Consider the following 111,634-nt stretch of genomic DNA (forward strand, 5'->3'; position numbering starts at 1 on the left):
ACCCCGAGGTCGTCGTGCCGCACCTGGAGAAGCTCGGCCTGACCCCCGCGAACGTCAACGGCGCGGGCCAGATCGTGGCCGCCGGCACCGCCGAGCAGCTCGCCGCGCTGGCCGAGGACAAGCCCGAGGGCACCCGCAAGGTCGTGGCGCTGAAGGTCGCGGGAGCGTTCCACACGCACCACATGGCCCCCGCCGTGTCGGCCCTGGAGGCCGCCGTGCAGGAGCTGTCCCCCGCCGAGCCGCACACCCGCTACGTCTCGAACAAGGACGGCGGCGTCGTGACCTCCGGCGCGGAGGTCGTGCGGCGGCTGGTCGGCCAGGTGGCCAACCCGGTCCGCTGGGACCTGTGCATGGAGACGTTCAAGGAGCTCGGCGTGACGGCTCTGCTCGAAGTGGCCCCCGGCGGTACGCTCACCGGCCTGGCCAAGCGCGCGCTGCCCGGCGTGAAGGCCTTGGCCCTGAAGTCGCCGGCCGACCTCGACGCGGCCCGTGAGCTGATCGCCGAGTACGCCGCACCCGCCGGGTCCCCGGCCGAATAAGGAGCCTCAGAGCATGACCGCGAAGATCAAGCCGAGCAAGGGTGCCCCGTACGCGCGCATCCTCGGCGTGGGCGGCTACCGCCCCACCCGGGTGGTGCCGAACGAGGAGATCCTTAAGTACATCGACTCCTCGGACGAGTGGATCCGCTCCCGCTCCGGCATCGCGACCCGGCACTGGGCCGGCCCGGAGGAGACGGTCTCCGCGATGTCGGTCGAGGCGTCCGGCAAGGCCATCGCCGCCGCGGGCATCACCCCCGAGCAGATCGGCGCCGTGATCGTCTCGACGGTCTCGCACTTCCACCAGACCCCGGCGATCGCCACCGAGATCGCGCACCGGATCGGCGCGGGCAAGCCGGCCGCGTTCGACATCTCGGCGGGCTGCGCGGGCTTCGGCTACGGCCTGACGCTCGCCAAGGGCCTGGTCGTCGAGGGCTCCGCGGAGTACGTACTCGTGATCGGCGTCGAGCGGCTGTCGGACCTCACCGACCTGGAGGACCGCGCGACGGCCTTCCTGTTCGGCGACGGTGCGGGCGCCGTGGTCGTCGGCCCCTCCGCCGAGCCGGCCATCGGCCCGGCGGTGTGGGGCTCCGAGGGCGACAAGTCGCACACCATCAAGCAGACCCTGGGCTGGGACACCTACCGCACCACCCCGGTCCCCGGCGGAAACGGTCCGGAGGCCCGCACGCCCCTGGACGAGATCCGCTACCCGGCCATCACGCAGGAGGGCCAGGCGGTGTTCCGCTGGGCCGTCTTCGAGATGGCCAAGGTCGCCCAGCAGGCGCTGGACGACGCCGGGGTCAGCGCGGAGGACCTGGACGTCTTCATCCCGCACCAGGCCAACATGCGGATCATCGACTCGATGGTCAAGACCCTCAAGTTGCCGGAGAGCGTCACGGTCGCCCGTGACGTGGAGACCACGGGCAACACGTCCGCGGCCTCCATTCCGCTGGCCATGGAGCGGCTCCTGGCCACCGGCGCCGCGAAGAGCGGGGACACCGCGCTCGTCATCGGTTTCGGGGCGGGTCTCGTCTACGCCGCCACGGTCGTTACCCTCCCCTAGGCGAGATCGTCGCGATCCGGCCTCACCGCCGGGCCGCGCAGAGCTCACCGCACCAGCAGTTCCTTATCACGCAGGTTCCACCGCACAAATAGAAGGAGCGCCACATGGCCGCCACCCAGGAAGAGATCCTCAAGGGCCTCGCCGACATCGTCAACGAGATCGCCGGCATCCCGGTCGAGGACGTCAAGCTCGACAAGTCCTTCACCGACGACCTGGACGTCGACTCGCTGTCCATGGTCGAGGTCGTCGTGGCCGCCGAGGAGCGCTTCGACGTCAAGATCCCCGACGAGGACGTCAAGAACCTCAAGACCGTCGGCGACGCCGCGGACTACATCCTGAAGCACCAGGCCTGACCTGAGCGTTCGTCGCCACCCCGGCGGTGGCGGTTTCACCAGCACCTCTACACGTGGAGACAATTCCTGTGAGCTCGACCAATCGCACCGTGGTCGTCACCGGTATCGGCGCAACCACACCGCTGGGTGGCGACAGCGCGACGACCTGGGAGGCTCTGCTCGCCGGCCGGTCCGGCGTCAAGCCCCTCGAGGGTGAGCGCTACGCCGACCTTTCGGTCCGGATCGCCGCCACCGCCGCGGTCGACCCCGAAGACGTCCTGCCCCGCCCGCTCGCCCGCAAGCTGGACCGCTCGGCGCAGTTCGCGCTGATCGCGGCCCGTGAGGCGTGGGCCGACGCGGGCTACACCGCCAAGGCCGGCGAGGACTCCGCCATCGCCCCCGAGCGCCTCGGCACCGTCATCGCCTCCGGCATCGGCGGCGTGACCACCCTGCTCGACCAGTACGACGTGCTCAAGGAGAAGGGCGTCCGCCGCGTCTCCCCGCACACCGTGCCCATGCTGATGCCGAACAGCCCCTCGGCCAACGTCGGCCTGGAGGTGAACGCCCAGGCGGGCGTGCACACCCCGGTCAGCGCGTGCGCCTCCGGCGCCGAGGCCATCGGCTACGCCGTCGAGATGATCCGCACCGGCCGCGCCGACGTGGTCGTCGCCGGCGGCACCGAGGCGGCGATCCACCCGCTGCCCATCACCGCCTTCGCCAACATGATGGCGATGTCCAAGAACAACGAGGAGCCCCAGAAGGCCTCCCGCCCGTACGACAAGGCCCGCGACGGCTTCGTCCTCGGCGAGGGCGCCGGCGTCGTGATCCTGGAGTCGGCCGAGCACGCCGCCCGGCGCGGCGCGCGGGTCTACTGCGAGGTCCTGGGCCAGGGCCTGTCCGCGGACAGCCACCACATCGCCCAGCCCGAGCCGACCGGCCGCGGCATCGCCGCCGCGCTCCAGAGCCTGCTCGACAACACCGATCTCAAGCCGTCCGAGGTCGTGCACCTCAACGCGCACGCCACGTCCACCCCGCAGGGTGACGCGGCCGAGATCAAGGCCCTGCGCAAGGTCCTCGGCGACGACCTCGACCACGTCGCGGTCTCCGCGACGAAGTCGATGACCGGCCACCTCCTGGGCGGCGCGGGCGGCATCGAGACGGTCATGACCGTCCTCGCCCTGCACACCCGCACGGCCCCGCCGACCATCAACGTCGACGACCTGGACGAGGACATCGACGCGGACATCGTCCGCGACGAGCCGCGCGCCCTGCCCGCCGAGGGCACGATCGCCGCGATCAACAACTCGTTCGGCTTCGGCGGCCACAACGTGGTTCTGGCCCTGCGCTCGGTCTGACCGCACCGCCTCACGGCATACGGCCCGCCCCGGGAGATCCCGGGGCGGGCCGTTTCGTTGGTCAGGCGTCCCGTACGGGCCACGCCGGGCCCCCGGGGCCATGCGCCCACACGCATTCGCCGCCGGCCCCCACGGTCACCCCGAGGTCGGTGAGTGCAGGGGCCCCGGCATCCCGCCACGCCGCCACGGCCAGAACCGCCTCGTCCACCAGGCGACGCGGCCCCCACTGCCGCACCCGCCCGTCCGGCTTCCACGCCGCCCAGGAAGCAGCGTCGCGGGCTTCGAACCACCACGTGGTCCCGCCGAAGACGATGCGGATGCCGGGCACCAGGGCATGGAGGAGGAATTCGGCGCCCAGCTCGCTCCTCACCGGCGACAGGTCCGCGTCGGTCCGGGACTTCTCGGCATCGGCGAGCTGAGCCTTGATGACGGCGCGTATGTCGGGCGCTTCGCCACCACGCCGGCCGCGCAGCGCCATGAACGCGACGGCGTCGACGACCGGCCCCGACGCGCTCTTGCCGTCGTCGGCGACGGCAAGGCGGAGCAGGGCCAGCCCCCTGTACGGAGTGACGATGATTCCGCCGGGGACCGTCTGCGCGATCCAGGCCGGAGGAACGCGCGTGGCGGAGGCGGTGGACAAGACGCGGTCGTACGGCGCGCCCTCGGGCCATCCCAGCTCGCCGTCGCCGACGGCTGCCCGCACCTGGCCGTATCCGGAGGCGTCGAGGTTCCGGCGGGCGGTGCCGGCCAGCTGCCGGTCCGTCTCGATGGTCAGGATCTTGTGGGCCCGGGTGCGCTCGGCCATCAGGGCCGAGTCGTAGCCGGTGCCCGTACCGATGTGCAGGACCGTGTGACCCGGGTGCAGATCGAGATGCGCCAGCTGAGCGGCGACGACCCGCAGCGCCGAGATGGACGAGGTGAAGCGGCCCCGGGCGGGCCCTTCGGAGGGCGTGCGGTGGTCGTCCATCTGCGTGATCAGCGGCCGCCGGAGCTCGTAGACGGCCGCCTGCCACGCGTCAGGATCCTGCTCGCGGTCAAGAACGGGGAACAGACCGTCGCTGCCGGGCTCGGGCAGCCACACCCGGCCGGGTACGAACCGGGTACGGTCCACCGCGAGGAAGGCACGGGCCAACCATGACGGACCGTGCTCGGCCAACTCGCCGGCGCAAGCCTGCCGGGGGTCGGCGGAGGCGGGCGTCGCGGTCACTTGACGCCTCCGGGTCGGCCGTCGCCCGCGTACGGCCCGTCGAGGTCGCCGGCTTTGCCGAAGTCCTGGTCCACGTCGTATTCGCGGTCGTCCAGGCCCATGTCGTCATCGTCGTTCTCGTCGTCCTTACGTCCCATGACGCCTCCTCGGGGTTACGGCCGGGGGGTCAGTGTGGCCGTTTCAGTGCGAGCCGGAAAGGACACGGGCGCGTACGCCCGCTGTCCGTCCCGGGGGCCTCCCGGGACGGGCCGTAGGCGTGATGTCTTCAGGCGCCAGGGAGGGGCAGCCGGGCCCAGACGCGGGTGCCCTCGGTGGTGGGGCCGCTCTGGCTGATGCCCCAGTCGCCGCCGCATTCGTGGATGACGGCGGCGAGGAGCAGCAGCGCGCGCTTGCGGTAGGCGGTGCAGCGGGCGGCGTCGCGGGGGTCGGAGTGTGCGTGGTGGGCGTCCCAGTTGACGATGCGGAGTGCGCTGTCGCACCAGCGGATCGAGTGATAGAGGTCCTGTCCGGGTGCGAACTGGGTGGCGCAGGCGACGAGTTCTCCGGCTGCGGAGAGGGCGGTTTCTTCGATCGCGGTGAGTCCGTGGGCGCGCAGGACGCTGCGGGTGGTGGTCCGTACGACGGTGGCGGAGAGGGGGTCGCCGGGGACGGTGAAGCTGTAGGAGAGCGCGGAGGGGTCGGAGGAGCGGGGCTTGTAGGCGGGGCGCTGGGTGGTGGCGAGGGTGGAGGGGTTGGCGGGGGTGGGGGTGATGAGGGGGCAGAGGGTGTCGGTGTCGGTGGAGGGCATGCGGCGGCTCCCAGAGATGAGTGAGAGGTGTGGATCCGCAGTGCGGCACGCCTGACCGGTGGCCTGTCTCCCTGACGCGGACACGCCCCTCCCAGGGCAGGAGGACGCGGGCATGCTCGCGCGATGCGCTTCCGGCTGGCGCCGTTGCGTGTGCGGTGCGGCACCGAAGCTAGTGCGGCTGAGGGCTATTTAGCCACCGGAAGGGCAAATTTGCCCTCGATCGATGGATGGCGTCCTCGCTGAAGCGGCAGACTGCTGCCCACCACAGACGCGAAGGGGATCCATGGCCGCCAGAAGAACACCCACCGAACGCCAGCGGCGCCTCGGCTCCGAGCTCCACAAGATGCGCGTCGCAGCCGGCGTCAGTGCCGAGTCCGTGGCGTCGCTCCTGGGCGTCGATCGCGGCAAGATCTCCAATATGGAACGCGGGCTCCGCCCCATCAGCCCGGACCGGCTACGTAGTTGGGCCTGTCACTGCGATCGCTCCGACGAGGCATACATCGCCGCACTGACCAAGATGGCCCAGCCGGACGGCCCTGGATGGTGGGAACGATACCGAGGGGTGCTCCCCGGAGGCCTCCTCGACATTGCCGAACTGGAGGACCAAGCCGTACGGCTGCGGACGGGACACACCGTGCACATCCCGGGGCTGCTGCAAACCGTTGACCATGCGCGCGCGATCTTCGGGGCAGCCGTACCGCCCTTGCCCAAGCGTGAATTCGAGCTCCGGATGGTGCACCGGATGGAGCGTCAGAGGGTACTTACCCGAGAGGACCCGCCGGAGTACCACTGCGTCATTCACGAGGCAGCGCTCCGCATGCAGTTCGGCGGCGCAACGGTGGCGCGAGCCCAACTGGAGCACCTGATCCACATGTCGGAGCTCAGCCATCTCACGGTGCGCGTACTGCCCGTTTCCAGCGGCACCTTCCCGGGCTCGGGGCAGACCCTGGTGTACGCCGAGGCACCCGTGCCGGAACTCGACACGGTGCAGGTCGACTGCACACACGGCCCGGAATTCCTCTATGGCGAAGCGCAGCTGTCCAAGTACCGTGATCAGTTGGACTGCATGGAGCAGCTCGCCTTGGATCCCGAAGCGTCACGTCGGTTCATCCACGACATCGCTAGACAATCTTGAGGAACACCCCCATGCCCGATATCACCTGGGAAGACCCGTACTGCGCCGAGGCCAGCGCCTGCTTTCGGATAGGCACCGACTCCTCCGGAAACGCCTACATCGCCGTCAGCGGCGCTGAAGAGCAATACGTCACCGACACCCACGATGCCTTGCGCGCACTGATCCGCGACATCAAGGCCGGCAAGGCCGATCACCTGCTCTGACCGTGGCCGACTGCCGCTGTCCGGGAGGGCTGCCCTGCGCACAGACGGCGTAGGCGTAGCTCGCGTGAAAGCTCAGTGGTGCCCGTACGGACGGGGGCGTTACCCCCACGAACTGCATCCGGCTTCTGAAGGGAGGCGACCATGTCGCACATCTGCTGGGAAGACCCCTTCTGTGGCGAGGGAGCGAATTGCTTCCGTGTGGGCACTGACGCCGCCGGCAACGCCTACATAGCCGTATCCGGCGCCGAGGACCATTACGTCACCGACTCCCGCGACGCCTTGCGCGCCCTGATCCGTGACATCAAGGCGGGCAAGGCCGATCACCTGCTCTGACCGGTGGCCGGACTACTGGCCCGGGCCGATCCACATCACGTCCGGGCGGTCGTTGTTCGCGCCGGTCTCCACCTGGAGTTCCTTCGCGCCGTCCGGGCGGACCGAGTACGTGAACGTGGTCTCCGCGCGCTTGCCGGGCAGCAGCTTGCCCGTGAACGGCTTCGTCGCACCGCGGCCGTCGAAGATCTCCGCGGCCCTCTTGCCGGTGGCGTCGCGCACGTACGGGACGTGGGCGAGGAGGTCGATCGGCTCCTTGCCGTCGTTGGCGATGGTGACCTTGAACCGGAGCGCCAGGTCCCCGTCCTCGTGGCCGAACGCGATCCGGTCCAGCTCGTACGGCTCGGGCTTGTCCACCGTCACCGTGACGCCGTCCTTGTACGTGTGCGTCTCGCCGAACTTCAGCGGCTTCGGTGCCGCGGAGGTCGATGCCGAAGGCTCCGGCGCCGCGGCCGCCGGCGGGCGGTCCTCGTAAAGGTCGTCGTTCTCCTCGTCGGCCTTGTCGATGACGAAGAGGGTGAACAGGAGGCCGCCGACGGCCATGAGCAGGGCCGCCCCGCCCAGGATCGTGCCGGTCAGGGCCATGCCCTTGTTCGTGGCCTGTCCCCTGCGGACGAGGACCAGGCCGACGATGCCCAGGCCCAGGGCGACCAGGGCGAGCGGGCCCGAGAGGAAGAAGAGGAACGGGACGAGCCCGATGACCGCACCGCAGATGCCGACGATCATCGCCGCCGTGCCCATGCCGTTGCGGGGCTGCGCGGGCGGGTGGGGCGGGTAGTACGCCCCGGGATGGCCGTGGGGGTGGCCGTGGGGATACCCGGGCATGGTCATGCGTGCGTCGTCCTTCGGAAGCCGGATGGGGTGATGAATCCCCGGGATGAATCATCGGGATGAATCATCGGGATGAATCACCCTATCCAGCACTTGATCAGGCCTTTACACCGCATCGAAGGACGCGTAGTACGACGCCGCCATGTCCTCCTCCCCGTGCCCCTGCTCCGTGGCGCGGCGGAAGCGTTCCGCGCCTGCTGCCGCCACGTCCATCCGTACGCCCGCCTGCTGCCCCGCCGCGACGATCAGGCGGGCGTCCTTCTCGGCCGTGGCGGTGGTGAAGCTGGGGGTGAGGTCGCCGCCCAGGAGCAGGGCGGCCTTGGCGCGCAGGTAGCCCATGTCCAGGGGGCCGCCGGCGACGGCGTCCAGGAAGCCGGCCGGGTCGACGCCGAGGCCTTCGGCCAGCGCCAGCGCTTCGGCGGTGCCGTGGGTGACGGCCAGCACCCAGCTGTTGATGACGAGCTTGAGGCGGGTGGCCGTGCCGCTCGCGGCGTCGTCGCCGAGCCGCACCGTCCGGCTGCCGATGGCGGCGAAGACGGGCTCCAGGGCCTTCCACGCCGCCTCCGGCCCGGCGGCCAGCACGGTCAGCTTGCCGTCCTCCGCGGGCTGCTTGCTGCCGAGGACGGGCGCGTCGACGAGGGTGAGGCCGTGCTCGTGGGCGAAGACGGCGAGGCCGTCGAAGCCCTCCAGGCCGACGGTGCCCGCCTGGGCCCAGATCGTGCCGGGCTCCAGCGCGGGCGCGGCGGCGCGCATCGCGTCGAGGGTGGCCGGGCCGTCGCGGAGCATGGTCAGGACGATGCCGGCGCCGCGGACGGCGTCGGCGGGGGTGTCCGCGACGCGCACGCCGTCGGCCGCGAGGGGCTCGGCCTTCTCCCGGCTGCGGTTCCAGGCGGTGACGGAGAGGCCCGCGCGGGCGAGGTTGCGGGCCATGGCGGCGCCCATGATGCCGGTGCCGAGGACGGTGACGGTGACGGTGGCAGTGCCGGACGGCGGCGTACGCGTTTCGGTCATGCCCCGACGCTAGGGGCTGGAGCCCGCTCCAGGGCAAGTGCGCACGCCCTGTCCGGCGCGCCCGTTCGGACGACCGCGCCCGTTCAGACGACCTGGTGCAGCCAGCGGACCGGGGCGCCCTCGCCCGCGTACCGGAAGGGCTCCAGCTCGTCGTCCCACGGCTTGCCCAGGAGCTTGGCGACCTCCGCCTCCAGCTCCGTCTCGCCGCGGGCGGCGCGGGCGAGGGCGGCGCGCAGCCGGTCCTCGGGGACGAGGATGTCGCCGTGGATGCCGGTGACGGCGTGGAAGATGCCCAGGTCAGGGGTGGAGCTGTAGCGCTCGCCCTCCGCCGTGGCGCACGGCTCGGCGGTCACTTCGAAGCGCAGGAGGTGCCAGCCGCGCAGCGCGGAGGCGAGCTTGGAGGCGGTGCCGACCTGTCCCTGCCAGGAGAATTCGGCACGCCAGGTGCCGGGCGAGGCGGGCTGCCGGATCCAGTCGAGGGTGACCCGCACGCCGAGCACGCCCGCGACTGCCCATTCGACGTGCGGGCACAGCGCGCGCGGCGCGGAGTGCACGTACAGAACTCCACGTGTCGTCACCGGGACCTCCAGTGCGGTTCGAGGTTCGCCTTCCCCAGCGGCCTCGCACCCGTACCGGTCCCGCCCGGGACAGCATGAGACATTCTGCCCCAATGGCCACTCCCGCACCAGCTCGCGAGGTTACCAACAGTAAACACCATCGGGAGCATTTCTCCTGAAAGGGACAGGATGTGACGTGTCGTATTTCAGTTGTGCCGGAAGTGCAAAGCCGCCCCGGGGCACGGCACGACCGCCCCGGGGAAAAGCTACCGTGCGAACGGACCCCCGCGGTGACGTACCGTCGGACCCGAACAGATATCACCCGGCCGGAGGGGAAAAGCGATGCACCGCAGCACGGGACGGAAGGCGCGCGGGGCCGCCAGGGCCGCCGTCGCGGCGGCCACCGCCTTCTCGGCCGCCCTCCTGGTCACGGGATGCGACTCCGGCAAGGAGGACGCCTCCGCCGGAAAGCCGAGCGCCCGGCCGGCCGCCGCTCCCGCGTGGAATACCCACCCCGCGTCGATCGCCTCACTGGGTGACTCCATTACCCGCGGATTCGACGCCTGCGCGATCCTCAAGGACTGCCCGGAGGTCTCCTGGGCCACCGGCACCAAGGTCGACAGCCTCGCCCGCCGACTGCTGGCCACGCCGACGACCAGCAGCTGGAATTACGCGCGGACCGGCGCGCGGATGACCGACCTCCCGGGCCAGATGCAGTCCGCCGTCGCGCAGAAACCGCAGCTGGTGACGGTGCTCCTGGGCGCCAATGACGCCTGCCGCGACAATGTGGCCGACATGACCCCGGTGAGCGCGTTCCGCAGCGACTTCGAGTCCTCGGTGAAAGAGCTGCGCACGGCGCTCCCGAAGTCCCAGCTCTACGTGGCCGGCGTGCCCGACCTGCAACGCCTGTGGTCGCAGGGGCGCACGAACAGCTACGCCAAGACCGTCTGGAACCTGGGCATCTGCCCCTCGATGCTCAAGGACGCCCAGTCCGCCGACCCGGCGGCTGAGCAGCGGCGCGCCCAGGTCGTGAAGCGGGTCGGCGAGTACAACGCGGTCCTGAAGGACGTGTGCCGCCGGGACGCGCTGTGCCGCTTCGACGGGTCGGTGTCCGCGTACGCGTTCACGGGCGAGGCGCTGAGCAAGTGGGACTGGTTCCATCCGAGCACGCAGGGCCAGGGCGAGCTCGCGGCGCTGGCCTACCGGACCGTCACGGCCGAGAAGCACCCGTCTTAAGCCCTTCTCAGAGACGGGGCATTGGTGGGGCGGGGCCTGTCAGGTGGCCCCGCCCCGGTCAGACACGGGCCGTGCGGGCTGCGCGCGGCGCGAACGTACGTACCCTCGCTCCGGACATCCGGCACCGCGCACACGCACCCGGAGGCGTTCCGTGCCTGCCGACCAGCACGGTATCCGATGAACACACCTTACTCATAAGCAAGTTCACCCCCACGCGGGTCAACTTCCGTACGACAGGGGTGACGGCGGGGGTGATGAGAGGGGTGACATCGGGGCGCGGGCTGCCACGCGAACGTCGGACAAGCTTTACCTATCGTCATCCCGGAGGGGCCCCGGAGGCCGCCCGCGGCCCGTGGCCGACCGGTACGGTCTGGCCATGACGGAAATCGACCCGCGGACCACCGCCCTCGTCCTCATCGACCTGATGGAGCGCATGGTCGCGCTCCCCCTCGCTCCGCGCAGCGGGGACGAAGTGGTCCGTACGGCGGAGGAGTTGGCGCGGGCGTTCCGGAAGTCGGGCGGCACGGTGGTCGTGGTGCGCACGGAGCGGCCCGGGCCGGCGGAGCAGCCGCCCGGGAGCGGGCTGCTCGCGGGGGTCGCCGAGGAGGGCGACACCGAGGTGGTGAAGCGGTCGCCGGGCGCGTTCCACGGCACGGACCTGGACGCGCGGCTGCGGGAGCGGGGGGTGCGCACGCTCGTCCTCGGCGGGATCTCCACCAACCTGGGCGTGGAGTCGACGGCCCGGGCGGCCGCCGACCACGGCTACGGGCTGGTCTTCGTGGAGGACGCGATGAGCGCGCTGACGGCGGAGGAGCACCGGGGTTCGGTGACGCTGAACATGCCGCGTCTGGGCACGGTGATGCGGGCGGCGGACCTGCGGTTCCCCGCGTGAGGAGCCGACCCGCGCCCATCGGCGGAGGCTCGCCGGGCGTGGTGTGCAACCGGTCGGCTACGGGTGACCGGTGGCTGGTCGCGCAGTTCCCCGCGCCCCTATCGGGGCGCGGCCGCGCCGGGCCCCAGCATCCGCTGGAGCAGATCTCGTAGAACCCCCCGCTCCTCGGCCGAGAGGCCGGCCAGGGGCTCGCGGGCGAAGTCCAGGGACTCGCTCAGGCGGTCCGCGGTCTCCAGGCCTGCGGGGGTGGCCGCCGCGAGCTTGACGCGGCGGTCGTCCGGGTCGGGGCCGCGCTCGACCAGGCCGCGGGCCTCCAGGCGGTCGACGATGCCGGTGACGTTGGACGGCTCGCACTTCAGGAGCTGGGCGATCCGGCGCATCGGCATGGGCTCGCGCGCGAGCAGGGCGAGGACCTTGGCCTGGGCGCCGGTGAGCGCGTGCTTGGCCGCCGCCGCCTCGTACTCCTCGTGGTAGCGGGCCACGACGGCCGCGATGAGGTCGACGACCTCACGGGTCAGGGCATCGGTTCGGGGGACCATGACACCCAGGTTACCGCGTTGCTTGACAACATGAAATATCGAGGCGCATGGTTGTTTCACTAGCTGAAACATTAGGAGGCCGCGCCCCATGTCCGCAATGCCCACCACCAGCCGTGAATGGCACCTCGTCGCCCGCCCCCACGGCTGGCCGAAGCCCGAGGACTTCGCGCTGCGCGAGGTCGCCGTGCCCGAGCCCGGCGAGGGACAGATCCTGGTGCGCACGATCCACATGTCCGTGGACCCGTACATGCGCGGCCGGATGAACGACGTCCGCTCCTACGTCCCGCCGTTCGAGCTGGACCGGCCGATGGAGGGCGGCGCGGTCGGCGAGGTCGTCGCCTCGCGCAGCGACGCCTTCAAGCCCGGCGACCACGTGCTGCACGGCCTGGGCTGGCGCGAGTACGCCGTGGTCGGCGCGGAGAACGCGGTGAAGGTCGACCCGGAGCTCGCGCCCCTGTCGGCCTACCTCGGCGTGCTCGGCATGCCGGGCCTGACCGCCTACGCCGGCCTGCTGGAGGTCGCCTCCTTCAAGGAGGGCGACGCCGTCTTCGTCTCCGGCGCCGCGGGCGCGGTCGGCCTCCAGGTCGGCCAGATCGCCAGGCTCAAGGGCGCCTCGCGCGTCATCGGCAGCGCGGGCACCGACGAGAAGGTCAAGGCCCTCGTCGAGGAGTACGGCTTCGACGCCGCCTTCAACTACAAGAACGGCCCGGTCGCCGAGCAGCTGAAGGAGGCCGCGCCCGACGGCATCGACGTCTACTTCGACAACGTCGGCGGCGACCACCTGGAGGCCGCGATCGGCGCGCTGAAGGTGCACGGCCGCGCCACGCTCTGCGGCGCGATCTCCGGTTACAACGACACCGAGCCGCAGCCCGGGCCGCGCAACATGATCGCGATCATCGGCAAGCGCCTGCGCCTCCAGGGCGTGCTCGTCCGCGACCACGCGGCGATGCAGCCGCAGTTCGTGCAGGAGGTCGGCGGCTGGGTGCGCTCCGGCGAGCTCAAGTACCGCGAGACGGTCGTCCACGGCGTGGAGCACGCGCTGGACGCGTTCCTGGGCATGCTGCGCGGCGAGAACACCGGCAAGATGATCGTGACGTTCTGATCCGGACCTGATCCGGGCCTGGCCCGGACCGCCTCCGCGGCGTGATCACAGGCGTGAGCGCCCGTGATCACGCCGCGGCGCGCCCGGATACCCTTCCCGCCATGCGAGATCTCGTGGCGGGACTGACGTACCTGGGCAAGGGCCAGCGCTGGGTGGCCGGCAACCGGCGGCAGTGGGGGTTCGGGCTGCTGCCCGGGCTGATCACGCTCGTCGGCTACGCGGCCGCGGTCGTCTGCCTGGCCCTGTACGCGGACGACGCCGTCGCCTGGGCCACGCCGTTCGCCGGCGGCTGGGCCTCGCCGTGGGCCGGCCTGTTCCGGGGCGCGCTGACCGTGCTCCTCTTCGGCGGCGGCCTGCTGCTCGCCGTGATCTCCTTCACGGCCGTGACCCTGCTGGTAGGTCAGCCCTTCTACGAGGAGCTGTCCGCGCGGGTCGACCGCTCGGTGGGCGGCGAGGCGCCCGAGTCCGGGCTGCCGCTGTGGCGGGAGCTGTGGATCTCCGCCCGCGAGAGCCTCGCGGTGCTCGTGCGCGCCGCCGCCTGGGGCGTGCTGTTCTTCGCCCTCGGCTTCGTGCCCTTCGTCGGGCAGACCGTGGTCCCCGCGATCGGCATCTGCTTCTCGGGCTTCTTCCTCGCCGAGGAGCTCACCGCGGTGGCCCTCCAGCGCCGCGGGGTGCCGCTGCGCGAGCGGCTGCGGCTGCTGCGCTCCCGCAAGCTGCTCACGCTGGGCTTCGGCGTGCCGCTGGCGCTCCTCTTCCTCGTGCCGGTCGTGGCGGTGTTCGTGATGCCGGGCGCGGTGGCGGGCGCGACGCTGCTCGTACGGGACCTCATGGGTGAGGGCCCGGTGGAGACCGAGCCCGAGGCGGCGGGCGACAGCGCCCTCAGCTGACGGACACCTCGACTGACAGCCCCCGAGGGGGCGGCGGATCAGCCGAGGGAGAGCTCCGCCGTCACCAGCCCCTCCCCCGCGTCCGGGCCCTCCGCGAGGACGCTGCCGTCCGGCGCCCAGACCGCGCTGAGGCCGCAGGCGTCGTAGGGGCCCGAGGGGCCGTGGTGGTTGGCCAGCAGCACGTGGAGGCCGTTGTCCCGCGCGAGCGCCGGGAAGATCTCCATCCGCTCCCGCGCACCGCCGCCCCGCCCGTACAGCGAGCTGGCGACCAGCACGCGGCACCCGTCGGCGGCGGCACGGGCCGCGCACTCCGGGAAGTGGGCGTCGTAGCAGATGACGTGCCCGAAGCCGACGCCGTCCAGCGTGAAGCGGCCCTCGCCCGTCCCCGGCACGAAGCCCGCGGCACGCTCGGTCTCCGTCACGTGCACCTTGTCGTAGCGGGCGAGCGGCGCGCCGTCCGGACCGTAGACGAAGCTGCTGATCGTGGGGCCGGCGGCGGCCCGCCCGGGGCCGTTGACCACGGCGGCGACGCCCGCGGCCCGGCACGCCTCCCGTACGGGGGCGAGCCGGGCGTCGCCGGCGTCCAGGAGCAGGCCGTCACCGGCCGCGACGATCGCGTCCAGTTCGTAGCCGGTGACGGCGAGCTCGGCGAAGACCACGAGGGCCGCGCCGCGCTCCCCCGCCTCGGTGACGAAGGCGGCCATCCTGGCCGCGTTCGCCCCGATGTCGCCCGGCCGGGCGGTGAACTGTGCTGCTGCGATGATCATCCGTCCATCATGGCGTCCGGGCGTTCGCGGCGGCCACGACTGTGAGCGACCGCACCTGGGCGACGATCGCGAGCCGGTTCCGTACGAACTCGGGGTCGGTGACCGTACCGGTCGCGGGGTCGGCGTTGCCCCGGCCGAACTCCAGCACCGGGGTGTGCAGGTGCCCGCCGGGGACGGGCAGGCGCACGGCGTCGCGCAGCAGGGTGGCCCGGTAGGCGATCTCGTTGGAGAGGTAGTCGCCCCCGCCGCCGGCGCGGGCGGTCGAGCCCGGGGTCGGCCCGTCCGGCCGGTCGGCCGGCTCGGTGGCGCCCGCGGGGATCTCGGTGACCTCGGTGTTGTCGTGCACGGGGAACGGCCCCGTCGCGGCGGCGGTCATGGCGGCGTACGGGAGGCTGGTCGACGTCCACTGCGGCTGGGGGCGGACGGTCGGCACGCCGGGCGGCACGGGCACGGTCTCCGTGCGGGAGACGCCCGCGTTGTCCGGGTAGCCGCCGCGCCAGGCCCCGTTGGTGCGCTCGACGTCGAAGCGGCCGGGGCGGCCCTGGCTGATGGTGGTGAAGAGGTCCACGCGGCGGGGGCCCGGCCGGAAGTGCGGCAGCAGCGTGCGCTCCACCGTGCCGTCGGCGAAGTCCGCCCAGCGGACGGGGAAGACGGCGGCCTCGATGCGCGCCGGGCCGGCCGGGGTGTCGACCGTCGTGCCGTCCAGGGCGAGGGCGGCGGCGCCGGAGGGGTTGGAGCGGCGGGGGTCCGCGTCGAGCTGGAAGGGGTCGAATCCGGTGATGACGACGCGCTTGACCTGCGTGCCCGCCGGGAGGTCGAGGGTGTCCTGGCCGCGCGAGGAGCGCTCGACGCGGCCGGTGAGCTCGGTGCGCTGCGCCCCGGACAGCCGGAAGGCAGGCTTCCATTCCTGTACGGCGCGGGTCATGCCGAGCCGCGCCCAGTACAGCGGGCGGTCGTCGTCGCGGCTGAGGTCCCCGGCGCGCTCCGGGCCGGGCCCGCGGCCCTGCGCCCGGTCCACGGCGCGCCGCCACAGCCGCCGGCCCTCGTCGGTCGCGAGGCGCTGCGCCTGCGGGAGCGTGCGGGTGCGGCCCAGGGCGGCGGCGAAGTCCGGAGCCGCGTCGGCGAAGCCGCCGCGGCGCAGGATCTCCTGCGGCACGGGGCCGGAGAGGCGCTGCTCCTCGGTGGTGAGGGACGGGCGGGGCGCGGGGGCTTCGGCGGCGACGGCGGTCGTGGGGACGACGGCCGCGGCGGTGGCCAGGAGGGCGGCCGCGAGGGATATGCCGCCGAGTCTTGAGGGATGCGAGGGATGCATGAGGCGGAAGGTATCCACTGCGCCCGGCCTTGCGATAGACGGCCTTGTCAACTCCCTTTTAAGACAGGTGACTTCAAGCCACAATGGCGCAATGAACATAGCGCAGCTCTTAGCGGTCCCGCTCTTCGACCCCGGCATCGGCCAAGGCGCCCGCCAGTTCACCGAACTGGGCATCGCGCTGCTGCTCTCCTCCCTCATCGGCCTGGAGCGCGAGGTGCAGCAGAAGAGCGCCGGGCTGCGGACCCACACGCTCGTCGGGGTGGGCAGCGCGCTGTTCATGGAGGTCTCGATCCACGGCTTCGGCGCGGTGACCGCGCTCACCGGCGCCCCGCAGGACCCCTCGCGCGTGGCCGCCCAGATCGTCTCCGGCATCGGCTTCATCGGCGGCGGCCTGATCTTCGTGCGCCGCGACGCGGTGCGCGGCCTGACCACGGCGGCCACGATATGGCTGACCTGCGCCCTGGGCATGGCCTGCGGCGGGGGCCTGCCGCTGCTGGGCGCCGCCGCGACGCTGGTGCACTTCCTGGTGGTCCGGGGCTTCCCCGTGGTCACCCGGCGCATGGCGCTCGTGCCCGGCGACCGGGTCGAGCTGCACCTGTCGTACCGCACCCGCAGGGGGCTCCTGGGACGCGTGCTGGAGCTGTGCACGAAGCGCGGCTTCCGGGTCACGGACGTCCACATCGAGCCGGAGCAGGCGTCGGCGGACGGGCGGGAGAAGGGCAAGGCCAAGGAGGCGGGCGTGGTGCTGAGCCTGGAGGGGAAAGGGCCGGCCTATCCGCTCGTGGAGGAGCTGACGTTCTGGGACGGGATCACCGAGGTGGGGCTGCGGGCGCACCAGGACAGCGGGGACTGAGAACCGCCGGGCGGTGCGCGTCCGGACGGGCCGGAAGGCGGACCGGGCGGCGGGCCGCGGGGTGGTTGGACCGGGTGACGTACGTCCGGACCTGCGCCGACGGGCGGTTGTCAGTGGCGGGTGTCAGGCTGGCTTCGCAGAGGATCCGCGAAGGGAGATCACTTCCATGATCACCACCGACTTTGTCCCCGGCTCCCCCTCCTGGCTCGACCTCGGCTCGCCCGACACCGCGGCCGCCGCGCGGTTCTACGGGTCGGTGTTCGGCTGGGAGTTCCAGCCCCACGGCCCCGAGACCGGCGGCTACGGCGTCTTCCGGCTGGGCGGGGAGACCGTGGCCGGAATGGGCCCCCTCACCGAGGAGGGCGCCCGGTCCGCCTGGATGATCTACTTCCAGACCGCCGACGCGGACGCGACGGCCGCGGCCGTGCAGCGCGCGGGCGGCACGGTGCGGGTCCCGCCGATGGGCCCGGGCGAGGGCGAGGGCCGGATGGCCCAGTTCACCGACCCCCAGGGCGGCCAGTTCGCCGTCTTCCAGCCGGGCACGTACCGGGGCCTGGAGACGGCCGACCGGGCGGGCACCCTGTCCTGGACCGAGCTCTACACCACCGACGCGGCGGCGGCGAAGCAGTTCTACGGCACGGTCTTCGGCTGGGCCGCGGAAGACATGGACCTGCCGGGCGGCGGCGGCACGTACTCCCTGATCACACCCGCGGGCCGGGGCAAGGAGCGGATGCAGGGCGGCCTCATGGAGCTCCCCGCCGAGCACCTCGCCCTGAACGGCGGCCGCCCCTACTGGCACCCGGTCTTCGGCTCCGCGGACTGCGACGCGACGGTCGCGAAGGTCGTCGAGGGAGGCGGCACGGTCCAGATGGGCCCGGAGACCGCGGAGGGCGTCGGCCGGCTGGCGGTCTGCCTCGACCTCGCGGGGGCGGACTTCGTCGTGCTCCAGCCGGAAGAGGGCTCGACGGGCTGACGGCCGGGCAGCGCTTGCCCTCGGGCAGCGGGGGCGCAGAAAGTCCGGGCGGCAGGGCGGCCGGGGGGAAAGGCTCGCGTAGTCGCACAGACATGGGCATGATCGCCGGATGACATGGACAGCACCCGGGATCACCCGGCCCGGCGGATCGCTCTCGGCCGGCGAACGCACCCTCCTCACCGGCCTCCTCGCCTGGCACCGCAGCACCCTGCTCCACAAGTGCGCGGGGCTGACCGGCGAGCAGCTGGCCGAGCGGTCCGTGCCGCCGTCGGACCTGTCGCTGCTGGGGCTGATCCGGCACATGGCGAAGGTCGAGCGCATCTGGTTCCGCGAGCGGTTCGCCGGCCAGGACGTGCCCCGGCTGCACGGCACGGGGGAGAACGCGAACGCCGACTTCGAGGAGTGCGACCCGGCCCGCGCCGCCGAGGACTACGCATGCCTGCTGGAGGAGCAGCGCCTGGCCGACGCGGTGGTGGCGGAGGCGTCCCTGGACGACACGTTCACCGCCGGCGGCGAGACGTACTCGCTGCGCTTCGTCCTCCTCCACCTCATCGGCGAGTACGCCCGTCACAACGGACACGCGGACCTGGTGCGGCAGCGGGTGGACGGGGTGACGGGAGCGTGACGGCGCCCCGCTCCGGGCGCACGGGCGGAGCGGGGCGCCTGTCAGGTCGCCCGGTCTACAGGGCGCCGTCGAAGAGGGCCACCGTGAGCCCGTTGTTGATGGTGAAGTCGTGGGCGTGGTTGACCGACTGGGTCCCGCGACCGAACTCCTCCTCGTTGGAGGGGTGGAAGAGTCCGCTGATGCTGTCGCCCGTGCCGACTTCGCGCACCCTGTTCCCCACGGTCGGAATGAACTCCCTGACTTCCGTCAGGTTGGTCACCTCTCCCGTGTTCCAGGTGATCTTGTCGGTGGTGGTCGTCGTCACCAGGGTGTCCGTGATGGTGCCCAGACCCGACATGGTGATGGCCCCGGAGGTGAGACCCGGGTGTCCGGGGGCACTGCAGTTGGTGAGGGTGCCGAGGCCGTGCGCAGCGGCGTTGACGGCCATGGTGAAGCTGCCGCCGGTGCAACGGACGAGCGCCGGGAGCGCCTGGGCCGACGCGGCCGTGCTGCCGAGCGTGCCGAGCCCGAGTGTGAGCGCCCCGGCGAGTGCGGCCGCGCCGGCCGTCAGCCGGCGGGGGGTGGATGGGGACATGCCGTCCTCCTTCGCTTTGCAGGCGTCCCGGCAGAAGGGCGGCCAGGGGCCTGGTGGTGGAGGGCGCGCACCGTCCTGTGCCGAGAGTATGCCCGCGTCAATCCCCTAGACGGAATCGCTCGTTCAGGTGAATGCGCCCGGCTCGCGAGCCGGGCGTGACCAGCGCGAAGAGCGTCAACTCCCGGGCCGTACGAGGCGGTCCGCGGCCCGTGCGGCGAAGAACAGCAGCCCCGCCGTCAACGCCGCCGCCACAACGGCCGCAACGGCCACGGAACCCGCATCCGGCGCACGCCTCAGCACCCCGTAGAGGACGACCCCCAGCACGCCCACCGACACCAGCGGCCCCGCCGCGTACCAGGCGAAGAAGCGGAGCGGCCCGAGGTCGCCCATCGGCGTGGTCACACCGGAGAACATCAGCTCCAGACGGGCCGGTCCGCGGCTCGCCGAGAAGACCGCCGTCGCGGCGAACGGCACCGCGCACGCCGGCATCAGCACCAGCGCCCACGGCTCCCCCGCCACCGCGAACGGCACCGCCGCGAGCAGCGCCAGCAGGGCGCCCAGCACCGCGGGCACCACCGCGTGCTGGAGCATGAGCGTACGGAAGCGGAACGGGGACCAGGCCGCGCGCCGCACGTCGTCCGTCTCCAGCCGGGCCGGCTCGGCGAGGGCGCCCACGGCGACGTAGCCGAGCAGCAGGGCGGCGACGAGGCCGATGACGCGGGCGGCGCCGCTGAACTGCACGCCCAGGGCGGCCACCGCCGTGGCACAGGCCAGCCACATCAGGGCCTTCGCCGGGCGGGCGGGCGTCCGCAGCAGGGACAGCAGGTCCCGCCAGACCACCACGAGGTACTTGCTGCGCGGGCGCGGCAGCCGGACGCGGCGCGTGCGACCAGCGCCGGGACCGTCGGCGGCCGCGTCCATGAGGGCGAGCTTGGCGGCCCGCAGCTCCGCCGAGTACATCACCGACGACACTGTCTGGGCGGTCACCGCCCGCCGCCGCAGCTGCGCCGTGGGCACGAGCGCGGCGTCCCGGTGCCCCCGCACCAGGCCGGCGGCCGTCAGGAGCACCAGCAGGACGACCGCGGCGGGCCGGCCGGGGGCGTGGCCGCCGGTTGCGGAGACGACGGGCTGGGCGGCCCAGCCCCACGGCCCGGACCACAGCTCCACCTGCTCCAGCACGGCGCTCCGGTGCCCGTACGCGGCGGCCGCTGTCTGCCCGGCGAGCAGCATCAGCACGACGACGGCCAGGGGCGAGAAGCGGCGGACGAAGCGCGCGAGCCCGGCCCGGTGCTCCACCGCCATGCCCGCCGCGACGGCCAGCAGCGGCAGGCACACGGCCGCCGGAAGCAGCGCGAGAAAGGCGCCGCCCAGCGAGGCCAGGCCCAGGACGCGCAGGACGACGGCCGCGGCGCACGCGGCCGTCAGGGCGGTGGCGGCCGACACCCCCGCCGACAGCCAGAACCACGGGCGCAGGACGACCGCCCTGCGCACGGGATGGGTGAGCAGCCAGCCGACCGAGGGGGCGGGGACGACGACGGGGCCGCGCCACAGCGCGTCGCGCGCGGCGAGCAGGGCCAGGGCGGCGGTCAGGAGCGTGAACAGGGCCGGCAGGGCGCCCTGGACGTGCGCGCCGACGGCGCTGTAGTCCGCGCCGAGCCGGATCCGGCGCAGGAAGTCGACGGTGTACCCGCCTCCGTAAGCGCCGCCGAGGAGCACGACCGAGTAGATGAGGACGGCGACGTCGCGGCCCTTCTGACGGCGGTGGGCCTTGCGCTTCTCCCGCAGCCAGCGCAGCGCCTCGGCGGTGCGGTCGTCCTCTTCCTCGCTCCACGCGGGCTCGTCGGCGTCGAGGACCTCGCCCGCGCCGCCCGGTGCGTCGTGGCTCATCCGTGCAGCCCCAGCTTCCCCAGGACCTTCGCGGGCGTGCCCTCGGCGATCACCCGGCCGTCCTCCAGGGCGATCATCCGGTCCGCGACGGCCTCCGCGAGCTCGGCCTGGTGCGTCGCCAGCAGCACGGCCACGCCGTCGCGCTTCTCGCCCTTCAGCAGCTCCGCGAGGCGCACGCGGGCGTCGGGGTCGAGCCGCTGCTCGGGCTCGTCGAGGACGAGCAGGTCGCGGGGGCGGACGAGGGCGGCGGCCAGCAGCAGGGACTGGAGCTGGCCGGAGGAGAGGGAGCCGGGCAGCGCCTGCGCGTGGCCGGACAGCCGGCGGTCGGCGAGCACCTCGTCGATCCAGGCGTCGGCGTCCTCCACGGCGTGGGCGACGGTGACGAGTTCGAGGTGCTCGCGCACGGTCAGGTCCGGGTACGTGGCGACGGTGTCCCCGACGACCGCGACCCTGGCCCGTACCTCCGGGTCGTCCTCCGAGATCTTGCGGCCCGCGAACTGCGCGGTGCCGCTCGTCGGCTCGTCCCGCCCGCACGCGATCCGCAGCAGCGTGGACTTGCCGGAGCCGTTGTGACCGAAAAGGGCGGTACAGGTGCCGGGTTCCAGGTCCAGGTCGAGCGGGTGCAGCGCCTTCCGCTCCCCGTAGGTGCGGCTGACCCCGCGCAGCCGCAGCAGCGGGGCGGGGGCGCCGTTCGGCGCCGTCGAGCCGGTCATCAGAAGCCTCCGTACGCCGTTGATCGCTCGCCCTGACCCTAGTGAACGGGCGACGCCCGGCGGCGCCCGCCTCCCGTACGCGACGATGCCTGCATGAACCCAGCGCGCGACCCCGCACCCGAGTCCGCCCCCTCGTCCGCTGACTCCGGTGGCTCCGGCACCGGCACCGGCAGCGCCTTCGGGCCCCTCGGCTTCCAGCTCGTCCTGCTGCGGCGGATGGCCGACCACCAGCCCGGTCTCGTCGAGGACGCCCTGCGCGAGCTCGGCGCCGGCAAGGCGGAGATGCGGGAGGCCAACCGCCGCTGGCAGGCCATGCTGCGGGCGCCCGGGCGGCGCGGGGCCGGGCCGCGCTACCGCTCGGTGCTCGGCCCGCCCGAGGCCACCGGCGAGCGCCGCATCGGCGACCTGACCTTCGAGTCGTCGGCATGGCGGCTGCCGCTCTGGCCGGACCTGCGGTTCGAGGTGCTGGCGGCGCCCGGCGGGGCCGTGTGGAACGAGTGGCTGGTCCGCGCGCCCGGAGCGCCCGGCCCCGAGCTGCGCACCGTAGAAGACCTGCGGCCCTGGTCGTGCACGGTGGACGAGGTGGCGCGCGCCTTCGCGCCCGCCCGCCCCCTGGAGGGCACGGCCCCCACCCGCTGGCGGCTCGCGTTCACCGCGCCGGACGCCGCCGGGAAGCGCCGGGAGTACGTGGTCGAGTTCACGTGGGGACTTCTTCAGCGGTTCGTCTAGAACCGCCGGTCCGCCCGGGACGAACAGTCAGTGCGGCGCAGTGATTCAAACCTGAACGTTCCTCATCCTTTGGAGGGAGACAGAACTGGCCGTTCACCCGAGGCCCCGGGCACCGGCCGGTCCCTAGCGTGGACGGGTACCAGCGACCGGATCCCCCACACCGGACGGACACCCCATGCCTCTGCCCCGCAGGCCCTCTTCCGTACCCGCCCTCATAGCGGCCCTGATCCTGCCCGTCGCGCTCGTCGCCGCCCTGCTCACCACCTGCTCGTCCGGCACGGCGGACAGCACGGCGGCCAGTGGCACCCCGGCCTCGGCCGAGGAGCCGGCCCGCCTCTCCATCCCCTCCATCGGCGTGGACAGCGCGCTGCTGCGCCTCGCCAAGAACGGCGACGGCACCGTGGAGGTGCCGCCGCCGGAGAAGGGCATGACGGCCGGCTGGTACACGGGCGGGGCGGCGCCCGGCGAGCCCGGAGCCGCCGTCGTGATCGGCCACGACGACACCCGCGAGGGCCGTGCCGTCTTCCACGACCTGGAGAAGCTGGACGAGGGGGAGGTCATCGACGTCCGGCGCGGGGACGGCAAGCTGCTGCGCTTCTCCGTCACCGGCAAGGAGACGGCCGACAAGTCCGCCTTTCCGGCGCGGAAGGTCTACGGACCGACCGAGGAGCGGGCGCTGCGGCTGGTCACCTGCGCGGGCGGCCCCGACGCCGACGGGCACCCGGTGAAGAACCTCATCGTCTACGCGACCCTGAAGCCGTAAACCACGCCTGCGCGGCCCTGAAGCCGTGATCACGTCCACGCGACCCTGACGCTGTGACCACGTCTACGCGACCCTGACGCCGTGACCACGCCTGCGCGGCCCTGAAGCCGTGATCACGTCCACGCGACCCTGACGCTGTGACCACGTCTACGCGACCCTGACGCCGTGACCACCTCTGCGCGGCCCTGACGTCGTGACGCGGGCCGCGCAGACGCGCGGGAGCGGGAGGGGTCAGGCCAGCTCGGCCGTCAGCGTGATCGTCGTCCCCGTGAGGGCCTGGCTGACGGGGCAGTTCTTCTTGGCGCCCTCGGCGGCCTCCTGGAAGGCCGCGGCGTCCAGCCCCGGCACCTCGCCGCGGACGGTGAGGTGAATGCCGGTGATGCCCTCGCCCGGCTGGAACGTGACGTCGGCCTTGGTCTCCAGGCGGGTGGGCGGGGTGCCCGCGCCCGTCAGGCCGTGCGAGAGGGCCATGGAGAAGCAGCTGGAGTGCGCGGCCGCGATGAGCTCCTCCGGGCTGGTCTTGCCGTTGGCCTGCTCGGCGCGCGACGGCCACGACACCGGCTGCGAGCCGATGCCGGACGAGTCGAAGCTGACGGTGCCGCTGCCCTTGAGCAGCTCACCTTCCCAGACGGTGTGCGCGGTGCGGGTGGTAGCCACGGATACGTCCTCCAGTCACTGCTCGGTTACGAGGATCAAAGCTTATGGGCAGGCCCCGGGCGGAGGCCCCGTGTCACGCCGACCGCACGTTCCAGGCCACGAGCGCGGGCCGCCCGTGCTCGGTGCCGATCCGGCTGACGGTCGCGGTGTCGAGCCGGAAGAGCGCGCCCGCGGCGGGCGGCAGGCCGAGCCTGCGGGCGGTCAGGACGCGCAGGAAGTGCCCGTGCGCGACGAGGACCACGTCCCCGCCACCGGCCTCCAGCAGGGGGACCACGCGGGCCAGCACCCGGTCGGCGCGCGCGCCGACCTGCGCGGGCGTCTCGCCCGGGTGCTCCGGCGGCCCGGGGACGACGCCGTCGTCCCACAGGTACCAGCCGGGGCGGGTGCGGTGGATCTCCTCGGTGGTGACGCCCTCGTAGCCGCCGTAGTCCCACTCGTGGAGGTCCGGGTCGGTCTCGGCGCCCTCCAGCCCGGCGAGCTCGGCCGTCCGCAGGGCCCGCTTCATCGGGCTCACCAGGACCTTCCCCGGCGTACTGCCGGCGAGCAGCGGCCGCAGGGCCTCCGCCTGCCGCTCGCCGCGGCCGGTCAGGGCCACGTCCGTGAAGCCGGTGTGGCGGCCGTCGCGGCTCCACTCCGTCTCGCCGTGCCGGATCAGCAGCAGCTCACTCACCGGAGGGCTGTCCCTCGCCCTGCGCCGCCGGCTGCCCGGCCTTGGCCTGCTCCTCGGCGACGGAGGCGCGCACCTCGTCCATGTCGAGCCCCCGGGCCTGCCGGATGACGTCCTCCAGCGCGGCCTCGGGCAGCGCGCCCGGCTGCGCGAACACCGCGATGTTGTCCCGCACGATCATCAGCGTCGGGATCGAGCGGATGTCGAAGGCGGCGGCCAGCTCGGGCTGGGCCTCGGTGTCGACCTTGGCGAAGACCAGGTCGCCGTGGCGCTCCGCGGCCGCGTCGTAGACGGGCGCGAACTGCCGGCAGGGGCCGCACCACGACGCCCAGAAGTCGATGAGCACGAATCCGCTGCCGGAGACGATCTCGTCGAAGTTGTCCTTGGTGAGCTCCACCGTGCTGCTGCTCATGCGTCGCTACCTGCTTCCGCTGTGGCGTCGGGTGACCGTCGTAACCGGCCCAGCAGCGCCAACAGGATGACGCCGGGCCGTATTCCGCCGCATACCCGTGCGAGGACGGGGCAGGCGGTCCGCGTGGCGGGACGTGGCCGAAGCCGGGCGGTCCCCCGGCCCCGCACAGCGCGAAGCCCCGCCGGGCCGGGCGGGTGCCGGGCCGGGCGGGGCTTCGAAAACGCAGGTCGCATCGTTTCTGCTGCGACGTCGCGAAAGTGGGGCGGGTGGGACTCGAACCCACGGCCGACGGATTATGAGTCCGCTGCTCTAACCGGCTGAGCTACCGCCCCGTTCACGGCGCGTCGCGCACATCTGTGCGCGCCGTCTGCCGCAGCATAGCCGCTCATACGATCTGCTGCCCCTGAGGGGGCGTATTGCGTGACCTACCTGACCATGAGGACTTCGATCACGGCGGGACGGTTCCCTCCGGAAGGCATCCGGATACGAAAAAGGACCCCCGAAGGGGTCCTCGATCGCTTGCTCCTCCGACTGGACTCGAACCAGTAACCTGCCGGTTAACAGCCGGCTGCTCTGCCAATTGAGCTACAGAGGATCGCGCTCCCCCGACTGGACTCGAACCAGTAACCTGCCGGTTAACAGCCGGCTGCTCTGCCAATTGAGCTACAGGGGACTGCTGCGTTTGCCTCGAATGCCCTTCCGACCGGTCTTCCGGGCGGCGGGCGCTCGCTGCGAGACATACATTAGCGCAAGCAGGGGGGTGCTCCGCCAATCGGTACCCCGGGAGTGACCTTCGCACCCGGCGGGTAGGCGGCGACCACGGTGCGACGACCAGGTGTCCGAGGGATCCGAGGAAGGGTGGAGCGGGATGCGCTACCGGCTGACGTTCATGTTGGGAGCAGCCGTCGGATACGTCCTGGGGGCGCGGGCCGGCCGGGACCGGTACGAACAGCTGCGCAAGGGGGCCCGGCAGATCGCGCAGAACCCCGCCGTGCGCAACACCGTCGAGTCCGCCGCGCAGAACGGCCGGGCGCTGGCCTCCCGGGCCCTGTCCAAGGCGGGCGAGCGGATGCCGGAGTCCGTGGCCGAGCGGGTGCGGTCGCTGCGCGAGCGGGGCCAGGGCGCCGAGGACGACTGGGGCACCAGCAACACCTGACCCGGCCGCCGGGCCGGCCGTTCGGTCCCCTTCTCCCGACCTGTCCCGGCATGCCCCCGCCCCGGTCACACCCGTCCCGGTGGTTCACTCCTGACCCGGTCCGGCGGCGGGGCGGCTAACACCCCTCCGGGGCACGGAGCATGCCCCGGGGTTTGGCATCATCTCGGCATGGGCATAGTCGCGGGCTTGGACAGTTCCACCGAGAGCACACGGATCGTCGTCTGCGATACGGACACGGGTGCCGTGCTCCGGCAGGGGTACGCCCCTCATCCGCACACCGAAGGCGACCCCCAGGCCTGGCTGATCTCCCTGGGCGAGGCCGCCGCCGGCGGGCTCCTGGAGGGCGTCCAGGCCATCGGGGTGTCCGCGCAGCAGCACGGGCTGCTCGCGCTGGACGCCGGCGGGGTGCTCGTACGGCCCGCGATGCTCGGCAACGACAAGCGGATGCAGCCCTCCGCCGCCGACCTGACCGACGCGCTCGGCGGCCGGGCCGCGTGGGCGCAGGCCGTCGGCTCCGTGCCGCAGCCCGGCCAGATGGTCGCCAAGCTGCGCTGGCTCGCCCGCAACGAGCCCGAGTCCGCCCAGCGCATCGCCGCCCTGCTCCAGCCGCACGACTGGCTCGTGTGGCAGCTCCTGGGCCGCCCGCTGCGGCGCACGACCGACCGCGGCGACGCCTCCGGCACCGGCCTGTGGTCGGCCGCGACCGGCTCCTGGCGGCCGGACCTGGTGGAACTCGCCCTGGGCCGCCAGGCGGTGCTCCCCGACGTCCTCGCGCCCGCCGAGCCCGCCGGGCACACCCCCGAGGGGCTGCTGATCTCCGCGGGCACGGGCGAGACCATGGCCGCGGCCTTCGGGCTGGGCGTGGGGCCGGGCGACGCGGTGATCTCGCTCGGGGCCTCGGGCTCGGTCTTCGCCGTGCACCACGAAGCCCTCGTCGACGACTCCGGCACGATCACGTCCCTCGCCGACGCGACCGGCATGCACCTGCCCGTGGTGCACACCCTCAACGCCGTGCGCGTGCTGCGCGGCACCGCGGAGCTGCTGGGCACGGACCTCCCCGGCCTGTCGGAGCTGGCCCTGGCGTCGTCCCCCGGCTCGTCCGGGCTCGTGCTGCTGCCGTACCTGGAGGGCGAGCGGACCCCGCACCTGCCGCACACGGCGGGCACCCTCGCGGGCCTGCGGCGCGAGAGCATGAAGCGCGAGCACCTGGCGCGGGCCGCATTCGAGGGCATGCTGTGCGGGCTGACGGACGCCCTCGACGTGCTGCGCACGCGCGGGGTGCAGGTGCGGCGGGTGTTCCTGCTGGGGCCCGCGGCGGAGCTGCCCGCCGTGCAGGCGATCGCTCCGGCGCTGTTCGGCACGCAGATCGTCGTGCCGCAGCCGGCGGACTACGCGGCCCTGGGCGCGGCCCGGCAGGCGGCCTGGGCGCTGGGCGTCCAGCAGGGGGTGCTGGCGCCCCACGAGCCGCCCATGTGGCCCGCAGCCGCCGGTCAGGCGTTCGATCCGGGTGAGGACCTCGCCGTCGGGCAGGCGGTGCGGCAGCAGTACGCCGCCGTGCGGGAGCAGACCCACCCGGGAGCGCTCCAGGCCGGCTGACCGGGCCGGTCCGGCGGCCGCCTCAGTCCAGATAGCCGCGCAGCTGGTCGGCGAAGGCGTGGTCGCGGAGCTTGTTGAGGGTCTTGGACTCGATCTGGCGGATGCGCTCGCGGGTCACGCCGAAGATGCGGCCGATCTCCTCCAGGGTGCGGGGGCGGCCGTCGACCAGCCCGTAGCGCAGCTGGACGACCTTGCGCTCGCGCTCGCCGAGCGTCGACAGGACGGCCTCCAGGTGCTCGCGCAGCAGCAGGAACGCGGCCGACTCCACGGGAGAGGCCGCGTCGCCGTCCTCGATCAGGTCGCCGAGGGCGACGTCGTCCTCCTCGCCGACGGGCGCGTGCAGCGAGACCGGCTCCTGGGCCAGCCGCAGCACCTCGCTGACCCGTTCCTGGGTGAGGTCGAGGTGGGCGGCGACCTCGTCGGCCGTGGGCTCGTAGCCGCGCTCCTGGAGCATGCGGCGCTGGACGCGCACGACGCGGTTGATCAGCTCGACGACGTGCACCGGGACGCGGATCGTGCGGGCCTGGTCCGCCAGGGCCCGCGACATGGCCTGGCGGATCCACCACGTCGCGTACGTGGAGAACTTGTAGCCGCGGGCGTAGTCGAACTTCTCCACGGCCCGGATCAGGCCCAGGTTGCCCTCCTGGACGAGGTCCAGCATGGTCAGGCCCCGGCCGATGTAGCGCTTGGCGACGGAGACGACGAGGCGCAGGTTGGCCTCGATGAGGCGCCGTTTGGCCATCCGGCCGAGCACGACCAGGCGGTCCAGGTCGAGGGCGAGCCGGGAGTCCAGGTCCGGGGCGCCGGCGAGCTTCTCCTCGGCGAACAGGCCGGCCTCCACGCAGCGGGCCAGCTCGACCTCCTCGGCGGCGGACAGCAGCGGGATGCGGCCGATCTCGCGCAGGTACTGGCGGAAGAGGTCGGAGGAGGGGCCGCCGGTGTCGGGGCGCACGGCGTCCGGCTGCTCGGCGCGCACGGCCCGGGGGGACTCGGTCCCGGCCTCGGTCTCCCCGGCCTCGTGCGGGGTGCCGGCCGGCGTGGTGCTCCCCGCCGGATCCGGCAGGAGCGGCTCGTCGGGGAGGCTCTCGGCCTGCGGTGCGGCGGGCTGCCGGGGCACGCCCTGGGCCGCGGCGGCGGCCTCGGGCCGTGGCTGGGGCCTGCTCGGGGTCCGGGTCTGCACGGGGGCGACCTCCAAAGTGATCGCTGCCGGTTCGGGGCGGCATGCGCCGGAGGGGCGGCAGCGGCCTGGCCGCCGGCCGTCCCGGGGATCAGGAGCGGCTTCGCGAAGGGTTCCGAGTTCCGGGTCCGAGCGGCCGGGCCTGCCGCGTCCGAGGACTCAGGCACCGCCCACCAGTGTGGGGTACGACGCGGGCCCGCCACGAGGGGCTTGCGGGCACTTTCTGAGTCCGTTCCGTGACCGGGGGTTACGACCTCCGCTTCGTGAGGGTCACTCGCCGTCGCGGCGGAATGAAGGGCATGCGCCCTTCGGGGCGGGCCCTACAGCGCCGCCGCGCCCCGGTCCTTCAGGGAACGCGCGTACTGCTCCAGCACCCACAGTTCGTTCTGCACGGCAGCGAGGTGCTCCGGGTCCGGGCGGCTACCCAGGCGGATCAGGCTGCCCTGGACCTCCTGGATGCGGCGCTCTACGGCGCGCAGCCGGACCTGGACGAGCTGGATACCCGCGTAGACCTCGTCCACGTTCTTGTGCCGGATCGCCTCGACGGCCAGCTCCGTGATCATCGCCCGGACGGTGTCGTCGGGGGCGGCGTCCCGGACGCGCGTGAGGTAGTCGGCGGGGGCGCCGGTGACGCCGCCCGCCTCCTCGACGGCGCGCCGCACGGCCACGTAGGGCGCGGCGGTGAACTCGTCCTCGCCGTACGCGTCGAAGGCCGGGGCGACCAGCTCGGGCCGCTGGAGGGCGAGCTTGAGGAGCTCGCGCTCGGTGAGGGCGACGGGGCTGCGCAGGTTGAGCGCGGGCCCGCGGACGGCCTGCGGCCCGCCGACCCGGTGGTGGGCGAGCCCCGCCGCGGGCCCGGTGGGGCTCGCGGCGGGCCCGGGGGCCGACGACGCGCCGGCCCGGCCGGCGGAGCGCTGCTGGGGGCCGCCGCGCTCCCCGCGCTCGCGCGCCCAGCGAGCCAGCTGCCCGACGCGCATGACGACGAACTGGGTGTCGAGGATGCCCAGCAGGCCGGCGAGCCGGACGGCGTACTGGTGCCGGATGGAGCCGTCCTTGATGTTCGCCACGATGGGGGCAGCCTCCTCCAGAGCGGCGGCCTGGCCCTCGGGATCCTCGACGGTGTGCCGGGCGACCACGGAACGGATCGCGAACTCGAAGAGAGGGGTGCTCTCCTCGACCAGTCGCCGTACGGCGTCGTCACCGTCGGCGAGACGGAGCTCGCACGGATCCATCCCGCCGGGGCTGACAGCGATCTTGGTGCTCGCCGCGAACTTCTGGTCGTCCTCGAAGGCCCGCAGGGCCGCGCGCTGCCCGGCGGCGTCACCATCGAAGGTAAAGATCACCTTCGCGCCGGAGTTGTCCATCAGGAGCCGGCGGAGGATCTTGATGTGGTCGCCGGCGAAGGCGGTGCCGCAGGTGGCGATGGCGGTGGTGACGCCGGCCAGGTGGCAGGCCATGACGTCGGTGTAGCCCTCGACGACGACGGCGCGGCTGGTCTTGGCGATGTCCTTCTTCGCGAGGTCGATGCCGTAGAGGACGTGCGACTTGCGGTAGAGGGGGGTCTCGGGGGTGTTGAGGTACTTGGGGCCGTTGTCGTCGTCGCGGAGCTTGCGCGCGCCGAAGCCGACGACCTCGCCGGTGATGTCGCGGATGGGCCACATCAGGCGGCCGCGGAAGCGGTCGATGGGGCGGCCGCCGCGGCTCTCCTGGGCGAGGCCGGAGAGGATCAGCTCCTTGTCGCTGAAGCCCTTGCCGCGCAGGAAGCGGGTGAGGTGGTCCCAGCCCGCGGGGCTGTAGCCGACGCTGAAGTGGGCCGCGGCGTCCTGGCCGAAGCCGCGGCTCGCGAGGAACTGCCGGCCGATCTCCGCCTCGGGGCTGTCGAGCTGCTCGACGTAGAACTTCGCGGCGTGCTTGTGGGCCTCGACGAGGCGGATGCGCTCGCCCTGCTGGCGGCCCGGGGTGTAGCCGCCCTCCTCGTAGCGCAGGGTGATGCCGGCCTGGGCGGCCAGCCGCTCGATCGTCTCGGCGAAGGAGAGGTGGTCGATCTTCATGACGAAGTCGACGGTGTCCCCGCCCTCCTGGCAGCCGAAGCAGTAGAAGAGGCCCTTGGCCGGGCTGACCTGGAAGGACGGGGACTTCTCGTCGTGGAAGGGGCACAGGCCCTTGAGGTTGCCGCCGCCCGCGTTGCGCAGCTGGAGGTACTCGGACACGACGGCGTCGATCGGGACCGCGTCCCGAACCGCCTTCACGTCGTCATCGTTGATCCGTCCTGCCACGCCTGAATTCTACGGGCGGGGGCGGCCGGCGCGGACCGGTCAGGACTGTGCCGGGCTGGGCAGCAGGGCGTCGAGGGGGACGCCGGGGTCGGCGAGGGCCTCGGGGTCCAGGGGGGCGCCGGAGCGGATGAGCTTCTGGACGGTATCCGTGACATCCCACACATTGACGTTCATCCCGGCGAGGAGGCGCCCCCCGGCGAGCCAGAAGGCGATGAACTCGCGCTTGCCGACGTCGCCGCGGCAGACGACCTGGTCGTAGGAGCCGGGCGGGGCGTAGCCGGAGTACTCCAGGCCGACGTCGTACTGGTCGGAGAAGAAGTACGGCACGCGGTCGTACGCGACGTCCTGGCCGAGCATGGCGCGGGCGGCGGCGGGGCCGGTGTGGAGGGCGTTGGCCCAGTGCTCGACGCGCAGGCGGGTGCCCAGCGTCGGGTGCTCGGCCGCGGCGACGTCGCCCGCGGCGTAGATCTCGGGGTCGGAGGTGCGCAGGGAGGCGTCGACGGCGATGCCGCCGCCGTCGGCGCGGTCGACGAGGGCGAGGCCGGCGGCCTCGGCGAGGGCGGTGCGGGGAGCGGCTCCGATGGCGGCGAGGACGGCGTGGGCGGGGTGCTCCTCGCCGTCGTCGGTGCGGGCGGCGAGGACCATGCCGTCCTGACCGGCGATCTCGGTGAGGCGGGCGCCGAAGTGGAAGCGGACGCCGTGCTCGCTGTGCAGGTCGGTGAAGAGCTGGCCGAGCTCGGGGCCGAGGACGGGGTGCAGCGGCGTGGGCTCGGGCTCGACGACGGTCACCTCGGCACCGTAGGAACGGGCGGCGGCGGCCACTTCGAGGCCGATCCAGCCCGCGCCGGCGATGACGAGGTGGCCGTTGTCGCGACCGAGGGAGGCGAGGACGCCGCGCAGCCGCTCGGCGTGGGCGAGGCGGCGCAGGTGGTGGACGCCGGCGAGGCCGGTGCCGGGGATGTCGAGGCGGCGCGGCTCGGCGCCGGTGGCGAGCAGCAGCTTGTCGTAGTGGACGCGGGTGCCGTCGCCGAGGCGGACCGAGCGGTTCGCGCGGTCGAGGTGGACGGCGGGCTGGCCGAGGTGCAGCTCGATGTCGGCCTGGGCGTACCAGGCGGGCTCGTGGACGAAGACGCTGTCGCGGTCCTCCTTGCCCGTGAGGTAGCCCTTGGAGAGCGGTGGGCGCTCGTAGGGGTGTTCACGCTCGTCGCAGATGAGGATCACCCTGCCGGTGAAGCCTTCCGCGCGGAGGGTCTCCGCGGCCTTCGCCCCGGCCAGGCCCCCTCCGACGATGACGAACGTCTGGTTCGCGTCGACCACTTGCTGCCTCCTCGCTGCCACGCGCTGCGTCTGCAGCGCGTCTGCGGTGGACCGCCCCCGGGCCGGAACCGGCCCGTGCAGAGGTTGCCGCACGGGGCCCGCCGCCGGTAGAGGGACTACCCCGGACGGGTCAGTACCCGCAAGGTGTGGGGGAAGTCCTGGGATTCTGTGGACATTCGGTCACCTTTCTGACACACCACGCCCTTCGGTGAGGCGGGTGAGCAGGGAGCGCGCGGAGACGTCGGTCAGGGCGGCGATCTGGTCGACGACGGCGCGCAGGCGGCCGGCGTCGTCCGTGGCGGCGGCGTGGAGCGTGCGGAACTGCGGGTCGAGGCCCTCGGGGGCGCGGGCGACGAGGGCGGCGGCGAGCTCGGCGATGACGACGCGCTGCTCGGCGCGGAGCTTCTCCTGGTCCTCGCGCTGCATCACGTAGCGGTCGGCGACGGCCTTCAAGACCGCGCATTCGAGGCGGGTTTCGCGGGGGACGACGAGCTCGGCCCCGTAACGGGTGAGGCGGCCGGTGCCGTAGGCGGCGCGCGTGGCGGTCTCTGCGGCCAGGCAGAAGCGGCCGATGAGCTGGCTGGTGGCGTCCTTGAGGCGGGCCTGGGCCACGGCCGAGCCGTCGTAGCCGTGCGGCCACCACTCCTGCTCCAGGAGCCGGTCGAGGGCCTCGGCGAGCTCGCCGGGCTCGGCGCCGGGGGCGTAGCGGCCGGCGACGACGGCGAAGACCTCCCGGCGCTCGGGCTCGGCGAGCAGCGCGTTCGGGTCGAGGTGGCCGGCGTGCAGGCCGTCCTCGACGTCGTGCACGGAGTAGGCCACGTCGTCGGCCCAGTCCATGACCTGGGCCTCGAAGCTCTGCCGGCCCGCGGGGGCGCCCTGCCGCAGCCAGGTGAAGACGGGCACGTCGTCGGCGTAGACGCCGAACTTGCGGGAGGCCGGGTCGGTGGGGTGGCCGCCGCGCGGCCAGGGGTACTTGGTGGCGGCGTCGAGGGCGGCCCGGGTGAGGTTGAGGCCGACGCTGACGAGCTCGCCGGTGCTGTCGCTGGGGACGAACCTCTTGGGCTCCAGGCGGGTGAGGAGGCGCAGCGACTGGGCGTTGCCCTCGAACCCGCCGCACGGGCCCGCGACTTCGTTGAGCGCCTCCTCGCCGTTGTGGCCGAACGGGGGGTGGCCGAGGTCGTGCGCGAGGCAGGCGGTCTCGACGAGGTCGGGGTCGCAGCCGAGGGCCGCGCCGAGCTCGCGGCCGACCTGGGCGCACTCCAGGGAGTGGGTGAGGCGGGTGCGGGGGCTGGCGTCCCAGGCCTGGGCGCTGACGCCGGGCGTGACGACCTGGGTCTTGCCGGCGAGCCGGCGCAGGGCGGCGGAGTGCAGCACGCGGGCCCGGTCGCGCTGGAAGGCGGTGCGCCCGGGGCGCTTGTCGGGCTCGGGGGCCCAGCGCTCCAGGTCCTGCTCGTCGTATCCGGCGATGGGGGGCTGCTCGCCCGCGGTGCGTGCCGTTCCGTTCATACTCCGACGGTAACCGCCGGGTCTGACAGCAGCGACGGCGGCGACCGGCCGGAACCGTACGGGTGTCCGGTGCGTTCTTACCGGTCGACGGGGAGAGTGATGGGCATGATGCGGGGCCGCGTACTGCGGATGCGGATACGGATGCCGCGGACGCGGCGGGAGCGGCGGCGGCTGCTGTGGGCCGCCGTGGCCGGCTGCGTGCTCGCGCTGCTGCCGGCGACGTGGGTGTACGCGGCGGCGGAGCCGCGGATGCGGACCGTCGCGAACGTGCCGTCCGCGCCGGTCGCCATGGTCTTCGGCGCGGGCCTGTGGGAGGGCAAGCCGTCCCCGTACCTGGCGCACCGCCTCGACGCGGCGGTCGAGCTGTACCGGGCGGGCAAGGTCCGCGTGGTGCTGGTCACCGGCGACAACAGCCGCGAGGAGTACGACGAGCCGGACGCGATGCGGGCGTACCTGACGGAGCGCGGGGTGCCGGCGGACCGCATCGTGAGCGACTTCGCGGGCTTCGACACGTGGGACTCGTGCACGCGCGCCGTGCGGATCTTCGGCGTGAAGAAGGCAGTGCTCATCACGCAGGGCTTCCACGTCCGGCGGGCGCTGGCGCTGTGCGGGGCGGCGGGGATCGACGCGTACGGGGTCGGGGTGGCCGCGAAGCACGACGTGACCTGGTACGGGGGCGGTGCGCGGGAGGTGTTCGCGTCGGGGAAGGCGGCGCTGGACGCGCTCGTGCGGCCGGGGCCGCGGTTCCTGGGGCCGCACGAGCCGGGCGTGGAGCAGGCGCTCGCGCAGTAGCAGCGCCCCGGACGGCTCCGGTGCCGGACCGGCCTAGCCCCGTTCGGGATCCCGGTCGTTTATGGCGTCCACGTACAGCTTGAAGATCTCGTCGTCGTTGACCGGGCTGTACGAGATCTGCGCGCTCTCGTCGCCGTCCGGGCCGCCTCCGTTGAGGCCTCCCAGGACGCCCACGAGGTCGCCGGTGCGCGTCCGTTCGTCGAAGTGCGTGAGCCACGGGCTGCCGGAGGTGCCCGAGACGAAGCCGTCGCAGCGCATCCGCAGCTGGTTGCGCTCTTCGAGGCGGGTGGTCATGGCGGTGCAGCGGATGGCCTCGTCGGCGGAGTCGTCGTCCGCGTCGGGATAGCCGATGACCGTGACGCGGTTGACGTAGCCGGGCGTACGGACCAGCCGGTTGGCGCCGGTGACCCGCTCGACCTGGCGGCCCCGGCTGTCGGCCTTGACCGTGGCGAAGGCGAAGTCCAGGTCGGAGCCCGCGCCCGTGTCGCTGCGGCGGGGGTCGGCGAAGACGTGGTCCACGGGCCACACCCCGTACGGCTGCTTGCCGGCACCGGCCCGGTAGTCGGGGACGAACGCGGCGTCGTCGCCGATGGAGCAGTGCCCGGCGGTGACGATCAGATTGCCCTTGGGGCTGTGCACCACGCTGGCGGTGCAGTGGTGGTCGCGCAGGTCCTCGCCGACGGAGACGAGCACGCCCACGGACGGCACCCCGTCGAAGTGGCGGGCGCTGCCGGTGATGCGCTGCGCGTCGGGCACGGCGTCGCCGTTCTCGCCGTCGGAGGCGCCCTGCGCCGCCTGTTCGATCCGCGTCGGCCCCCAGAACCGCCGGGCCTCCTCGCTGGACCAGCTGCCGTCCCGGCCGTGGCCACCGGCCCCGTGCGGCACGGCCGCCGCGAGGGTGACGACATAGAGCCCCGCGAGCACGGCCCGGACCCACCGGGCCCGGCCCCACCGGGAGAAACGCACGAGAACCCCCACCACGTCAGGAAGGTAGTGGTCAGGCTAGCCGCATTCACCGGGCGCACCGGAGCGCGCCGGGTCTATTTAAGGGATTTCTTATGCAAGGTCGGCCGTTCGGCGCAGCGCGGCGTCCTTCCCCCGCCCTGCCGCCGCGTCGCCGCGGTCTTTCCGCAGCTCAGCCGCTGCCCCACTGGTCGTACCCCAGCTTGCACACCAGCGACAGGACCACCACGACGAGGACCGCACGGACGAAGCCGCTGCCGCGCTTGAGCGCCATCCGCGCGCCCAGCGCGCCGCCGGTGAGGTTGAACAGCGCCATGGGGGCGGCGATCTGCCAGATCACGGCGTGCTGGAAGGAGAAGGTGACGAGCGCGCCCACGTTGGTGCACACGTTGACGATCTTGGAGGTGCCGGAGGCCGTCACCAGGTCCATGTGCAGGATCGCGGCGAGGGCGAGCACGAGGAACGTGCCGGTGCCCGGGCCCATGAGCCCGTCGTAGAAGCCGATGCCGAGGCCCGCGACGAGGATCGCCGCGAGGGCGCGGCGGCGCGAGACCTGCTTCTCGGCGGTGGGCAGCGCGTCCGTGCCGAAGGCGGGGCGCAGCAGCACGAAGACCAGCACGGCCACCAGGATCGCCATGATCAGAGGGCGCAGGACAGCGCTGCTGATGCCGGAGGCGAAGAAGGCCCCCGCGAACGAGCCGCCGAGCGCGGCGAGGCCGATGCGCAGGGCGGTGCGCCGGTTCACCGGTGCGCGGCGGGTGTAGGTGACGGCGGCGGCCGCGGTGCCGCAGATGGCGACGGCCTTGTTGGTGCCGATGGCGTGCGGGACCGGAACGTGCGGCAGGGCCACCATCAGCGCGGGGAGCTGCAAGAGACCGCCGCCGCCCACCACGGCGTCGACCCACCCCGCCGCGGCCGCGGCGAGGCAGAGCACGAGCAGCGTCGTCAGAGATATGTCGGTGGTCACCCCGGCGATCGTACGGGCTCGGCCCAACTCGGCTGCGGAGGACGGCGGCAGCCCGTTCCGGAGCCGTGACACAAGCCGTGACACACAACCGTCGGAGTCGGACACACGGCCGTCACAGCTGTGGTGAAAACGTGTGCCACGGTGGCGACAGACGGCTGTGGCTGTGCGACAGTGCTGGCGCTCCGCAGCCCGGCCCGCTCCCCCACCGTCCCTGCCCGCTCTCCCGAAGGGACTCCCGCGATGACCGTCGCTCCCGAGCAGCTCCCGCACGCGCCCGCACCCGGGTCCGCCCCCGTGTCCGCGCCTCAGCCGGTACCCGAATCCATACGCGAGTCCGTACGCGTCGAGGCGCTCCTCGGGCGCCGCTGGCACGCCCTCTGCGAGCTGGGCGATCTGAAGCCCGGCCGCGGGGTGGCGGTCCTGCTGCCGGACGGCCAGCAGGCCGCCGTCTTCGTCGACCGGGCGGGACGCGCGTACGCCATAGGCAACCAGGACCCGTTCAGCGGGGCGTTCGTCCTCGCGCGCGGCCCGCTGGGCTCGGCGGGCGGGCGGCCGTACGTCACCTCGCCGCCGGCCGGGCGGCGGTTCGACCTGACGGACGGCCGGTGCCTGGACGACGCCGCGGTGTCGGTCCCGGCGTATACGGTCCGGCTGCGCTGAGCGGGGGCGCCCCGCGCGCGGGCCACCGTATCGGGCGAATGCCCGCCCTGCACCCGCACGCCCTCGCCTACGCTGGGACCGACGAAGGCTACTGACGCGTATGTGCCGGGTGCGGACCGCAGAGGAGCGCAGCAGACGTGACTGGATGGAATGCCGGCGAGATCCCCGACCAGAGCGGCCGCACGGCGGTGATCACGGGCGCCAACAGCGGCATCGGCTACGTCACGGCCCGCGAGCTGGCGCGGCGCGGCGCGCGGGTCGTCCTGGCCTGCCGCGACGCGACGCGCGGCAAGGCCGCCGAGGAGCGGGTCCGGGGGGCGGCGCCCGGCGCCGACGTGCAGTTCGCCCCGCTCGACCTCGCGGACCTGTCCTCGGTGCGGGACTTCGCCGCGGACCTGCCCGGCGACCGGCTCGACCTGCTGATCAACAACGCCGGGGTGATGGCGCTGCCGCAGCGCCGCACGGTCGACGGCTTCGAGATGCACCTGGGCACGAACCATCTCGGCCATTTCGCGCTGACCGGGCTGCTGCTGCCACGGCTGCGGGAGGCGGGGCACGGCGCGCGGGTCGTCACCGTCGCCAGCGGGCTGCACGTCCTGGGCACGGTCGACCCCCGCGACCTCAACATGGAGCACCGCTACCGCCGCTGGCTCGCCTACGGCCGCTCCAAGAGCGCCAACCTGCTGTTCACGCACGAGCTGTCGCAGCGGCTGACGGCGGAGGGCTCGCGCGTCGTCGCCGTCGCCGCCCACCCCGGCTACGCGGCCACGAACCTTCAGACGGCCGGGGCCCGGATGGAGGGCCGGGCCTCGGTCGAGCACGCCGCCGAGCTGCTCAACCGGCTCTTCGCCCAGAGCCCGGAGGCCGGGGCGCTGCCCACGCTGTACGCGGCGACCGCGCAGGACGTCCTCCAGGACGACTACTTCGGGCCGCGCTTCGAGCTCCGCGGCGGGACACCTGCGCGGCGGGCGATGCGGGCTCCTTGGACGCGCAATGATCGCGCGAGCGCAGGGCTTTGGACCGCGTCGGAGCGGCTGACGGGAGTGACGTACGACTGGCTGTGACCCGGACCCGGACCTGACCACGGCCGTTGTCCTCAATCGCCGGGCAGGCTTCTACGGGTGAGGTCCTCCAGCAGGAGCCGCGCCCCCTCGCCGTCGATCCGTTCCGCGAGCTCCGCCAGCGGCGCGTCGCCCTCCCGCAGCAGGCCGCTCTCGCGGGCGCGCCGCACCCCCGAGTCCAGCCGGTGCCACAGCAGCGGGTTGGCGACGAGCACCTCCGGGTCGAACTCCACGCGCCGGCCCCCGGCGTCCCGCAGCACGAGCCGCGGCGTCATGCCGTCCGCGCGGCGCACCTGCGTGAGCAGGTCCGTACGGACGCGCTTCTCCCCCAGCAGGCCGCGCACGGCGAGCCAGTCGTGGCCGGCGGTGACCTGCTGCGGCAGCAGGACGGCCAGCAGGAGCGCCCCGAGCCCGGTCCAGCAGGCGGCGCGCGGCCCGTCGAGGCCGCCGCGGGCGAGGTCGGCGACGAGGAGGACGCCGGTGAGGGCGGAGCCGCAGTACCAGGCGGCCCGCGCCTCGTGCCGCCAGCCGCGGTCGCGGGCGAGGACCTCGCCGCCCGGCGGCTGCGCCTTCGTCCGTGCCGTCCGTGCGACGGGGCCGCCCGCCCGCGTCTTCGAGAGCTGTCGCCGTCCCATGCCCGTGACGCTAGGCCCGGGCCGGGGCCGGGGCGCCGGGTGTTGACGGGGTGCTGACGCCACTTGGGCCAACCCTTACGCCCTGCTGACGTATCCCGGCCCGGGCCGTCAAGAGCGCGTGAAGATCCCTCCGGAACGCGCCAAGAGGCCGCCAAGAATGTGCGCGAGCGCGCGGGGGCGGCCGCACGCTGGGCGTCCCAAGCACGGAGGTACGAACAGCATGTCCCTGCTCGCGCACGCGAACAAGCAGCCCGGAGGGGCCGGCGAGGAACCGCCGGATACCGGCGCCGCGCGGCCCTGCGCCGAGGACCGGCACCGGCTGACCGCCCCGCAGGGGCTCGCGGCCCTCTCCCTGGACGCGATGGCGTCGGTGGCCTACGGGCCCGAGTCGATCGTCCTGGTGCTGGCCGCGGCGGGCGCGTACGGGCTGGGCTTCACGCTCCCCGTCACCTTCGCGATCGCCGCCCTGCTGGCGGTCCTCGTCGCCTCCTACCGGCAGGTCATCGCGGCGTTCCCGGACGGCGGCGGCTCGTACGCGGTCGCCAAGCGGCACCTCGGCCGGCGCACCAGCCTGGTGACCGCGGCCTCCCTGGTGCTGGACTACGTGCTGAACGTGGCGGTGTCGGTCACCGCCGGCGTCGCCGCCCTGACCTCCGCCTTCCCCTCCCTCTACGCCGACCGGCTGTGGATCTGCCTGGCCGTGCTGGCCCTGGTGACCGGGGTGAACCTGCGCGGCATCGTGGAGTCCGCGAAGTGGTTCATGGTGCCCACCGCCGTGTTCGTCGGCTCGATCCTGACGATGATCGTGGCCGGGCTGCTGCGGGACGCGCCCGCGAGCACCGAGGCCGCCGCCGGGCACGCCTCCGTGCTCGCCGGGAACGCCACGTCCGTGGGCGTCCTGCTGCTCCTGAAGGCCTTCGCCGCGGGCTGCTCCGCCCTCACCGGCGTGGAGGCCGTGGCCAACGCCGTGCCGGCATTCCGCGCCCCGGCGCAGCGGCGGGCCCAGCGCACGGAGGTCGCGCTGGGCGCCCTGCTGGGCGTCATGCTGATCGGCCTGGCAGTGCTCATCGGCCGCTTCCACTTGCAGCCGGTCGAGGGCGTCACCGTCCTCGCGCAGCTCGCCGACGCCTCGCTCGGCCACAACTGGGCCTTCTACGTGGTGCAGTTCGCCACCGTCGTCCTGCTGGCGCTGGCCGCGAACACGTCCTTCGGCGGGCTGCCCGTCCTGATGGCCCTGCTGGCCCGGGACAACTACCTGCCGCACGTCTTCGGCCTCAAGGCGGACCGGCAGGTGCACCGGCACGGCGTGCTGGCCCTCGCGGCGGTCTCCGCGCTGCTGCTGCTCTTCTCCGGCGGCGACGTCAACACGCTGGTGCCGCTGTTCGCGATCGGGGTGTTCGTGGGCTTCACGATCTGCCAGGTCGGCATGGTGCGGCACTGGCGGCAGGAGCGCTCGGCGGGCTGGCGCGGCAAGGCGCTCCTCAACGGCTTCGGTGCCGTGCTCACCGGGGTGTCGGCCGTCGTGGTGACGGCCACGAAGTTCGAGGAGGGCGCCTGGCTGATCGTCCTGGCGCTGCCGCTGATGGTGCTGGTCTTCGAGGCCGTGCACCGTTCGTACGGGCGGATCGGCGAGCGGCTGGGGCTGGGCCGGGTGCCGGAGGCGCCGCGCCGCTGCCACAGTGTGGTCGTCGTGCCCGTCTCCTCCCTCTCCCGGCTGACCAGCAAGGCCCTGACCGCCGCGGTGTCGCTGGGCGACGAGGTGATCGCGGTGACCGCCGTCCAGCCCGACGCGGAGGGGGCGCGGGCCGCCGAGTCGCTGCGGCGCGACTGGGAGCTGTGGAACCCGGGCGTCGACCTGGTCGAACTGCCCGCCGCCACGCGCGCCCTGGGCCGCCCCATCGTCGCCTACGTCCACGAGCTCACCGACCGGCACCCGGACAACCGCGTCACCGTCCTCATCCCCGAGGTCGAGCCCGCCCACGTCTGGCAGCGGCTGCTCCAGAACCAGCGCGGCGCGGTCGTGGCCCACGCGGTCCGCCGCGACACGGACGCGGCGATCTGCCGCCTCCGCTTCCGCATCGGCGCGGAACCGGCCGCCCGGCGGACCGGCACACGGCGGTAATCGGCCTGTCGTAATCCTCCCCCATCGTTGATCGTTGGTCCGTACGGTCCCGACCGCGAGGGGGAGAACCGAACATGCCGATCAGCCGCAGACTGCTCTTGGCCGGGGGTGCGGGCATCGCACTGACCGGGTGCGGGTCCAATACGGGGCGCGGCGGGGAGGAGGGGCCGGGCCGGCCCCGGCTCTCCCACTGGTACCACCAGTACGGCGAGCCGGGCACGCGGCAGGCGGTGGGCCGGTACGCCGCCGCGTACAAGGACGCCGCCGTGCGGATCGAGTGGCGGCCCGGGAACTACGACCAGCAGACCGCCGCCGCCCTGCTGACGGACTCCGGGCCGGACGTCTTCGAGGTGGCCGGCCCGACGATCGAGCAGATCCAGGCCGGCCAGGTGACCGACCTGACCGGCCTGCTGAAGGACGTCAAGGGCGAATTCGACCCCGTGATCCTCGCGCCCCGGACCTACCGGGACCGCGTCTGGGGCATCCCCCAGCTCGTCGACACCCAGCTGCTCTACTACCGCAGGAGCATGCTGGACGCGGCGGGCGTGCGGCCGCCGCAGTCGCTGGACGAGCTCGTGGACGCCGCCCGGCGGCTGACGCGCAAGGACGTCAAGGGGTTCTTCCTGGGCAACTCCGGCGGCGCGGGCGCCCTGGGCGGCACGCCGCTGTACGCGGCCGGGCTGTCCCTCGTCACCCCCGGCGGAGAGGTGGGCTTCGACGACCCGGCCGCGGCGCGCACCCTCGGCAAGCTGCGCCGGTTCCACACCGACGGCTCGCTGCTGCTGGGCGCGCCCACCGACTGGTTCAACCCGGCGGCCTTCACCCAGGGGCTGGCCGCGATGCAGTGGTGCGGGCTGTGGGCGCTGCCGCAGGTGCAGAAGGCCCTCGGGGACGACTTCGGGGTGCTGCCCTTCCCACCGGACGGCCCGGCCGGGCGGCCGTCCGTGCCCGTGGGCGCGTGGGCGGCGGCCGTCAGCAGCCGCAGCGCGCACCGGGAGGCGGCCGAGGCGTACGTGAAGTGGCTGTGGGTCGAGCGCACCGACTTCCAGGAGGACTTCGCACAGTCCTACGGGCTGCACATCCCCGCCCGCGCCTCCCTCACCGCCCGGGCCGGCCGGCTGAAGTCCGGGGCGGCCGCGGAGGCCGTGCGCTTCACCAAGGAACACGGCTACGCACAGCCCCTTTTGTGGACGGCAGCGAGTCAAACCGCCTATCTGGATGCCCTCACTCGCATCATCCGGGAGGGCGCCGACCCCGGCGGCGAGCTCAAGGCGGTGGTGCGCAAGGCGAGCGCCGAGCTGCACCGCGTACGGAGCCGCGGCTGATGCCCGCGGCCCCGCGCCGCCTCCCCGCCGCCCGGCAGCGGCACCGCGCGCTGTGGTTCTGGGCCTTCGTGGGCCCCTTCGCCGCGGGGCTCGCCCTCTTCACCTACGTACCGCTCGCCTGGAGCGTGTACCTGAGCTTCTTCGACGCCCACAACACCGTCTCCCCCACCGAGTTCGTCCGGCTGGACAACTACGCGACGCTGCTGGCCGACGCCTCCTTCCGCTCCTCGCTCGTGACCTTCGCGGTCTTCAGCGCCTTCATCGTGCCGGCCACGTACGCGCTGTCCCTGGGGCTGGCGCTCGCGGTCAACCGGCTGCGCGCGGGCCGGGCGTTCTTCCGGTCGGTCTTCTTCCTCCCCACGGCGTGCAGCTACGTCGTGGCGGCCACGGTGTGGAAGCTGTCGGTGTTCAACGGAGTGCGCTTCGGGCTGGCCAACACCGTCCTCGGCTGGTTCGGGGCCGAGCCGGTGGCCTGGCTGGCCTCCACCGACCCGCCCTGGTACTGGCTGGTCATCATCACCGTACGGCTGTGGCTCCAGGCGGGGTTCTACATGGTGCTGTTCCTGGCCGGCCTCCAGCGCATCCCGCCGCGGCTGTACGAGGCGGCGGCCCTGGACGGCGCCCGGCCCGGCTGGCAGACCTTCCGCCACATCACGTTCCCGGCGCTGCGCAGCACCTCGGTGGCCGTGGTGCTGCTGCTGATCATCAACGCCTTCCAGGCGTTCGACGAGTTCTACAACCTGCTGTCGGACCAGCGCGGCTACCCGCCCTACGCCCGGCCGCCGCTGGTCCACCTGTACTACCTCGCCCTCGGCCAGGGGCAGGACCTGGGGCTGGGCAGTGCCGGGGCGGTGCTGCTGGCGCTGATCATCGCCGTGGTGACGGTCGTGCAGGCCCGCTGGTCGGGCCTCGGCCGGAGAGAGGACTGACGACGTGGACGACGCCCTCGTACGCACCGGGCGGGCCCTGCGGCTGATGCTGCTGACGGCCCTCGCCGTGCTGTTCCTCATCCCCTTCTACCTGCTGGTGCGCGGCGGCCTGGCCTCCGAGGAGGAGATCACCGCACCCGGCTGGACGCTCTTCCCCGCCGGCCCGCACTGGTCGAACGTGCGCGAGCTGTTCACCGACCCGGACGTGCCGATGGCCCGGGCCCTGCTGAACTCCTCGCTGATCGCGGTGGCCACCACGCTGGGCACGCTGCTGCTGGCCTCGCTCGCGGGCTACGGGCTGGCCCGCATCCCCTACCGGCACGCCGACGCCGTCTTCTACGCGATCCTGGGCACCCTGCTGGTGCCGGCGGCGGTCACGTTCGTGCCGTCGTTCGTGCTGGTGTCGTCGCTGGGCTGGGTCTCCAGCCTGCGCGGGCTGATCGTGCCGACGCTCTTCAGCGCCTTCGCGTGCTTCGTCTTCCGCCAGTACTTCCTGGGCTTCCCGCGGGAGCTGGAGGACGCGGCGCAGGTGGACGGGCTGGGGTACTGGCGCACGTACTGGCGGGTCGTGGTGCCCAACTCCCGGCCCGTCTTCGCGGCCGTGGGCACGATCGTCTTCATCGGGGCGTGGAACGCGTTCCTGTGGCCGCTGGTGATCGGGCAGGGCCGCGACTCGTGGACGGTGCAGGTGGCCCTGTCGACGTTCACCACGGCCCAGACCGTCCAGATCCACGAGCTGTTCGTCGCGGCCGCCGTCTCGATCCTCCCGCTGCTGCTCGTCTTCCTGCTCTTGCAGCGCTACATCGTGGCGGGCGTGGAGCGCTCGGGGATCGACGACTGAGGCGCCCTCTGCGCGAGCTGCGTCGTCTTGTGGCCGCCGCGCAGGAGGGCCGCGCCCAGGGGCGTGAGGGTGTGCATCACCGCGCTGCCGTTGCGCAGCGTCAGGACCAGGCCCGCCTCGCGCAGGACGCCCGCGTGCTGGCTGGCCGAGGCCGCGGACACGCCGACGCGGCGGGCGAGCTCGCTGGTGGTGCAGCCGCCGCCGATGGAGCCGAGGACCGCCGAGCGGGTGTGCCCGACGAGCTTGCCGAGCGAGCGCGGAGCGGTCTGCACGGCGGGCGCGGACTCCGACATGTGCCGGGCGGGGTAGACGAGGACCGGCGTGAGGTCGGGGTCCCGGTAGGTGACGGGCGTGCGCCGGCAGAAGAAGGAGGGAACCAGCAGCAGCCCGCGGCCGTTGAGGTGGACGTCGCGGTCCACGGGGTAGTCGGCCTCCAGGACCGGGGCGCGCCAGCGCATCATGGGCGGCAGCGAGGAGAGCAGGGCGTCCGCGCCGCCGTCCAGCAGGGCCCGGCCGCGCACGGCGCGATCGGCCTCGATCTGGGCCTGGATGTGCTGCCAGTAGGGTGCTATCGCGGCCTCGTGGTAGGCCTGGAGCGCTCCGGTGAGCTTGGCGAAGGCCCGGTCGTCCCCCTCGGCCATGGATCGTATCCAAGCGGGGAGCGTCCGGGCGGTGGGGAGCCGGCCGAGCTCGCGGTGCACCCGCTCGCCCGGCGTCTCGCGCAGGGCCTGCATGCCGGAGTCGAGTCCGAGTACCCCTTCGGGGGGTGTGAGGAAGTCCGGAAAATACCCGCGGGAAGGCACCAGCGGGGCGAGAAGCCGAGTTTCACCATTCAACCTGGCCCGGGTTTCCGAGCGCCAATCCCCGAAGATCGACTCGCCTTGTTTGTCCCGGAGCCGGTGGAGGCTCAATACGGTTTCCCAGAGTGCGTCCGGGTCTCCGGCCAGGCGCAACCGGGCCAGATCGAGTCCAGTGAAATGGACGCGCAGCACCAAACCCCCACATGAGACATCCGCAACCACCCCCCGCTCACTGAGTATGCACACCGATACGAGCTGTTACCACGCCCTTTTGGCCACAGTTGAAAGGACTCGCGGGGAACGTGGGGGAAGCGAAATGCTATTCACGCACTCGGGGCCGCACCCCGCTCGTTCCCGTGGGGGGTGGCGAGCGAAAAAGCGGCCGCTGAGTATGCGAGTTGCCGCCCGAGCCGATGCGGGCGGCAACAACTCCCGGTGGGGGAGTAAAGAGGGGCGGCGCTCCCGCACGAGCGCCGCCCCTTCGCCCTGTCCGGCACAGGGAAGCCACAGGTCGGGCACATCTCGGGCGCAGGATCACCACAGGATGACCACGCCCCGGTAACTCCGGCGTCATGTGCCGGAGACACTGCCGCCTCATCGCGCGCCTCACGGGCCCCATGACGGCGGCGTTTTCCAGCCACCGGGGTTCCGGGTGAAGGGGGCCGCGGGGGCCTTGGTCCGTACCGTTCGGTCCGTGTGGAGCGAGGGCGATCAGCCGAAGTGAGGGAACGGCCGAAGCGAAGGGGCCGCCGAAGTGAAGGGGCGGCCCCCCGCACGGGTGCCGCCCCTTCGAGGTGCTGGAGCCGCCGCCGGGGCTGAGGGTCGGGGTTCGCCCGGGCGGCGGCTCCGCCGCGCCGGCCCGGTTCGTGCCGGGCCGGCGCGGCAGCCGCGTCAGCGGCTGTCGGAGCCCCCGTCGCCGAGCGCGGCCGCACGGCCGGCCTCCAGGCGCGCGACGGGGATGCGGAAGGGCGAGCAGGAGACGTAGTCCAGGCCCACCTCGTGGAAGAAGTGCACCGAGTCCGGGTCGCCGCCGTGCTCGCCGCAGACGCCGAGCTTGAGGTCGGGGCGGGTGGCCCGGCCGGCCTCGGCGGCGGACCGTACGAGCGAGCCCACGCCGTCCCGGTCGATGGTCTCGAAGGGGCTGACGCCGAAGATGCCCTTCTCCAGGTACGCGGTGAAGAAGCTCGCCTCGACGTCGTCGCGGGAGAAGCCCCACACGGTCTGGGTGAGGTCGTTGGTGCCGAAGGAGAAGAACTCGGCGGCCTCGGCGATCTGACCGGCCGTGAGCGCGGCGCGCGGCAGCTCGATCATGGTGCCGAGGGTGAGCCGCAGGTCGGTGCCGGTGGCCCGCTCGACCTCGGCGATGACCCGCTCGGCCTCCTCGCGGACGATCTCCAGCTCCTGGACGGTGCCCACCAGCGGGATCATGATCTCGGCGTGCGGCGCGCCGCCCGCCTTCACGCGCTCGGCGGCGGCCTCGGCGATGGCCCGCACCTGCATGGCGAACAGGCCCGGGATGACGAGGCCGAGGCGGACGCCGCGCAGGCCCAGCATCGGGTTCTGCTCGTGGAGCTTGTGCACGGCCTGGAGCAGGCGCAGCTCGTTCTCGTGCGCCTCCTCGCGGGCCTCGGCGAGCGCGACCCGCACGGACAGCTCGGTGATGTCGGGCAGGAACTCGTGCAGCGGCGGGTCGAGCAGGCGCACCGTGACCGGCAGCCCGTCCATGGCCTCGAAGAGCTCGACGAAGTCGGACTTCTGGAGCGGCAGCAGGGCCTTGAGGGCCTCGTCGCGCTCGTCCTCGTGGTCGGCGAGGATCAGCCGCTCGACCATCTCGCGGCGCTCACCGAGGAACATGTGCTCGGTGCGGCACAGGCCGATGCCCTGGGCGCCGAAGCGGCGGGCGCGGGCCGCGTCCTCGGCGTTGTCGGCATTGGCCCGGACCTGGAGGCGGCGCCGGCCGTCCGCGTAGGACATCACGCGGTGCACGGCCTTGACGAGCTCGTCGGCGTCCTCGGCGGCGCCGTCCGTGCGGCCCTCGAAGTACTCGACGACCGGGGACGGCACGACGGGCACCTCACCGAGGTAGACCTTGCCGGTCGAGCCGTCGATGGAGACGACCTCGCCCTCCTCGATGACGACCCCGCCGGGGGCGGTCATCCGGCGGCGCTTGGTGTCGACCTCCAGCTCCTCCGCGCCGCAGACACAGGTCTTGCCCATGCCGCGGGCGACGACGGCGGCGTGCGAGGTCTTGCCGCCGCGCGAGGTGAGGATTCCCTCGGAGGCGATCATGCCGTCGAGGTCGTCCGGGTTGGTCTCACGGCGGATCAGGATGACCTTCTCGCCCGAGCGCGACCACTTCACGGCGGTGTACGAGTCGAAGACGGCCTTGCCGACGGCGGCGCCGGGCGAGGCCGCGATGCCCCGGCCGAGCAGGTCGGTCTTCGCCTTCTCGTCGAAGCGCGGGAACATCAGCATCGCCAGCTGCGCGCCGGTGACGCGCTGGAGCGCCTCGGCCTCGTCGATCAGTCCCTGGTCGACCAGCTGGGTGGCGATGCGGAAGGCCGCGCCCGCGGTGCGCTTGCCGACGCGGGTCTGGAGCATCCACAGCTTGCCGCGCTCGATGGTGAACTCGATGTCGCACAGGTCCTTGTAGTGCGTCTCGAGGGTCTCCATGATCTGCATCAGCTGGTCGTAGGAGGCCTTGTCGATGCGCTCCAGGTCGGCGAGCGGCACGGTGTTGCGGATGCCGGCGACGACGTCCTCGCCCTGGGCGTTCTGGAGGTAGTCGCCGTAGACGCCCTGGTGGCCGCTGGCGGGGTCGCGGGTGAAGGCGACGCCGGTGCCGGAGTCGGGGCCGAGGTTGCCGAAGACCATGGAGCAGATGTTGACGGCGGTGCCGAGGTCGCCGGGGATGCGCTCCTGGCGGCGGTAGAGCTTGGCGCGGTCGCCGTTCCAGGACTCGAAGACGGCCCGGATGGCGAGGTCCATCTGCTCGCGCGGCTCCTGCGGGAAGTCCCGGCCGGTGTCCTTGGCGACGATGCCCTTGAACTCCTCGACCAGGCGCTTGAGGTCGGCGGCGCCGAGCTCGACGTCCGTGGTGACGCCCTTGGCGCGCTTGGCCTCGTCGAGCGCGTCCTCGAAGAGCTCGCCGTCGACGCCGAGCACGGTCTTGCCGAACATCTGGATGAGGCGCCGGTAGGAGTCCCAGGCGAAGCGCTCGTCGCCGGCCTGGGCGGCGAGCCCGGCCACGGAGGCGTCGGAGAGACCGATGTTGAGGACGGTGTCCATCATGCCGGGCATGGAGAACTTGGCGCCCGATCGGACCGAGACCAGCAGCGGGTCGTCCGCCTGCCCCAGCTTCTTGCCCATCCGCTTCTCGAGGGCTTCGAGGTGGGCCGAGACCTCGTCGCGCAGGGCCGTGGGCTCGCTGCCGCTGCCGAGGTAGACCTTGCAGGCTTCGGTGGTGATGGTGAAGCCGGGGGGGACGGGCAGGCCGAGGTTGGTCATCTCGGCGAGGTTGGCGCCCTTCCCGCCGAGCAGGTCCTTCAGGTCCTTGTTGCCCTCGGTGAAGTCGTAGACGAACTTCTGCTGATCTGTGGTTTCCGGCACGGGACTCGACTCCTCACTGGGGTCCCCCCGTACACAGTTGGGGGAAGGCGTGCTCAAACGTGCTGACGGCGGGGAGCGTACCCAGATCGAAGGCTTATGAGGAGGTCCACCCCCCGGCCATATGGGCGTAACCGCCTGTCAGCCAGCAGATCGAAAGTCACGCCCCGGTAAAGGGTCCGGAAGCCGCTTGTTCGACTTCTGAAGACAGAATGACAAACAGAAGTCGCCGCATCACGGAGCGTCGATCAAATGGCGGGCATGGGGCCAAGTCGTGAACGCAAGAGGGGTGGCACGCAGTGCCACCCCTCAAGAGATGCACCCCCATGTATACCGCTCATCTGAGCGGACTACTGATCAGGGGTGGCGAGAATCACGCCGCCGGGCGACGCCCCGGACGCCGCATCTGACGCATCAGCCGCCCGACGTGTCGAGCTCGGCGTCCGCACTGACGGCCGCGCAGTCGTACGGGTCGTTCAGCCAGCCGTCCGGCAGCACCACACGGTTGCGTCCCGACGTGCGGCCGCGGGGGCCATCGGCGCCGACCGGCCAGGGCTGGTCCAGGTCGAGCTCGCTCAAGTGAGCGCCGAGCTCGTCCAGGGACGAGGCGATCGCCAGCTTCTTGCGCATCTCCGAGCCGACGGAGAAGCCCTTGGTGTACCAGGCCACGTGCTTGCGGAAGTCGATGACGCCGCGCTCCTCGCTCTCCAGCCACTCGCCGAGGAGCGTCGCGTGGCGCACCATCACGGCGGCCACCTCGCGCATCGTGGGCGCGGCGGGGGCGCCGCCGCCCTCGAAGGCCGTGACGAGGTCGCCGAAGAGCCAGGGGCGGCCGAGGCAGCCGCGGCCGACGACCACGCCGTCGCAGCCGGTCTCGCGCATCATCCGCACGGCGTCCTCCGCCGACCAGATGTCGCCGTTCCCGAGCACGGGGATCTCCGGCACGGTCTCCTTCAGGCGGGCTATGGCCTCCCAGTCGGCGGTGCCGCCGTAGTGCTGGGCGGCCGTGCGGCCGTGCAGGGCGATGGCCGTGACACCCTCCTCGACGGCGATCCGGCCGGCGTCGAGGTAGGTGATGTGATCGTCGTCGATGCCCTTGCGCATCTTCATGGTGACGGGGAGGGAGCCGGCGTTGCCGACGGCCTCGCGCAGGATCGAGCGGAGCAGGTTGCGCTTGAACGGGAGCGCCGAGCCGCCGCCCTTGCGGGTGACCTTGGGGACGGGGCAGCCGAAGTTGAGGTCGATGTGGTCGGCCAGGCCCTCGTCCACGATCATGCGGACGGCCTTGCCGACGGTGACCGGGTCGACGCCGTAGAGCTGGATCGACCGGGGCTTCTCGGTGCCGTCGAAGTGGATCAGACGCATGGTCTTGGCGTCGCGCTCGACCAGGGCCCTGGTGGTGATCATCTCGCTGACGAACAGCCCCTTGCCGCCCGAGAACTCTCGGCACAGCGTACGGAAGGGCGCGTTCGTGATGCCCGCCATGGGGGCGAGGACCACCGGCGGCCACACGGTGTGCGGGCCGATCTGGAGCGGCGTGGCGGAGTCATGCGTCATGGCTCCATTGTCGCGTACCGCCACCGGGCATTTAGTTGTACTCTTTAAATCATTGGAGATGTACAACTACTTGTTGTGCGCCCGCACCCCAGGGGGTCCCTAGTGCCCGAGCTCTCCCGGCGCCGCCGGATGCTGATCCTCGCCATCTGCTGCACGAGCCTGCTGATGGTGAGCCTCGACAACACGATCCTCAACGTGGCGCTGCCGTCCATGCAGCGCGAGCTGCACGCCTCGGTCCCCGGCCTGCAATGGACGATCGACGCCTACACCGTCGTCATGGCCTCGCTGCTGATGCTCGCCGGCTCGACCGCCGACCGGCTGGGCCGCCGCCGCGTCTTCCAGGCCGGGCTGGTGCTCTTCACCGCCGGATCCGTGCTGTGCAGCCTCGCGCCGGGGCTCGGCTGGCTGGTCGTCTTCCGCATGGTGCAGGCCGTGGGCGGTTCGATGCTCAACCCCGTCGCCATGTCGATCATCACGAACACCTTCACCGACCCCCGCGAGCGGGCCCGCGCGATAGGCGTGTGGGGCGGCGTCGTCGGCATCAGCATGGCGGCGGGGCCGGTCATCGGCGGGGCGCTCGTCGAGACCACCGGCTGGCGGGCCATCTTCTGGATCAACCTGCCGGTGGGGCTGGCCGCGCTCGCGATGACCGCCCGGTACGTGCCCGAGTCCCGCGCGCCCCGGCCGCGCCGCCCTGACCCCGTCGGCCAGCTGCTGATGATCACGCTGCTCGGCTCGCTCACGTACGGGATCATCGAGGGCTCCGCGGCGGGCTGGGACTCGCCCCTGATCCTCGGCTGCTTCGCCGCCGCCGGCTGCGCGCTGGCCGCCTTCACCGCCTACGAGCGGCGGCGCCCCGAGCCGCTGATCGAGCCGCGGCTCTTCCGCAGCGCGCCCTTCAGCGGGGCCACGGTCGTGGCGGTGTCCGCCTTCGCGGCGCTCGGCGGCTTCCTCTTCCTCAACACGCTGTACTTGCAGAACGAGCGGGGCCTGTCCGCCCTGGACGCGGGCCTGTACATGCTGCCCATGGCCGTCATGTGCCTGGTCTTCGCGCCGCTGTCGGGCCGGCTCGTGGGGGCCCGCGGGCCGCGGCTGCCGCTGGTGCTCGCGGGGGTGGCGATGACGGCGAGCGGCCTGCTCGTGGCCCTGAGCGGCGCGGGCACCTCCGCCGGCTCCTCCGACGTGCTGCTCCTGTCCGCGTACGTCCTCTTCGGCATCGGCTTCGGGCTCGTGAACGCGCCCATCACCAACACGGCCGTCTCCGGCCTGCCCCGCTCCCGGGCCGGCGTCGCCGCCGCCGTCGCCTCGACCAGCCGGCAGGTCGGCAGCTCGCTGGGCGTCGCGGTGATCGGCGCGGCGGTCGCGGCGGGGATGCGGGAGACGGGCTGGTGGATCGTCACGGGGTGCGGCGCGGCCGTCCTCGTGGTCGGTACGATCACCACCGGCCGCTGGGCCGCCCGGACCGCCGAGCGGGCCGCGGCCCGTACCGGCCTCTCCTCCGAGCAGAGCAGGATCCCGGTGACACGATGACCGCGCACGACACACACGCCGCGACGGCCGAGCGCGCCTGGGGGCAGCTGCGGGAGATCGTCCTCGGCGGCAACGAACGCCGCAAGGAGGTCGTCGACGCGCTCGGCATGAGCTTCTTCCGCATCAAGGCCCTGCGGCGCATCGCCCGCGGCCCGCTCACCCTCCGCGAGCTCGCCGAGCAGCTGCTGACGGACCGCCCGTACGCGACGCTGGTCGTGGACGACCTGGCGGGCCGCGGCCTGGTCGAGCGCACCGCGAACCCGGCGGACCGCCGCTCGAAGATCGTCTCGGCCACCCCGGCGGGCGAGGAGCTGGCGGCCCGCGCGGAACGGATCCTGGGCTCGCCGCCGCCGGCCCTGCTGGCGCTGCCGGCGGAGGATCTGGCGGCCTTGGAACGCATCACGTCGAGGCTGGCGGGCGGGGGCTCGTAGCGCGGGCGCCCCGCCCCGGACAGGCGGAGCCGCCTAGGCCAGCCGTTCCAGCCGCTCCCGCGTCTCCTCGTCCGCCGGGGTGAGCGTGAGGAGCCGGGCGCCCGGGTGGGGGCCCATCCACAGGCTGGTGAAGTTGAGGCGGAGCTCGCCCACCGCCGGGTGCCGGTGGGCGCGGAGCCGGGGCGAGGTGATCGGGGCGACCTCGTGGCGGGCCCAGAGCATGCGGAACTCCGGAGACGTGGCGAGCAGCTTGGCCAGGAGCCGCTCCCACGGCGGCTCCCCGAGGTGTTCCGCCATCGAGGCGCGGAACCTGGCCGCCATCGCGCGGACCGTCTCCTCCCGGTCGGCGAGCGTCGCGCGGACCTCGGCGTTGGTGAACGCGAGCCACATGCAGTTCCGCTCCTCGTGCGGCAGCTTGTCGAGGTCGCACATGAGCGCGTTGTACGTGCGGTTGTAGGCGATGAGGTCGTACCGCGAGTTCTGGACGCAGGCGGGGAACGGCTCCAGCCGGTCCAGCATCATGCGCAGGTCCGCGGAGACCCCGGGGCAGTCGTTCTCCGGCACCGGGTCGGCCACGGCCGCCAGCGCGAAGAGGTGGCTGCGCTCGCTGCGGTCGAGTTGCAGGGCGTGGGCGACGGCGTCGAGGACCTGCGGCGAGACCTTGATGTCGCGGGCCTGTTCGAGCCACGTGTACCAGGTGACCCCCACCGCGGCGAGGTGCGCCACCTCCTCCCGGCGCAGGCCGGGCGTGCGCCGCCGCGGCCCGCGCGGCAGCCCCGCCTGCTCGGGCGAGACGCGCTCCCGGCGGCTGCGCAGGAACGCGGCCAGCTCCCCGCGGCGCACGTCGTCGGCGGTGGGCACGCCGGACACGGGCACGCGGGGCGCGGACGCGGGCGGGGCGGGCACGGGAAGGGCGGCGGCCGCGGCCCGCGGCTCGTGCAGCATCGTGGTCATACCTCCAGCGTGCGCGAGACCTGCGGCCTGTTCCAGGTAGTGCTGATACCAGGATAAGGACGCTCTGGTACCGGGCTGAGCGGGCCGCCATTGTCGAGTGCGTGAGCGATACCCGAACAACTCCCCCTGCCACCGAATCCGTTGCGGCGGCTCCCGCCGAGGAGGGTCCCCGCCGCCCCTCCCCCGCCCTCACCCCCCTCGGCCTGTTCACCGTGCTGACCGGCGCGGCTCTGCCGATGATCGACTTCTTCATCGTCAACGTCGCCCTGCCGGCCATCGACCACGACCTGCACGCGGGCCCGGCCCTGCTGGAGATGGTCGTGGGCGGCTACGGGGTCGCGTACGCCGTACTGCTGGTGCTCGGCGGGCGGCTGGGCGACATGGTGGGCAGGCGCCGGCTGTTTATGTGGGGCACGGCCGCGTTCGGGGTGACGTCAGTGGCGTGCGGGCTCGCGCCGGGCGCCTGGTGGCTGGTGGCCGCCCGGATCGCGCAGGGCGCGGCGTCCGCGCTGATGCTGCCGCAGGTGCTGGCGACGATCCAGGCCACGACGAGCGGGGCGGGCCGGGCCCGGGCGCTCAGCTTCTACAGCGGCACGTCCGGGGTGTCCGCCTCGGTCGGGCAGGTGCTGGGCGGGGTGCTGGTCGCCGCGAACGTGGCGGGCACCGGCTGGCGGTCGATCTTCCTGGTGAACGCGCCGGTCGCGGCGGTCGCACTGGTGCTGGCCGGCCGTGCGGTGCCCGAGACCCGCTCCGAGCGCCCGACGCGGGTGGACGGTCTGGGCACGGCGTTGCTGTCGCTGTCGCTGATCTCCCTGCTGGTGCCGCTGACGGAGGGCAGGGCGACGGGCTGGCCGGTGTGGTCGTGGGTGCTGCTGGCGGTCTTCCCGTTCGCGGCGGTGGCGTTCGCCGTCACGGAGCGGCGCCTGGAGCGGACGGGCGAGGACGGGCGGACGCCGCTGGTGCCGCCGTCGCTGCTGCGGGTGCGGTCGGTGCGTACGGGGCTGGCGGTGGTGGTGCCGTTCTCGCTGGGCTGGGGCGGCTTCATGTTCGTCCTCGCGGTGGTGCTCCAGGAGGGGCTGCGGCTGGGCCCGCTGGCGGCGGGGCTGGTGCTGGTGCCGATGTGCGTGACGTTCTTCGCGGGCTCGCTGGCCGGGCCCCGGCTGTTCAGCCGGTACGGGCGGCGGGCCGTCACGGCCGGGGCGCTGATCCAGGGCGCGGGACTGCTCGGATTGGCCGCGGCCTTCTACTGGGGCTGGGAAGGGCGGGGCATCTGGGGCCCGTGCGCGGCGATGGCCGTCCAGGGCCTGGGCCAGGGCCTGCTGCTGCCGCTGACGCTGCGGACGGTGCTGAGCGAGGTGCCGGTGGAGCAGGCGGGCGTGGGCGGCGGGGTCATGGTCACCACGCAGCAGTCGTTCATGGCGCTGGGCGTGGCCACGCTCGGGTCGCTGTTCCTGACGCTGTCGGAGTCGGTGGGGATGCGGGACGCGCTCACCGTGACGCTGGGGGTGCAGATGGTGGCGGTGGTGGCGTCGGTGCTTCTGACGTTGCGGATGCCGCGCCGTGCGAACGACTGACAGATATTGAAATCTGTCAGTCCATGTGTCACTCTGCAAGGGAGCCGCAATCCTGCTTACCCGCATAAGGGTGGATTGCTCCTGATCTATCTGCTTTCCCTCCGAAGGAGCTCCCGTGCAGCACCGCACCCTCGGCACCACCGGCCCCCGGGTCTCCGCGCTCGGCCTCGGCGCGATGGGCATGTCCGCCCTCTACGGCGAAGCCGACCGCGCCGAGTCGATCGCCACGATCCACGCCGCCCTCGACGCGGGCGTCACCCTGATCGACACCGGCGACTTCTACGGCATGGGCCACAACGAGCTCCTCATCGGCGAGGCCCTGCGCACCGCCGGTGAGGCCGCCCGTGCCAAGGCGCGCATCAGCGTCAAGTTCGGCGCCCTGCGCGACCCGGACGGCGGCTGGTCCGGCTACGACGGCCGGCCCGCCGCGGTCAAGAACTTCGCCGCGTACTCCCTGCAGCGGCTCGGCACCGACCACATCGACGTCTACCGCATCGCCCGCCTCGACCCCGGCGTGCCGGTCGAGGAGACCGTCGGCGCCATCGCCGAACTCGTCGAGGCCGGCCACGTGCGCCACGTCGGCCTCTCCGAGGTGGGCGCGGACACCCTGCGCCGGGCGGCGGCCGTCGTGCCGATCTCCGACCTCCAGATCGAGTACTCGCTGATCTCCCGCGGCATCGAGGAGCAGATCCTGCCCACCGCGCGCGAGCTGGGCATCGGCATCACCGCGTACGGGGTGCTCTCGCGCGGCCTGATCAGCGGCCACTTCGACCGGGACCGGCAGCTCGGCGCGGGCGACTTCCGCGGCATGAGCCCGCGCTTCCAGGGCGAGAACCTCCAGCGCAACCTCGACCTCGTCGACGCGCTGCGGAAGGTCGCCGAGGGGCGGGGCGCGTCCGTCGCGCAGACCGCCATCGCGTGGGTCCTCGCCCAGGGCGAGGACATCGTGCCCCTCGTCGGCGCCCGCCGCCGCGACCGCCTCACGGAGGCGCTCGGCGCGCTCGACCTGACCCTGGACGCGGCCGACCTCGCCGCGATCGAGGAAGCGGTCCCCGCGGGCGCGGCGTCCGGCGCGCGCTACCCGGACTCCCAGATGACCCACCTGGACAGCGAACGCTGAGTCCTACGGACGGTTTTGCCGGCCGCCCTGCCCGAGCCCGGTCCGGCACCGCCGGGCACCTCCGGTGGGGGTTGCGCACCGCGGCGACGGAGGGGAGAGGCCCGGCCTCTCCACGCGCCTGCCGCCAGGCGAAAGATCCCGCCGCGACGGCGATCACCCCCCCCCCCCACCGAGGCACCCGGCGGTGCCGCACAACCGCAAGCCCAGGCCCGGTCCGGCACCGCCGGAATCCACCGCGGTGGTCACGCGCCGCGGCGGCGGAAGAAGAGGCGCGGCCTCGCCGTCAGGCGAACCGAGGCACCCGGCGGTGCCGCACAACCGCAAGCCCAGGCCCGGTCCGGCACCGCCGGAATCCACCGCGGTGGTCACGCGCCGCGGCGGCGGAAGAAGAGGCGCGGCCTCGCCGCCAGGCGAAAAGATCCCGCCGCGACGGCGATCACCCCCCACCGGCGCACCCGGCGGTGCCGCACAACCGCAAGCCCAGGCCCGGTCCGGCACCGCCGGAATCCACCGCGGTGGTTGCCCGCCGCGGCGGCGGAAGGGAGAGGCCCGGCCTCTCCACGCCCCTGCCGCCAGGCAGAAGCTCCCGCCGCCACAGCGAGCAACCCCCACCGGAGGTGTCCGGCGGTGCCGCACAACCGCAAGCCCAGGCCCGGTCCGGCACCGCCGGAATCCACCGCGGTGGTAGCGCGCCGCGGCGGCGGAAAGAGCGAGCTGGCCGCAGGCCACCCCGCACCCCCGCGGAGCGGGCCCGGTACCGTCCAGTTGGGCGGTGTGCGTCACCCGCCGCCCGTTCCGACGTGAAAGGTACGAGCCCGCATGCCGCCCGAGCCGCTGACTCCCGAGCGCATCCTCGAAGCCACCGAGGACGTGCTGCGCCGCTACGGCCCCGCCAAGGCCACCGTGGTCGACGTCGCCCGCGCGCTGGGCGTCAGCCACGGCAGCGTCTACCGGCACTTCGGCAGCAAGGCCGCCCTGCGGGAGGCCGTCACGCAGCGCTGGCTGGACCTGTCGCACGCCGAGCTGTCGGCCGTCGCCGACGCGGCCGGCCCCGCCGGCCCGCGCCTGCGCGACTGGCTCGCCGCGCTGTTCGCCGCGAAGCGGCGCAAGGCGGGGGACGACCCCGAGCTGTTCGCCACGTACATGGTCCTCGTCGGCGAGAACAGCGCCACGGTCGAACGGCACATCGAGACGATGAACGGGCAGCTGGCCCGGATCGTGGAGAGCGGCGTCCGCACCGGCGAGTTCACCGGCGCCGGCACCGACCCCGCGGCCACCGCCCGCGCCCTGTGGGACGCGACCAACCGCTTCCACGACCCGGCGTACGCGGCGGACTGGTCCGCCCCGGGCATCGAGGCGGCGTTCGACGCCGTGTGCGACCTGCTGCTACGGGGCCTGCAAAGCTAGGCCGTAACCCTCAGCCCACGCCCAGGAACCGCAGCACCGCCAGCACCCGCCGGTGGTCCGCGTCCGCCTTCGGCAGGTCCAGCTTCGCCAGGATCGAGTTGATGTGCTTGGCGACCGCGCTCTCGCTCACGACCAGCGCCTGCGCGATGCCCGCGTTCGACCGCCCGGACGCCATCAGCTCCAGCACGTCCCGCTCGCGCGGCGTGAGCCGGTCGAGCGGATCGCTGTGCCGGCGCAGCAGCAGCTGCGAGACGACCTGCGGGTCGAGCGCCGTGCCGCCGCCCGCGACGCGCCGCAGCGCGTCGATGAACTCCTCCACGTCGGCGACCCGTTCCTTGAGCAGGTAGCCGACGCCGCGCGTGTCGCCGGACAGCAGGTCGGCGGCGTAGCGCTCCTCCACGTACTGGGAGAGCAGCAGCACGGCCGTGTCCGGCCACTGCTTGCGGATGACGAGCGCGGCGCGCACGCCCTCGTCGGTGAAGCCCGGCGGCATGCGTACGTCGAGGACGACCAGGCCGGGCCGGTGCTCCTCCACCGCGGCCAGCACCGCCTCCGCGTCGCCGGTCTCCGCGACCACGTCGAACCCGGCCGCCTCCAGGACCTTCACCAGGCCTATCCGGAGCAGGACGGAATCCTCGGCGATCACGGCGCGCACGGCAGCTCCACGGTGACTACGGTCGGGCCCCCGGCGGGGCTGCTGATCGAGAACGTGCCGTCGACCGACGCGACCCGCTTGGCCAGCCCCGCCAGCCCGGTGCCGCCCGTAGGATCGGCCCCGCCCACGCCGTCGTCGGTGACGACGACTAGAAGTATGCCCCCGCGCGTTTCGACGCGGACGTCGGCCCGGGTCGCCCGCGCGTGCTTGACGACGTTGGCGAGCGCCTCGGAGACGACGAAGTAGGCGACGGCCTCGACGGCGGGCGCGGGCCGGACGGGCAGGTCGGCGCGCAGCCCGACGGGCAGGGGCGTGCGTTCGGCGATGCCGGACAGCGCGGCGTCGAGGCCGCGGTCCTCCAGCACGGCCGGGTGCAGGCCGCGCACGAGGCTGCTGAGCTCGGCGATGGCCTCCTTGGCCTCGCGGTGCGCCTCGTCGATGACCTTGCGGGCGTCTTCGGGCAGGTCCTTGAGCGTCACCTTGGCCAGCCCGAGGTTGACCGCCATCGACACGAGCCGCTGCTGCGCGCCGTCGTGCAGGTCGCGTTCGATGCGGCGGCGCTCGGCGTCGGCGGCGTCCAGGACGCCGGCGCGGCTCTCGGTGACCTCTTCGACGCGCTGCTCCAGGAGTTCGGCGCGGCTGGGGCCGAGGCGGCGCGCCGCGGCGCGGGCGTCGGTGCGGGCGAGCACGCCGGACAGCCACGCGGCCGCGTACAGCCCGGCGGCCCCGGCGAGGGTGACGTACGCGGCCTGCGTGGTGTACCCGATGTTCGCGAGGCGCACCTCGGGCGGCAGCGCCCAGATCCAGACGTAGACCGTCGCCGCGACGCCGGCCGCCGCCCACAGCAGCAGCGTGACCGCTCCGCCGAGCGCCAGCAGCGGCCCCACCAGCAGGTGGTAGCGCACCTGGCGCCAGGTGGATTCCGCGCGCAGCCGGCGCACCACGCTCCCGGCGGGCGCCGGTGCCGCGATCTCCACCCCGAGCCGGTTGCGGAAGCGCGCCCGCTGCACGGCGCTCAGCACGGGCGCGGCCGCCGCGAGCACGGCGAGAGGCACGGCCACTGCCGCCAGCACGCTCAGCACCTCGTCGGGCCCGCCGGGCAGCCACGGGACGGCCACGACGAGCAGCGCGGCGAGCTGGACGAGCACGCCGACGGCGATGCATGCGACGGAACGGCCGACGCCGTCGAAGGGGCGGAGCAGGGGGCGCGCAAGGGCGAGGAGTGGCATGTCCCGAACGGTAGACGCGCAGGTCAGAGAGATCGATGGCGCTGGCGCCCGGGGGCGGGGTGCAACCAGTGCCACCCTGCGGGCCGACGCCGTCGTAACGGCCGAAGGCCCCGGCCCCCGCCGAGCGGGGAACCGGGGCCTTCAGCCGTTACGGCGAAACGTCAGCAGCCGAGCAGACGCGAGCCCAGGTAGCCCTCGATCTGGTCGAGGGACACGCGCTCCTGCTTCATCGTGTCGCGCTCGCGCACCGTCACCGCGTTGTCCTCGAGCGTGTCGAAGTCGACCGTGACGCAGAACGGCGTGCCGATCTCGTCCTGGCGGCGGTAGCGGCGGCCGATCGCGCCCGCGTCGTCGAACTCGATGTTCCAGTTCTTGCGCAGGTCCGTCGCGAGACCCTTGGCCTTCGGGGAGAGCTGCGGGTTGCGGGACAGCGGCAGGACGGCGACCTTGACCGGGGCCAGGCGCGGGTCGAGGCGCATGACGACGCGCTTCTCCATGACGCCCTTGGCGTTGGGGGCCTCGTCCTCGTTGTACGCGTCGAGCATGAAGGCGAGCATGGCGCGGTTCAGGCCGGCCGCCGGCTCGATGACGTACGGGAACCAGCGCTCGCCGGCCTCCTGGTCGAAGAAGGTCAGGTCCTGGCCGGAGGCCTGGGAGTGGGCCTTCAGGTCGTAGTCCGTGCGGTTGGCGATGCCTTCCAGCTCGGAGAACTCGGTGCCGCCGAAGTTGAAGCGGTACTCGATGTCAGTGGTGCGCTTGGAGTAGTGGGAGAGCTTCTCCGCGGCGTGCTCGTACCACCGCATGTTCTCCTCGCGCATGCCGAGGCCGGTGTACCAGCTCCAGCGCTGCTCCATCCAGTACTCGTGCCAGGTCTCGTCCTCGCCCGGCTTGACGAAGAACTCCATCTCCATCTGCTCGAACTCGCGGGTGCGGAAGATGAAGTTGCCCGGCGTGATCTCGTTGCGGAAGGACTTGCCGGTCTGGGCGATGCCGAACGGCGGCTTCTTCCGCGAGGTCTGCTGGACCTGGGCGAAGTTGGTGAAGATGCCCTGCGCGGTCTCGGGGCGCAGGTAGCTGACCGAACCCGAGTCCTGGGTCGGGCCCAGGTGGGTGGAGAGCAGGCCGGAGAACAGCTTGGGCTCGGTGAAGGCGCCCTTGGTGCCGCAGTGCGCGCAGTTGAGGTCGGCGAGGCCGTTCTCGGGCAGCTTGCCGTGCTTGGCCTCGTACGCCTCCTCAAGGTGGTCCGCGCGGTAGCGCTTGTGGCAGGAGGTGCACTCGGTCAGCGGGTCCGTGAAGGTCGCGACGTGGCCGGACGCCTCCCAGACCTCGCGGGCGAGGATCACCGACGAGTCGAGGCCGACGACGTCGTCGCGCGAGGTGACCATGGAGCGCCACCACTGGCGCTTGATGTTCTCCTTGAGCTCCACACCGAGCGGACCGTAGTCCCAGGCGGCACGCTGTCCGCCATAGATCTCACTGCACGGATAGACGAAGCCACGGCGCTTGCTCAGGCTGACGATGGTGTCGATCTTGTCGGCGGCCACGGTGCTCTCTTCATTGCGACGACGAACAGCGAATGATTCAGGTTACCGGCGCTGCACCCCCTCTCATCAAATCGGCTCTGGCCTTGGCTTGACCGCGCCCCTCCGCGGCCCGCCCCTGACCTCCCTTGTTGACAATCGTTTCCATTTTTGTTGAAAATGAGTGTCATGAACGTCAGCCGTCCCCTCCGTGCCCGCGCCCCCCGAATACGCACCGCCGCCGTCGCCGCGGCCGCCGCACTGGGGCTGCTCGGCCTCTCCGCCTGCTCCTCCTCGGACGGGGCGGGAAAGGCCGCCGACGGCAAGCTCGCCGTGGTGGCGTCGTTCTACCCGATGCAGTACCTCGCCGAGCAGATCGGCGGCGACCACGTCCACGTGACCAACCTGACCAAGCCCGGCGTCGAGCCCCACGACCTGGAGCTCAAGCCCCGGCAGATCGGCTCCCTCGCCGACGCGGGCGCGATCGTCTACCTCAAGGGCATCCAGCCCGCCGTCGACGAGGCGATCAAGCAGTCCAAGAACGAGCACGTCGTGGACGTGGCCTCCCTCACCGCGCTGGAGCAGCACGGCACCGAGGTCGACGGCCACCACCACACCACGGGCGACAACCACTCGCACTCCGAGCACGAGGGCGGCGCCGACCCCCACATCTGGCTCGATCCCGTGAAGTACGCCGAGGCCGCCAAGGGCGTCGCCAAGACCCTCTCGGAGGCGGACCCGGACCACAAGGGCGACTATGAGAAGAACGCCGGCGCCCTGGTGAAGAGGCTCGGCGGGCTCGACGCGAAGTTCAGGGACGGGCTGAAGAACCGCGCCTCGGACACCTTCATCACGACCCACGCGGCCTTCGGCTACCTCGCCGAGCGCTACGGCCTCACCGAGGAGTCCATCAGCGGCCTCGACCCCGAGTCCGAGCCCAGCGCCGCCCGCATCAAGGACCTGCACGCGCTCGCCGAGGAGCACCACGTCTCGACGATCTTCTTCGAGACGCTCGCCAACCCCGCGACCGCGAAGACGCTGGCCAAGGACCTGAAGCTGAAGACCGACGTCCTGGACCCCATCGAGGGCATCACGGACGACTCCAGGGGCCACGACTACGTCGAGGTCATGGAAGCCAACCTGGCCGCCCTGCAGAAGGCGCTCGGCACCAAGTGAGCGCCCCGGAGGAGATCACCATGGAGCAGCCCGTCATATCCCTGCGGGGCGCCGGCGCGAGCCTCGGCGGCCGCCCCGTGCTGCGCGGCGTGGACCTGGCCGTGCACGGCGGCGAGGTCGTCGCCCTGCTCGGCGCCAACGGCTCCGGCAAGTCCACCGCCGTGCGCAGCATCGTCGGCCAGGTGCCGCTCACCGGCGGCGAGCTGGAGCTCTTCGGCACCCCGCAGCGCCGCTTCCGCGACTGGGCCCGCGTCGGCTACGTCCCGCAGCGCACCACCGCCGCCGGCGGCGTGCCCGCGACCGTCCGCGAGGTCGTCTCTTCGGGGCGGCTGGCCCGCACCCGGTTCGGGATGATGCGCAGGGCCGACAAGGAGGCGGTCATACGCGCCCTGGAGCTCGTCGGCATGGCGGACCGGCTCGGCGACCCGGTGGACGCGCTCTCGGGCGGCCAGCACCAGCGGGTGCTCATCGCCCGCGCCCTGGCCGGCGAACCCGAACTGCTGATCATGGACGAGCCGATGGCCGGCGTGGACCTCGCGAGCCAGGAAGTGCTCGCCGACGCCCTGCGCGCCCAGGTCGCCCGCGGCGCCACCGTCCTGCTCGTGCTGCACGAGCTCGGCCCGCTGGAGCCGCTCATCGACCGGGCGGTCGTCCTGCGCGACGGCTGCGTCGTCCACGACGGGCCCCCGCCCGAGGCCGTGGGCCAGCACGCGCTCCCCGGCCACGACCACGTACACCCGCACGCCGGACCCGCGGCGGAACCGATTCGGACAGGGCTGCTGACCTGATGGACATCCTCGACCTCGCCTTCATGCAGCGGGCGCTGCTCGCGGCGCTCCTCGTCGGCGTCACCGCGCCCGCCATCGGCACCTACCTCGTCCAGCGCCGCCAGGCCCTCATGGGCGACGGCCTCGGGCACGTGGCCCTCACCGGCGTCGGCCTGGGCTTCCTGCTGAACGCCAGCCCCGTGTGGATGGCCACGGCCGTGTGCATCGCGGGCGCCGTCGTCATGGAGCTGATCCGCTGGTACGGGCGGACGCGCGGCGACATCGCCCTCGCCATGCTCTTCTACGGCGGCATGGCCGGCGGCGTGATGCTGATGAACCTCTCCGACAGCGGCTCCAGCGCCAACCTGAGCAGCTACCTCTTCGGGTCGATCGCCACGGTCTCGGAGGAGGACCTCGTAGCGATCTGCGTCCTGGCCGCCTTTGTGATCCTCACCACGGTCGGGCTGCGCCGCCAGCTCTTCGCCATCTGCCAGGACGAGGAGTTCGCGCGCGTCACCGGCCTGCCGGTGCGGATGCTGAACCTGCTCGTGGCCGTCACCGCCGCCGTCACCGTCACCGTCGCCATGCGCGTCGTCGGCCTGCTGCTCGTCAGCGCCCTGATGGTGATCCCGGTGGCCGCCTCGCAGCAGATCGCCCGCAGCTTCAAGGCGACCTTCGCCCTGGCGGTCGGCATCGGCGTCACCGTGACGCTGTCCGGCACCGCCACGTCCTACTACGCCGACGTGCCGTCCGGCGCGACCATCGTGCTCATCGCCATCGGCCTGTTCGGCCTCCTCACGGCGCTCGCCACACCCCTGGCGAAGCGGCGGGCGGGGAAGGCGGCCGCCGCGGCGGAGTGCACCCTGGACGCGCCCGGGGAGCGCACGACGGCGGACGACGTCAAGGTCTGACGCCCGTCCGCGCTTTCCCACCGGCTCCCGCGGACTGGCACAATTGCCGTGCGACATGTGCGGATGGGTGTTCATGCGAGCTGGAGGAGGCAACTGTGGCGACGGCGGGTCCCCCCGTACGCGGCCGGTCCACCAAGCAGCGGGCAGCGGTCGCGGCCGCGCTCGACGAGGTGGACGAGTTCCGTAGCGCGCAAGAGCTCCACGACATGCTCAAGCACCGCGGTGCGTCGGTCGGCCTGACCACGGTCTACCGCACGCTCCAGTCCCTCGCCGACGCGGGCGAGGTCGACGTGCTGCGCACCAGCGAGGGCGAGGCGGTCTACCGCCGCTGCTCCAGCGGGCACCACCACCACCTGGTCTGCCGGCTGTGCGGCAAGGCGGTCGAGGTGGAGGGCCCCGCCGTCGAGAAGTGGGCGGACTCCATCGCGGAGGAGCACGGCTTCGTGGACGTCGCGCACACCATCGAGATCTTCGGCACCTGCGGGGACTGCGCCGCCAAGCGCTGACCCCGCCGCGTGCACCGAGGGCCCCGGGCGATGCCCGGGGCCCTCGTGCTGTTCTGATCCGCGCTCAGCTCACGCGGAGCCCTGCTCCCCCGCGAGCTGCTCCTCGTTGGGGATCGCCCCGCCGAACCGGCGGTCCCGCGACGCGTACTCCAGGCAGGCCCGCCACAGGTCTCGGCGGTCGAAGTCCGGCCACAGCACGTCCTGGAAGACCATCTCGGCGTAGGCGCTCTGCCAGATCAGGTAGTTGGAGGTGCGCTGCTCGCCCGAGGGCCGCAGGAAGAGGTCCACCTCCGGCATGTCCGGGTAGTAGAGGTACTTCGCGAAGGTCTTCTCGGTGACCTTGGACGGGTCGAGGCGGCCCGCCTTCACGTCCTCCGCCAGCGCCTGCGCCGCGTCCGCGATCTCCGCGCGCCCGCCGTAGTTCATGCAGAAGTACAGCGTGAGCTTGTCGTTGCCCTTGGTCTGCTCCTGGGCGATCTGGAGCTCCTTGGCCACCGAGCGCCACAGCTTGGGCATGCGGCCCACCCAGCGCACCCGGATGCCGAGCTCGTCGAGCTGGTCGCGGGTCTTGCGGATGAAGTCGCGGTTGAAGTTCATCAGGAAGCGCACCTCGTCGGGCGAGCGCCGCCAGTTCTCGGTGGAGAAGGCGTAGAGCGAGATACTCCCGACGCCCATCTCGATCGCGCCCTGGAGCACGTCCAGCACGCGCTCGGCGCCGACCTTGTGGCCCTCGGTGCGCGGCAGGCCGCGGTCCTTGGCCCAGCGGCCGTTGCCGTCCATGACGATCGCCACGTGCCCGGGGACCAGCTCGCCGGGGATCTTCGGCGGCCGCGCCCCGGACGGGTGCGGGTCGGGTGTGCGGTACTCGCGTCGGGAACGGCCCAGAATCCCGCGTCGTGCCATGCGTGCCACTACTCCTTGGTCCCTGTTTCCCTATTTCTCGACATACCGGAGCGAGCGGAGGCCCCGCTCCAGGTGCCAGTGCAGATATGCCGCGACCAGGCCGCTGCCCTCTCTGACGTGGCGCGCCTCGCAGGCGTCGGCCGTGGCCCAGTCGCCGGTCAGCAGCGCACCGAGCAGCCCGATCGCCTCCGAGGAGGGTACGACGCTTCCCGGCACCCGGCACTCGCCGCAGATCACGCCGCCCGCGGCCACCGAGAAGAACCGGTTCGGACCGGGCATTCCGCACCTGGCGCAGGCGTCGAAGCTGGGCGCGTAGCCGTTGACGGCGAGGGAGCGCAGCAGGAACGCGTCCAGGACGAGGCCCGGGGCGTGCTCGCCCGCGGCGAGCACGCGCAGCCCGCCGACGAGCAGCAGATACTGCTGGACGGCCGGTTCGCCCTCGTGGTCGGTGAACCGCTCGGCGGTCTCCAGCATGGCCGTGCCGGCGGTGTACCGGGCGTAGTCGGTGACGATGGAGCCGCCGTACGCGGCGATGGTCTCGCTCTGCGTGCACAGCGGCAGGCTGCGCCCGACGAGCTCGCTCCCCCGCGCGAAGAACTGCACGTCGACGTGCGAGAACGGCTCCAGGCGCGCCCCGAACTTCGACTTGGTCCGCCGCACACCGCGCGCGACGGCCCGCACGCGGCCGTGACCGCGGGTGAGGAGGGTGATGATGCGGTCCGCCTCACCGAGCTTCTGTGTACGCAGCACCACGCCGTCGTCACGGAAGAGACTCATCGCGCACCCCCACGGGTGTCCGGCCGGGGGTCCGGGGGTTGCCCCCCGGGAGAAAACAGCATGATGCGGTCCGCCTCACCCAGCTTTTGCGTGCGCAGCACGATGCCGTCGTCGCGGAAGAGGCTCATGGAGCTATTCTCCCGTACCCACGCGGGCTGAACGCCCGCGCCTCCAAGGGCACAATGTGAGCGCCATGTCGATCTTCCTTCCCCCAGTGAGTTGTTCCCGGTGACCCCCACCCGCCGCCGGCGCCGCAGGCGCCGTCATCCCGTCCGTTCCGCCGCCGCGGCCACCCTCGTGTGCCTGCTCGCCGCGCTCTTCCTGCTGTTCGTCACCGTGCCCGGCAAGCGCGCCGACAGCCGGGCCTTCGCGACGGCGCCCGCGTGCGTGGGCGACGAGCCGGCCCTGGAGTGCCGCAAGACGATCGAGGGCGCGGTGAAGGGCACCGAGACCGTGCCCCGGGGCAAGACGACGCACTACTGGCTCACCATCACCGGCCGCGGCGGTGACACCCACCGCGCGGAGATGGACGGCCCGTCCTCGGTCTACGGCAGGGTCAGGCCCGGCGACCGGGTGAAGGCCACCTACTGGCGCGGCAAGATCCGCTTCGTCGACTTCCGCGGCGCCGTGCAGCTCACCGCCGACCAGCCGAAGGACGCCTACCGCCTGCCGTTCGCGGGCGGCCTGGGGCTGCTCGCGCTCGGCGGCACGTTCGCCTGGCTCACCTACTGGATGGTCCGGCAGGTCGGCAGCCACCCCGCGCGCTACGCCTGGCAGGCCACCGTGCTGCCCTGCGCGGGTGTCCTGATCGGGGTGGTGGCGTTCGTCGCGGCCATGGTCACGGACACGGTGCCGACGGCGCTGGTGCTGACCGGGGCGGGCGCGCTGCCCGTCGTCCTGGGCGCGCTGTGGCGCATCAGGGTGCGCCGCCGGCAGGCGGAGGAGTTCGAGGTCGCCCCGGTCGTGCCGGAGCGGGAGGAGTGCATCGAGGGCGGTGTCGCGGCCCGCACCCCGTACCGCGGCGAGCTCATCGGCCCGTACCTGGTGGTGGGCCCCGGCCTGCTGGCGGTGACGCCCGACCCGGAGGGGCGCGCCCTGCGCAGGGTGCTGCCGCGCACGCTGGTGGTGGAGCGGGTGCGCGTGCCGTACTGGTCGGATCCGTCGGGCGTCACGGCGGAGACCCGCGGCTGGCGAAAAGCGCTGCGCCAGGTGGTCGTGGTCTGCCGCGACGGCGCCGACGAGGTGCTGATCGGCGTGCAGCGCAAGCACGTGCCGTGGGTGCTGGGGGCGCTGCGGCGCCCGGGCCCGGCCGGGGAGCCGCAGGGGGCGGCCGCCTCGGAGAGCAGGGCGTAGCGGCGCCCGCGGCGCCGCTAGGAGGGGGTCCGCGCCGCGGCCAGCAGCCGGTCCGTGTCCTCCGGGGCGAGCATGAGGGCCCGGCCGACCGTGGCGAGGACCTCCCGTTCGGCGGGCCGGTAGGGGCCGTCGGCCAGGGCGATGCGGGCGCCCTGCAAGAGGATCGATTCGCGGCCGGCGGGCGCGAGGTGGGGCGCAAGCGGCTCCAGGGCCTCGTGGAGCTCGATGGCCAGCGCCGTGCCCCGCGGGTCGAAGCCGTCCCGGCCGGCGTAGGGGGACGGGGTGCCCAGGTCGGTGCCGTACGCGCCGGGGAGGCGGCCCGTGTCGGCGGCGAGGGCCTCGATGAGGGTGATCAGCTGCTCCTCGCTGCAATCCACGAAGCCCGCGGCCCGGACGGCGCCCACGGCGGCTCTTCGGACCGTACGGGCCTCGGTGCCGCCCGCGGCGAGGACGGCGAGCGCGACGGTGTGCACGGCGTCGCGCAGCATCGCCGAGAAGCGGGTGGTGGTGGGGTGGTCGAGGGCGTCCGTGCCGTAGCGGGTGCGGCACGCGGAACACTCCACGACCGGCCCGACGGGGCCGCGCGGCAGCAGCGGCAGGCCGAAGGCGACGAGGCGGCGGCGCCCGGTGCGGCGGCGGTAATTGCGGTCGCCGCCGCAGCCGGGGCAGTAGAACTCGCCGTCGCCGACCGTGCGCCACACGGTGCGTACGCCCACCACACACCGGTCCCGGCCGGGTCGGCCCTGCGCGTGCATCACGGCGCACACCTCCATAACGCCACGGCCTCGTCGCCGCGTTGACGTGATGTTAGCCACATCAATGATGCGACGTCAGTACCCCGTGCGCAGCGGGCGGGCGTCATACGGGGGATCTCGCCACGGCACCACCGGATACGGTGGTTTCCCCCGGGGTCCCTTGACGGCTGGCCGCCCCGGTTCGTACGGTGCCGCGCCCCGTAAGGGGCGCGGGGCTGTGTCGATCTGCGGCTCCGCCGCGTGGGCGCAACCAGCCGCATACGGCCCGCAGCCGGGCGCTCAGCCCCGGTAGGCTCGGTTCACCGCCGACACCACGGCCTTGATCGAAGCACGGGTCGTGTTGGGGTCGATGCCGATCCCCCACAGCACCTTCCCGTCGATCACGCACTCGATGTACGACGCGGCGCGGGCGGCCGCGCCCTCGCTCATGGTGTGCTCGCTGTAGTCGAGGACGCGGGCGTCCACGCCGATCGCGGCCAGCGCGTCGACGAAGGCGGAGATCGGGCCGTTGCCCGTACCGGTCAGGACCGCGTCGGCGCCGTCCACGACCGCCTCGACGGTCAGCGCGTCGCCGCCCTCGCCCGTGGTGGAGGTCTGGGTGGAGCGCAGCGCGATCCGGCCCCAGGGGTTGCCGTCGGTGGGCAGGTACTCGTCCTGGAAGACGGACCAGATCTCGGCCGGGGTGACCTCGCCGCCCTCGGCGTCGGTCTTGCCCTGGATGATCTTCGAGAACTCGATCTGCATCCGGCGCGGCAGGTCCAGCTTGTGGTCGTTCTTCAGGACGTACGCGATGCCGCCCTTGCCGGACTGCGAGTTCACGCGGATGACGGCCTCGTAGGAGCGGCCGACGTCCTTGGGGTCGATCGGCAGGTAGGGGACGGCCCACTCGATGTCGTCCACGCCCTTGCCCTCGGCCGCGGCGGTGGCGGCCATGGCCTCGAAGCCCTTCTTGATGGCGTCCTGGTGGGAGCCGGAGAAGGCGGTGTAGACGAGGTCGCCCGCGTAGGGGTGGCGCGGGTGGACCTCCATCTGGTTGCAGTACTCGGCCGTGCGCCGCACCTCGTCGATCTGCGAGAAATCGATCATCGGGTCGACGCCCTGGGAGAACAGGTTCATGCCCAGGGTGACCAGGTCGACGTTGCCGGTGCGCTCACCCTGGCCGAACAGGCAGCCCTCGACCCGGTCGGCCCCGGCCATGACCGCCAGCTCGGCGGCGGCTACGGCGGTGCCCCGGTCGTTGTGCGGGTGCACGGACAGGCAGACGTGCTCGCGGCGGGACAGGTGCCGCGACATCCACTCGAAGCGGTCGGCGTGGGTGGAGGGCGTGGAGCGCTCGACGGTGGCCGGCAGGTTCAGGATGATCTCGCGGCCGTCCTCGGGCTGCCAGACGTCCATGACGCCCTCGCAGACCTCCAGCGCGAAGTCCAGCTCGGTGTCGGTGAAGATCTCCGGGCTGTACTGGAAGCCGAAGACCGTCTCCGCGCCGAGGATCTTGTCGGCGTACTCCACGACCAGGCGCGTGCCGTCGACCGCGATCTGCTTCACCTGCTCGCGCGAGCCGCGGAAGACGACCCGCCGGAAGACCGGGGCAGTGGCGTTGTAGAGGTGGACCGTGGCGCGGTGGGCGCCGCGCAGGGATTCCACCGTGCGCTCGATCAGCTCCTCGCGGGCCTGGGTGAGGACGGAGATCGTCACGTCCTCGGGGATCGCGCCGTCCTCGATGATCGAGCGGACGAACTCGAAGTCGGTGGCACCGGAGGACGGGAAGCCGACCTCGATCTCCTTGTAGCCCATGCGGACCAGCAGGTCGAACATCTCGCGCTTGCGGGCCGGCGACATCGGGTCGATCAGGGCCTGGTTGCCGTCGCGCAGGTCGGTCGACAGCCAGCGGGGCGCCTTGGTGATCCGCCGGTCGGGCCACGTGCGATCGGGGATCTCCACGGCCTCGTAGGGGCGGTACTTGTGCACCGGCATCCCGGAGGGGCGCTGGGTGACCGTGGCGGCGGTCAGCGGGGTGGGACGGCCGACCGAAGCGGGGATCTCGGGCATCTGCGGGGGCTCCTCATGGGTCCTGGAAGGGGCCGGCCGACGGGGCGGGGTCACAGCGTGACCGCAGCACCTCACTCCGCGGGGAGGGGGTCGGCCGATCGACTACAGGCCCTCGCCGCGGCAGCTAAGAAGAAGCAGCCCGAAACGCATGATGCACAGCACGGTAGCCGAGCCGTACGGGATCCGGTACGGGTGTTCCAGCATGCGGGACACGGCCGGGACACGGAACGGCTCCACTCGATTGTGTTAATCGGTGCGCCGGGGCCTGACAAGGCCGGGGGCCGCTGCCAGATTCAGGCCATGAGTGACGACGTGAACAACGTTTTCTGCACCATCGTCCCGCCGCACGTGCTCGACAAGCTCGCACGCGCCGACGACGCCGCGCGGGCCGAGCTCGCCCAGCGCACCCTGGAGCACGACTCCCTCCAGCGCACCCGGCGCCGGGTCACGGCGCTGCGCGGAGTCGCCGCCTCGGCGGGCACCCCTTCCGACAGCCCGCAGCGGACGATTTACGACGCCCAGCACAAGGCGGTCCAGCCGGGCAAGAAGGTCCACGCCGAGGGCGACGCGCCCTCGAAGGACGCGACGGTCAACCGCGCCCACGCCGGGCTCGGCGCCACCTTCGAGCTCTACCTCAAGGCCTACGGCCGGCACTCCATCGACGACGCGGGCCTGCCCCTGGACGCCACGGTCCACTACGGGCAGGGCTACAACAACGCCTTCTGGGACGGCAGCCAGATGGTCTTCGGGGACGGCGACGGGGACGTCTTCCTCGACTTCACCATCCCGGTGGACGTCATCGGCCACGAGCTCACCCACGGCGTCACCCAGCACACGGCCAACCTGGAGTACTACGGCCAGTCCGGGGCGCTGAACGAGTCCGTCTCGGACGTCTTCGGCTCGCTGATCAAGCAGTACGCGCTGGGGCAGACCGCCGACCAGGCCGACTGGCTGATCGGGCAGGGGCTGCTGGGGCCGGGCGTGGACCGCGGGGTCGCCCTGCGCTCCATGAAGGAGCCCGGCACGGCCTACGACGACGACGTCCTCGGCAAGGACCCGCAGCCGGCGACGATGGACGACTACGTCCGCACCTCGCGCGACAACGGCGGGGTGCACATCAATTCGGGCATCCCCAACCACGCCTTCTACCTCGTGGCCAGCCGGCTCGGCGGCAACGCCTGGGAGCGGGCCGGGAAGATCTGGTACACGACGCTGACCGGCGGAAAGCTGGCGTCCGACGCCCAGTTCGCGGACTTCGCCCGGCTGACGGTGGCCGCCGCGCGGGCGCTCTACAACGACGGCGACGAGGTCCAGGCCGTCCTCAAGGCGTGGTCGCAGGTGGGCGTCCCCACCTCGTAAGGCAGGCCGTCCGGGGCGAGAATGGCGCCATGCGGATCGTCATCACCCGGACCGGCGGATTCGCCGGCATCGAGCGCCGGGCCGAGCTGGACACGTCCGGCCGGCCCGACGAGACACATCTGGAGGCCCTGGCCCACCGCGCGCTCGCGCCGGGCCGGGACGCGAGTCCGCGGGGGGTGCCCGACGGCTTCCACTACGAGATCAACGTGGACGGCCGCTCGGTCCACCTCGCGGACCCGCACCTGACCACGGAACAGCGCGAGCTGATCCGCACGGTCCTGAAGGAAGGCGCCTAGCGGCCCCGAACGCCTAGAAGCCCAGCTTCCGCAGCTGCTTAGGATCGCGCTGCCAGTCCTTCGCCACCTTCACGTGAAGGTCCAGGTAGACCGGGGTACCCAGGAGCGCCTCGATGTGCTTGCGGGACTTCATGCCCACCTCCTTGAGGCGGGCCCCCTTCGGGCCGATGATGATGCCCTTCTGGCTGGGGCGCTCGATGTAGACGTTCGCGTGGATGTCCAGCAGCGGCTTGTCCGCCGGCCGGTCCTCCCGCGGCAGCATCTCCTCGACCACGACGGCGATGGAGTGCGGCAGCTCGTCCCGCACGCCCTCCAGCGCGGCCTCGCGGATCAGCTCGGCCACCATGACCTGCTCGGGCTCGTCGGTCAGGTCGCCCTCGGGGTAGAGCGGCGGGCTCTCCGGCAGCATCGGCACGAGCAGGTCGGCCAGCAGGGAGACCTGCTTGTCGCCGACGGCCGACACCGGGATGATCTCCCGCCACTCGATGCCGAGCTCCTCGCCCAGCTTCTGGATGGCGATCAGCTGCTCCGCCAGCGCCTTGGAGTCCACCAGGTCGGTCTTGGTGACGATCGCGACCTTGGGGGTCTTCTTGATCCCGGCCAGCTCGGCCGCGATGAAGCGGTCGCCCGGGCCGAGCTTCTGGTCGGCGGGCAGGCAGAAGCCGATGACGTCGACCTCGGCCCACGTGGTGCGGACGACGTCGTTGAGCCGCTCGCCCAGCAGCGTGCGGGGCTTGTGCAGACCGGGGGTGTCGACCAGCACGAGCTGGGCGTCGGGCCGGTGCACGATGCCGCGCACGGTGTGCCGCGTGGTCTGCGGGCGGTTGGAGGTGATGGCGACCTTCGTCCCCACCAGTGCGTTGGTCAGGGTCGACTTGCCCGCGTTGGGGCGGCCGACGAAGCACGCGAAGCCCGCGCGGTGAGGGGCCTGGGAGGGGGCGGCAGAGCTGTCCATGCTCCACATTCTCCCCGATCCACTTCCCCCCGCCGACCAGCGGGCTCCCCGCCCGCCGCCCCGCGCGCGGCCTCAGCCCGCGGTGACGGTGGCGCGCGGGGCGCCGTCGGGGCCCGCGAGGAGCACAGGGGTGGCGGGGCCGCCCAGGTCCCGTACGGCGGCCCGGTCCTCGTCGGAGACGGCGCCCGCCTCGGAGACGACCGCCGCCGCCTCCAGCGACTTCGCCCCGCTCGCGACGGCCATGGCGACCGCGGTCCGCAACGCGCTGAGCCGCAGCGAGTCGAGGGCGACCGTGCCGGCCGCGTACGTACGGCCCGTCTCGTCCCGTACGGCCGCGCCCTCGGGCACGGCGTTGCGGGCGCGCACGGAGCGGGCCAGGGTGATGATCTTGCGGTCTTCGGGGTCCAGCGTGGTCTCCGTCATACCGGGGAGCATAAAGAGCCCGGGCCCGCCCGCCCCTCCCGGGACCGGGCGCCGCCCCCATCAGCCCCCCGTCAGCCCGCGACCGAGTACATCCCGCCCCGCCGTCCCTCCGGCGAGACCAGCCACTCCAGCTTCGCGGCCGTGCCCGTGTCCGCCACCGGGTTGTGCATGACGATCGTCAGGTCCGGCCGGGCCGGCACGCGCAGCTGCGTGCTCTCCAGGTACAGCGCCCCGGCCACCGGGTGGTCGAACTCCTTGACCAGCTGCCCGCCCGCCTGCACGTCGCCCTGCGCCCACAGCTCCACGAACTCCGGGCTCACCGCGGACAGCTCCGCCACGATCTCCTGGAACCCCTCGTCGCCCGGGCGCTCCGAGCACGCCGCGCGGTACTGCGCGACGACCCGCCCGGCGTTCTGCTCCCAGTTCGCCGCGCGGGCCCGGTAGGCGCGGTCGGTGAAGAAGTCGACCAGGCAGTTCGGCCGCGGCTTCCGGCCGAAGCCGACGACCATGCGGGCCGAGTCGTTGAACGCGATCAGGTTCCAGTACGGGTCCATGATGTGCGCCGGGTACGGCATCCAGCCGTCGATCAGCCGCTGCAAGCCCTCGCACAGGTACTCCGGGTCGTACGGGGACTCCGGCTGCGGCGGGTTCAGCCCGGCCAGCACGTAGAGGTGACGGCGCTCGTCCCCGCTCAGCCTGAGCACGTTCGCCACGGCGTCCAGCACCTGCGGCGAGACGGTGATGTCCCGCCCCTGCTCCAGCCACTGGTACCAGGAGGCGCCCACGCCGGCGAGGACCGCGACCTCCTCGCGGCGCAGCCCCGGCGTGCGCCGGCGGCCCCCGCCGTCCGGCAGGCCCACGTCGGCCGGGGCCACCCGGGCCCGGCGGCTCATCAGGAACTCACGCAGCTCTTGGCGGCGGCGCGCCTGTGCAGTCAACTTTCTCCCCCTTGCCTGGTGGTGCGGCCACCACCATAAACACGCTCTCCCCACGTTTCTTCCGCGCGCCGGAAGGTGGGCGCATGGCGATCGACTCTCCTCCCCGCTCCACCTCCGCCGGCGCGGCCGCCGCGGCCGCGCCGGGCATGTCCGGCCGCGACAAGCTGGTCCTGCTGGTGCTGTGCGCCGCGCAGTTCATCGTGGCCCTCGACTTCTCCATCCTGAACGTGGCGCTGCCCGTCCTGGGCGACGACCTGGGCATGGGCCAGGCGGACCTCCAGTGGGCGGTGACCGCGTTCGCCCTGCCGTCCGGCGGCTTCCTGCTCCTCTCGGGCCGGATCGCCGACCTCTACGGGCGCCGCCGCGTCTTCCTGGCCGGGCTCGCGCTCTTCACCGTGGCCTCCGTGCTCGCCACGCTCGCCTGGGACCCGGCCGTCTTCCTCGCCGGGCGGGCCTTGCAGGGCCTCGGCGCGGCCGTCATCGTGCCGACCGGCATGTCCCTGCTGACCACAACCTTCGCCGAGGGCCCGCAGCGCGAGCGCGCCCTGGGCATCAGCGGCACGCTGCTCTCGCTCGGCTTCACCATCGGCATGGTGCTCGGCGGCGTCATGACCGACACCCTCGGCTGGCGCTCGACGATGGGCCTGCTGGGCGTCGCGGGCCTCGCGATCCTGGCGCTGGCGCCGGGCCTGCTCACCGAGTCGCGGCCCGCGGAGCGGCCCCGGATCGACGTGCCGGGCGCGGTGACCGTCACCGGCGGCCTGCTGGCGCTCATCTACGGGCTGTCGACCGCGGCCCAGCGCGGCTTCGGCGGCGCGGACGTCCTGATCGCGCTCGTCCTGGGCGCGGTGCTGCTGACGGCCTTCGTGGTGGTCGAGTCCCGGGCCGCGGAGCCGCTGGTCTCCCTGCCGATGCTGCGGCGGCCGACGGTCGCCTGGGGGAACCTGGCCGGCCTGTTCACCTTCGCGATGATGAGCACCGTCATCTTCCTGCTCACGCTGTACCTCCAGGAGGTGCTGGAGCTGTCGGCCTTCCGCACCGGGCTCGTCTTCGGCGTGCAGGGCGTCTTCGCCGCCGTCTCCGGCGTCACCGCACCGAAGGTCATCGCCCGCATCGGCGCCCGCGCCACGCTCCTGACCGGCCTGGCCGTGCAGGCCGTGTTCACGGCCGCGCTGCTCGCGCTGGGGCAGGACGCCTCCGGCGCGTGGCTGGCCATGGCGGCGGCGAGCCTCGGCTGCGTGGGGCACCTGTGGGCGATCGTCGCCTACGGGGTGATAGCGACGTCGGGCCTGCCGGACGGCGAGCAGGGTCTGGCCACGGGGCTGGTGACCAGCTCGCAGCAGGTCGGGATGACGATCGGGATCCCGCTGCTGAGCGCGGTGGCCTCGGCCCGGTCCGCGACCCTCTCCGACGGCGGCTCGGACTTCGCGGCGGCCACGCTGGGCGGCATCCGGCTGGGGCTCGGGGTGGACACGCTGATCGTCGTGGCGGTGGCGGCGGTGGTCGCGGTGGGCCTGCGGAAGCGGCGCGCGGCGTGAAAAACACCCGGGGCGGGCTGGAGGGATTCCAGCCCGCCCCGGGTGTGTGCGGAGGGTGATCAGGCGATCAGGAGGAGGGCACCGGCCCCTCCATCTGGTCGCTGATCCACTTCATGGGGTCTTCCATGTTCTTGAGGTACGTGGCGCCGTTGTGGGTGCCGCCCGGTATCTCCCAGAGCTTGGTGTGGACGGGGCCCTTGCCGTACGTGGCCATGAACTTCTTCACGTCGGAGATCATCTTGGCGTTCTCCTTGGTGCCGTACTGGAAGGCGATGTAGACGTCCGGCCCCTTGGCGGCCGCCAGCTGCTTGGCCAGCACCTCGGGGTTGTTCTCCGCCTTCTCCTTCTCGTGGCCCCGCCACAGCGGCGAGTCGGGCACGATGTCCGGGCCGTTGGCGATCGCGGTCTTGAACTTGTCGGGGTGCTTCAGCACGGACTTCAGGCTCGCGAAGCCGCCGGTGGAGGAGCCCATGTAGCTCCAGCCGTCACGCGACTTGATCGTGCGGAAGTTGGCCTTCATCAGGTCCGGGACGTCCTCGGTCAGCCAGGTGCCCATCTTGGCCTGGCCCGGGATGTCGCTGGCGTCCCAGTAGATGCCCTTGTCGTCCGGGCCGGGGTTGAGGATCGGCATGGCCAGCAGGAACGGCTTGCTCTTGCCCTCCTGGTACCACTTGGAGACGCTCTTCTCCAGCGAGAGCTTGTCCGGGCCGAACTCGCCCAGCGACCAGTAGTTGCTGTCGTTCCCGGGGCCGCCGGGCAGGGCGATCATGACGGGGAAGCCGCTGGAGGCGAACTTCGGGTCGTCGGTGTACTCCTTGGGCGCCCACACCCACACCTTGCCCTTGAACCCGGACTTCTTGCCGTCCAGGGTGACGACGCTGACGTGGGTGCCGTCGGCGAGCGTCTTGGCGTTCTTGAAGTCGGCCTGCGGGCCCGTGGGCATCAGCGTCTTCCCACTGGCGTCCGTCCCGCCCCCGCCGCCGGTCCGGCCGTAGCTGACGGGATCCCCCTTGTCGGTGAACGGCGGGATCTCGAAGTAGCTCATCACCGGCCAGGCGATCAGCCCCAGCGTGGCTACGGACGCCACCGCAACGAGCCATCGTCGGGCACGGCGAGCACGGTTGCGGCCGCGGGACTGGTAGGCCCCGGTGGAGGGATTCGTCATCGTGGTGCTCCGGCAGACAAAGGCGGTCAGTTCCGTGCCTCCAGATGAAGGAATCACGGCCCGGGGTTCCCGGATCGCCCCGTCGGGCCGCCCCTGATACGAAATGCTCACAAAGCCCCCCGCTTGGACGCAGGGGGCTTCACAAGATCGTCAGCGCACCGGCTCGACCAGGACCGTCACGATGCGGTTCCGGCGGCCCGCGGACGCCTCCGCGGTCAGGCGCAGGCCCGTGAGGCCGCCCGGCTCGGCCAGCCCGTACTCCGCGAGGTCCACCTCGGCCACGGCGCCCGCGATCGGCACCCGGCCCAGAGACTTCGCCAGCAGGCCGCCCACCGTCTCGACGTCCTCGTCGTCGAGCTCATCGAGGCCGTAGAGCTCGCCCAGATCGCCCAGGTCGAGCCGCGCGGTCACCCGGTAGCGGCCCTCGCCGAGCTCCTCCACCGGCGGCAGCTCCCGGTCGTACTCGTCGGTGATCTCGCCGACGATCTCCTCCAGGATGTCCTCGATGGTGACGATGCCGGCCGTGCCGCCGTACTCGTCGATGGCGACGGCGCAGTGGTTGCGCTGCTGCTGCATCTCGCGCAGCAGATCGCCCGCGTTCTTGGTGTCGGGCACGAAGACGGCGGGCCGCATCGCGGTCGACACCAGCTCGGACTCCGCGTCCCGGCTGATGTGCGTCTTGCGGACGAGGTCCTTGAGGTAGACGACGCCCACGATGTCGTCCTCGCTCTCGCCGGTGACCGGGATCCGGGAGAAGCCGGAGCGCAGGGCGAGGGTGAGGGCCTGGCGGATGGTCTTGCCGCGCTCGATGACGACGAGGTCGGTGCGCGGCACCATCACCTCGCGCACCAGGGTGTCGCCGAGCTCGAAGACGGAGTGCACCATGCGCCGCTCCTCGTCCTCGATGAGCGACTCCTTCTCGGCGAGGTCGACCATGGCCCGCAGCTCGGCCTCGGAGGCGAAGGGGCCCTTGCGGAAGCCCTTGCCGGGGGTGAGGGCGTTGCCGAGGAGGATCAGCAGCTGCGGCACCGGGCCCATGATCCGGGCGAGCGGCAGCAGCACGTAGGCGGCGGCCGTGGCCGTGCCCAGCGGGTGCTGGCGGCCGATGGTGCGCGGGGAGACGCCGACGGCCACGTAGGAGACGAGGACCATCACGGCGATGGCGACGGTCAGCGCCTGCCAGGTCTTCTCGAAGCCCTGCAGGCAGACGTACGTGACGAGCACGCCCGCCGCCATCTCGCAGGCGACGCGGACGAGCAGCGCCACGTTGAGGTAGCGGGTGGGGTCGGCGGCGACCGCCATCAGCCGGGCGCTGCCCCGCCGCCCGGACCGGACGGCCTCCTCGGCGCGGAACCGGGTGGTCCGCGCGAGGCCGGCCTCGGCGCAGGCGGCGAGCCAGGCGACGACGAGGAGCAGGACCGCGGCCGCGATCAGGCGCCCGGTCACGTGAACGTCGGGGCCGGGGAGGGCCCCTCGATCCCGCGCTCGGCGCGCCAGCCGTCGACGATGGCGGCCTGGAGGCCGAACATCTCGGCCTTCTCGTCGGGCTCCTCGTGGTCGTAGCCGAGGAGGTGGAGGACGCCGTGGACGGTGAGCAGCTGGAGCTCCTCGTCCATGGAGTGCCCGGTGGGCGCGTCCTCGCCCTGCTGCTTGGCGACCTCCGGGCACAGCACGATGTCGCCGAGCAGGCCCTGCGGGGGCTCGTCGTCGTCCTTGGCCGGGGGACGGAGCTCGTCCATCGGGAAGGACATCACATCGGTGGGCCCGGGCAGGTCCATCCACTGGATGTGGAGCTGCTCCATGGCTTCGGCGTCGACAACGATGACCGAGAGTTCGGAGAGCGGGTGGATGCGCATCCGGGCGAGGGCGTAGCGGGCGATGTCGAGGACCGCCTGCTCGTCGATGTCCGTGCCGGATTCGTTGTTGACGTCGATAGCCATCGTGTTTTTACCGGGGGGTGCTTTCGTTTCGGCTGTCGTACTGCTCGTACGCGTCGACAATACGGCCGACGAGCTTGTGCCGGACGACGTCGTTGCTGGTGAGCATGGAGAAGTGGACGTCCTCCACGCCGTCGAGGATCTCCCGCACCTGGCGCAGGCCGCTCTTCGTACCGCCGGGGAGGTCGATCTGGGTGATGTCTCCCGTGATGACGATCTTGGAGTCGAAGCCGAGCCGGGTCAGGAACATCTTCATCTGCTCGGGGCTCGTGTTCTGGGCCTCGTCCAGGATGATGAAGGCGTCGTTGAGGGTGTTGTGCGTCAGCAGGTAATCCTGCGTGACGTACAGCGAGTCCTCTGCCGCGACCTGGATGCAGACGGCCTCCTCGCGACCCGCGGGCTCGATGCTGTCGATGAAACGCATCGGGCGGCCACCGCCCCCCGCTGCACGGTACTTCTCGGCCTTTCGGGCGAGACGGAACGGCTCGATGTCCTCGGGGAGCCGGATGTCGACGATGTGGGCGTCACGGCGGTGGTGGACATCGCGGCCGTTCGCCCTCCCCGGGTTCCTGCCTTCGGCGGCCCGGCGACGGTTGTACGCGACACCGCCGAGCGACTGCACGAGGGAGATCACATCGTCCCTGAGCAGGATCGATGTCGTCGTGTACTGGATGCGACAAGTGCGGTCCGACTGGGTGACAGGGCCGCCGTCCGTGTCAAGTAGCCCCTGAAGCACCGCCAAGCGCACTTCAACCGAGTTGTACAGGTAATCGTCCGGGACGAATTTCGAGTACGCCTTGGAGCCGAGCAGGTCCAGCTTGCGGAGGGCTTGCTTGAGCGGATGCGTCAGGACAGTGCCGTCTGCATCACTCAGGGTCGACACACGGTTGATGAGATAATTGTAGCCGCCACGCGACCGCACCTTGATGGCAGGAACTGCCGCTTCCACTGCGGAGATCAGCTCCGGGTCGGCTGTAGTAAACGATGGAGTGTTGCCTTGCGCGATGCAGCCATCGCCGAGCAGCAGCCCCAGAGCGTACGGGTCAATCGGGACCTCGCGCTCGGCGAACTGTACCGGTGCGGTGAGTATGGGCAACTCATAGCGGCGGTAGTGCGCTGCCCGCAGGTTGCCGATCATCTCCTGGGTCTCCAAAACCCGCCACGGCTTGTCACGACGCTTGTCGTCGCGCGTCCTGACCGTCCACAGGTGCTCACCGCAGCACAGCGTCCACGAACCGTCCTGAGCGGACACACGGTAGATGTCCTTCTCACCCTGCGGGTATACGCCCAGCACCGGAGTCGGTTCTCCATTCGAACCGACGACCAGGTCGCCGACCTGGAGGCTGCCGATGGGGCGCCAACCGTCCGGCGTCAGAACATTCGTGAACGTCGGGTGCGCCCTACCCCTCATATACGCCAGCGGGGCGACCTCGATCGTCCCGGCGGCCATCAGGCGCGGGATGGAGTCGGGGTCGAGCATGTCGTGCAGGGCGTCGTAGAGCGGGCGCAGGTAGGGGTCGATCTTCTCGTACAGCGTGCCGGGCAGGAAGCCGAGCCGCTCGCCGGCCTCGACGGCGGGGCGGGTCAGGATGATCCGGTTGACCTGCTTGGACTGGAGGGCCTGGACGGCCTTGGCCATGGCCAGGTAGGTCTTGCCGGTGCCCGCGGGGCCGATGCCGAAGACGACCGTGTGCTTGTCGATCGCGTCGACGTAGCGCTTCTGGTTGAGCGTCTTGGGCCGGATGGTGCGGCCGCGGCTGGAGAGGATGTTCTGGGTGAGGACCTCGGCGGGGGTCTCGGCCCCCTGCGCCTCGTCCCTGAGCATGGCGATCGAGCGTTCCACCGCGTCCTCCGTCATCGGCGCACCCGTGCGGAGCACCAGCATCATTTGGTCGAACAAGCGCTGCACCAGGGCCACTTCCCGCGGCTCCCCGGTGGCGCTGATCTCATTGCCCCGTACGTGGATGTCCGTGGACGGGAACGCTTTCTCGATGACCTGCAGGAGGGCGTCCCCCGAGCCCAGGACCGTCACCATGGGGTGCTTGGCCGGGACCGTGAACCGCGCCGTCGCCTGCGGTCGTGTGGGTGTCTGAGTCATGGGCCGGCGCTCTGGCCTGCTCATCGCCTCTTTTCTGCATTCCGGGTCCGGAGATCCTTGGAATACCAGGGTACGACGGGTCGCCCGCAGGTCCGCCGGGTTTTCCGGGACGGAAGCGGACCGGAGGGCTACGGGTTGCGGAAGCCCAGCGTGGGCACGGCCCGGCGCAGCGGCCAGGGGCGGACGGCCGCGGGCAGCAGACCGTCGAGGAAGGCGTAGCGGCGGCGGACGGCGGGGGCCTGGTCGTCGTAGGAGCGCACGTGCTTCCACCAGGCGGCGATCTCGACCCACCCGGGCGCGGACAGCGACCCTCCGAATTCCTGTACGGACAGGGCGGCCGTCAGCCCGGCGAAGGCGAGCCGGTCGGCGAGCGGCCAGCCGGCCAGGGTGCCCGTGACGAAGCCCGCGACGAAGACGTCCCCGGCGCCGGTGGGGTCGAGCGCCTCGACGGCGATCGCGGGGACCTCGGCGCTCTCCCCCGTGCTGCTGTCGACCGCGAACGCGCCCTTCTCGCCCATGGTGACGACGGCGACCGGCACCTTCTCGGCGAGCGCGCGGGCGGCGGCGCGGGGGCAGTCGGTGCGGGTGTAGCGCATGGCCTCCTCCGCGTTGGGCAGGAAGGCCTCGCAGTGCTCCAGGTCGGCGAGGTCCGCCGGGTCCCAGCGGCCCGTCTCGTCCCAGCCGACGTCGGCGAAGACCCTGCTGCCGCGGGCGGCGGCGCGCGCGATCCACTCCTCCTGGCGGCCGGGCACGAGCAGGGCCACGCAGGCCCGCGAGGCCGGCGGGCACTCGGGGGCGGGCACGCCCCCGCCGTTGCCGGGCGGCGGCGCCTCGTGGCCGTGGGAGACCATCGTGCGCTCGCCCTCGTAGGCCATGGAGACGGTCACGGGCGAGTGCCAGCCGGGCACCGTGCGCGAGGGGCCGAGATCGATTCCCTCCCCTTGCGCGAGCGCCTCCCAGCAGTACTCGCCGTACATGTCGTCGCCGAAGGCCGCGGCGAGGGAGGTGCGCAGGCCCAGCCGGGCCAGGGCGGTGGCCATGTTGGCGATGCCGCCGGGGCTCGACCCCATGCCCCGCGCCCAGGACTCCGTGCCGCGCACGGGGGCCGAGTCCAGGCCCGTGAAGATGATGTCCAGGAAGACCGTCCCGGTCAGGTACACGTCGGTGGGCGGATCGGCCTCCGAGCGGAGCGCGGCCAGCGGGTCGAGGACGGGAGCCGCCCCGCGGAACCCCTCGAAGCCCTCCGTGCGCTCGCCCGGGCAGTGCCCGTTCCGTAGGTCCTTCCGGGGGGCCGAGTGGGGCGAAGAGGTCGTCATACGCGCTCGCTGCTCCTCTCACGGGGTGCGGATCCGGACAGTGTGCCCGATGCTGGGGTACCTTCCGGAACATGAGGCTGACGATTCTCGGCGGTGGCGGGTTCCGGGTGCCTCTGGTGCACCGGGCCCTCCTTGACGACGCGCGGCGCGACACCCCGGGCCGCTGTACGGAACTCGTGCTCTACGACACCGATTCCATGCGCATGAGAGTGATCTCCTCGGTGCTGGCGGCCCAGGCCGAGGGGGTGCCGGGCGCCCCGTCCGTGCGCCTCGCGCACAGCCTGGACGACGCCCTGCGCGGCACCGACTTCGTGTTCTCCGCGATCCGCGTCGGCGGCACGGCCGGCCGGGTCCTGGACGAGCGGATCCCCCTGAGCGAGGGGGTGTTGGGGCAGGAGACCGTCGGCGCGGGCGGGGTCCTGTACGGGCTGCGCACGGTGCTGGTGGCCCTGGAGATCGCGGAACGGGTGGCGGCGGTCGCGCCCGGCGCGTGGGTCATCAACTTCACCAACCCGGCGGGGATGGTGACGGAGGCGATGTCGGCCGTCCTCGGCAGACGGGTGATCGGCATCTGCGACTCCCCCGTGGGGCTGGTGCGGCGGGCGGCGCACGCCGCGGGAGCCGACCCCGATCGGGTGAGCTTCGACTACGTCGGCCTCAATCACCTGGGCTGGCTGAGGTCGTTGAGCGTCGACGGCGAGGACCTGCTGCCGCGCCTGCTGGCGGACGACGCGGCCCTCGGCTCCTTCGAGGAGGGCAAGCTCTTCGGCGCGGACTGGCTGCGCGCCCTGGGGGCCCTGCCCAACGAATACCTCCACTACTACTACTTCCGCCGGGAGACGCTGCGCTCGGTGCTGGAGTCGCCGGAGACCCGCGGCCAGTTCCTCGACGAACAGCAGAGCGGCTTCTTCGCGCAGGCGGCGGCCGCGCCGGACCGCTCGTACGAGCTGTGGGAGCGTGCCCGGCTCCAGCGCGAGTCCACCTACATGGCCGAGAGCCGCGCGGCGAGCGGCGGCTGGCAGCGGGACTCCTGCGACCTGGACGGCGGCGGCTACGACAAGGTGGCGCTCGCGCTGATGGGCGCCGTCGCCCGGGACGAGCCCACGCGCCTGATCCTCAACGTGCCCAACGGCACGACCGTCCCCGGCCTGGCCCCGGACGCCATCATCGAGACGGTGTGCGAGGTGACCGGCGAGGGCGCCCGGCCGCTGCCGTGCGCGCCGCTGCGCGAGGACCAGCTGGGGCTGATGCTCCAGCTCAAGGCGGTCGAGCGGGCCACGATCACGGCGGCCGTGCACGAGGACCGCGACGCGGCGCTGCGCGCCCTCGCCCTGCACCCGCTGGTCGACTCGCCGGCGGTCGCGGCCCGGATCCTGGAGCGGGCCGGGCGCGGACCCGCCCGGCGCACCGGAGGGAACACCTCGCCCCTACTCGCGTAGACCGTGCGTGACCTGCGGCCGTGTTTGACCTCCGCTTGCTTGACCTGCTCCCGCCAAGGCCCTAGCTTCGCGCTGCACCGCCCTTGCTACTCAGGAGTACACACGTGCAGCTCAGCCTTGCGTCCAAGCGCGCCCGCATCGCCGCGGCGGGTGCCGCACTCGCCGTCGGCGCCGGCCTCTACACGGCCGGCGCCGCCAGCGCCGAGCACTCCGTGCCGCGCACGGACAAGGAGATCCCGAACCTCACCAAGGTGACGGACAAGATCAAGGCCTACTACGGCGACACCACCGACAAGAACGGCCAGCACTACGCGTCGCCGGACAGCAACTACGCCAAGCAGGTCGCCGACATCCAGAAGAAGGCGAAGGCGCAGCTGGAGAAGGCCGTCAAGAACCAGTCCGGGAAGAACCAGTCCGGCAAGAAGGGCGCGGCGAAGCCCGCCATCGTCCTGGACCTGGACGACACGACCCTGCTCACGTACAACTACGAGCTCCAGCAGGGCTTCCACTTCACGCCCGAGTCGCAGGACGCCTACCTGAAGTCCACCGACATGGCCCCGGTCTTCGGCATGCCGCAGCTCGTCAACTGGGCGCAGTCCAAGGGCATCACGGTCTTCTACGTCACCGGGCGCGACGAGCACCAGCGCGACTGGAGCGTGCGCAACCTCAAGAACGCCGGCTACAAGCCCGCCGCCGACACCGCGCACTTCTTCCTGAAGAACAAGAAGACGCCGCCGGCGTACCTGCCGTGCGGCGCCACGTGCAACACCGTCGAGTACAAGGCGGGCACGCGCAAGCACATCGAGTCCCAGGGCTACCGCATCGTGGGCAACTTCGGCGACCAGTACAGCGACCTCCAGGGCGGCTACGCCCAGCACACGTACAAGCTGCCGAACCCGATGTACTTCCTGCCGTAGCTCCTGCGCGCGTGCCCTGCCCTACCGCCGTTTGGGCACGGGCACGCGCATCAGGTCCCGGGCCACGGTGAGCTCCCCCTCGAAACCGCCCGCACGGGCCTGCCGTTCGAAGACCGCCGGGTCGTCGTACCGCTGCGAGAAGTGCGTCAGCACGAGATGCCGCACTCCCGCATCCGCGGCGACCCGGCCGGCCTGCCCGGCCGTGAGGTGGCCGTGGTCCGCGGCGAGGGCCGCGTCCTCGTCCGTGAACGTCGATTCGATGACGAGCATGTCGCAGCCCTCGGCCAGCTCGTCCACGCCGTCGCACAGCCGCGTGTCCATCACGAACGCGAACCGCTGCCCGCGCCGCACCTCGCTCACCTCGTCCAGGGTGACCCCGCCGACCGCACCCTCGCGCATCAGCCGGCCGACGTCCGGCCCGGAGATGCCGTGCGCGGCGAGCCGCTCGGGGAGCATCCGCCGGCCGTCGGGCTCGACCAGGCGGTAGCCGTACGACTCGACGGGATGCGAGAGCTTGCGCGCCTCCAGGCGGTAGGAGGGCCCCTCGTAGAGGATCCCGCCCGCGCCGGAGACGGGCTCCTCGGCGAGCTGCACCGTCTCGCGGTAGGCCGTCGCGTACCGCAGCCGCTCGAAGAAGCGCTTGCCGCTGCGCGGGTAGTGCGCGGTGACCGGGTGCGGCACCTGGTCCAGGTTGATGCGCTGGATCACTCCGGCGAGGCCGAGGGAGTGGTCGCCGTGGAAGTGGGTGACGCACAGCCGGTTCAGGTCGTGCGCGGCCACCCCGGCGCGCAGCATCTGCCGCTGCGTGCCCTCGCCGGGGTCGAAGAGCAGGCCCTCGCCGTCCCAGCGCAGCACGTAGCCGTTGTGGTTGCGGTGGCGCGTGGGCACCTGGCTGGCGGTGCCGAGGACGACCAGTTCACGTACGGACAAGGAGCGTCGCCTACCCGGGGGGCCAGTTGAAGCCGCGGCCGCCGAGGACGTGGGCGTGCGTGTGGAAGACGGTCTGGCCCGCACCGGCGCCGGTGTTGAAGACGATGCGGAAGCCCTTGTCCCCGTTCTCCTGGAGGGCCACCTCGGCCGCCTCGCGCAGCACGTCGGCGGCGACCGAGGGCTCGGCCGCGGCGAGCGAGCCCGCGTCCGGGTAGTGCACCTTGGGGATGACCAGGACGTGCACGGGCGCCTGGGGGTTGATGTCGCGGAAGGCGACGGTGGTCTCCGTCTCCCTGACGACCGTCGCGGGCACCTCCCCCTTGACGATCTTGCAGAACAGGCAGTCCGCCTGCGGTTCTCCCGCCACGGGTGGGCTCCTCACGGGTCGTCGGCTCGTCGGCTCGTCTCGGGTCCTACGGTCCGGATGTTACCGGGCGGCCTCTGAATCCTTGTCGCGGGCGCCGTCCTGGTGCCTTTCGCGGGTGCTGTCCTGGTGCCTTTCGCGGGCGGCCTTCAGCCGCTTCTCCTTCGCCTTCTCCTCATCCGCGCGCTCGTTCCGCCGCTTGGCGCTCCCCCACCACATGGCGAGCACCACCGGCACCCCGCCGATCCACACGAGCGCCTGCTCGTAGCCCCGGTCCGTCCAGGGCACGGTCACCAGCAGCACCGCGCACAGCGTGCCCCACAGCGAGTGCGCCACGGCCAGCTTCGCGGCGCCGGCCCTCCGGACCACCGACAGCAGGGTGAGCTGGGCGCCCTTCGGCAGCGTGAAGTACGTGCGCCACACGCACAGCCCCCAGCCCACGCACATCAGGAAGAAGAACCACATCCGCGGGCCGAGCGGCGCGGGCAGGGAGGTCGGGTCGTCACCGGTCGGGAAGGCCCGGGAGGTGACGGCGGCGTACACGAGGCACAGCAGCGCGACCCAGCGGGTGCGGCGCACGAGGCGGAGGGCGACGTCCTCCAGCTTGGCGCTGATGTGCCCGCTCAGGGGGTCGGCCCCCAGCGCGGCGGCGTACTCCCTGGCCAGCTCCGGCAGCTTGAGCTCGCGGGCCTCGTCCTTGAGCCCGGCGAGGACGGCGCGCGCGTCGGCGTCCTCGGGGGCGAAGCTCAGGACGTCGCGCATCACCTGCTGCGCGCCGGCGTTGTCACCCATGTCCAGCAGGGCGTCGTAGCGGGCGAAGTGCGCGTTCACGGACTCCGGGCTGACGCGCACACCCTCGGTCGCCGCCGCCAGCGCCCCGTCGAGATCGCCCGCCGCGCGCAGCGCCGCCGACAGCGACGTGTAGGGCGACGGGTGGTGCGGCGTGATCCGTATCGCCTCGCGCGCCGCCGTGACGGCCTCGTCCGTACGGTTCAGGCGCCACAGGGCCTCGCTGCGGAAGATGTGGCCGTCGGTGTGGGAGGGGTTGAGGCTGAGCGCGGACTCCGCCATCACCAGGACCGCGGCCCAGCCCCGCTTCCGGAAGAAGCAGGACGCGAGCAGGGCGTAGGCGTCGGCGTCCTTGTTGGACACCTCTTTCGTGTAAGCCGTGAGGAGGTCACAGGCGTCGTCGGTCCGGCCGAGGCTCAGCAGCGCCTCGGCCCGGGCGATGGTCGGGTGTCCGCCGCCGTAAGGGGTATCACTCACGCTCAGAGCATCCTCTTCTTCTTGAGGTACGCGAGAAGCTCGTCGTACTGCCCGCCCTCGTTGGCGAACTGGGCCACGCTGCGGGCCGAATCGAACCACGGGCCCGTCGAGGGCCGGATCTGGGCCAGGGCCGCGAGCAGGTCGTCGGTCTCGATCATGCGGGCCCGGCCGGTGCGGACCGAGTCCATCAGGGCGCGCTCGGCGGCGCTCTCGCACAGGTGGCGCAGGTCCGCGCCGGAGAACCCGTCCGTGCGCTTGACCAGCTTGCGCAGGTCGATGCGGGCGATCGGGCGGTCCTTGAGGTGGTGGCGCAGGATCGACTCGCGGGCGGGCTCGTCGGGCGGCAGCACCAGGACCGTGCGGTCGAGGCGGCCGGGGCGGCGCAGGGCGGGGTCGACGTCCCAGGGGTGGTTGGTGGCGGCGAGGACGAACAGGCCCTCGTTGGCGGCGGCGTCCACGCCGTCCAGCTCGGTCAGCAGCTGGTTGACCGTGGTGCGCAGGCCGGAGTGGCGGAGCTGGCTGCGCTTGGCGCCGAGGGCGTCCAGCTCGTCGAGGAAGACGACGCACGGGGCGTTGCGGCGGGCCGTCTCGAAGAGCTCGCGCAGATTGCGCTCAGAGTTGCCGATCCACATGTCGAGGACGTCGGTGATGCTGACCGACATGAAGCGGGCGCCCAGCTCGCCGGCGACGGCGCGGGCGATGTACGTCTTGCCGCAGCCGGGCGGCCCGTACATGAGGAGCCCGCCGCGCAGGCTCTTGCCGTAGAGCTTGCGGAGCTCGGGGTTGCGCATGGGGGCGAGGAAAGCGGCTTCCAGGCGCTCCTTGACCTGCTCCATGCCGCCGACGTCGGCGAGGGAGAGGCCGGCGGTCTCGACGTCCCAGGCGCTGACGGCGGGGTCGTCGTGGCCGTCGTGGCCGTCGGTGGAGAGGGGTTGAGGTTCGTCCGCCTCCGTCTCTACCGTCTCTACGAAGCGGGGAGGGATGACGTCGGACAGCTCGTCCTCGGCCTGCTTCCAGTCGTAGCGGGGGGCTTCTTCGGCGGGGGCGGGGGCCGGGGCCGGGGTTTCAGCCGGGGCAGGGGCCGGGGCGGCGGATGCGGGGGCCGTCACCGGCGGGGCGACGGCGCGGGCTATCAGCGCCTGGGCCTCGGCGTTGCCCGGTTCCCGCTGGAGGGCCGCGGCGACCTGGGATATGGCGTCCTGACCGAGCCCCGCGTCGAGGAGGAGCTGGGCGAGGTGCAGGCGCAGGGGCACATCGTCGGGTGCGGAGTCGACGGCCGCACGCAGGCTCTTGATGAGCGGGGACTCTTCGGGCATGGACCAAGGGTAAGCGGGGGTGCGGGGAGGCCCCCTACTTGGACTGGTGGTGCTTGTCGCCTTGGTTGCCGGTGGGCTTGTCGCCGCTGTTACTCGTGGGCCTATCGCCGTTGCCACCGCCGTTGGTGGTGCCGCTCCCGGAGCAGTCACCAAGAACGCTTGCCGTGAAGACGGTCTTCCCATCAACCTTGGCGGTCAGCTTCCCTTGCACGCAGGAGTCGTCGTAGAGGCCGGTCACCCGCCCGTAGACGATGATCTTCTGGCCGCCGCTGGTGCGGCCGTCGCAGTCGACGCCCACGGCGGAGACGGGGCGCGCCCCGCCCTTCTCCGTGACGCCGGGGTCCTCGGCCTTGCCGGTGCAGGTCAGCCACTGGACGGGGTAGCCGTCGTGCTCCAGGCGGGCGGTGGCCCGCTTGTCGGCGGTCACGGCGACGATGACCGAATCCAGCCCGCCGGGACCCTCCTGACGGCAGCCGGTGAGCCCGAGGGCGGCGGTGCCCACGAGCACCACCGCACCACTTGCACACAGCACCGATCGTCCCCGTCGTCCCCGTAGGCGCCCCAATGCCCGCATACGCGGCAGTTTCCCACTCCGGGGAGCGGGGCGGAAGGCCGGACGACACCAGGGGGACGTCCGCCGACCAAGGGGTCGCGTGAGGAGGGAAACGCGGGGGCTGGTTCCTAGCCCCGGGCTGATTCCTAGTGGAAGACCCACTTCTGATTGGCCCACCCGTTGCAGGCCCAGAGCTGCACCTTGGCACCGTTGTTGGGGATGGTGTTGGTGTCACCGTCGAGGCACTGGGCGCCCTGGGCGTTCTGGAGGTTGGCGCCGTTCCACATCCAGATCTGGTTGGTCCACCCGTTGCAGCCCCAGAGCTGGACCTTAGCGCCGTTGTTGGGGATCGTGTTGAGGTCGCCGTCGAGGCACTGCGACCGGTAGCCGTTCTGGATCGTGTAGTAGCCGGTGGGCTGGTTGGGCACGGGCGTCCAGTACCAGCTCTGGTTGTCCCAGTTGTTGCAGCCCCAGAGCTGCACCTTGGCGCCGTTGTTGGGAATGGTGTTCCGGTCACCGTCGAGGCACTGGTTACCGAGGTTGTTGGTAAACGCGGGTGTTCGGTAGACGGTGTTGACCGCGGGTCTGGAGGCTGACCCGATGCCGGGCAGCGCGCCGACGTCTCTGACGTCGACCACGGCCTTCCCGGCGGCGGGCCCGGAGAGCGGCTGCGGGGTCTGCGGCGCCTGAGCCCGGGCCCCGGCTCCGGTGCCCAGAGTGAACGCCACGGCACCGAGCCCGGCGGCGACGGCGAGTGCTGTTGATGACTTACGCATGTCGGCCTCTCTTCGGAGCGAGGGAGTTGTGCCGGGCCCATCCGGCCACAAGGGTCATGCGGTGGCCAGGGCGACAGATGAAGTAAACGACCGAATTCCGGACGAACCGCGGTGGCGGCGGACGGGAGGAAATACCCGTGCGTGACAGCGATATGATCGCGCATCATGCAGATAGCAATCCCCATCCTGTTCGCGGTGGGCGGCCTGACAGTGGTCGTCTTCGGAATTCGTCTCGTCTTCAACATCGGCGGCGCCGCGGACACGTACGCGGCCAAGGCCCGAGCGAGATCCGAACGGATCTACACCCGCCTCAGCGGCAAGGACAGCCTGACCATGCCGCCGGTAGGCCACAGGGGCCTCACCACGACCAATTTCCGCTTCAGGGGCGTGGGCTTCACCTTCGCGGGCCTCATCATGCTGATCGCCTCAACGTTCCTCCTGGTGCTGCGCCACTAATTCCCGTTCAGATTCAGACCGAAGAGGTCGGCGGCTCCCTCGCCGGACTCGCAGACGAGCACCACGGTGAACGGAATGCCGACGCCACGGGGCTTGTGGTGCGGGCTGCGCCAGTGCTCGGCTGCCCGCTTCAGCAGGGCGAAGAAAGCCTTTCGGTCCTCCGGGCTCCCCGAAAGCAGCCGCTCCGAGTTCTCGATCACGACGATGTACTGGTCGGCGGGTAGCCAGTGGAGATCCCGCAGGCAGTCGGAGAGGGCGTTCCAGTTCCACCCGAAGTAGTCGGGAAACCTGAACCGGTCCCAGAACTACTCGAAAACCCCGTCACTGTCCCCCATCGCGGCCCCGTCCAGCCGCGCGACAAACGTCGTCCCGGACGCAGGCAAGAGGTCGACTTCCCTGGCAGTGGCGCCCCGCGCCACCACCCGCAGCCACGCTTCGTCAAGCGCCGCAGGAACGTATGGCGCTGCCTGGCCGAAGACAACGGTCGGCCCGTCATCAGTATCCAAAACCCGCACGTCGAACCGCTTCCGCGGAAAGGCCCGCCGAAGCGCCGCCTCCCAGGAGTGCGCCACCGCCTGGGCAATGTGACCCAGCGCCTCTTCCGCTTCTGCGGTGTCACCGCAGTCGATCGCGTACCCGACAGCGAAGCGGTTGAGGACGCCTTCGATCCTGCGAACGTCGCCATCGAGCCGGCGGTACCAGTCGTCAAAGCTGCCCGGCGCGTACGAACGCTTCCGCATCACGCACCCCCGCACCTCGACGAACTCGGGGTTCATCAGGTGAGCGAAGGCAAGCCACATGCCCACCGTGCAGTGCTCGTTCAGGAAGTCGACGGAGTCCAGGTCGCCCGTGTAGCTCTCGACCCAGGCTTTGATCTCCGGATATTCATCGGGGTTCAAGCACGCCAACCCGATGGCGGAGAATACAGCGCGGAACTCCCTGACACCGCCAACAACCCAATCACTGGCGGCCCTTCCCGATACTCCCAGGTGGACGGCCGCCGAAGCGTCTCGTCAAGCACGTCACCGGTCAACCTCTCCCCACCCTGGTGCGCAGGCCACTCCTCGCCTCGATACACCTCGACGTACCCGGCCCGCTCCCACCGGCCGATGATCTCAGCAAAAATAGGAGCAACGACCAACCACTCGCTTTCGCCTCCTCCACGCGTCCAGTCAGCCAATACAGACCAGAGCGGCGACATCTCCCTGGCGTTGACGAGGAGGCACTCTTCTTCCGCGGAGAGCCATTCCATGTTCAAATCAGCTCGCTTGCCCGCTGGACGCCGCATTAAACCGACCCATCACTCCACCACAGGGAGGCCAGCACCTCACTCAAACTCAACAGCCAGCCATCGAATACAACAGCCGACCCGCATCATTCAAACAATGCAGGGGGCGAACCATCCATCGGATCGATTCGAAAATGGCCATTCCCCTCGAATTTGACGCAAGCCGCTAGTGCGCAATAGCTCTAACACTGTGTAGCGAGCCTACTCCAAACCCTCCCCCTCAGATTTTCCCTGCGCCGATGCCTACACCACCCGCCCTTTAGGGCACACCAAGAATCCCCATCAGCCGCTCGCGTACAAGATCCGCAAAGCCATGAGCCTCGCTCTGATCTCCTCCGTTTTCAGCGACCCTTTCAAGCTGCCACTCAGAAAACAGGGGAGCAAACCATACGAGCCTGACGAAATCAGGATGCAGTGACTCACCATCAGCGATTTCGATGCCTTCGAGGAGCTCGATGTACTTAGCCCCAAGTTCTGCATCATACACGCCACTCCGGAGCTTTCCCAGAACTCCCGAGTCGGCATCCCAAGCGAAGTCCAGCGCCTCAAGAACTGCAGGATCAGAATGCTTCATTCCCAATATCCAATGATCGCTTCAGGAGGTATGTTCTGGTGAACAAGTACCTCTTGGTCACCCTTTGCATAGTAGTCAATCCTACCCTTGCCAGGGAATCCACCCGAGACATCCTCAACATGACCCGGCACCTTGGACAGGTCGATTGCAACGACGCCATTCCCCTTATTATATTTCCCCAAGGCGATTCCAGGGAGCTTCGTGGTCGAAATCCACGGACTACGCCTCTTACCTGCCACATGGGACAGGGGTGACACCTGATCAATCGGCACATCCGGAGCACGCGCTGTCAGGCCGAGCGCAGGATCCTCACCCTTAGCCAAAGATCTGAAGACAATTCCAGGAACCGCATCATCATTCGTAGGTATGCACGGCGCCAGCCCAAGGCGATCCGCCCATCGGAACGGGTTACGTACATAGGCGTGAGGATTGGGCGCCGGCACCAGCCCGAGCGGATCTACTGAGACATAGCAGGCTGTCTCTGGATCGTAGTAACGGAAAATGTTGTAGTGGAGGCCCGTTTCGGGGTCGTGGTACTGGCCCGGGAAGCGGAGGGGGCAGTCCGGGGTGCCTTCCGTCGTGGGGGCCGGGAGGGGCGTGCCCCAGAGGGTCGTGCGGTGTTGCCACGACAGTTCACCCGTCGGCGTGATCAGTTCCGTCGGGGTGCCGACCGCGTCCGTGATGACGGCGTGGAAGCGCGTGCCGAAGTCCCGTTCCGCTTCCTCCGCGAAGCCCTCGATCAGGGACTTGCCCGCTGACCTGGTCAAACGCGTGGAGTCCGTCTGCGTCAGGGGGCGGTGCGTGCCCGGGGCGTAGTCCCAGGTCAGCGTCCTGCCGTCAGCAGCCGTCTGCTCCGCCAGCCGCGTGCCGTCCCACGCGAAGAGCGTTTCGCCGTCACGCCCCTCGCAGCGCTTCGATATGCGGCGGCCCAGCGGGTCGTACACGTACTGCCACCGCTCCCCCTCCGGCGTCACCGCCTCCCTCAGGCGGTCCTCCGCGTCCCACGTGTACGTCCAGACCCGCGTCCGGCCGTTGAGGAGCTTGCGCGCCTTGCGAACAAGGCGGCCCTGCGCGTCGTGTTCGTAGGTCGTGCGGCCCGCGCGGCGGATCAGCGTGCCCTCGAACTCGCGCTGCCCGGGGGCCGAATGGTCAGGGGCGGTAGCGCTCGTGACGTTGCCCGCGCCGTCGTAGGCGTACCGCTCGGTCCAGCCGTGCGCCCGGACCGTCGTCACGCGGCCCGTCGGGTCCAGGGCGAAGCGGCGCGTGCCGGAGGTGAGTTCGCGGATCTCGCGGAGGTAGCCGTCCTCGCGGTACGCGTACTCGCGGTGTTGCAGGAGGCGTTCCGCGCCCCGTACGACCTGGGTGGTCAAGCGGTCCGCGGCATCCCACTCCTGCGTGAGCACCGCGCCCTCGCCGCCCAGCCGACGCTCCGTCTCCCGCCCCGCCGCGTCGTACGCGAACGTCAGCCCGCCCGCGTCGCCGACCAGCTCCGTCGGCCGGCCCGCCGCGTCGTACGTCCACTCCGACGCCAGCCCGGACGGGGTCTCGCGCCGCACCCGCCGGCCCAGCGCGTCGTACGCGTAGCTCGTCGCCCTGCCGTTCACCGACTCTGACAGCACGCGGCCGAGCACGTCCCGCTCGTATACGACCTCCGCGTCGGCGTTCACCGCGCGGATGAGGTTGCCCGCGGCGTCGTAAGCGAACGTCGTGACCGCCTCGGCGTCATCCGCCCGCTGCTCCGTCGCCCGGCCCAGTGCGTCGCGGGTGAAGTGCAGCGTCTCGCCCGCGCCGTTCGTGCGGGAGGCCAGCCCGCCCGCCGCGTCGTGCGCGTACGTCAGCGTGCGGTCGTTGAAGTCCGTCTCGGACGTCAGCCGGCCCGCCGCGTCGTAGGCGTACGACCAGGTCAGGCCCTGCGGGTTCGTCACTCCCGTCAGGCGCAGTTCGGTGTCGTACGTGAACGCGTACGTCGTGCCGTCCGGGTCCGTGCGGGACGTCGGGAGGTCGAAGTGCCCGGCCTCGTGGCGGGTGATGTTCCCCGCCGTGTCCGTGTGCGTGACGAGGTTCCCCTCGCCGTCCCACGCCCAGGTCTCGCTCGTCCCGTCCGGGTACTCGCGCCGGGACGGCCTGCCCTCCGTCGTCCACGTCGTGCGGGTGGCCCGGCCCAGCGGATCAACCGCCTCCACGATGCGGCCGAACACGTCCCGGCGGACGGTCGTCCGGTGCCCAAGAGCGTCGGTGATCGCGACCGGGAGCCCCGCCGCGTCACACTCAACCCGCGAGACGTTGCCGAGCGCGTCGGTCACCGCGGCGAGGCGGCCCTGGTCGTCGTGGGTGTAGCGGGTCTCCGCGCCCGCCGGGTCCGTCGTCGCAACGAGGTTGCCTCGGTCGTCGTACGCGTGCAGCCACCGCCCGCCGCCCGGCTCCGTGACCTCCACCGGCCTGCACAGGTCGTTGTAGAGCGCTTCGCCCGACGAGCCGTCCGGCAGAACCACCTTCGCCAGGTTGCCCTGCTCGTCGTACGCGTAGCGGGTCGTCCGGCCCAGCGGGTCGGTCACGGAGAGGCGGTCCGCGCCCCTCTCGTCCCACTTGGTCAGAGTCTTGTGGCCGAGCGGGTCGGTCTCCTCCGTGACCAGGGCGGCGGCGTTGTAGCGGTACGTGCGCTCGTTGCCGAGGGAGTCGGTGACCGTGGTCGTGCGGGTCTCGGGGTCGTACGCCAGCAAGCCCGAGAGAAAACCGTCACTCCCCTCCGTACGGACCACGCGGCCGGACGCGTCGTACGTGTAGCCGTACGACGTGTCGTTGCGGTCGGTCCAGGAGGTTATTCGGCCTTCGGCGTCGTACGTGAAGCGCAGGGGCTTGCCGCTGGAGTTGGTGACCTCCGTGAGGTTGCCCGCGTCGTCGTAGCCGTAGCGGATGAGGGTCGTGCCGCGGCCGGGGGCGGTCGGCGGCTCGTACGGGGACGGGGGCTCGTCGAGGAGGCGCAGGGCCGTGACGCGCGCGCCCGCCTCCCCAATGATGTCCGTCTCGACGGCCACGTAGGAGCCGCCGGAGTGGCGGATCGCGGTCGGCGTGCCGGTGGCCGTGCGCTCGAAGTCGATGCGGGCGCCGTTGCGGTCCTCCATGCTCTCCAGCGGCAGCTGGAGGATGCCCGGCTCCTCGGTCGGGACCAGGCCGCCGAAGGTGCGGGTGATGCCCGTCTGCGGGTCGGCGATGGTCATGACGCCGCCGGGCCTGCCGTCCCAGGTCAGGGGCCGGCGCGGGCCCTTGACCGGGAGGACCGGCTCCCCGGGTACGGGCACGGGGTAGACGAGGCGCATGCCGTCCGCGGCCGCGTAGACGACGCCGTCGCCGTCGAGCTGGACCCGCTCGTCGAAGGTCGAGGCCCACGTCGGGCCGAACCAGGCGCCCGCCCGGTACGAGGAGACGTGGGTGCGCTCGACGACGAGGGGCAGGGAACCGGGGAGGGTGACGTCCGTCGCCGGGAGGAGCATGGCGCCGGTCGCGACGTCGATGGGGTCGAGGGCGCATTCGACGTTGGAGGGGAGACGGGCAGCCGGGGAGAGTTCGCTGCCCATAGGGCGAACGCCCTTGAAGAGGTTGCGGAAGCCGCCAGCGGCACCGGCGTTCTTGGCGAGGCTGCCGAAGCCGCCGAACAGGCCGCCGTAAATCATGCCGTCCCTGGCCGAGTCACTCGCCTCGGTCAGGTTGAACCCGTCCTGCCGCCCCTGCGCGATCCTGATCGGCTGGGCGACCGCCAGGTTGACCGTGACAGACTCCAGGCCACCGAGCGCCGCCGAGGCCAGCGTCACGGTCGCCACTTCGGCCACGGTCATGGACACGGTGACGCCGAGCGCGGCGCCCGCCTCCACGATCGCCGCCGCCGCGGTACCGGCGGGGCCGGCGAGAGCGCCGCCGGTCAACAGGGCGACCCCGACAGCAGCTCCCAGGACGGCGACGTCCTCAATGATCTTGTCCCAGAGCTGGTCCATCGCCTTGTCGACCGCTTCGGCGAGCTTCTCCAGCCCATCCGCCATCTTCTCGGCCGACACGGCGAGGTCGTGCAGCCAGCCGTCCTGCGAGCCCTTGGCGTAGCGGTGCCAGAAGACCTCGAAGGCCTCGATCGCCTCACCCTTGTTGTTGTGGATGAGGGAGGTGGCCTGGTTGTTGACCGGGGTACGGACCTCCTTGACCTCGCCCGCGAACGTACGCCATGCCTTGGCGGCCTTACGGAGCTTGTCGGCATCGCCGTCGGGCCAGTACAGGCCCATGTACTCGACGAGGAAGTGCTGGATCTTGTGCTTGACGCTCACTTGCCGCTACCGCTATCGCCGCCGCTGCCGCTGCCCTGAGCACCCTTGGCGCCCTTCTTCGAGAACATCGCAGCGATCAGCTTGTCGTTCTCGATGTGGCCGTCGGACATGTCGACCATCGCCTCGTGAATGCTCGCGAGGCCGGCGACGAAGATCTTCGTGGCGTGCTCGATCTTCTCGCGTGCGGGCTTGTACGACTCGCCGAACGTCTTTCCCTGCTCGTCCGCGCCCCACGGCGAACCGAGGCCGTCGAGAGTGTCGGTCAGCGCCGTCAGCGCGTCGCGCAGCTTGCCGCTCTGCTCGCTGAAGGTCGGCGCCGCGGACTTCAGATCCGCGGTCTTGATGTCCAGGATCTTGCCGTCGCCGCCACCGCCGCCGCCCGGGCTGTTGCCCATAGCCGCCTCCCCCGCCAGGTCGTACACCAACGTCACATGTTCGCATGCGCGTGCGGTGGACTGGTGTCTGACACGCAGTCCACCGGAGCGGCCAGGGGGAGGGGTGCGGGATGCGGGTGCAGGGAGCGGGATGCGGCGGCCGGGCTGCCGCACCCCGTGGCCCGGACGGCCCGCCGGCTCGGCTACACCCGGTTCCACGCCTCCCGGCCCTGCGCGGACGGGATGTGCGCCCGGAACTTGTTCTCCAGGTTCGCGCCCCGTACGACCCCGAACGTGTGGTACGTCAGCCCCCACTCGTCGATGGCCGAGCCGTCGGCGAACATGCACATGGAGTGCAGGTTGTCGCGGCTGACGCGATCCCCCTCCCTGATCCATCCGCCGACGTCGAGCTTGCCCTCACCGAACTGCGAAGTCCCGCCCAGGTGGGCGCAGTACACCGCGGCCGGGTTGGCTCCTCCGGGAACGGGCGGCAGAGCGGGCTTACGGATGTAGGCCAGGGCGGCAAGGGTCGGCTTGTCCGCGGCGAGGGTGTCGGACGGAAGGATGATCTGCGTGTTGTCCTTCGCGTTCTGGAACCGGCAGAGCTCGCGAACCGTGCCCAGCGGGGTGAGGTTGAGCTGGTTGTCGTAGTACGCGCGGTAGTCGGCGGGCGTACCGCCCTTTTGGAGGCACCATGCCGCGGGCGTGACCGGCTTGGGCGCCGGCGCGGCCCCTGCCTGCGTGGCGGTCAGAAGCGCGGCGCCGGCGGTGAGGGCTAGGGCTGCTGCGGTGATCCGTGCTCGCATTGCGTCCTCCCGGTTAGGTGTACGGGGTGAGTGACGGTACGAAGGAACGGCAGAACTGCGGAACGGTGGAAGCCTCGGGTGGGGAGGACCGGCCCGTCAATGCTTGCGAGCGCGAATCGGACGATTCAACTCCGCGTCGGAAGAGGCTTGACGGCGGGTGAGCGGCGGAGAGTGCGAGCCGGTCCGGAGTGCGGTCAGACCAGGCTCGGCATGAACCCGCCCCGGGCGGTGCCCGAGGCGAGCAAGCGGGCCCAGTCGAGCGCGGCGGGCAGAGGCAGGGGCAGGGACAGGTGGTCGAGGGAGAGGACGACCACGCCGCCGGCGCGCTCGGCGTCCGCGCACCAGTCGGCCATGTCGGCCGGCTCGGTGCTGTCGGTGCCGTTGGTGCCGTTGGTGCCGTTGGTGCTTCCGTCGATCACCGGTGCGGCGAAGGCGGGGATGAGGCCCCCGACGTCCCCGGGGCCGTCGACGACGCAGAGGGTGAGCTTGGGGACGATGCTCCACCCTTCGCACAAGGGCACGGCTCCGGGGCCGGGTGCGGTCACGACCGGCAGGGCGTCATGAACGGAAGCAGAAGCGTCGGCCAGCAGGAGGACGGGGGTGGCACCCCGTACGAACAGGGTTTTCTCGGGATCCAGAAGCACCGGGTCACTTTCGCAGGTCGGGGTCGTCCGGGAGTGGGTGGGGTGCGGGCCGTTCGCGACGACTCGCCGTCACGCCTGATCCCCTCTTTGCCGGCTGCCTCAGTGGCGACTTGCAGCATTGGCTGAAGCCGGCGTCAAGACAGGCTGGCAGCAGGGGGAGGGGTGGGGGGCGACGGTTGCTTGGACGGCTTGCGGGTGGGGTGGGTTGCTGGGCGCCGTACTCCTGCCGTCACGGATGGCACGTGCGTGAGGAGACCTTGCGCATGGGTCTGGGCTGAGGGGGAGGTCTCCTCACGCGCCCGCATCCGCGACGGCACGAGTACGGAGGCCAACCACCCACCGGGCGACGGACACCCGACACGGGCAAGCCCCCCACCCTCCCCCCGCTGCCAGCCTGTCTTGACCCCCGCCCCCACTCCCGGCGGACGCCGGGCGCGGCGCGACCGCACCAGGCCCCTAGGCGCGTGGTGACCTCAGCGGTTCACCTCACCCTCGCCACCGCACGTCGTGCACGGCGCCTCGTGCTGCCAGCCGTCCTCGTCCTCCCACTCGATCTTTCCGCTTCCCTCGCACGAGGAGCACAACGGCATCGGTCCCGGCCCCTCATCCTGGTCGCACACGGCGTACACGGCGTCCTCTTCCAAGAGGATCGCGTTCACCCCCGGCGGCGCGTTCTTGGTGATCCTGATCCGCAGACGGCCTTCCCACGCCCCGGCGACGACGCCCTCGATCCCGTCGACCCAGCCCGAACCGCTCGTTTCGACACGGATCCTGTCGCCATCCCGGACAGCCACTGCCGATCACTCCCCTCGCCCGTTCCCGTCAGGGAACCATGCTGGTGCTCCCGGACAGCGGCAAACAAGCCGCCCACTGCGGCAACTCCGGGACCAGCAGCGCGGCGTAGCCCATGAAACGGCGGGTTCCGCAGTGGTCACACCGCGCCGCGTCGCCCTCCCGCGTCCAGCCGCCCGCGTGCGTGCACCGCGCCATGAGGCGCCCCACCACGGTGGTCATCCCGCCGCGCATTCCGGCAGCCAGTGCGTGTTGCGGAAGTGCCGGCGCAGGGCGATACCGGCGTGCACCGCGTCCTCGCCTCCGGCGCACCGGGCTTCGGCCTTCTGTAGCGCGACCTCCAGCGCTACGCACGTTTCGCAGCCGATCGGGATCGCGGACGAGGCGGCGTACGGTTCGGGCTCGGGCAGCTCCACGACGTGCCCGCCCACGGTCATGCGCAGTCGGCCCCTCCCGTCGCCCTGCAACCTCAGCCGCAGCGTGTCCCCGCCGCGTACGGGTGCGCCCACGATGAGATCGGCCGCCAACGTCTGTGCGTCGTCGACCAGTTCCCCCATCCCGCGCTCGCGGAGGACGGCCCTCAGCATGGCCCTCGCGATGGCCGGCGCGCTCGGATCGCGCGGCAGTTCGAGAGCGTACGTCCATGGCTGCGTTACGGATACGGTTGCCATGCGTGCCTCCATTCGAGGTGGCCTGCATCACACCGTAGCGCGGGTCGGAGTAAGTTATTCACCCATCACGGAGGAATAGCTTTCAGGCCACCCGCATGAGCGACGAGTGCTCGATTTGTTCGAAACGGGAGAGAGGGCGCATGCCGAGAGAAAGATCAACTGGCCGCCAGCTTCGCCTCGGCAGCGAACTGCGCAAGCTCCGCGAGGCGGCCGGGGTGTCCTCGACAGACGCGGGTCGGCTCCTCGGGACCAGCCAGGCGCAGATCAGCAACATCGAAGCGGCTCGTGTGGGAGTGAGCCCGGAACGTGTGCGGGCGATGGCGAGGAACTACCACTGCACGGACCAAGCGCTCGTCGATGCGCTGGCGACTATGGCGGCAGAGCGGCACCGGGGCTGGTGGGAGGAGTACCGGGACGCGCTCCCCACCAGCCTGCTCGACCTCGCAGAGACCGAATACCACGCAGCCGCACTGCGAGTGACGCAGTGCCTCACCGTCCCCGGCCTACTACAGACCCCGGAGCACGCCCGCGCCGTCTTTCGCGAATTCGTCCCGGCACTCAAGCCGCACGAGGTGGAATACCGGGTCTCACACCGCATCAAACGGCAGCAGGTCCTCTTCCGCAGCGATCCGACTGCCTATACAGCCATCATTCACGAGGCAGCGCTGAGGATGCAGTTCGGCGGAGCAGAGACAGTCAAGGCCCAGTTGGCTCATCTCAGTGCCATGAGCGAGCACGACAACATCACCATCGTGGTGATCCCCTTTGACGGGACCTCTTTCCCAATCTCCGGCCACGGAGTTGACTACATGTACGGCCCGGTGGCCCCGCTTGACACCGTCCAGCTCGACAACGGTCACGGTGGCGACAGCATCGACTCGGCAGCACAGCTTGAGCGGTATCGCTTGATGCTGGACCGCATGGAGGGGACAGCACTCGGGGCCGAAGAGTCCCGCAACCTCATGCACCGCATCTCACAAGCGATCTGAAAGGTTCAAAGTTGTCCGCCCTGCCATGGCAGAAGTCTTCCCACAGTGAGGCAGCATCCGCTTGCCTCTATCTCGCCGCCACCCCTACCGGCACCGTCCTCCTCCGCGAAAGCGAAGCCCCCGACGTCATACTCGCCACCACCCCCGCGAGACTCCGCCCGTTCCTCACCCGCATAAAAGCCGGAACGCTCAGCGCGAGCTGACCTCGCTGACCCCGCTGAACCCGGCGGCCGCCGGTACCCCCGTATCCGGCGGCCAGCCTCGGTTCTTCCGGGGTCAAGGTTCGCCGAGGGCGGGCAGGGGCCGCCATAGGAAGATCTTCCTACGTGGGCGAGCGTGCCACCGAAGCTCCCGCCACTGCCGGTCGTGGTGCGACCACTGCCGCAAGTGCTAGCTTGGTGAGCGTGCAGCTGGGCGCCCGGTTGCACGTATAGACCCCCGCCACGGAGGGCAAGTCCGCGACGAGGGTCCACCGAAAAGATCGGACGGTTCGTGACCGTCAGCCCTCAGGTCTTGTGAGGACTGCCGGTCACCGTCCGGTCAACCACCTCCCGAACTCGCGGATCACCGCGTAGACCCGTTCGAGAAGCGGCTTCTTCCGGTGGCGTCCCATGGGCGCCCCCTCCCTACAAACGCACCCTGCCCGGGGGTGCTCCGGAGGACGCCCACGCCGGGCGCCCTGGGCGAGCGTCCGGAGGGGTGTATTCACGTCCTCGTGGGAGGGGGCGCACTAGGTGCGCCGCGGATCACAATAGCGGCTTCCAGCAGCCGAGTTGGGCGAACCGACCAACGGTTCAGCCGGTTCAGGCGACGAGACCCTCCGCCCGCGCGACCACCAGCGTCGACACCCTGTTGTTCGTGCCGAGCTTGCGGTAGATGCGTTCCAGGTGGCGGTTCACCGTGTGGGGGGAGATGGCCAGGCGGCGGGCGATCGCCGCGGCGGTCAGGCCCTCCGCCAGCAACCCCAGGACCGTCGCCTCGCGGGGCGTCAGGTCGCCGGACGCCGCGGGCGCGCCCACGCTGCGGAGGCGTTTCATTTCGGACAGGTGGCTGCCCATCGTCTGGATCACGGGCTGGAGGCGGCTGAGGAAGGCGAGGTCATGGGACATGAAGTCGCCCCGGCGGCCCACGAGGGCGACGCACATCCTGCCGTTCTCGTGAGTGAGCGGCACGCCCATCTGCTGGGTGACGCCGAAGTCGCGGCGGGCCTCGCGGTACCAGTTGGTGTTGCGCCAGCCGTCGCAGATGTCGGCGACGTTGACCGGCGCCGTCTCGGTCAGGCCGTACTCCAGCAGGGGGTGCCGCTGCTGGATGCGCCGCTGGACGAGGCCGTCGACGACGCGGCTCAGCGGTTCCGGCGCCCAGCCGACGACCGAGCCCGTGCCCTCGGTGACCCGTACGTGCGAGAAGGTCGCGGAGTCGCAGCCCAGTGAGTCCAGCAGTTGCCGGGCCATGACGTGCCAGGCGGCGTCGGCGTCCTCGTTCTCCAGGACGGCGACGACGAGGTCAAGCATCTGACCGTAGTCCCGTGTGCGGAGTTGTGCTGCCATGGCAGAGCTTGCTCCCCCCTCGTGACCCCCGTCATGACCCCCGTCATCCCGTTCCTCAGACCCTCAGAAGTTCCCCCGGTGCCGGAAGACAGTCCGTCAGGACCAGCGCCCCGTGCGCCCCAGGAGCAGCGCAGTCGCCGCCGTGCCCGCCGTGGAGGTGCGCAGGACGCTGGCGCCCAGGCGGTACGGCTGCGCGCCGGCCTCGGCGAAGGCCGCGAGCTCCTCGGGGGAGACGCCGCCCTCGGGGCCGACGACCAGGACGATGTCGCCCGTCGCGGGCAGCGGGGCCGTGGCGAGGGGGGCGCTGTGGCCCTCCTCGTGGAGGACGGCGGCGAAGGCCGCGTCCGCGAGCAGCCCGGCGACCTGCCGGGTCGTCATCGGCTCGCTCACCGTGGGGAAGCGCAGGCGGCGCGACTGCTTGCCGGCCTCCCGGGCCGTGGCGCGCCACTTGCCGAGCGCCTTCAGGCCGCGGTCGCCCTTCCACTGGGTGATGCAGCGCGAGGCGGCCCAGGGGACGACGGCGTCGACGCCGGTCTCGGTCATCGTCTCGACGGCGAGCTCGCCGCGGTCGCCCTTGGGCAGGGCCTGGACGACGGTGATGCGGGGCTCGGGCAGCGGCTCGGAGCGTACGGACGTCACGGCGACGTCCAGGTGGTCCTTGCCCTCGACGGCGGCCACGGTACCGAACGCGCCCGCGCCCTGACCGTCCGTCAGCCCGATCTCCTCGCCGACCCGGAGCCGGCGCACGGAGACGGCGTGGCGTCCTTCGGGGCCGTCGAGGGGGAAGACCGTGCCGGGGAAGACCCCCGTCAGGGCGTCCTCCTCGACCAGGAACACCGGCGCTGTCATGACTTGCTCCCTCGCATATCGCTCAACATCCCCAGGGCCGCCCCCAGTTCCCCCAGCAGGACCGTCAGCAGCTCCGCCGCGGGCAGCGGCCTCGCCAGGCGGTGGCCCTGGCCCGCCCACAGGTTCATCGCCTGCGGGTCGCCCACCGCGGCGGCGGCCTTGCGCAGCCCGGCCGTCAGGTAGTGGACCTGGGGGTAGGCGGCCGGGGCGTACGGGCCGTGCTCCCGGATGAAACGGTTCACCAGCCCCCGGGCCGGGCGGCCCGAGAAGGCCCGGGTCAGCTCCGTACCACCGAACATCGGGTCGGTCAGGGCCTGTTTGTGCAGCGCGTGCGCGCCGGACTCGGGGCAGGCCAGGAACGCGGTGCCGAGCTGTGCGGCGCAGGCGCCCGCGGCGAGGACGGCGGCTATCTGCTCGCCGCGCATCAGCCCGCCGGCGGCGATCACGGGCAGGTCGACGGCGTCCCGGACCTGGGCGAGCAGGGACAGCAGGCCGAGGCCCGCCCCGGTGCCGTCGGCGTGCGGGTCGTCGCGGTGGGTGCCCCGGTGGCCGCCGGCCTCGACGCCCTGGGCGCACACCGCGTCCGCGCCGGCGTCGCGGGCGGCCAGCGCCTCGGCGGCCGAGGTCACCGTCACGATGGTGCGCGTGCCGGCTGCGCGGAGGGCGGCGACGGCCTCCGCCGAGGGGCAGCCGAAGGTGAAGGAGACGACCGGCACGGGGTCGTCGAGGAGGATCGCGAGCTTGGCGTCGTAGGCGTCGTCGCAGCCCTGGTCCCAGTCGCCGAGCGGCGTCTCGTACCAGGCGGACTCGCCGGCGAGCTGCTCGGCGTAGACCTCGACGGCGGCCGGATCGGCGGCGGGGGGCTGGGGCATGAACAGATTCACACCGAAGGGTGCGGCGGTACGGGCCCGGAGCTGCTTGATCTCCTCGTACATCGCCGCGGGCGTCTTGTAGCCGGCGGCCAGGAAGCCGAGGGCGCCCGCCTCGGAGACCGCGGCCGCGAGGGCCGGCCCGGAGGCGCCGCCCGCCATGGGGGCCTGCACGACCGGGTGCCGGCACAGGCCGGCGAGCGCGGAAGCCACCCTGGGTTCGTAAGCCATGCACACATCGTGTCACAGGCAACGGCGATCGCCGGACGGGTCCGCCGGGGGCCCGTCCGGCGATCGCCGGTGGTGGTGATTGCGGGGCTCAGCGCCCGTTGAACGCGTCCTTCAGCCGCGAGAACAGCCCCTGCTGCCCCGGCTTGAACTCGCCCATCGGCCGCTCCTCGCCCCGCAGCTTCGCCAGCTGCCGGAGCAGGTCCTCCTGCTGCGGGTCCAGCTTGTTCGGGGTGATCACCTCGACGTGGACGATGAGGTCACCGCGGCCGCCGCCGCGCAGGTGCGTGACACCGCGCTGGTGCAGCGGGATCGACTGGCCCGACTGCGTACCGGGCCGGATGTCGATCTCCTCGATGCCGTCCAGGGTCTCCAGCGGCACCTTGGTGCCGAGGGCCGCGGCCGTCATCGGGATGGTGACCGTGCAGTGCAGGTCGTCGCCACGGCGCTGGAAGACCGTGTGCTGCTTCTCGTGGATCTCCACGTAGAGGTCGCCGGCGGGGCCGCCGCCGGGGCCGACCTCGCCCTCGCCCGCGAGCTGGATCCGGGTGCCGTTGTCGACACCGGCCGGGATCTTCACGGTCAGGGTGCGCCGCGAGCGGACGCGGCCGTCGCCGGCGCACTCCGGGCAGGGGGTCGGCACGACCGTGCCGAAGCCCTGGCACTGCGGGCACGGCCGGGAGGTCATGACCTGGCCGAGGAAGGAGCGGGTGACCTGCGAGACCTCACCGCGGCCGCGGCACATGTCGCACGTCTGGGCGGAGGTGCCCGGGGCCGCGCCCTCGCCGCTGCACGTGGTGCAGACGACGGCGGTGTCGACCTGGATCTCCTTGGTGGTCCCGAAGGCGGCCTCGTCGAGGGTCACTTCGAGACGGATCATGGCGTCCTGGCCGCGCCGCGTGCGCGAGCGCGGGCCGCGCTGCGCCGCCTGCCCGAAGAAGGCGTCCATGATGTCGGAGAAGTTGCCGAAGCCTGCGCCGCCGAAGCCGCCCGCTCCGCCACCGCCGCCGGAAGCCGACAGCGGGTCGCCGCCGAGGTCGTAGACCTGCTTCTTCTGCGGGTCCGAGAGCACCTCGTAAGCGGCGTTGATCTCCTTGAACCGCTCCTGCGTCTTCGGGTCCGGATTGACGTCCGGGTGCAGCTCGCGGGCGAGGCGGCGGAAGGCCTTCTTGATCTCGTCCTGCGAGGCGTCGCGGCGTACGCCCAGGACCGCGTAGTAATCCGTGGCCACTTACGACTCCGCCAGGATCTGTCCGACGTAACGTGCCACTGCGCGTACCGCTCCCATCGTTCCGGGGTAGTCCATGCGGGTCGGTCCGACCACGCCGAGTTTGGCGACTGCCTCGTCGCCCGAACCGTAGCCGACGGCGACGACCGATGTGGAGTTCAGTCCCTCGTGAGCGTTCTCATGGCCGATGCGGACCGTCATCCCGGAGTCCTTGGCCTCGCCCAGCAGCTTCAGCAGCACGACCTGCTCCTCCAGCGCCTCCAGCACGGGCCGGATGGTCAGGGGGAAGTCGTGCCCGAAGCGGGTGAGATTGGCGGTGCCGCCGATCATGAGCCGCTCCTCGGTCTCCTCGACGAGCGTCTCCAGCAGGGTGGCGAGCACCGTAGAAACGGTTCCGCGGTCCTCCTGCTCGAAGGAGTCGGCGAGGTCCGAGACCAGCTGCGGCACGTCCGTGAACCGGCGGCCCACGACACGGCTGTTGAGCCGGGCGCGGAGATCCGCCAGCGAGGTCTCCCCGATCGGGGCCGGGCAGTCGATCATGCGCTGCTCGACCCGGCCGGTGTCGGTGATCAGGACGAGCATGACGCGGGCCGGCGCGAGCGAGAGGAGCTCCACGTGGCGCACCGTCGAGCGGGTCAGCGACGGATACTGCACCACCGCGACCTGCCGGGTCAGCTGCGCCAGCAGGCGGACCGTGCGCCCCACGACGTCGTCCAGATCGACGGCGCCGTCCAGGAAGTTCTGGATGGCGCGCCGCTCCGGGGTCGACAGGGGCTTGACGCCCGCGAGCCGGTCGACGAAGAGCCGGTAGCCCTTGTCGGTCGGGATGCGGCCGGCGCTGGTGTGCGGCTGGGCGATGAAGCCCTCCTCCTCCAGCGCGGCCATGTCATTGCGCACCGTGGCCGGGGACACGCCCAGGCGGTGCCGCTCGGTGAGGGCCTTGGAGCCGACCGGCTCCTCGGTGCCCACATAGTCCTGGACAATGGCGCGCAACACCTCGAGCCTGCGTTCGCTCAGCATCGCGCGCACCTCCAAGTCCAGACCGTCTTACGGGGCCGATCCTGGCACTCAGTGGTGGCGAGTGCCAAAGCCCTCCAGCCAGTGTACGGCCGTGCACCACAGCCAGGGCAAGAGCCGTCCGCGCCGCGCGCCCGCGGCACCCCGGGCCGAAGAGGCCGGACGGGCAACCGTACCGCGCTCCCGCTAGCGTCCTGGTATGGACAGTGGTCAGCAAGGCCGGGGGGCGGAAGCACGGTGGGAACGGCTCGCGCCGGGGGTCGCACGCCGCCGCATGCCTGTGTGGGACGCCACAGTAGGAGTCATCGTCGGCAGTACGGGTGTGCTGCTCGTGGACACCGGGGCGACGGTTGCGGAAGGGGCGGAGCTCGGGCACGACGTGCGGGAGCTGTTCGGCCGGAGCGTGACGCATATCGCTCTTACGCACCCCCACTTCGACCACGTATTCGGCACGGCCGCGTTCCCGGGCGCGGAGGTCTACGGAGCCGTGGGCGCCGCCGAGCTGATGCGCCGCGAGCGCGAGGAGCTGCGCCTGGACGCGGAGCGGTACGGGCTCGCGCCCGGGGCCGCGGCGGAGGCCGCCGAGCGCCTCGCCGTGCCCCGGCACGGCGTCAGCGGGGAGCTGACGCTGGACCTGGGCGGCGGCCGGCAGGCCCTCCTCGCCAACCTCGGGCCCGCCCACACCGCGCACGACCTGGCGGTCTTCGTCGCGGGCCGCGGCGGCGCGCCCGAGGTCGTCTTCTGCGGGGACGTCGTCGAGGAGTCCGGCGAACCGCAGGCCGGACCGGACGCCCTGCCCCGGCGGTGGCCCGCGGCCCTGGACCGGCTGCTGGCCCTCGGCGGCGAGGACGCGGTGTACGTGCCCGGGCACGGGGCGGCGGTGGACGCGGCGTTCGTACGGGCCCAGCGGGACGCCCTGGCGGCGCGCTTCGGTGTGTCGTGATCGTGATCCGCGTCGTGATCCACAATGGCGCGCATGCGCAGCAGGCTGCATTCTCCCGGGGGATGACCCCCGGACCCCCAGCCGCCACCGGCCGGCCACCCGCGGCCGGCACGCTCAGCCCGAACCGGAAAGGCCTCATGCGGAGCAGACAGTACGGCCCCGACCTCACCCCTCCCTGGAAGAAGCAGCAGCCCGCGCCCGAGGTGCCGGCCGAGGCGGACCTCGTGGTCGAGGAGGTCACCACCGGTTTCTGCGGGGCGGTGATCCGCTGCGAGAAGACGGCGCAGGGGCCGGTGGTGACCCTGGAGGACCGCTTCGGCAAGCACCGCGTCTTCCCGATGGAGCCGCGGGGGTTCCTGCTGGAGGGGCGCGTGGTCACCCTCGTGCGGCCCGCCGCGGCGCCCGCGTCGCGGGGGCCCGCGCGGACGGCGTCCGGCTCGATCGCCGTCCCCGGCGCGCGGGCGCGCGTCGCACGGGCGGGGCGCATCTACGTGGAGGGCCGCCACGACGCGGAGCTCGTGGAGCGGGTGTGGGGCGACGACCTGCGCATCGAGGGCGTGGTCGTCGAGTACCTGGAGGGCGTCGACGACCTGCCCGCGATCGTCCGCTCCTTCGCCCCCGGGCCGGACGCGCGGCTCGGCGTCCTGGTGGACCACCTCGTGCCCGGCTCCAAGGAGTCCCGCATCGCGGCGCAGGTGACGGGCGAGCACGTCCTCGTCGTGGGTCACCCGTACGTGGACGTCTGGGAGGCGGTCAAGCCCTCCTCCGTGGGCATCCGGGAGTGGCCGCGGGTGCCGCGGGGGACGGACTGGAAGACGGGGGTTTGTGAGGCGCTGGGGTGGCCGGCGAACACGGGCGCGGCATGGCAGCGGATCTTGTCGTCCGTCCGCTCGTACAAGGATCTTGAGCCGGAGCTGCTGGGGCGGGTGGAGCAGCTGATCGATTTCGTGACGGTCCCCTGACCCGCTCTTCCGACGGGCTCAAACATTTTTGAGCCCGTCCGGCGTTTGAGGACCGGGGTCCGGGGCGGAGCCCCGTGTCAGTCCACCAGGTCCCGCACCACGGCATCGGCGAGCAGTCGCCCCCGCAGCGTCAGGACCGCGCGGCCCTGCTCGTACGGGCCGGGGTCCAGCAGGCCGTCCGCCAAAGCGCGGGCGGCCGCCGCGGCGCCGGCCGGCTTCAGCAGCGACAGCGGGCAGCCCTCCACGAGCCTGAGCTCCAGCAGGATCCGCTCCACCCGCCGGTCCTCCTCCGGCAGGACCTCCCGGCCCGCGCCCGGCGACCGTCCCTCGGCCAGCGCCTGCGCGTACGCGCCGGGATGCTTGACGTTCCACCACCGCACGCCGCCGACGTGGGAGTGCGCCCCGGGGCCCGCGCCCCACCAGTCCGCGCCGCGCCAGTAGAGCTCGTTGTGGCGGCAGCGGCCGGCCTCGGTCGTGGCCCAGTTGGAGACCTCGTACCAGGAGAAGCCCGCGGCCGTGAGCGCCTCCTCGGCGATGAGGTAGCGGTCGGCGTGGACGTCGTCGTCGGTCATGGGGACCTCGCCGCGGCGGATCCGGCGGGCGAGCTGGGTGCCCTCCTCGACGATCAGCGCGTACGCGGAGACGTGGTCGGGGCCGGCGCCGATCGCCGCGTCCAGGGAGGCTCGCCAGTCGTCGTCGGACTCCCCGGGCGTGCCGTAGATCAGGTCGAGGTTGACGTGCTCGAACCCGGCCGCGCGCGCCTCCGCGACGCACGCCTCGGGGCGGCCCGGCGTGTGCGTGCGGTCGAGGATCTTCAGGACGTGCTGCCGGGCGCTCTGCATGCCGAAGGAGATCCGGTTGAAGCCGCCCTCGCGGAGCTCGGCGAGGTAGCGCGGGTCGACGGACTCGGGGTTGGCCTCGGTGGTGATCTCGGCGCCGTCGGCAAGGCCGAACTCGTCGCGGATCGCGGCGAGCATCCGGACGAGGCCGGCGGCGGGCAGCAGGGTGGGCGTGCCGCCGCCGACGAAGACGGTCTCGACGGGGCGCGGGTCGTCGCCCAGGACCTTCCGTGCGAGGCGGATCTCTTCGGCGACCGTCTCGGCGTAGTTGTCCCGCGAGGCGAGCGCGCCGCCGGAGCCGCGCAGCTCGCTCGCGGTGTACGTGTTGAAGTCGCAGTACCCGCAGCGCGTCGCGCAGTAGGGCACGTGCAGGTAGAACCCGAGCGGCCGCTGCCCGGCGCCGGCAAGGGCGTGCCGGGGCAGGGCCCCGTCCTCGGGCATGGGTTCGCCGTCAGGCAGTACGGAAGGCATGGGTCCATTGTCCGGCATCGCGGGAGCGGACCGGCCGGGCCGGCCGCGGGCCGCTCCGCCCGGCCGGCCCGGCCGCCGCCCTCAGGCCTCCCTGGCGCCCTCGTACATCTCCTCGATCAGGTGCTGGTAGCGCCGCTCGACCGCGGGCCGCTTGAGCTTCAGGCTCGGGGTGAGCTCGCCGTGCTCGACGTCCAGGTCGCGCGGCAGCAGCCGGAACTTCTTGATCGTCTGCCAGCGCTGGAGGCCCTCGTTGACCCGCTGCACGTAGCCCTCGATGAGCTCGACGGTCCGCGGGTCGGCGACGACCTCGGCGTAGGGCTTGCCGGCGAGGTCATGCTCGACGGCCCAGGACATGAGGGTGGGCTCGTCCAGGGCGATGAGGGCGGTGCAGTAGTTGCGGTCGGCGCCGTGCACGACGGCGTTGGAGACGAAGGGGCACAGCGCCTTGAAGCGGCCCTCGACCTCGGTCGGTGCGACGTACTTGCCGCCCGAGGTCTTGATCAGGTCCTTCTTGCGGTCGGTGATGCGCAGGTAGCCGTCGGGGGACAGCTCGCCGATGTCGCCGGTGTGGAACCAGCCGTCGCTCTCCAGGACCTCGGCGGTCTTCTCGGGCAGGCGGTGGTAGCCGGCCATGACGCCGGGGCCGCGCAGGAGGATCTCGCCGTCGTCGGCGATGCGGACCTCGGTGCCGGGCAGGGGCTTGCCGACGGTGCCGGTGCGGTAGGCCTCGCCGGGGTTGACGAAGCTGGCGGCGCTGGTCTCGGTGAGGCCGTAGCCCTCCAGGATGTGGATGCCGGCGCCGGAGAAGAAGTAGCCGATGTCCGGGGGCAGCGCGGAGGCGCCGGAGACGCAGGCGCGCAGGCGGCCGCCGAAGGCCTCGCGGATCTTGGCGTAGACGAGGGCGTCCGCGATCTTGTGCTTGGTGGCGAGGCCGAAGGGGACGGCCGTGGTGCCGGTGCGGCGGAAGTTGTCCTGGGAGGCCTTGGCGTACTCGCGGGCCACCTCGGCGGCCCAGCGGAAGATCTTGTACTTGGCGCCGCCGCCCTCGCGGGCCTTGGTCGCGACGCCGTTGTAGACCTTCTCGAAGACGCGTGGGACGGCCGCCATGTAGGTGGGGCGGACGACCCGGAGGTTCTCGGCGATCCGGTCCTGGCGGCCGTCGACCGCGGTGACGTGCCCGGTGCTGATCTGGCTGCACGTCAGCACCTTGCCGAAGACGTGCGCGAGCGGCAGCCACAGGAACTGCACGTCGTCGGGGCGGACCATCTCGGTGGCCTGGATGGCGCGGGCCATGTACGACCAGGTGTCGTGCGGCAGGCGCACGCCCTTGGGGCGGCCCGTGGTGCCGGAGGTGTAGATGAGGGTGGCGAGCTGGTCGGAGCGCAGGCCCTCGATGCGCTCGCGCACGGCCCCGGGCTCGGCCGCCAGGCGGGCGGCGCCGCGCCGCTCCAGCTCGGCGAGGGAGAGCACCCAGCCCTCGGGGTCGCCCTCGGCGGGGACGGCGTCCGCCTCCTCGACGACCACGACGTGCGCGAGGCCGGGCAGCTCGGCGCGGTGCTGCCGGGCCTTGGCGAGCTGGGCCGCGTTCTCGGCGATCAGCACCCGGCTCTCGGAGTCGGAGAGGATGAACGCCGTCTCCTCGGCGTTGGTGCTGGGGTAGATGGTGGTCGTCGCGGCCCCGGAACAGAGCACTCCGAGGTCGGTGAGGATCCACTCCACGCGGGTGGCGGAGGAGAGGGCGACCCGCTCCTCCGGCTGCACGCCGAGCTCGACCAGGCCCGCGGCGATCGCGAAGACGCGCTCGGCGGCCTGGCCCCAGGTGAGCGAGGCCCAGGTCTCGGGGCCCTGGCCGGAGGGGGCGGGGACGGGGTAGCGGTAGGCCTCCGCGCCGGGTGTCGCCTCAACGCGTTCGAGGAGGATCGTCGCCACGGAGGGCGGCCGGTTCTCGATCAAAGCCTGTGTCTCGGTCACGGCGTCCTCCGGGGCCCGATTCGTTGCTGGTGACTCACGAGTAACCTTCAAAGCAGTGATCAGCGTAAGCGGCCCGGGCCCGTGGCGTAAGGGGCTGAGATGGGCTTGTCGAAGCTGTGACCGGCAGGACAGCCGGAACACACACAAGACCCCGTACCACTGGTACGAAAGCGCCCGCCCCACGGGTGTGGAACGGGCGCTTCGTACTGACCGGGAGGCGGCCGGGGCCGGACCGGCGGGCGGTCCGGGGGCAGGCCGGCAGGCGGTCCGGGGGCGGGCTACTTCTTGCCCTTCTCCCCCGACTCGTCGCTGGACAGCACCGCGATGAAGGCCTCCTGCGGGACCTCCACGCTGCCGACCATCTTCATCCGCTTCTTGC

The 111,634-nt window shown here is 72.1% G+C and carries 110 protein-coding genes, 3 tRNA genes and 1 pseudogene (2 of these 114 running past the window's edge); 45 read left to right on the forward strand and 69 right to left on the reverse strand.

All coding sequences use genetic code 11. The features are described from left to right. From D7231_RS09295 to fabF, 4 genes are all read left to right on the forward strand, one after another. On the forward strand, positions 1-539 hold the 3' portion of the coding sequence (locus D7231_RS09295; protein WP_120754459.1) for an ACP S-malonyltransferase. It extends 415 nt beyond the left edge of the window; only the last 539 of its 954 coding nucleotides appear in the window; its start codon lies off the left edge, out of view; its stop codon occupies positions 537-539. A gap of 13 nt (positions 540-552) precedes the next feature. Next, positions 553-1,599 (forward strand): ketoacyl-ACP synthase III, encoded by a 1,047-nt coding sequence (locus tag D7231_RS09300; protein ID WP_120754460.1) that lies wholly within the window; start codon positions 553-555, stop codon positions 1,597-1,599. A 104-nt stretch (positions 1,600-1,703) separates the two neighbouring features. Further along, the gene (locus D7231_RS09305) at positions 1,704-1,952 is read left to right on the forward strand and encodes an acyl carrier protein (RefSeq protein ID WP_120754461.1); all 249 of its coding nucleotides are present in this window, start codon (positions 1,704-1,706) and stop codon (positions 1,950-1,952) included. Between the two features lie 68 nt (positions 1,953-2,020). After that, positions 2,021-3,286: a beta-ketoacyl-ACP synthase II gene (gene fabF, locus D7231_RS09310; protein WP_120754462.1), complete on the forward strand. Its 1,266-nt coding sequence runs from the start codon at positions 2,021-2,023 to the stop codon at positions 3,284-3,286. A 61-nt stretch (positions 3,287-3,347) separates the two neighbouring features. On the opposite strand, the gene D7231_RS09315 is transcribed toward fabF, so the two are convergent. The 3 genes from D7231_RS09315 to D7231_RS09320 all read right to left on the reverse strand — a co-directional run bounded on the left by D7231_RS09315 (position 3,348) and on the right by D7231_RS09320 (position 5,280). Next, the gene (locus tag D7231_RS09315; protein ID WP_120754463.1) at positions 3,348-4,493 is read right to left on the reverse strand and encodes a methyltransferase domain-containing protein; all 1,146 of its coding nucleotides are present in this window, start codon (positions 4,491-4,493) and stop codon (positions 3,348-3,350) included. Beyond that, entirely contained in the window at positions 4,490-4,630 is a 141-nt protein-coding gene (locus D7231_RS36450; RefSeq protein WP_158673728.1) for a hypothetical protein, read from the reverse strand. The genes D7231_RS09315 and D7231_RS36450 overlap by 4 nt, the downstream gene beginning before the upstream one ends. A gap of 128 nt (positions 4,631-4,758) precedes the next feature. Beyond that, the gene (locus D7231_RS09320) at positions 4,759-5,280 is read right to left on the reverse strand and encodes an ATP-binding protein (protein ID WP_120754464.1); all 522 of its coding nucleotides are present in this window, start codon (positions 5,278-5,280) and stop codon (positions 4,759-4,761) included. A 283-nt stretch (positions 5,281-5,563) separates the two neighbouring features. Here D7231_RS09320 and D7231_RS09325 point away from each other — a divergent pair, with 283 nt between their 5' ends. The 3 genes from D7231_RS09325 (at position 5,564) to D7231_RS09335 (ending at position 6,951) form a co-directional block, all read left to right on the forward strand. Beyond that, positions 5,564-6,415: a helix-turn-helix domain-containing protein gene (locus tag D7231_RS09325; protein ID WP_120754465.1), complete on the forward strand. Its 852-nt coding sequence runs from the start codon at positions 5,564-5,566 to the stop codon at positions 6,413-6,415. Positions 6,416-6,426: 11 nt separating this feature from the next. Continuing rightward, positions 6,427-6,618: a hypothetical protein gene (locus D7231_RS09330; RefSeq protein WP_120754466.1), complete on the forward strand. Its 192-nt coding sequence runs from the start codon at positions 6,427-6,429 to the stop codon at positions 6,616-6,618. Between the two features lie 141 nt (positions 6,619-6,759). After that, a complete protein-coding gene (locus D7231_RS09335; protein ID WP_120754467.1) occupies positions 6,760-6,951 on the forward strand; it encodes a hypothetical protein in 192 nt (63 codons plus the stop codon). Positions 6,952-6,963: 12 nt separating this feature from the next. Here D7231_RS09335 and D7231_RS09340 read toward each other — a convergent pair whose 3' ends face one another. The 3 genes from D7231_RS09340 to D7231_RS09350 form a co-directional block, all read right to left on the reverse strand. After that, positions 6,964-7,779: a DUF4190 domain-containing protein gene (locus D7231_RS09340; protein ID WP_120754468.1), complete on the reverse strand. Its 816-nt coding sequence runs from the start codon at positions 7,777-7,779 to the stop codon at positions 6,964-6,966. A gap of 105 nt (positions 7,780-7,884) precedes the next feature. Beyond that, entirely contained in the window at positions 7,885-8,790 is a 906-nt protein-coding gene (locus D7231_RS09345) for an NAD(P)-dependent oxidoreductase (RefSeq protein WP_120754469.1), read from the reverse strand. Between the two features lie 83 nt (positions 8,791-8,873). Then, a complete protein-coding gene (locus tag D7231_RS09350) occupies positions 8,874-9,368 on the reverse strand; it encodes a DUF3145 domain-containing protein (protein WP_058044575.1) in 495 nt (164 codons plus the stop codon). 321 nt (positions 9,369-9,689) lie between these two features. On the opposite strand from D7231_RS09350, the gene D7231_RS09355 reads away from it, so the two are divergent. Further along, positions 9,690-10,583 (forward strand): SGNH/GDSL hydrolase family protein, encoded by an 894-nt coding sequence (locus D7231_RS09355; protein WP_120754470.1) that lies wholly within the window; start codon positions 9,690-9,692, stop codon positions 10,581-10,583. A 376-nt stretch (positions 10,584-10,959) separates the two neighbouring features. Beyond that, entirely contained in the window at positions 10,960-11,475 is a 516-nt protein-coding gene (locus tag D7231_RS09360) for an isochorismatase family protein (RefSeq protein WP_120754622.1), read from the forward strand. Positions 11,476-11,573: 98 nt separating this feature from the next. Here D7231_RS09360 and D7231_RS09365 read toward each other — a convergent pair whose 3' ends face one another. Next, positions 11,574-12,014: a MarR family winged helix-turn-helix transcriptional regulator gene (locus D7231_RS09365; protein WP_120754471.1), complete on the reverse strand. Its 441-nt coding sequence runs from the start codon at positions 12,012-12,014 to the stop codon at positions 11,574-11,576. Positions 12,015-12,102: 88 nt separating this feature from the next. Here D7231_RS09365 and D7231_RS09370 point away from each other — a divergent pair, with 88 nt between their 5' ends. Both D7231_RS09370 and D7231_RS09375 read left to right on the forward strand, forming a co-directional pair. Further along, a complete protein-coding gene (locus D7231_RS09370; RefSeq protein ID WP_120754472.1) occupies positions 12,103-13,116 on the forward strand; it encodes an NADP-dependent oxidoreductase in 1,014 nt (337 codons plus the stop codon). 101 nt (positions 13,117-13,217) lie between these two features. Further along, positions 13,218-14,003, forward strand: a complete 786-nt coding sequence (locus D7231_RS09375) for an EI24 domain-containing protein (protein WP_120754473.1) — start codon at positions 13,218-13,220, stop codon at positions 14,001-14,003. A 38-nt stretch (positions 14,004-14,041) separates the two neighbouring features. Here D7231_RS09375 and D7231_RS09380 read toward each other — a convergent pair whose 3' ends face one another. Further along, positions 14,042-14,770: a carbon-nitrogen hydrolase family protein gene (locus tag D7231_RS09380; protein ID WP_120754474.1), complete on the reverse strand. Its 729-nt coding sequence runs from the start codon at positions 14,768-14,770 to the stop codon at positions 14,042-14,044. 7 nt (positions 14,771-14,777) lie between these two features. Further along, positions 14,778-16,082 carry a pyroglutamyl peptidase gene (locus D7231_RS09385; protein WP_199739328.1) on the reverse strand — a complete coding sequence of 435 codons (1,305 nt, stop codon included), beginning with the start codon at positions 16,080-16,082 and terminating at the stop codon, positions 14,778-14,780. Positions 16,083-16,173: 91 nt separating this feature from the next. Between D7231_RS09385 and D7231_RS09390 the strand changes: the two genes are divergently transcribed. The 3 genes from D7231_RS09390 (at position 16,174) to D7231_RS09400 (ending at position 18,533) form a co-directional block, all read left to right on the forward strand. Next, positions 16,174-16,935, forward strand: coding sequence for an MgtC/SapB family protein (locus tag D7231_RS09390; protein ID WP_120754475.1), 762 nt, complete (start codon positions 16,174-16,176; stop codon positions 16,933-16,935). 166 nt (positions 16,936-17,101) lie between these two features. Beyond that, positions 17,102-17,908 carry a VOC family protein gene (locus D7231_RS09395; RefSeq protein WP_120754476.1) on the forward strand — a complete coding sequence of 269 codons (807 nt, stop codon included), beginning with the start codon at positions 17,102-17,104 and terminating at the stop codon, positions 17,906-17,908. A 109-nt stretch (positions 17,909-18,017) separates the two neighbouring features. Then, positions 18,018-18,533, forward strand: coding sequence for a DinB family protein (locus tag D7231_RS09400; RefSeq protein ID WP_120754477.1), 516 nt, complete (start codon positions 18,018-18,020; stop codon positions 18,531-18,533). 55 nt (positions 18,534-18,588) lie between these two features. Here the strand turns inward: D7231_RS09400 and D7231_RS09405 are convergent, their stop codons facing one another. From D7231_RS09405 to D7231_RS09415, 3 genes are all read right to left on the reverse strand, one after another. Beyond that, positions 18,589-19,107: a hypothetical protein gene (locus tag D7231_RS09405; protein WP_120754478.1), complete on the reverse strand. Its 519-nt coding sequence runs from the start codon at positions 19,105-19,107 to the stop codon at positions 18,589-18,591. Between the two features lie 174 nt (positions 19,108-19,281). Beyond that, positions 19,282-20,994: a DUF6297 family protein gene (locus tag D7231_RS09410; protein WP_120754479.1), complete on the reverse strand. Its 1,713-nt coding sequence runs from the start codon at positions 20,992-20,994 to the stop codon at positions 19,282-19,284. Further along, positions 20,991-21,707 (reverse strand): ABC transporter ATP-binding protein, encoded by a 717-nt coding sequence (locus D7231_RS09415; RefSeq protein WP_120754480.1) that lies wholly within the window; start codon positions 21,705-21,707, stop codon positions 20,991-20,993. The genes D7231_RS09410 and D7231_RS09415 overlap by 4 nt, the downstream gene beginning before the upstream one ends. 93 nt (positions 21,708-21,800) lie before the next feature. On the opposite strand from D7231_RS09415, the gene D7231_RS09420 reads away from it, so the two are divergent. Continuing rightward, a complete protein-coding gene (locus D7231_RS09420; protein WP_241999625.1) occupies positions 21,801-22,436 on the forward strand; it encodes a hypothetical protein in 636 nt (211 codons plus the stop codon). A gap of 175 nt (positions 22,437-22,611) precedes the next feature. Then, positions 22,612-23,199 (forward strand): class F sortase, encoded by a 588-nt coding sequence (locus tag D7231_RS09425; RefSeq protein WP_120754481.1) that lies wholly within the window; start codon positions 22,612-22,614, stop codon positions 23,197-23,199. Between the two features lie 231 nt (positions 23,200-23,430). Here D7231_RS09425 and D7231_RS09430 read toward each other — a convergent pair whose 3' ends face one another. The 6 genes from D7231_RS09430 to D7231_RS09455 all read right to left on the reverse strand — a co-directional run bounded on the left by D7231_RS09430 (position 23,431) and on the right by D7231_RS09455 (position 25,608). After that, positions 23,431-23,856 (reverse strand): OsmC family protein, encoded by a 426-nt coding sequence (locus D7231_RS09430; protein WP_120754482.1) that lies wholly within the window; start codon positions 23,854-23,856, stop codon positions 23,431-23,433. 73 nt (positions 23,857-23,929) lie between these two features. Next, the gene (locus tag D7231_RS09435; RefSeq protein WP_120754483.1) at positions 23,930-24,526 is read right to left on the reverse strand and encodes a histidine phosphatase family protein; all 597 of its coding nucleotides are present in this window, start codon (positions 24,524-24,526) and stop codon (positions 23,930-23,932) included. Continuing rightward, positions 24,519-24,935 carry a thioredoxin gene (gene trxA, locus D7231_RS09440; RefSeq protein ID WP_120754484.1) on the reverse strand — a complete coding sequence of 139 codons (417 nt, stop codon included), beginning with the start codon at positions 24,933-24,935 and terminating at the stop codon, positions 24,519-24,521. Before trxA ends, D7231_RS09435 begins: the two co-directional genes overlap by 8 nt. A 258-nt stretch (positions 24,936-25,193) precedes the next feature. Then, positions 25,194-25,267: transfer RNA gene (locus tag D7231_RS09445), tRNA-Ile, on the reverse strand. A 190-nt stretch (positions 25,268-25,457) separates the two neighbouring features. Beyond that, positions 25,458-25,530, reverse strand: a tRNA-Asn gene (locus D7231_RS09450). Positions 25,531-25,535: 5 nt separating this feature from the next. Further along, positions 25,536-25,608: transfer RNA gene (locus D7231_RS09455), tRNA-Asn, on the reverse strand. A gap of 195 nt (positions 25,609-25,803) precedes the next feature. Here D7231_RS09455 and D7231_RS09460 point away from each other — a divergent pair. Continuing rightward, a complete protein-coding gene (locus D7231_RS09460; protein ID WP_120754485.1) occupies positions 25,804-26,091 on the forward strand; it encodes a YtxH domain-containing protein in 288 nt (95 codons plus the stop codon). Between the two features lie 168 nt (positions 26,092-26,259). After that, the gene (locus D7231_RS09465; protein ID WP_120754486.1) at positions 26,260-27,687 is read left to right on the forward strand and encodes an FGGY family carbohydrate kinase; all 1,428 of its coding nucleotides are present in this window, start codon (positions 26,260-26,262) and stop codon (positions 27,685-27,687) included. Between the two features lie 22 nt (positions 27,688-27,709). Here the strand turns inward: D7231_RS09465 and D7231_RS09470 are convergent, their stop codons facing one another. The 4 genes from D7231_RS09470 to D7231_RS09485 form a co-directional block, all read right to left on the reverse strand. Beyond that, the gene (locus D7231_RS09470; protein WP_391473339.1) at positions 27,710-28,867 is read right to left on the reverse strand and encodes an RNA polymerase sigma factor; all 1,158 of its coding nucleotides are present in this window, start codon (positions 28,865-28,867) and stop codon (positions 27,710-27,712) included. Between the two features lie 317 nt (positions 28,868-29,184). Further along, complete coding sequence (gene dnaG / locus D7231_RS09475; RefSeq protein ID WP_120754487.1) at positions 29,185-31,140, reverse strand: DNA primase; 1,956 nt, start codon at positions 31,138-31,140, stop codon at positions 29,185-29,187. Positions 31,141-31,179: 39 nt separating this feature from the next. Continuing rightward, entirely contained in the window at positions 31,180-32,457 is a 1,278-nt protein-coding gene (locus D7231_RS09480; protein ID WP_120754488.1) for an NAD(P)/FAD-dependent oxidoreductase, read from the reverse strand. A 180-nt stretch (positions 32,458-32,637) separates the two neighbouring features. Next, positions 32,638-33,963 (reverse strand): deoxyguanosinetriphosphate triphosphohydrolase, encoded by a 1,326-nt coding sequence (locus D7231_RS09485; RefSeq protein ID WP_120754489.1) that lies wholly within the window; start codon positions 33,961-33,963, stop codon positions 32,638-32,640. 99 nt (positions 33,964-34,062) lie between these two features. Here D7231_RS09485 and D7231_RS09490 point away from each other — a divergent pair, with 99 nt between their 5' ends. Then, positions 34,063-34,755: a SanA/YdcF family protein gene (locus D7231_RS09490; protein WP_391473341.1), complete on the forward strand. Its 693-nt coding sequence runs from the start codon at positions 34,063-34,065 to the stop codon at positions 34,753-34,755. A gap of 33 nt (positions 34,756-34,788) precedes the next feature. On the opposite strand, the gene D7231_RS09495 is transcribed toward D7231_RS09490, so the two are convergent. Both D7231_RS09495 and D7231_RS09500 read right to left on the reverse strand, forming a co-directional pair. After that, positions 34,789-35,736: a trypsin-like serine peptidase gene (locus D7231_RS09495; protein ID WP_241999626.1), complete on the reverse strand. Its 948-nt coding sequence runs from the start codon at positions 35,734-35,736 to the stop codon at positions 34,789-34,791. 154 nt (positions 35,737-35,890) lie between these two features. Beyond that, positions 35,891-36,685, reverse strand: coding sequence for a sulfite exporter TauE/SafE family protein (locus D7231_RS09500; RefSeq protein ID WP_120754627.1), 795 nt, complete (start codon positions 36,683-36,685; stop codon positions 35,891-35,893). Positions 36,686-36,925: 240 nt separating this feature from the next. Between D7231_RS09500 and D7231_RS09505 the strand changes: the two genes are divergently transcribed. Together D7231_RS09505 and D7231_RS09510 are read left to right on the forward strand one after the other, a co-directional pair. After that, positions 36,926-37,345, forward strand: a complete 420-nt coding sequence (locus tag D7231_RS09505; RefSeq protein ID WP_120754490.1) for a nitrite reductase (NAD(P)H) small subunit — start codon at positions 36,926-36,928, stop codon at positions 37,343-37,345. Positions 37,346-37,482: 137 nt separating this feature from the next. Beyond that, positions 37,483-38,409, forward strand: coding sequence for an oxidoreductase (locus D7231_RS09510; protein WP_120754491.1), 927 nt, complete (start codon positions 37,483-37,485; stop codon positions 38,407-38,409). A gap of 32 nt (positions 38,410-38,441) precedes the next feature. Here D7231_RS09510 and D7231_RS09515 read toward each other — a convergent pair whose 3' ends face one another. Next, positions 38,442-39,041, reverse strand: coding sequence for a hypothetical protein (locus D7231_RS09515; protein WP_199739329.1), 600 nt, complete (start codon positions 39,039-39,041; stop codon positions 38,442-38,444). A gap of 220 nt (positions 39,042-39,261) precedes the next feature. Between D7231_RS09515 and D7231_RS09520 the strand changes: the two genes are divergently transcribed. The 4 genes from D7231_RS09520 to D7231_RS09535 all read left to right on the forward strand — a co-directional run bounded on the left by D7231_RS09520 (position 39,262) and on the right by D7231_RS09535 (position 44,258). Beyond that, positions 39,262-41,163, forward strand: a complete 1,902-nt coding sequence (locus D7231_RS09520) for an APC family permease (RefSeq protein ID WP_120754492.1) — start codon at positions 39,262-39,264, stop codon at positions 41,161-41,163. Between the two features lie 74 nt (positions 41,164-41,237). Then, on the forward strand, positions 41,238-42,488 hold the full coding sequence (locus D7231_RS09525) for an ABC transporter substrate-binding protein (protein ID WP_120754493.1): 1,251 nt from the start codon (positions 41,238-41,240) through the stop codon (positions 42,486-42,488). Continuing rightward, a complete protein-coding gene (locus tag D7231_RS09530) occupies positions 42,488-43,417 on the forward strand; it encodes a carbohydrate ABC transporter permease (RefSeq protein ID WP_120754494.1) in 930 nt (309 codons plus the stop codon). Before D7231_RS09525 ends, D7231_RS09530 begins: the two co-directional genes overlap by 1 nt. A gap of 4 nt (positions 43,418-43,421) precedes the next feature. Then, positions 43,422-44,258 carry a carbohydrate ABC transporter permease gene (locus tag D7231_RS09535; protein WP_120754495.1) on the forward strand — a complete coding sequence of 279 codons (837 nt, stop codon included), beginning with the start codon at positions 43,422-43,424 and terminating at the stop codon, positions 44,256-44,258. Here D7231_RS09535 and D7231_RS09540 read toward each other — a convergent pair. The 3 genes from D7231_RS09540 to dusB all read right to left on the reverse strand — a co-directional run bounded on the left by D7231_RS09540 (position 44,216) and on the right by dusB (position 50,221). Further along, a complete protein-coding gene (locus D7231_RS09540; protein ID WP_120754628.1) occupies positions 44,216-45,250 on the reverse strand; it encodes an ArsR/SmtB family transcription factor in 1,035 nt (344 codons plus the stop codon). The two genes, D7231_RS09535 and D7231_RS09540, sit on opposite strands and share 43 nt — an antisense overlap. A gap of 699 nt (positions 45,251-45,949) precedes the next feature. Continuing rightward, entirely contained in the window at positions 45,950-48,667 is a 2,718-nt protein-coding gene (gene ppdK, locus D7231_RS09545; protein ID WP_120754496.1) for a pyruvate, phosphate dikinase, read from the reverse strand. A gap of 411 nt (positions 48,668-49,078) precedes the next feature. Next, on the reverse strand, positions 49,079-50,221 hold the full coding sequence (gene dusB / locus D7231_RS09550; RefSeq protein ID WP_120754497.1) for a tRNA dihydrouridine synthase DusB: 1,143 nt from the start codon (positions 50,219-50,221) through the stop codon (positions 49,079-49,081). 102 nt (positions 50,222-50,323) lie between these two features. Here dusB and D7231_RS09555 point away from each other — a divergent pair, with 102 nt between their 5' ends. Together D7231_RS09555 and D7231_RS09560 are read left to right on the forward strand one after the other, a co-directional pair. Continuing rightward, positions 50,324-51,751 (forward strand): MFS transporter, encoded by a 1,428-nt coding sequence (locus D7231_RS09555; RefSeq protein ID WP_120754498.1) that lies wholly within the window; start codon positions 50,324-50,326, stop codon positions 51,749-51,751. After that, the gene (locus D7231_RS09560; RefSeq protein WP_120754499.1) at positions 51,748-52,182 is read left to right on the forward strand and encodes a MarR family winged helix-turn-helix transcriptional regulator; all 435 of its coding nucleotides are present in this window, start codon (positions 51,748-51,750) and stop codon (positions 52,180-52,182) included. The genes D7231_RS09555 and D7231_RS09560 overlap by 4 nt, the downstream gene beginning before the upstream one ends. A 33-nt stretch (positions 52,183-52,215) precedes the next feature. Here the strand turns inward: D7231_RS09560 and D7231_RS09565 are convergent, their stop codons facing one another. Beyond that, positions 52,216-53,136, reverse strand: coding sequence for a helix-turn-helix transcriptional regulator (locus tag D7231_RS09565; RefSeq protein ID WP_120754500.1), 921 nt, complete (start codon positions 53,134-53,136; stop codon positions 52,216-52,218). Between the two features lie 101 nt (positions 53,137-53,237). On the opposite strand from D7231_RS09565, the gene D7231_RS09570 reads away from it, so the two are divergent. The 3 genes from D7231_RS09570 (at position 53,238) to D7231_RS09580 (ending at position 57,237) form a co-directional block, all read left to right on the forward strand. Further along, entirely contained in the window at positions 53,238-54,710 is a 1,473-nt protein-coding gene (locus tag D7231_RS09570) for an MFS transporter (RefSeq protein ID WP_199739330.1), read from the forward strand. Positions 54,711-54,825: 115 nt separating this feature from the next. After that, entirely contained in the window at positions 54,826-55,830 is a 1,005-nt protein-coding gene (locus D7231_RS09575) for an aldo/keto reductase (protein WP_120754502.1), read from the forward strand. Positions 55,831-56,649: 819 nt separating this feature from the next. Next, the gene (locus D7231_RS09580) at positions 56,650-57,237 is read left to right on the forward strand and encodes a TetR/AcrR family transcriptional regulator (protein ID WP_120754503.1); all 588 of its coding nucleotides are present in this window, start codon (positions 56,650-56,652) and stop codon (positions 57,235-57,237) included. Positions 57,238-57,247: 10 nt separating this feature from the next. Here D7231_RS09580 and D7231_RS09585 read toward each other — a convergent pair whose 3' ends face one another. From D7231_RS09585 to D7231_RS09595, 3 genes are all read right to left on the reverse strand, one after another. Continuing rightward, positions 57,248-57,892, reverse strand: a complete 645-nt coding sequence (locus tag D7231_RS09585) for a response regulator transcription factor (protein WP_120754504.1) — start codon at positions 57,890-57,892, stop codon at positions 57,248-57,250. Next, on the reverse strand, positions 57,880-59,121 hold the full coding sequence (locus D7231_RS09590) for a sensor histidine kinase (protein WP_120754505.1): 1,242 nt from the start codon (positions 59,119-59,121) through the stop codon (positions 57,880-57,882). The genes D7231_RS09585 and D7231_RS09590 overlap by 13 nt, the downstream gene beginning before the upstream one ends. A gap of 161 nt (positions 59,122-59,282) precedes the next feature. Then, the gene (locus tag D7231_RS09595) at positions 59,283-60,665 is read right to left on the reverse strand and encodes a glycine--tRNA ligase (protein WP_058044533.1); all 1,383 of its coding nucleotides are present in this window, start codon (positions 60,663-60,665) and stop codon (positions 59,283-59,285) included. A gap of 165 nt (positions 60,666-60,830) precedes the next feature. On the opposite strand from D7231_RS09595, the gene D7231_RS09600 reads away from it, so the two are divergent. The 4 genes from D7231_RS09600 (at position 60,831) to D7231_RS09615 (ending at position 64,001) form a co-directional block, all read left to right on the forward strand. Next, a complete protein-coding gene (locus D7231_RS09600) occupies positions 60,831-61,817 on the forward strand; it encodes a metal ABC transporter substrate-binding protein (RefSeq protein WP_422396690.1) in 987 nt (328 codons plus the stop codon). A 20-nt stretch (positions 61,818-61,837) separates the two neighbouring features. Then, complete coding sequence (locus D7231_RS09605) at positions 61,838-62,605, forward strand: metal ABC transporter ATP-binding protein (protein ID WP_120754629.1); 768 nt, start codon at positions 61,838-61,840, stop codon at positions 62,603-62,605. Then, positions 62,605-63,495 carry a metal ABC transporter permease gene (locus D7231_RS09610; RefSeq protein ID WP_120754507.1) on the forward strand — a complete coding sequence of 297 codons (891 nt, stop codon included), beginning with the start codon at positions 62,605-62,607 and terminating at the stop codon, positions 63,493-63,495. The genes D7231_RS09605 and D7231_RS09610 overlap by 1 nt, the downstream gene beginning before the upstream one ends. Positions 63,496-63,590: 95 nt before the next feature. Beyond that, positions 63,591-64,001, forward strand: a complete 411-nt coding sequence (locus tag D7231_RS09615) for a Fur family transcriptional regulator (protein WP_030368877.1) — start codon at positions 63,591-63,593, stop codon at positions 63,999-64,001. Positions 64,002-64,070: 69 nt separating this feature from the next. On the opposite strand, the gene D7231_RS09620 is transcribed toward D7231_RS09615, so the two are convergent. The 3 genes from D7231_RS09620 to D7231_RS38450 are packed head-to-tail and all read right to left on the reverse strand — an operon-like array spanning position 64,071 to position 65,809. After that, complete coding sequence (locus D7231_RS09620) at positions 64,071-64,904, reverse strand: isoprenyl transferase (protein WP_120754508.1); 834 nt, start codon at positions 64,902-64,904, stop codon at positions 64,071-64,073. Between the two features lie 30 nt (positions 64,905-64,934). Then, positions 64,935-65,681 carry a DNA repair protein RecO gene (recO, locus tag D7231_RS09625; RefSeq protein WP_120754509.1) on the reverse strand — a complete coding sequence of 249 codons (747 nt, stop codon included), beginning with the start codon at positions 65,679-65,681 and terminating at the stop codon, positions 64,935-64,937. Then, the gene (locus D7231_RS38450) at positions 65,678-65,809 is read right to left on the reverse strand and encodes a recombination protein O N-terminal domain-containing protein (RefSeq protein WP_228775086.1); all 132 of its coding nucleotides are present in this window, start codon (positions 65,807-65,809) and stop codon (positions 65,678-65,680) included. The genes recO and D7231_RS38450 overlap by 4 nt, the downstream gene beginning before the upstream one ends. Positions 65,810-65,909: 100 nt before the next feature. Here D7231_RS38450 and D7231_RS36455 point away from each other — a divergent pair, with 100 nt between their 5' ends. Continuing rightward, entirely contained in the window at positions 65,910-67,034 is a 1,125-nt protein-coding gene (locus D7231_RS36455) for a hypothetical protein (protein ID WP_158673729.1), read from the forward strand. Positions 67,035-67,051: 17 nt separating this feature from the next. On the opposite strand, the gene D7231_RS09640 is transcribed toward D7231_RS36455, so the two are convergent. Next, positions 67,052-67,789, reverse strand: a complete 738-nt coding sequence (locus tag D7231_RS09640) for a TerB family tellurite resistance protein (protein ID WP_120754630.1) — start codon at positions 67,787-67,789, stop codon at positions 67,052-67,054. Between the two features lie 279 nt (positions 67,790-68,068). After that, positions 68,069-69,838, reverse strand: coding sequence for a 2-isopropylmalate synthase (gene leuA / locus D7231_RS09645; protein ID WP_120754510.1), 1,770 nt, complete (start codon positions 69,836-69,838; stop codon positions 68,069-68,071). Between the two features lie 300 nt (positions 69,839-70,138). Here leuA and D7231_RS09650 point away from each other — a divergent pair, with 300 nt between their 5' ends. Beyond that, the gene (locus D7231_RS09650; protein WP_120754511.1) at positions 70,139-71,197 is read left to right on the forward strand and encodes a M4 family metallopeptidase; all 1,059 of its coding nucleotides are present in this window, start codon (positions 70,139-70,141) and stop codon (positions 71,195-71,197) included. 29 nt (positions 71,198-71,226) lie between these two features. After that, the gene (locus tag D7231_RS09655) at positions 71,227-71,493 is read left to right on the forward strand and encodes a protealysin inhibitor emfourin (RefSeq protein WP_120754512.1); all 267 of its coding nucleotides are present in this window, start codon (positions 71,227-71,229) and stop codon (positions 71,491-71,493) included. Between the two features lie 13 nt (positions 71,494-71,506). Here the strand turns inward: D7231_RS09655 and era are convergent, their stop codons facing one another. The 3 genes from era to D7231_RS09670 form a co-directional block, all read right to left on the reverse strand. After that, positions 71,507-72,448: a GTPase Era gene (gene era / locus D7231_RS09660; protein ID WP_120754513.1), complete on the reverse strand. Its 942-nt coding sequence runs from the start codon at positions 72,446-72,448 to the stop codon at positions 71,507-71,509. 72 nt (positions 72,449-72,520) lie between these two features. Next, positions 72,521-72,871: a cytidine deaminase gene (locus D7231_RS09665; protein WP_120754631.1), complete on the reverse strand. Its 351-nt coding sequence runs from the start codon at positions 72,869-72,871 to the stop codon at positions 72,521-72,523. Between the two features lie 71 nt (positions 72,872-72,942). Beyond that, positions 72,943-73,764, reverse strand: a complete 822-nt coding sequence (locus tag D7231_RS09670; RefSeq protein ID WP_120754514.1) for a helix-turn-helix transcriptional regulator — start codon at positions 73,762-73,764, stop codon at positions 72,943-72,945. Between the two features lie 128 nt (positions 73,765-73,892). Between D7231_RS09670 and D7231_RS09675 the strand changes: the two genes are divergently transcribed. Next, positions 73,893-75,347 (forward strand): MFS transporter, encoded by a 1,455-nt coding sequence (locus D7231_RS09675; RefSeq protein WP_199739331.1) that lies wholly within the window; start codon positions 73,893-73,895, stop codon positions 75,345-75,347. 67 nt (positions 75,348-75,414) lie between these two features. Here the strand turns inward: D7231_RS09675 and D7231_RS09680 are convergent, their stop codons facing one another. The 5 genes from D7231_RS09680 to D7231_RS09700 all read right to left on the reverse strand — a co-directional run bounded on the left by D7231_RS09680 (position 75,415) and on the right by D7231_RS09700 (position 81,863). Next, entirely contained in the window at positions 75,415-76,392 is a 978-nt protein-coding gene (locus tag D7231_RS09680) for an alpha/beta hydrolase (protein WP_120754633.1), read from the reverse strand. A gap of 270 nt (positions 76,393-76,662) precedes the next feature. Further along, on the reverse strand, positions 76,663-77,958 hold the full coding sequence (locus D7231_RS09685) for a hemolysin family protein (RefSeq protein ID WP_120754515.1): 1,296 nt from the start codon (positions 77,956-77,958) through the stop codon (positions 76,663-76,665). Further along, entirely contained in the window at positions 77,955-78,452 is a 498-nt protein-coding gene (gene ybeY, locus D7231_RS09690) for an rRNA maturation RNase YbeY (RefSeq protein WP_120754516.1), read from the reverse strand. Before ybeY ends, D7231_RS09685 begins: the two co-directional genes overlap by 4 nt. Before the next feature lie 7 nt (positions 78,453-78,459). Next, positions 78,460-80,547 carry a PhoH family protein gene (locus D7231_RS09695; protein WP_120754517.1) on the reverse strand — a complete coding sequence of 696 codons (2,088 nt, stop codon included), beginning with the start codon at positions 80,545-80,547 and terminating at the stop codon, positions 78,460-78,462. Positions 80,548-80,675: 128 nt separating this feature from the next. Next, on the reverse strand, positions 80,676-81,863 hold the full coding sequence (locus D7231_RS09700) for a carbohydrate kinase family protein (RefSeq protein WP_120754518.1): 1,188 nt from the start codon (positions 81,861-81,863) through the stop codon (positions 80,676-80,678). 71 nt (positions 81,864-81,934) lie between these two features. On the opposite strand from D7231_RS09700, the gene D7231_RS09705 reads away from it, so the two are divergent. After that, complete coding sequence (locus D7231_RS09705) at positions 81,935-83,302, forward strand: 6-phospho-beta-glucosidase (protein ID WP_120754519.1); 1,368 nt, start codon at positions 81,935-81,937, stop codon at positions 83,300-83,302. A 104-nt stretch (positions 83,303-83,406) separates the two neighbouring features. Next, positions 83,407-84,219: an HAD family acid phosphatase gene (locus D7231_RS09710; RefSeq protein ID WP_120754520.1), complete on the forward strand. Its 813-nt coding sequence runs from the start codon at positions 83,407-83,409 to the stop codon at positions 84,217-84,219. Between the two features lie 21 nt (positions 84,220-84,240). On the opposite strand, the gene D7231_RS09715 is transcribed toward D7231_RS09710, so the two are convergent. The 6 genes from D7231_RS09715 to D7231_RS09740 all read right to left on the reverse strand — a co-directional run bounded on the left by D7231_RS09715 (position 84,241) and on the right by D7231_RS09740 (position 89,424). Beyond that, positions 84,241-85,149 (reverse strand): ribonuclease Z, encoded by a 909-nt coding sequence (locus D7231_RS09715; protein WP_120754521.1) that lies wholly within the window; start codon positions 85,147-85,149, stop codon positions 84,241-84,243. 10 nt (positions 85,150-85,159) lie between these two features. Next, positions 85,160-85,516, reverse strand: coding sequence for a histidine triad nucleotide-binding protein (locus D7231_RS09720; RefSeq protein WP_120754522.1), 357 nt, complete (start codon positions 85,514-85,516; stop codon positions 85,160-85,162). Positions 85,517-85,576: 60 nt separating this feature from the next. Then, positions 85,577-86,779 carry a tetratricopeptide repeat protein gene (locus tag D7231_RS09725; RefSeq protein ID WP_120754523.1) on the reverse strand — a complete coding sequence of 401 codons (1,203 nt, stop codon included), beginning with the start codon at positions 86,777-86,779 and terminating at the stop codon, positions 85,577-85,579. 2 nt (positions 86,780-86,781) lie between these two features. Further along, a complete protein-coding gene (locus D7231_RS09730) occupies positions 86,782-88,095 on the reverse strand; it encodes an ATP-binding protein (protein WP_120754524.1) in 1,314 nt (437 codons plus the stop codon). 34 nt (positions 88,096-88,129) lie between these two features. Continuing rightward, the gene (locus D7231_RS09735; protein WP_147449696.1) at positions 88,130-88,603 is read right to left on the reverse strand and encodes a hypothetical protein; all 474 of its coding nucleotides are present in this window, start codon (positions 88,601-88,603) and stop codon (positions 88,130-88,132) included. 191 nt (positions 88,604-88,794) lie between these two features. Beyond that, positions 88,795-89,424 carry an RICIN domain-containing protein gene (locus D7231_RS09740; protein WP_120754526.1) on the reverse strand — a complete coding sequence of 210 codons (630 nt, stop codon included), beginning with the start codon at positions 89,422-89,424 and terminating at the stop codon, positions 88,795-88,797. Between the two features lie 165 nt (positions 89,425-89,589). Here D7231_RS09740 and D7231_RS09745 point away from each other — a divergent pair, with 165 nt between their 5' ends. After that, positions 89,590-89,880 (forward strand): hypothetical protein, encoded by a 291-nt coding sequence (locus D7231_RS09745; protein ID WP_120754527.1) that lies wholly within the window; start codon positions 89,590-89,592, stop codon positions 89,878-89,880. Here D7231_RS09745 and D7231_RS09750 read toward each other — a convergent pair. The 10 genes and pseudogenes from D7231_RS09750 to D7231_RS09795 form a co-directional block, all read right to left on the reverse strand. Then, a pseudogene (locus D7231_RS09750) lies at positions 89,877-90,164 on the reverse strand (barstar family protein); the annotation flags it as partial. The gene D7231_RS09745 and the pseudogene D7231_RS09750 sit on opposite strands and share 4 nt — an antisense overlap. A 21-nt stretch (positions 90,165-90,185) precedes the next feature. After that, the gene (locus tag D7231_RS09755) at positions 90,186-90,779 is read right to left on the reverse strand and encodes a hypothetical protein (protein ID WP_147449697.1); all 594 of its coding nucleotides are present in this window, start codon (positions 90,777-90,779) and stop codon (positions 90,186-90,188) included. A gap of 648 nt (positions 90,780-91,427) precedes the next feature. Then, complete coding sequence (locus D7231_RS36145) at positions 91,428-91,742, reverse strand: hypothetical protein (RefSeq protein WP_147449698.1); 315 nt, start codon at positions 91,740-91,742, stop codon at positions 91,428-91,430. Beyond that, the gene (locus D7231_RS09765) at positions 91,739-96,052 is read right to left on the reverse strand and encodes a DUF6531 domain-containing protein (RefSeq protein WP_338419840.1); all 4,314 of its coding nucleotides are present in this window, start codon (positions 96,050-96,052) and stop codon (positions 91,739-91,741) included. Before D7231_RS09765 ends, D7231_RS36145 begins: the two co-directional genes overlap by 4 nt. After that, the gene (locus D7231_RS09770; protein WP_120754531.1) at positions 96,049-96,447 is read right to left on the reverse strand and encodes a WXG100 family type VII secretion target; all 399 of its coding nucleotides are present in this window, start codon (positions 96,445-96,447) and stop codon (positions 96,049-96,051) included. The genes D7231_RS09765 and D7231_RS09770 overlap by 4 nt, the downstream gene beginning before the upstream one ends. A gap of 182 nt (positions 96,448-96,629) precedes the next feature. Then, positions 96,630-97,232 (reverse strand): hypothetical protein, encoded by a 603-nt coding sequence (locus D7231_RS09775; RefSeq protein ID WP_120754532.1) that lies wholly within the window; start codon positions 97,230-97,232, stop codon positions 96,630-96,632. Positions 97,233-97,426: 194 nt separating this feature from the next. Next, positions 97,427-97,876, reverse strand: coding sequence for a hypothetical protein (locus D7231_RS09780; protein WP_120754533.1), 450 nt, complete (start codon positions 97,874-97,876; stop codon positions 97,427-97,429). Positions 97,877-98,349: 473 nt separating this feature from the next. After that, positions 98,350-98,670: a hypothetical protein gene (locus D7231_RS09785; RefSeq protein ID WP_120754534.1), complete on the reverse strand. Its 321-nt coding sequence runs from the start codon at positions 98,668-98,670 to the stop codon at positions 98,350-98,352. A 28-nt stretch (positions 98,671-98,698) separates the two neighbouring features. Next, on the reverse strand, positions 98,699-98,890 hold the full coding sequence (locus tag D7231_RS09790) for a DUF6255 family natural product biosynthesis protein (protein WP_120754535.1): 192 nt from the start codon (positions 98,888-98,890) through the stop codon (positions 98,699-98,701). After that, positions 98,887-99,339 (reverse strand): hypothetical protein, encoded by a 453-nt coding sequence (locus D7231_RS09795; protein ID WP_120754536.1) that lies wholly within the window; start codon positions 99,337-99,339, stop codon positions 98,887-98,889. The genes D7231_RS09790 and D7231_RS09795 overlap by 4 nt, the downstream gene beginning before the upstream one ends. Positions 99,340-99,434: 95 nt before the next feature. Here D7231_RS09795 and D7231_RS09800 point away from each other — a divergent pair, with 95 nt between their 5' ends. Further along, the gene (locus D7231_RS09800; protein ID WP_338419841.1) at positions 99,435-100,328 is read left to right on the forward strand and encodes a helix-turn-helix domain-containing protein; all 894 of its coding nucleotides are present in this window, start codon (positions 99,435-99,437) and stop codon (positions 100,326-100,328) included. 11 nt (positions 100,329-100,339) lie between these two features. Next, positions 100,340-100,531: a DUF397 domain-containing protein gene (locus D7231_RS09805; RefSeq protein ID WP_120754538.1), complete on the forward strand. Its 192-nt coding sequence runs from the start codon at positions 100,340-100,342 to the stop codon at positions 100,529-100,531. 600 nt (positions 100,532-101,131) lie between these two features. Here the strand turns inward: D7231_RS09805 and D7231_RS09810 are convergent. The 5 genes from D7231_RS09810 to hrcA all read right to left on the reverse strand — a co-directional run bounded on the left by D7231_RS09810 (position 101,132) and on the right by hrcA (position 106,072). After that, complete coding sequence (locus tag D7231_RS09810; protein WP_120754539.1) at positions 101,132-101,878, reverse strand: response regulator transcription factor; 747 nt, start codon at positions 101,876-101,878, stop codon at positions 101,132-101,134. Positions 101,879-101,974: 96 nt separating this feature from the next. Next, complete coding sequence (locus D7231_RS09815; protein ID WP_120754540.1) at positions 101,975-102,727, reverse strand: 16S rRNA (uracil(1498)-N(3))-methyltransferase; 753 nt, start codon at positions 102,725-102,727, stop codon at positions 101,975-101,977. Next, positions 102,724-103,827: a nitronate monooxygenase gene (locus D7231_RS09820; RefSeq protein WP_422396691.1), complete on the reverse strand. Its 1,104-nt coding sequence runs from the start codon at positions 103,825-103,827 to the stop codon at positions 102,724-102,726. The genes D7231_RS09815 and D7231_RS09820 overlap by 4 nt, the downstream gene beginning before the upstream one ends. 88 nt (positions 103,828-103,915) lie before the next feature. Beyond that, on the reverse strand, positions 103,916-105,055 hold the full coding sequence (gene dnaJ, locus D7231_RS09825; RefSeq protein ID WP_120754542.1) for a molecular chaperone DnaJ: 1,140 nt from the start codon (positions 105,053-105,055) through the stop codon (positions 103,916-103,918). Beyond that, the gene (gene hrcA, locus D7231_RS09830; protein ID WP_120754635.1) at positions 105,056-106,072 is read right to left on the reverse strand and encodes a heat-inducible transcriptional repressor HrcA; all 1,017 of its coding nucleotides are present in this window, start codon (positions 106,070-106,072) and stop codon (positions 105,056-105,058) included. Between the two features lie 196 nt (positions 106,073-106,268). On the opposite strand from hrcA, the gene D7231_RS09835 reads away from it, so the two are divergent. Both D7231_RS09835 and D7231_RS09840 read left to right on the forward strand, forming a co-directional pair. Further along, positions 106,269-107,012: an MBL fold metallo-hydrolase gene (locus D7231_RS09835; RefSeq protein WP_120754543.1), complete on the forward strand. Its 744-nt coding sequence runs from the start codon at positions 106,269-106,271 to the stop codon at positions 107,010-107,012. A gap of 137 nt (positions 107,013-107,149) precedes the next feature. Further along, on the forward strand, positions 107,150-107,974 hold the full coding sequence (locus D7231_RS09840; RefSeq protein ID WP_120754544.1) for a DUF3097 domain-containing protein: 825 nt from the start codon (positions 107,150-107,152) through the stop codon (positions 107,972-107,974). A gap of 77 nt (positions 107,975-108,051) precedes the next feature. Here the strand turns inward: D7231_RS09840 and hemW are convergent, their stop codons facing one another. The 3 genes from hemW to lepA form a co-directional block, all read right to left on the reverse strand. Continuing rightward, positions 108,052-109,284: a radical SAM family heme chaperone HemW gene (hemW, locus tag D7231_RS09845; RefSeq protein WP_120754545.1), complete on the reverse strand. Its 1,233-nt coding sequence runs from the start codon at positions 109,282-109,284 to the stop codon at positions 108,052-108,054. An 81-nt stretch (positions 109,285-109,365) separates the two neighbouring features. After that, a complete protein-coding gene (locus D7231_RS09850; RefSeq protein WP_120754546.1) occupies positions 109,366-111,255 on the reverse strand; it encodes an AMP-dependent synthetase/ligase in 1,890 nt (629 codons plus the stop codon). 278 nt (positions 111,256-111,533) lie between these two features. After that, positions 111,534-111,634 carry the final stretch of a translation elongation factor 4 gene (lepA, locus tag D7231_RS09855; protein ID WP_120754547.1) on the reverse strand. It continues 1,762 nt past the right edge of the window, so only the last 101 of its 1,863 coding nucleotides appear in the window; the start codon falls outside the window, past its right edge; it ends in the stop codon at positions 111,534-111,536.

The sequence above is a fragment of the Streptomyces klenkii genome (assembly GCF_003626645.1).
GTDB lineage: Bacteria > Actinomycetota > Actinomycetes > Streptomycetales > Streptomycetaceae > Streptomyces > Streptomyces klenkii.

Coding starts and splice junctions, on each gene's coding strand:
- D7231_RS09300 (WP_120754460.1), top strand. CDS start 553: ATGACCGCGAAGATCAAGCCGAGCAAGGGTGCCCCGTACGCGCGCATC.
- D7231_RS09305 (WP_120754461.1), top strand. CDS start 1,704: ATGGCCGCCACCCAGGAAGAGATCCTCAAGGGCCTCGCCGACATCGTC.
- D7231_RS36450 (WP_158673728.1), bottom strand. CDS start 4,630: ATGGGACGTAAGGACGACGAGAACGACGATGACGACATGGGCCTGGAC.
- D7231_RS09320 (WP_120754464.1), bottom strand. CDS start 5,280: ATGCCCTCCACCGACACCGACACCCTCTGCCCCCTCATCACCCCCACC.
- D7231_RS09325 (WP_120754465.1), top strand. CDS start 5,564: ATGGCCGCCAGAAGAACACCCACCGAACGCCAGCGGCGCCTCGGCTCC.
- D7231_RS09330 (WP_120754466.1), top strand. CDS start 6,427: ATGCCCGATATCACCTGGGAAGACCCGTACTGCGCCGAGGCCAGCGCC.
- D7231_RS09335 (WP_120754467.1), top strand. CDS start 6,760: ATGTCGCACATCTGCTGGGAAGACCCCTTCTGTGGCGAGGGAGCGAAT.
- D7231_RS09340 (WP_120754468.1), bottom strand. CDS start 7,779: ATGACCATGCCCGGGTATCCCCACGGCCACCCCCACGGCCATCCCGGG.
- D7231_RS09345 (WP_120754469.1), bottom strand. CDS start 8,790: ATGACCGAAACGCGTACGCCGCCGTCCGGCACTGCCACCGTCACCGTC.
- D7231_RS09355 (WP_120754470.1), top strand. CDS start 9,690: ATGCACCGCAGCACGGGACGGAAGGCGCGCGGGGCCGCCAGGGCCGCC.
- D7231_RS09360 (WP_120754622.1), top strand. CDS start 10,960: ATGACGGAAATCGACCCGCGGACCACCGCCCTCGTCCTCATCGACCTG.
- D7231_RS09365 (WP_120754471.1), bottom strand. CDS start 12,014: ATGGTCCCCCGAACCGATGCCCTGACCCGTGAGGTCGTCGACCTCATC.
- D7231_RS09370 (WP_120754472.1), top strand. CDS start 12,103: ATGTCCGCAATGCCCACCACCAGCCGTGAATGGCACCTCGTCGCCCGC.
- D7231_RS09375 (WP_120754473.1), top strand. CDS start 13,218: ATGCGAGATCTCGTGGCGGGACTGACGTACCTGGGCAAGGGCCAGCGC.
- D7231_RS09380 (WP_120754474.1), bottom strand. CDS start 14,770: ATGATCATCGCAGCAGCACAGTTCACCGCCCGGCCGGGCGACATCGGG.
- D7231_RS09385 (WP_199739328.1), bottom strand. CDS start 16,082: ATGCATCCCTCGCATCCCTCAAGACTCGGCGGCATATCCCTCGCGGCC.
- D7231_RS09390 (WP_120754475.1), top strand. CDS start 16,174: ATGAACATAGCGCAGCTCTTAGCGGTCCCGCTCTTCGACCCCGGCATC.
- D7231_RS09395 (WP_120754476.1), top strand. CDS start 17,102: ATGATCACCACCGACTTTGTCCCCGGCTCCCCCTCCTGGCTCGACCTC.
- D7231_RS09400 (WP_120754477.1), top strand. CDS start 18,018: ATGACATGGACAGCACCCGGGATCACCCGGCCCGGCGGATCGCTCTCG.
- D7231_RS09405 (WP_120754478.1), bottom strand. CDS start 19,107: ATGTCCCCATCCACCCCCCGCCGGCTGACGGCCGGCGCGGCCGCACTC.
- D7231_RS09410 (WP_120754479.1), bottom strand. CDS start 20,994: ATGAGCCACGACGCACCGGGCGGCGCGGGCGAGGTCCTCGACGCCGAC.
- D7231_RS09415 (WP_120754480.1), bottom strand. CDS start 21,707: ATGACCGGCTCGACGGCGCCGAACGGCGCCCCCGCCCCGCTGCTGCGG.
- D7231_RS09420 (WP_241999625.1), top strand. CDS start 21,801: ATGAACCCAGCGCGCGACCCCGCACCCGAGTCCGCCCCCTCGTCCGCT.
- D7231_RS09425 (WP_120754481.1), top strand. CDS start 22,612: ATGCCTCTGCCCCGCAGGCCCTCTTCCGTACCCGCCCTCATAGCGGCC.
- trxA (WP_120754484.1), bottom strand. CDS start 24,935: ATGAGCAGCAGCACGGTGGAGCTCACCAAGGACAACTTCGACGAGATC.
- D7231_RS09460 (WP_120754485.1), top strand. CDS start 25,804: ATGCGCTACCGGCTGACGTTCATGTTGGGAGCAGCCGTCGGATACGTC.
- D7231_RS09465 (WP_120754486.1), top strand. CDS start 26,260: ATGGGCATAGTCGCGGGCTTGGACAGTTCCACCGAGAGCACACGGATC.
- D7231_RS09485 (WP_120754489.1), bottom strand. CDS start 33,963: ATGAACGGAACGGCACGCACCGCGGGCGAGCAGCCCCCCATCGCCGGA.
- D7231_RS09490 (WP_391473341.1), top strand. CDS start 34,063: ATGGGCATGATGCGGGGCCGCGTACTGCGGATGCGGATACGGATGCCG.
- D7231_RS09505 (WP_120754490.1), top strand. CDS start 36,926: ATGACCGTCGCTCCCGAGCAGCTCCCGCACGCGCCCGCACCCGGGTCC.
- D7231_RS09515 (WP_199739329.1), bottom strand. CDS start 39,041: ATGGGACGGCGACAGCTCTCGAAGACGCGGGCGGGCGGCCCCGTCGCA.
- D7231_RS09520 (WP_120754492.1), top strand. CDS start 39,262: ATGTCCCTGCTCGCGCACGCGAACAAGCAGCCCGGAGGGGCCGGCGAG.
- D7231_RS09525 (WP_120754493.1), top strand. CDS start 41,238: ATGCCGATCAGCCGCAGACTGCTCTTGGCCGGGGGTGCGGGCATCGCA.
- D7231_RS09530 (WP_120754494.1), top strand. CDS start 42,488: ATGCCCGCGGCCCCGCGCCGCCTCCCCGCCGCCCGGCAGCGGCACCGC.
- dusB (WP_120754497.1), bottom strand. CDS start 50,221: ATGACGCATGACTCCGCCACGCCGCTCCAGATCGGCCCGCACACCGTG.
- D7231_RS09560 (WP_120754499.1), top strand. CDS start 51,748: ATGACCGCGCACGACACACACGCCGCGACGGCCGAGCGCGCCTGGGGG.
- D7231_RS09565 (WP_120754500.1), bottom strand. CDS start 53,136: ATGACCACGATGCTGCACGAGCCGCGGGCCGCGGCCGCCGCCCTTCCC.
- D7231_RS09580 (WP_120754503.1), top strand. CDS start 56,650: ATGCCGCCCGAGCCGCTGACTCCCGAGCGCATCCTCGAAGCCACCGAG.
- D7231_RS09590 (WP_120754505.1), bottom strand. CDS start 59,121: ATGCCACTCCTCGCCCTTGCGCGCCCCCTGCTCCGCCCCTTCGACGGC.
- D7231_RS09600 (WP_422396690.1), top strand. CDS start 60,831: ATGAACGTCAGCCGTCCCCTCCGTGCCCGCGCCCCCCGAATACGCACC.
- D7231_RS09605 (WP_120754629.1), top strand. CDS start 61,838: ATGGAGCAGCCCGTCATATCCCTGCGGGGCGCCGGCGCGAGCCTCGGC.
- D7231_RS09610 (WP_120754507.1), top strand. CDS start 62,605: ATGGACATCCTCGACCTCGCCTTCATGCAGCGGGCGCTGCTCGCGGCG.
- D7231_RS09620 (WP_120754508.1), bottom strand. CDS start 64,904: ATGGCACGACGCGGGATTCTGGGCCGTTCCCGACGCGAGTACCGCACA.
- recO (WP_120754509.1), bottom strand. CDS start 65,681: ATGAGTCTCTTCCGTGACGACGGCGTGGTGCTGCGTACACAGAAGCTC.
- D7231_RS38450 (WP_228775086.1), bottom strand. CDS start 65,809: ATGAGCCTCTTCCGCGACGACGGCATCGTGCTGCGCACGCAAAAGCTG.
- D7231_RS09640 (WP_120754630.1), bottom strand. CDS start 67,789: ATGCACGCGCAGGGCCGACCCGGCCGGGACCGGTGTGTGGTGGGCGTA.
- leuA (WP_120754510.1), bottom strand. CDS start 69,838: ATGCCCGAGATCCCCGCTTCGGTCGGCCGTCCCACCCCGCTGACCGCC.
- D7231_RS09650 (WP_120754511.1), top strand. CDS start 70,139: ATGAGTGACGACGTGAACAACGTTTTCTGCACCATCGTCCCGCCGCAC.
- D7231_RS09655 (WP_120754512.1), top strand. CDS start 71,227: ATGCGGATCGTCATCACCCGGACCGGCGGATTCGCCGGCATCGAGCGC.
- era (WP_120754513.1), bottom strand. CDS start 72,448: ATGGACAGCTCTGCCGCCCCCTCCCAGGCCCCTCACCGCGCGGGCTTC.
- D7231_RS09665 (WP_120754631.1), bottom strand. CDS start 72,871: ATGACGGAGACCACGCTGGACCCCGAAGACCGCAAGATCATCACCCTG.
- D7231_RS09670 (WP_120754514.1), bottom strand. CDS start 73,764: ATGAGCCGCCGGGCCCGGGTGGCCCCGGCCGACGTGGGCCTGCCGGAC.
- D7231_RS09675 (WP_199739331.1), top strand. CDS start 73,893: ATGGCGATCGACTCTCCTCCCCGCTCCACCTCCGCCGGCGCGGCCGCC.
- D7231_RS09680 (WP_120754633.1), bottom strand. CDS start 76,392: ATGAGCTACTTCGAGATCCCGCCGTTCACCGACAAGGGGGATCCCGTC.
- ybeY (WP_120754516.1), bottom strand. CDS start 78,452: ATGGCTATCGACGTCAACAACGAATCCGGCACGGACATCGACGAGCAG.
- D7231_RS09695 (WP_120754517.1), bottom strand. CDS start 80,547: ATGACTCAGACACCCACACGACCGCAGGCGACGGCGCGGTTCACGGTC.
- D7231_RS09700 (WP_120754518.1), bottom strand. CDS start 81,863: ATGACGACCTCTTCGCCCCACTCGGCCCCCCGGAAGGACCTACGGAAC.
- D7231_RS09705 (WP_120754519.1), top strand. CDS start 81,935: ATGAGGCTGACGATTCTCGGCGGTGGCGGGTTCCGGGTGCCTCTGGTG.
- D7231_RS09730 (WP_120754524.1), bottom strand. CDS start 88,095: ATGCCCGAAGAGTCCCCGCTCATCAAGAGCCTGCGTGCGGCCGTCGAC.
- D7231_RS09740 (WP_120754526.1), bottom strand. CDS start 89,424: ATGCGTAAGTCATCAACAGCACTCGCCGTCGCCGCCGGGCTCGGTGCC.
- D7231_RS09745 (WP_120754527.1), top strand. CDS start 89,590: ATGCAGATAGCAATCCCCATCCTGTTCGCGGTGGGCGGCCTGACAGTG.
- D7231_RS36145 (WP_147449698.1), bottom strand. CDS start 91,742: ATGAAGCATTCTGATCCTGCAGTTCTTGAGGCGCTGGACTTCGCTTGG.
- D7231_RS09770 (WP_120754531.1), bottom strand. CDS start 96,447: ATGGGCAACAGCCCGGGCGGCGGCGGTGGCGGCGACGGCAAGATCCTG.
- D7231_RS09775 (WP_120754532.1), bottom strand. CDS start 97,232: ATGCGAGCACGGATCACCGCAGCAGCCCTAGCCCTCACCGCCGGCGCC.
- D7231_RS09790 (WP_120754535.1), bottom strand. CDS start 98,890: ATGACCACCGTGGTGGGGCGCCTCATGGCGCGGTGCACGCACGCGGGC.
- D7231_RS09795 (WP_120754536.1), bottom strand. CDS start 99,339: ATGGCAACCGTATCCGTAACGCAGCCATGGACGTACGCTCTCGAACTG.
- D7231_RS09800 (WP_338419841.1), top strand. CDS start 99,435: ATGAGCGACGAGTGCTCGATTTGTTCGAAACGGGAGAGAGGGCGCATG.
- D7231_RS09810 (WP_120754539.1), bottom strand. CDS start 101,878: ATGGCAGCACAACTCCGCACACGGGACTACGGTCAGATGCTTGACCTC.
- D7231_RS09815 (WP_120754540.1), bottom strand. CDS start 102,727: ATGACAGCGCCGGTGTTCCTGGTCGAGGAGGACGCCCTGACGGGGGTC.
- D7231_RS09820 (WP_422396691.1), bottom strand. CDS start 103,827: ATGGCTTACGAACCCAGGGTGGCTTCCGCGCTCGCCGGCCTGTGCCGG.
- hrcA (WP_120754635.1), bottom strand. CDS start 106,072: ATGCTGAGCGAACGCAGGCTCGAGGTGTTGCGCGCCATTGTCCAGGAC.
- D7231_RS09835 (WP_120754543.1), top strand. CDS start 106,269: ATGGACAGTGGTCAGCAAGGCCGGGGGGCGGAAGCACGGTGGGAACGG.
- D7231_RS09840 (WP_120754544.1), top strand. CDS start 107,150: ATGCGGAGCAGACAGTACGGCCCCGACCTCACCCCTCCCTGGAAGAAG.
- hemW (WP_120754545.1), bottom strand. CDS start 109,284: ATGCCTTCCGTACTGCCTGACGGCGAACCCATGCCCGAGGACGGGGCC.